The organism is Xanthomarina gelatinilytica (genome assembly GCF_000348685.1).
Lineage (GTDB): Bacteria > Bacteroidota > Bacteroidia > Flavobacteriales > Flavobacteriaceae > Xanthomarina > Xanthomarina gelatinilytica.
The window spans coordinates 230,685-346,027 of sequence record NZ_ANLA01000004.1 but is presented as its reverse complement, the minus strand read 5'-3'; the positions used below and the strand labels follow the sequence as shown (position 1 = coordinate 346,027).

Annotated in this window: 102 protein-coding genes and 3 tRNA genes (2 of these 105 cut by a window edge); 53 read left to right on the top strand and 52 right to left on the bottom strand. The window is 34.8% G+C overall.

The features are described from left to right. The 8 genes from rfbD to D778_RS02130 form a co-directional block, all read right to left on the bottom strand. Positions 1-67, bottom strand: partial view of a dTDP-4-dehydrorhamnose reductase gene (rfbD, locus tag D778_RS02165; protein WP_007647278.1) — the beginning only. The gene continues 782 nt to the left of window position 1, outside the view; 67 of the gene's 849 nt are visible here — the first part of the coding sequence; the start codon lies at positions 65-67; its stop codon lies off the left edge, out of view. Further along, complete coding sequence (gene rfbC / locus D778_RS02160) at positions 64-609, bottom strand: dTDP-4-dehydrorhamnose 3,5-epimerase (RefSeq protein WP_007647275.1); 546 nt, start codon at positions 607-609, stop codon at positions 64-66. The genes rfbD and rfbC overlap by 4 nt, the downstream gene beginning before the upstream one ends. Continuing rightward, positions 610-1,476, bottom strand: coding sequence for a glucose-1-phosphate thymidylyltransferase RfbA (gene rfbA, locus D778_RS02155; RefSeq protein ID WP_007647273.1), 867 nt, complete (start codon positions 1,474-1,476; stop codon positions 610-612). A 292-nt stretch (positions 1,477-1,768) separates the two neighbouring features. After that, on the bottom strand, positions 1,769-2,824 hold the full coding sequence (gene rfbB / locus D778_RS02150; protein ID WP_007647271.1) for a dTDP-glucose 4,6-dehydratase: 1,056 nt from the start codon (positions 2,822-2,824) through the stop codon (positions 1,769-1,771). After that, positions 2,814-3,872, bottom strand: a complete 1,059-nt coding sequence (locus D778_RS02145; RefSeq protein ID WP_007647265.1) for a hypothetical protein — start codon at positions 3,870-3,872, stop codon at positions 2,814-2,816. Before D778_RS02145 ends, rfbB begins: the two co-directional genes overlap by 11 nt. 14 nt (positions 3,873-3,886) lie before the next feature. Then, the gene (locus D778_RS02140) at positions 3,887-5,575 is read right to left on the bottom strand and encodes a DUF6909 family protein (protein WP_040491233.1); all 1,689 of its coding nucleotides are present in this window, start codon (positions 5,573-5,575) and stop codon (positions 3,887-3,889) included. A 28-nt stretch (positions 5,576-5,603) separates the two neighbouring features. After that, a complete protein-coding gene (locus D778_RS02135; RefSeq protein ID WP_007647263.1) occupies positions 5,604-7,106 on the bottom strand; it encodes a GH3 auxin-responsive promoter family protein in 1,503 nt (500 codons plus the stop codon). Continuing rightward, positions 7,106-7,975, bottom strand: coding sequence for a M23 family metallopeptidase (locus D778_RS02130; protein ID WP_007647262.1), 870 nt, complete (start codon positions 7,973-7,975; stop codon positions 7,106-7,108). The genes D778_RS02135 and D778_RS02130 overlap by 1 nt, the downstream gene beginning before the upstream one ends. 118 nt (positions 7,976-8,093) lie before the next feature. Here D778_RS02130 and D778_RS02125 point away from each other — a divergent pair, with 118 nt between their 5' ends. Then, a complete protein-coding gene (locus D778_RS02125) occupies positions 8,094-8,276 on the top strand; it encodes a Sec-independent protein translocase subunit TatA/TatB (protein WP_007647261.1) in 183 nt (60 codons plus the stop codon). A 78-nt stretch (positions 8,277-8,354) separates the two neighbouring features. Here the strand turns inward: D778_RS02125 and D778_RS02120 are convergent, their stop codons facing one another. The 3 genes from D778_RS02120 to D778_RS02110 all read right to left on the bottom strand — a co-directional run bounded on the left by D778_RS02120 (position 8,355) and on the right by D778_RS02110 (position 12,284). Then, positions 8,355-9,341, bottom strand: coding sequence for a DUF4837 family protein (locus D778_RS02120; protein WP_007647260.1), 987 nt, complete (start codon positions 9,339-9,341; stop codon positions 8,355-8,357). Between the two features lie 79 nt (positions 9,342-9,420). After that, entirely contained in the window at positions 9,421-11,013 is a 1,593-nt protein-coding gene (locus D778_RS02115; RefSeq protein WP_007647259.1) for a LysM peptidoglycan-binding domain-containing protein, read from the bottom strand. Between the two features lie 83 nt (positions 11,014-11,096). Beyond that, the gene (locus tag D778_RS02110) at positions 11,097-12,284 is read right to left on the bottom strand and encodes a phosphoglycerate kinase (RefSeq protein WP_007647258.1); all 1,188 of its coding nucleotides are present in this window, start codon (positions 12,282-12,284) and stop codon (positions 11,097-11,099) included. A gap of 74 nt (positions 12,285-12,358) precedes the next feature. Here D778_RS02110 and D778_RS02105 point away from each other — a divergent pair, with 74 nt between their 5' ends. Both D778_RS02105 and D778_RS02100 read left to right on the top strand, forming a co-directional pair. After that, a complete protein-coding gene (locus D778_RS02105; protein ID WP_007647257.1) occupies positions 12,359-13,513 on the top strand; it encodes a DNA polymerase III subunit in 1,155 nt (384 codons plus the stop codon). 1 nt (position 13,514) lies between these two features. Then, positions 13,515-14,513: a diacylglycerol/lipid kinase family protein gene (locus D778_RS02100; protein WP_007647256.1), complete on the top strand. Its 999-nt coding sequence runs from the start codon at positions 13,515-13,517 to the stop codon at positions 14,511-14,513. Here the strand turns inward: D778_RS02100 and D778_RS02095 are convergent. From D778_RS02095 to D778_RS02075, 5 genes are all read right to left on the bottom strand, one after another. Next, positions 14,487-15,002, bottom strand: a complete 516-nt coding sequence (locus tag D778_RS02095) for an OmpH/Skp family outer membrane protein (RefSeq protein ID WP_007647255.1) — start codon at positions 15,000-15,002, stop codon at positions 14,487-14,489. The genes D778_RS02100 and D778_RS02095 overlap by 27 nt on opposite strands. 231 nt (positions 15,003-15,233) lie before the next feature. Continuing rightward, positions 15,234-16,109 carry a class I SAM-dependent methyltransferase gene (locus D778_RS02090; RefSeq protein ID WP_007647253.1) on the bottom strand — a complete coding sequence of 292 codons (876 nt, stop codon included), beginning with the start codon at positions 16,107-16,109 and terminating at the stop codon, positions 15,234-15,236. A 74-nt stretch (positions 16,110-16,183) separates the two neighbouring features. Further along, the gene (gene mnmG, locus D778_RS02085) at positions 16,184-18,055 is read right to left on the bottom strand and encodes a tRNA uridine-5-carboxymethylaminomethyl(34) synthesis enzyme MnmG (RefSeq protein ID WP_007647251.1); all 1,872 of its coding nucleotides are present in this window, start codon (positions 18,053-18,055) and stop codon (positions 16,184-16,186) included. Positions 18,056-18,177: 122 nt separating this feature from the next. Continuing rightward, positions 18,178-18,597: an rRNA maturation RNase YbeY gene (gene ybeY, locus D778_RS02080; RefSeq protein ID WP_007647250.1), complete on the bottom strand. Its 420-nt coding sequence runs from the start codon at positions 18,595-18,597 to the stop codon at positions 18,178-18,180. Beyond that, positions 18,590-21,994, bottom strand: coding sequence for a DUF4175 family protein (locus D778_RS02075; protein WP_007647249.1), 3,405 nt, complete (start codon positions 21,992-21,994; stop codon positions 18,590-18,592). Before D778_RS02075 ends, ybeY begins: the two co-directional genes overlap by 8 nt. A gap of 129 nt (positions 21,995-22,123) precedes the next feature. Between D778_RS02075 and D778_RS02070 the strand changes: the two genes are divergently transcribed. Together D778_RS02070 and gltX are read left to right on the top strand one after the other, a co-directional pair. Further along, positions 22,124-23,164: an alkane 1-monooxygenase gene (locus tag D778_RS02070; protein WP_007647248.1), complete on the top strand. Its 1,041-nt coding sequence runs from the start codon at positions 22,124-22,126 to the stop codon at positions 23,162-23,164. A 99-nt stretch (positions 23,165-23,263) separates the two neighbouring features. After that, on the top strand, positions 23,264-24,781 hold the full coding sequence (gene gltX / locus D778_RS02065) for a glutamate--tRNA ligase (RefSeq protein WP_007647246.1): 1,518 nt from the start codon (positions 23,264-23,266) through the stop codon (positions 24,779-24,781). A gap of 51 nt (positions 24,782-24,832) precedes the next feature. On the opposite strand, the gene D778_RS02060 is transcribed toward gltX, so the two are convergent. Further along, complete coding sequence (locus D778_RS02060; RefSeq protein WP_238307547.1) at positions 24,833-25,564, bottom strand: hypothetical protein; 732 nt, start codon at positions 25,562-25,564, stop codon at positions 24,833-24,835. A gap of 28 nt (positions 25,565-25,592) precedes the next feature. Here D778_RS02060 and D778_RS02055 point away from each other — a divergent pair, with 28 nt between their 5' ends. Continuing rightward, entirely contained in the window at positions 25,593-26,516 is a 924-nt protein-coding gene (locus D778_RS02055) for an SPFH domain-containing protein (RefSeq protein ID WP_007647243.1), read from the top strand. Positions 26,517-26,568: 52 nt separating this feature from the next. Here D778_RS02055 and D778_RS02050 read toward each other — a convergent pair whose 3' ends face one another. Beyond that, positions 26,569-26,763, bottom strand: coding sequence for a hypothetical protein (locus D778_RS02050; protein WP_162138286.1), 195 nt, complete (start codon positions 26,761-26,763; stop codon positions 26,569-26,571). 234 nt (positions 26,764-26,997) lie between these two features. Then, positions 26,998-29,007, bottom strand: a complete 2,010-nt coding sequence (locus D778_RS02045; RefSeq protein WP_007647240.1) for a glutamine--tRNA ligase/YqeY domain fusion protein — start codon at positions 29,005-29,007, stop codon at positions 26,998-27,000. 64 nt (positions 29,008-29,071) lie between these two features. Between D778_RS02045 and folB the strand changes: the two genes are divergently transcribed. Beyond that, complete coding sequence (gene folB, locus D778_RS02040; RefSeq protein WP_007647239.1) at positions 29,072-29,434, top strand: dihydroneopterin aldolase; 363 nt, start codon at positions 29,072-29,074, stop codon at positions 29,432-29,434. Positions 29,435-29,519: 85 nt separating this feature from the next. Beyond that, a tRNA-Cys gene (locus D778_RS02035) sits at positions 29,520-29,590 on the top strand. Between the two features lie 466 nt (positions 29,591-30,056). On the opposite strand, the gene D778_RS02030 is transcribed toward D778_RS02035, so the two are convergent. The 3 genes from D778_RS02030 to rnr all read right to left on the bottom strand — a co-directional run bounded on the left by D778_RS02030 (position 30,057) and on the right by rnr (position 33,800). Beyond that, positions 30,057-30,737, bottom strand: coding sequence for a LysE family translocator (locus D778_RS02030; RefSeq protein WP_007647238.1), 681 nt, complete (start codon positions 30,735-30,737; stop codon positions 30,057-30,059). Between the two features lie 80 nt (positions 30,738-30,817). Then, a complete protein-coding gene (locus D778_RS02025; protein ID WP_007647237.1) occupies positions 30,818-31,489 on the bottom strand; it encodes a head GIN domain-containing protein in 672 nt (223 codons plus the stop codon). Positions 31,490-31,568: 79 nt separating this feature from the next. Beyond that, complete coding sequence (gene rnr, locus D778_RS02020; RefSeq protein ID WP_007647235.1) at positions 31,569-33,800, bottom strand: ribonuclease R; 2,232 nt, start codon at positions 33,798-33,800, stop codon at positions 31,569-31,571. 687 nt (positions 33,801-34,487) lie between these two features. Between rnr and rpiB the strand changes: the two genes are divergently transcribed. The 4 genes from rpiB to D778_RS02000 are packed head-to-tail and all read left to right on the top strand — an operon-like array spanning position 34,488 to position 36,681. Further along, positions 34,488-34,922: a ribose 5-phosphate isomerase B gene (gene rpiB, locus D778_RS02015; RefSeq protein WP_007647233.1), complete on the top strand. Its 435-nt coding sequence runs from the start codon at positions 34,488-34,490 to the stop codon at positions 34,920-34,922. Next, the gene (locus D778_RS02010) at positions 34,923-35,831 is read left to right on the top strand and encodes a cation diffusion facilitator family transporter (protein ID WP_007647231.1); all 909 of its coding nucleotides are present in this window, start codon (positions 34,923-34,925) and stop codon (positions 35,829-35,831) included. Between the two features lie 11 nt (positions 35,832-35,842). Then, a complete protein-coding gene (locus D778_RS02005) occupies positions 35,843-36,235 on the top strand; it encodes a hypothetical protein (protein ID WP_007647228.1) in 393 nt (130 codons plus the stop codon). Positions 36,236-36,237: 2 nt separating this feature from the next. Beyond that, entirely contained in the window at positions 36,238-36,681 is a 444-nt protein-coding gene (locus D778_RS02000) for a GNAT family N-acetyltransferase (protein ID WP_040491230.1), read from the top strand. Here D778_RS02000 and D778_RS01995 read toward each other — a convergent pair. From D778_RS01995 to rnpA, 3 genes are all read right to left on the bottom strand, one after another. Continuing rightward, a complete protein-coding gene (locus tag D778_RS01995) occupies positions 36,678-37,526 on the bottom strand; it encodes an OmpA family protein (protein WP_007647224.1) in 849 nt (282 codons plus the stop codon). The genes D778_RS02000 and D778_RS01995 overlap by 4 nt on opposite strands. A 63-nt stretch (positions 37,527-37,589) precedes the next feature. Next, positions 37,590-39,227 (bottom strand): S41 family peptidase, encoded by a 1,638-nt coding sequence (locus D778_RS01990; protein WP_007647223.1) that lies wholly within the window; start codon positions 39,225-39,227, stop codon positions 37,590-37,592. An 83-nt stretch (positions 39,228-39,310) separates the two neighbouring features. After that, complete coding sequence (gene rnpA / locus D778_RS01985; RefSeq protein WP_007647222.1) at positions 39,311-39,688, bottom strand: ribonuclease P protein component; 378 nt, start codon at positions 39,686-39,688, stop codon at positions 39,311-39,313. A gap of 128 nt (positions 39,689-39,816) precedes the next feature. Between rnpA and D778_RS01980 the strand changes: the two genes are divergently transcribed. Then, positions 39,817-41,673, top strand: a complete 1,857-nt coding sequence (locus D778_RS01980) for a CBS domain-containing protein (protein ID WP_007647221.1) — start codon at positions 39,817-39,819, stop codon at positions 41,671-41,673. After that, the gene (locus D778_RS01975; RefSeq protein ID WP_007647219.1) at positions 41,673-42,869 is read left to right on the top strand and encodes a succinylglutamate desuccinylase/aspartoacylase family protein; all 1,197 of its coding nucleotides are present in this window, start codon (positions 41,673-41,675) and stop codon (positions 42,867-42,869) included. The genes D778_RS01980 and D778_RS01975 overlap by 1 nt, the downstream gene beginning before the upstream one ends. Positions 42,870-42,930: 61 nt before the next feature. Here D778_RS01975 and D778_RS01970 read toward each other — a convergent pair whose 3' ends face one another. The 3 genes from D778_RS01970 to D778_RS01960 are packed head-to-tail and all read right to left on the bottom strand — an operon-like array spanning position 42,931 to position 47,305. After that, on the bottom strand, positions 42,931-44,760 hold the full coding sequence (locus D778_RS01970; protein WP_007647217.1) for a M1 family metallopeptidase: 1,830 nt from the start codon (positions 44,758-44,760) through the stop codon (positions 42,931-42,933). Between the two features lie 58 nt (positions 44,761-44,818). Beyond that, complete coding sequence (locus D778_RS01965) at positions 44,819-46,429, bottom strand: S8 family peptidase (protein ID WP_040491228.1); 1,611 nt, start codon at positions 46,427-46,429, stop codon at positions 44,819-44,821. A 15-nt stretch (positions 46,430-46,444) separates the two neighbouring features. Next, positions 46,445-47,305, bottom strand: coding sequence for an MBL fold metallo-hydrolase (locus D778_RS01960; protein WP_007647214.1), 861 nt, complete (start codon positions 47,303-47,305; stop codon positions 46,445-46,447). A 144-nt stretch (positions 47,306-47,449) separates the two neighbouring features. On the opposite strand from D778_RS01960, the gene D778_RS01955 reads away from it, so the two are divergent. After that, positions 47,450-47,806 carry a YidH family protein gene (locus D778_RS01955; RefSeq protein WP_238307544.1) on the top strand — a complete coding sequence of 119 codons (357 nt, stop codon included), beginning with the start codon at positions 47,450-47,452 and terminating at the stop codon, positions 47,804-47,806. 131 nt (positions 47,807-47,937) lie between these two features. Next, positions 47,938-49,812, top strand: coding sequence for a cation:proton antiporter (locus D778_RS01950; RefSeq protein WP_007647211.1), 1,875 nt, complete (start codon positions 47,938-47,940; stop codon positions 49,810-49,812). Positions 49,813-49,945: 133 nt separating this feature from the next. On the opposite strand, the gene lepA is transcribed toward D778_RS01950, so the two are convergent. After that, complete coding sequence (lepA, locus tag D778_RS01945; RefSeq protein WP_007647210.1) at positions 49,946-51,742, bottom strand: translation elongation factor 4; 1,797 nt, start codon at positions 51,740-51,742, stop codon at positions 49,946-49,948. A gap of 151 nt (positions 51,743-51,893) precedes the next feature. On the opposite strand from lepA, the gene D778_RS01940 reads away from it, so the two are divergent. Then, on the top strand, positions 51,894-54,317 hold the full coding sequence (locus D778_RS01940; RefSeq protein ID WP_040491226.1) for a TonB-dependent receptor domain-containing protein: 2,424 nt from the start codon (positions 51,894-51,896) through the stop codon (positions 54,315-54,317). Positions 54,318-54,366: 49 nt separating this feature from the next. Beyond that, the gene (locus D778_RS01935; protein ID WP_007647207.1) at positions 54,367-54,795 is read left to right on the top strand and encodes a hypothetical protein; all 429 of its coding nucleotides are present in this window, start codon (positions 54,367-54,369) and stop codon (positions 54,793-54,795) included. A 108-nt stretch (positions 54,796-54,903) separates the two neighbouring features. On the opposite strand, the gene D778_RS01930 is transcribed toward D778_RS01935, so the two are convergent. Further along, complete coding sequence (locus D778_RS01930; protein ID WP_007647205.1) at positions 54,904-56,013, bottom strand: PD40 domain-containing protein; 1,110 nt, start codon at positions 56,011-56,013, stop codon at positions 54,904-54,906. A 61-nt stretch (positions 56,014-56,074) separates the two neighbouring features. Between D778_RS01930 and D778_RS01925 the strand changes: the two genes are divergently transcribed. After that, positions 56,075-57,298, top strand: coding sequence for a M28 family peptidase (locus tag D778_RS01925; protein WP_007647203.1), 1,224 nt, complete (start codon positions 56,075-56,077; stop codon positions 57,296-57,298). 41 nt (positions 57,299-57,339) lie between these two features. Beyond that, positions 57,340-58,332: a tRNA dihydrouridine synthase DusB gene (dusB, locus tag D778_RS01920; protein ID WP_007647202.1), complete on the top strand. Its 993-nt coding sequence runs from the start codon at positions 57,340-57,342 to the stop codon at positions 58,330-58,332. Positions 58,333-58,362: 30 nt separating this feature from the next. On the opposite strand, the gene D778_RS01915 is transcribed toward dusB, so the two are convergent. Together D778_RS01915 and rbfA are read right to left on the bottom strand one after the other, a co-directional pair. Continuing rightward, complete coding sequence (locus tag D778_RS01915; RefSeq protein WP_007647201.1) at positions 58,363-59,568, bottom strand: ABC transporter permease; 1,206 nt, start codon at positions 59,566-59,568, stop codon at positions 58,363-58,365. Between the two features lie 68 nt (positions 59,569-59,636). Next, a complete protein-coding gene (gene rbfA, locus D778_RS01910; RefSeq protein ID WP_007647199.1) occupies positions 59,637-60,032 on the bottom strand; it encodes a 30S ribosome-binding factor RbfA in 396 nt (131 codons plus the stop codon). Positions 60,033-60,206: 174 nt separating this feature from the next. Between rbfA and mce the strand changes: the two genes are divergently transcribed. The 7 genes from mce (at position 60,207) to D778_RS01875 (ending at position 70,326) form a co-directional block, all read left to right on the top strand. Next, on the top strand, positions 60,207-60,611 hold the full coding sequence (mce, locus tag D778_RS01905; protein WP_007647197.1) for a methylmalonyl-CoA epimerase: 405 nt from the start codon (positions 60,207-60,209) through the stop codon (positions 60,609-60,611). 85 nt (positions 60,612-60,696) lie between these two features. Then, positions 60,697-60,770 (top strand) — tRNA-Ile (locus D778_RS01900). A 118-nt stretch (positions 60,771-60,888) separates the two neighbouring features. Further along, positions 60,889-61,224 (top strand): 7(1) septoil knot domain-containing protein, encoded by a 336-nt coding sequence (locus D778_RS01895; protein WP_007647194.1) that lies wholly within the window; start codon positions 60,889-60,891, stop codon positions 61,222-61,224. 78 nt (positions 61,225-61,302) lie between these two features. Beyond that, positions 61,303-62,064 carry a patatin-like phospholipase family protein gene (locus D778_RS01890; RefSeq protein ID WP_007647192.1) on the top strand — a complete coding sequence of 254 codons (762 nt, stop codon included), beginning with the start codon at positions 61,303-61,305 and terminating at the stop codon, positions 62,062-62,064. Positions 62,065-62,498: 434 nt separating this feature from the next. Next, entirely contained in the window at positions 62,499-67,523 is a 5,025-nt protein-coding gene (locus D778_RS01885) for a translocation/assembly module TamB domain-containing protein (protein WP_007647188.1), read from the top strand. A gap of 15 nt (positions 67,524-67,538) precedes the next feature. Beyond that, positions 67,539-69,815: a translocation and assembly module lipoprotein TamL gene (gene tamL, locus D778_RS01880; protein WP_007647185.1), complete on the top strand. Its 2,277-nt coding sequence runs from the start codon at positions 67,539-67,541 to the stop codon at positions 69,813-69,815. 322 nt (positions 69,816-70,137) lie between these two features. Beyond that, positions 70,138-70,326 carry a PID-CTERM protein-sorting domain-containing protein gene (locus D778_RS01875; protein WP_007647184.1) on the top strand — a complete coding sequence of 63 codons (189 nt, stop codon included), beginning with the start codon at positions 70,138-70,140 and terminating at the stop codon, positions 70,324-70,326. On the opposite strand, the gene D778_RS01870 is transcribed toward D778_RS01875, so the two are convergent. After that, complete coding sequence (locus tag D778_RS01870) at positions 70,323-70,910, bottom strand: riboflavin synthase (protein ID WP_007647183.1); 588 nt, start codon at positions 70,908-70,910, stop codon at positions 70,323-70,325. The two genes, D778_RS01875 and D778_RS01870, sit on opposite strands and share 4 nt — an antisense overlap. Positions 70,911-70,973: 63 nt before the next feature. On the opposite strand from D778_RS01870, the gene pdxA reads away from it, so the two are divergent. The 9 genes from pdxA (at position 70,974) to D778_RS01825 (ending at position 78,449) form a co-directional block, all read left to right on the top strand. Further along, the gene (gene pdxA / locus D778_RS01865) at positions 70,974-72,020 is read left to right on the top strand and encodes a 4-hydroxythreonine-4-phosphate dehydrogenase PdxA (RefSeq protein ID WP_007647179.1); all 1,047 of its coding nucleotides are present in this window, start codon (positions 70,974-70,976) and stop codon (positions 72,018-72,020) included. 74 nt (positions 72,021-72,094) lie between these two features. Continuing rightward, complete coding sequence (locus D778_RS01860) at positions 72,095-72,634, top strand: YceD family protein (RefSeq protein WP_007647177.1); 540 nt, start codon at positions 72,095-72,097, stop codon at positions 72,632-72,634. 9 nt (positions 72,635-72,643) lie between these two features. Further along, positions 72,644-72,847 carry a 50S ribosomal protein L32 gene (rpmF, locus tag D778_RS01855; RefSeq protein WP_007647175.1) on the top strand — a complete coding sequence of 68 codons (204 nt, stop codon included), beginning with the start codon at positions 72,644-72,646 and terminating at the stop codon, positions 72,845-72,847. Positions 72,848-73,028: 181 nt separating this feature from the next. Then, the gene (locus tag D778_RS01850; RefSeq protein WP_007647174.1) at positions 73,029-74,024 is read left to right on the top strand and encodes a beta-ketoacyl-ACP synthase III; all 996 of its coding nucleotides are present in this window, start codon (positions 73,029-73,031) and stop codon (positions 74,022-74,024) included. Positions 74,025-74,057: 33 nt separating this feature from the next. After that, a complete protein-coding gene (gene accB, locus D778_RS01845) occupies positions 74,058-74,552 on the top strand; it encodes an acetyl-CoA carboxylase biotin carboxyl carrier protein (RefSeq protein WP_007647173.1) in 495 nt (164 codons plus the stop codon). 94 nt (positions 74,553-74,646) lie between these two features. Further along, on the top strand, positions 74,647-75,999 hold the full coding sequence (gene accC / locus D778_RS01840; RefSeq protein ID WP_007647172.1) for an acetyl-CoA carboxylase biotin carboxylase subunit: 1,353 nt from the start codon (positions 74,647-74,649) through the stop codon (positions 75,997-75,999). Positions 76,000-76,169: 170 nt separating this feature from the next. Then, on the top strand, positions 76,170-77,285 hold the full coding sequence (locus D778_RS01835; protein ID WP_007647171.1) for an NAD(P)/FAD-dependent oxidoreductase: 1,116 nt from the start codon (positions 76,170-76,172) through the stop codon (positions 77,283-77,285). A 4-nt stretch (positions 77,286-77,289) separates the two neighbouring features. Then, positions 77,290-77,970 carry a monofunctional biosynthetic peptidoglycan transglycosylase gene (gene mtgA, locus D778_RS01830; protein ID WP_040491222.1) on the top strand — a complete coding sequence of 227 codons (681 nt, stop codon included), beginning with the start codon at positions 77,290-77,292 and terminating at the stop codon, positions 77,968-77,970. 29 nt (positions 77,971-77,999) lie between these two features. Next, positions 78,000-78,449, top strand: coding sequence for a GreA/GreB family elongation factor (locus D778_RS01825; protein WP_007647167.1), 450 nt, complete (start codon positions 78,000-78,002; stop codon positions 78,447-78,449). Here D778_RS01825 and D778_RS01820 read toward each other — a convergent pair. The 4 genes from D778_RS01820 to amaB form a co-directional block, all read right to left on the bottom strand. After that, positions 78,427-79,347 carry an ABC transporter ATP-binding protein gene (locus D778_RS01820; protein ID WP_007647165.1) on the bottom strand — a complete coding sequence of 307 codons (921 nt, stop codon included), beginning with the start codon at positions 79,345-79,347 and terminating at the stop codon, positions 78,427-78,429. The genes D778_RS01825 and D778_RS01820 overlap by 23 nt on opposite strands. Before the next feature lie 76 nt (positions 79,348-79,423). Further along, positions 79,424-79,906: a hypothetical protein gene (locus tag D778_RS01815; RefSeq protein ID WP_007647164.1), complete on the bottom strand. Its 483-nt coding sequence runs from the start codon at positions 79,904-79,906 to the stop codon at positions 79,424-79,426. A gap of 12 nt (positions 79,907-79,918) precedes the next feature. After that, a complete protein-coding gene (locus tag D778_RS01810; protein ID WP_007647163.1) occupies positions 79,919-80,842 on the bottom strand; it encodes an OmpA family protein in 924 nt (307 codons plus the stop codon). A 160-nt stretch (positions 80,843-81,002) separates the two neighbouring features. Beyond that, the gene (gene amaB, locus D778_RS01805; protein ID WP_007647162.1) at positions 81,003-82,556 is read right to left on the bottom strand and encodes an L-piperidine-6-carboxylate dehydrogenase; all 1,554 of its coding nucleotides are present in this window, start codon (positions 82,554-82,556) and stop codon (positions 81,003-81,005) included. A gap of 126 nt (positions 82,557-82,682) precedes the next feature. Here amaB and D778_RS01800 point away from each other — a divergent pair, with 126 nt between their 5' ends. Both D778_RS01800 and D778_RS01795 read left to right on the top strand, forming a co-directional pair. Continuing rightward, on the top strand, positions 82,683-83,810 hold the full coding sequence (locus tag D778_RS01800) for an isoaspartyl peptidase/L-asparaginase family protein (RefSeq protein ID WP_007647161.1): 1,128 nt from the start codon (positions 82,683-82,685) through the stop codon (positions 83,808-83,810). Further along, positions 83,803-84,114: an antibiotic biosynthesis monooxygenase family protein gene (locus D778_RS01795; RefSeq protein WP_040491220.1), complete on the top strand. Its 312-nt coding sequence runs from the start codon at positions 83,803-83,805 to the stop codon at positions 84,112-84,114. The genes D778_RS01800 and D778_RS01795 overlap by 8 nt, the downstream gene beginning before the upstream one ends. On the opposite strand, the gene D778_RS01790 is transcribed toward D778_RS01795, so the two are convergent. The 3 genes from D778_RS01790 to D778_RS01780 are packed head-to-tail and all read right to left on the bottom strand — an operon-like array spanning position 84,106 to position 85,802. After that, on the bottom strand, positions 84,106-84,645 hold the full coding sequence (locus D778_RS01790; RefSeq protein WP_007647157.1) for a YciI family protein: 540 nt from the start codon (positions 84,643-84,645) through the stop codon (positions 84,106-84,108). The genes D778_RS01795 and D778_RS01790 overlap by 9 nt on opposite strands. 1 nt (position 84,646) lies before the next feature. Then, complete coding sequence (locus D778_RS01785) at positions 84,647-85,114, bottom strand: CYTH domain-containing protein (protein WP_007647154.1); 468 nt, start codon at positions 85,112-85,114, stop codon at positions 84,647-84,649. A 25-nt stretch (positions 85,115-85,139) separates the two neighbouring features. After that, positions 85,140-85,802, bottom strand: coding sequence for an NAD(P)H-binding protein (locus tag D778_RS01780; protein WP_007647153.1), 663 nt, complete (start codon positions 85,800-85,802; stop codon positions 85,140-85,142). 43 nt (positions 85,803-85,845) lie between these two features. Here D778_RS01780 and dinB point away from each other — a divergent pair, with 43 nt between their 5' ends. Beyond that, positions 85,846-86,949, top strand: coding sequence for a DNA polymerase IV (gene dinB / locus D778_RS01775; RefSeq protein ID WP_007647152.1), 1,104 nt, complete (start codon positions 85,846-85,848; stop codon positions 86,947-86,949). Here dinB and pyk read toward each other — a convergent pair. From pyk to D778_RS01750, 5 genes are all read right to left on the bottom strand, one after another. Further along, positions 86,946-88,400, bottom strand: a complete 1,455-nt coding sequence (gene pyk / locus D778_RS01770; RefSeq protein ID WP_007647150.1) for a pyruvate kinase — start codon at positions 88,398-88,400, stop codon at positions 86,946-86,948. The two genes, dinB and pyk, sit on opposite strands and share 4 nt — an antisense overlap. Positions 88,401-88,429: 29 nt before the next feature. Beyond that, positions 88,430-88,915: an IPExxxVDY family protein gene (locus D778_RS01765; RefSeq protein WP_007647148.1), complete on the bottom strand. Its 486-nt coding sequence runs from the start codon at positions 88,913-88,915 to the stop codon at positions 88,430-88,432. A 91-nt stretch (positions 88,916-89,006) separates the two neighbouring features. Then, a complete protein-coding gene (gene rnc / locus D778_RS01760) occupies positions 89,007-89,747 on the bottom strand; it encodes a ribonuclease III (protein ID WP_007647143.1) in 741 nt (246 codons plus the stop codon). A gap of 8 nt (positions 89,748-89,755) precedes the next feature. Beyond that, positions 89,756-91,006, bottom strand: a complete 1,251-nt coding sequence (gene fabF / locus D778_RS01755) for a beta-ketoacyl-ACP synthase II (RefSeq protein WP_007647142.1) — start codon at positions 91,004-91,006, stop codon at positions 89,756-89,758. Between the two features lie 13 nt (positions 91,007-91,019). Beyond that, positions 91,020-91,253 (bottom strand): acyl carrier protein, encoded by a 234-nt coding sequence (locus tag D778_RS01750; protein ID WP_007647141.1) that lies wholly within the window; start codon positions 91,251-91,253, stop codon positions 91,020-91,022. 282 nt (positions 91,254-91,535) lie between these two features. Here D778_RS01750 and purN point away from each other — a divergent pair, with 282 nt between their 5' ends. Beyond that, positions 91,536-92,099 carry a phosphoribosylglycinamide formyltransferase gene (gene purN / locus D778_RS01745; protein WP_007647140.1) on the top strand — a complete coding sequence of 188 codons (564 nt, stop codon included), beginning with the start codon at positions 91,536-91,538 and terminating at the stop codon, positions 92,097-92,099. Positions 92,100-92,196: 97 nt separating this feature from the next. Further along, the gene (locus D778_RS01740; RefSeq protein ID WP_007647139.1) at positions 92,197-92,838 is read left to right on the top strand and encodes a ribonuclease H1 domain-containing protein; all 642 of its coding nucleotides are present in this window, start codon (positions 92,197-92,199) and stop codon (positions 92,836-92,838) included. Positions 92,839-92,904: 66 nt separating this feature from the next. On the opposite strand, the gene D778_RS14075 is transcribed toward D778_RS01740, so the two are convergent. Further along, positions 92,905-93,657, bottom strand: coding sequence for a T9SS type A sorting domain-containing protein (locus D778_RS14075; protein WP_007647138.1), 753 nt, complete (start codon positions 93,655-93,657; stop codon positions 92,905-92,907). A 688-nt stretch (positions 93,658-94,345) separates the two neighbouring features. On the opposite strand from D778_RS14075, the gene D778_RS01730 reads away from it, so the two are divergent. Next, positions 94,346-95,272: a PfkB family carbohydrate kinase gene (locus D778_RS01730; protein WP_007647137.1), complete on the top strand. Its 927-nt coding sequence runs from the start codon at positions 94,346-94,348 to the stop codon at positions 95,270-95,272. A 119-nt stretch (positions 95,273-95,391) separates the two neighbouring features. Further along, the gene (locus tag D778_RS01725; RefSeq protein WP_007647136.1) at positions 95,392-97,290 is read left to right on the top strand and encodes an amidophosphoribosyltransferase; all 1,899 of its coding nucleotides are present in this window, start codon (positions 95,392-95,394) and stop codon (positions 97,288-97,290) included. Between the two features lie 516 nt (positions 97,291-97,806). Here D778_RS01725 and D778_RS01720 read toward each other — a convergent pair. Continuing rightward, positions 97,807-98,415, bottom strand: a complete 609-nt coding sequence (locus tag D778_RS01720) for a superoxide dismutase (protein WP_007647135.1) — start codon at positions 98,413-98,415, stop codon at positions 97,807-97,809. Positions 98,416-98,541: 126 nt separating this feature from the next. Between D778_RS01720 and D778_RS01715 the strand changes: the two genes are divergently transcribed. From D778_RS01715 to D778_RS01695, 5 genes are all read left to right on the top strand, one after another. Beyond that, positions 98,542-101,691, top strand: coding sequence for a UvrD-helicase domain-containing protein (locus D778_RS01715; RefSeq protein WP_007647134.1), 3,150 nt, complete (start codon positions 98,542-98,544; stop codon positions 101,689-101,691). 23 nt (positions 101,692-101,714) lie between these two features. Further along, entirely contained in the window at positions 101,715-102,908 is a 1,194-nt protein-coding gene (gene kbl / locus D778_RS01710; RefSeq protein ID WP_007647133.1) for a glycine C-acetyltransferase, read from the top strand. A gap of 125 nt (positions 102,909-103,033) precedes the next feature. Beyond that, positions 103,034-104,392: an OmpA family protein gene (locus D778_RS01705; RefSeq protein WP_040491217.1), complete on the top strand. Its 1,359-nt coding sequence runs from the start codon at positions 103,034-103,036 to the stop codon at positions 104,390-104,392. Between the two features lie 67 nt (positions 104,393-104,459). Next, positions 104,460-107,219: a PD-(D/E)XK nuclease family protein gene (locus D778_RS01700; RefSeq protein WP_007647129.1), complete on the top strand. Its 2,760-nt coding sequence runs from the start codon at positions 104,460-104,462 to the stop codon at positions 107,217-107,219. Then, positions 107,216-108,055 (top strand): alpha/beta hydrolase family protein, encoded by an 840-nt coding sequence (locus D778_RS01695; RefSeq protein ID WP_007647127.1) that lies wholly within the window; start codon positions 107,216-107,218, stop codon positions 108,053-108,055. The genes D778_RS01700 and D778_RS01695 overlap by 4 nt, the downstream gene beginning before the upstream one ends. A gap of 38 nt (positions 108,056-108,093) precedes the next feature. Here the strand turns inward: D778_RS01695 and D778_RS01690 are convergent. Next, positions 108,094-108,167 (bottom strand) — tRNA-Ala (locus D778_RS01690). 69 nt (positions 108,168-108,236) lie between these two features. Beyond that, positions 108,237-109,034, bottom strand: coding sequence for a universal stress protein (locus D778_RS01685; RefSeq protein ID WP_007647123.1), 798 nt, complete (start codon positions 109,032-109,034; stop codon positions 108,237-108,239). 56 nt (positions 109,035-109,090) lie between these two features. Here D778_RS01685 and D778_RS01680 point away from each other — a divergent pair, with 56 nt between their 5' ends. Genes D778_RS01680 through D778_RS01670 form a run of 3 tightly spaced genes read left to right on the top strand, consistent with a single transcriptional unit; the run spans position 109,091 to position 111,122 of the window. Next, positions 109,091-109,591 (top strand): GNAT family N-acetyltransferase, encoded by a 501-nt coding sequence (locus tag D778_RS01680; protein WP_007647122.1) that lies wholly within the window; start codon positions 109,091-109,093, stop codon positions 109,589-109,591. Next, entirely contained in the window at positions 109,588-110,922 is a 1,335-nt protein-coding gene (locus D778_RS01675) for an MATE family efflux transporter (protein WP_007647121.1), read from the top strand. The genes D778_RS01680 and D778_RS01675 overlap by 4 nt, the downstream gene beginning before the upstream one ends. A gap of 20 nt (positions 110,923-110,942) precedes the next feature. Next, positions 110,943-111,122, top strand: a complete 180-nt coding sequence (locus tag D778_RS01670) for a hypothetical protein (RefSeq protein ID WP_007647116.1) — start codon at positions 110,943-110,945, stop codon at positions 111,120-111,122. Positions 111,123-111,230: 108 nt separating this feature from the next. Here the strand turns inward: D778_RS01670 and D778_RS01665 are convergent, their stop codons facing one another. Beyond that, positions 111,231-111,872 carry a 2OG-Fe(II) oxygenase gene (locus D778_RS01665; protein WP_007647114.1) on the bottom strand — a complete coding sequence of 214 codons (642 nt, stop codon included), beginning with the start codon at positions 111,870-111,872 and terminating at the stop codon, positions 111,231-111,233. A 93-nt stretch (positions 111,873-111,965) separates the two neighbouring features. Between D778_RS01665 and D778_RS01660 the strand changes: the two genes are divergently transcribed. Together D778_RS01660 and D778_RS01655 are read left to right on the top strand one after the other, a co-directional pair. After that, a complete protein-coding gene (locus tag D778_RS01660; protein ID WP_007647112.1) occupies positions 111,966-112,418 on the top strand; it encodes a 6-pyruvoyl trahydropterin synthase family protein in 453 nt (150 codons plus the stop codon). A gap of 79 nt (positions 112,419-112,497) precedes the next feature. Beyond that, on the top strand, positions 112,498-113,250 hold the full coding sequence (locus D778_RS01655) for a UDP-2,3-diacylglucosamine diphosphatase (RefSeq protein ID WP_007647110.1): 753 nt from the start codon (positions 112,498-112,500) through the stop codon (positions 113,248-113,250). A gap of 2 nt (positions 113,251-113,252) precedes the next feature. Here the strand turns inward: D778_RS01655 and D778_RS01650 are convergent, their stop codons facing one another. Then, the gene (locus tag D778_RS01650; RefSeq protein WP_007647108.1) at positions 113,253-114,521 is read right to left on the bottom strand and encodes an MFS transporter; all 1,269 of its coding nucleotides are present in this window, start codon (positions 114,519-114,521) and stop codon (positions 113,253-113,255) included. A 26-nt stretch (positions 114,522-114,547) separates the two neighbouring features. Then, on the bottom strand, positions 114,548-115,343 hold the end of the coding sequence (recJ, locus tag D778_RS01645) for a single-stranded-DNA-specific exonuclease RecJ (protein ID WP_007647106.1). It continues 896 nt past the right edge of the window; only the last 796 of its 1,692 coding nucleotides appear in the window; the start codon falls outside the window, past its right edge — the gene reads right to left on this strand; it ends in the stop codon at positions 114,548-114,550.

Here is a 115,343-nt window from a genome sequence, read left to right as displayed (position 1 = left end):
TGGATGCTATGTCTTTGATACATGTGGCCAATTGCCCATCTCCCCCTGTAACGAGTATGTTCATCATAGTTTGGCTGCTTCTAATGTTGGTAAAGCTAAATCTTTTTCTGATACTATTAAAGAGCTTTCTGCCAATTGCCAATCAATGCATAAAGTAGGGTCATTATAGATGATGCCTCCTTCAGATTCTTTATTATAAAAATTGTCACATTTATATGAAAATATGGCTGTATCACTTAAAACAACGAATCCATGGGCAAAACCTCTAGGGATAAACAGTTGTTTTTTATTGGTCTCTGTTAATTCAACAGCAACATATTGACTGAATGTGGGTGAGCCTGCTCTTAAATCAACGGCCACATCCAAAACTCGCCCCTGTATTACACGTACCAATTTGGCTTGGGCATGCTCGCCTGTTTGATAATGCAAACCTCTTAAAACCCCTTTGGTTGAAAAAGATTCATTGTCTTGAACAAACCTTGCATTGGTATTGGTCAAGCTATTGAATTGATTTTGATTGAAAGACTCAAAAAAATACCCTCTATGGTCTTCAAAAATCTTGGGTTCTAGAATAAAGCAGTCTTGTAATTTAGTTTCTAATGCTGTCATTTATTTGTTATTCAATAAACCTAATAAGTTTTTGCCGTAGCCACTTTTTAATAAGGGTTGAGCAAGTTCTTTGAATTGTTTTTCAGAAATATAATTCATTTCATATGCTGCAGCTTCAATGGATCCTATTTTCAAGCCTTGCCGTTCTTCAATAACCTCAACAAATTGAGACGCCTGCATAAGCGATTGAAACGTCCCTGTGTCCAACCATGCAGTGCCTCTATCTAAAATACTAACATTTAATTTACCTTGGGATAAGTATTCTTTGTTTACATCTGTAATTTCAAGTTCGCCTCTATGGCTAGGTGTGATGTTCTTGGCAATTTCAACTACGGAATTGTCGTAAAAGTAAATCCCAGGAACGGCATAATTGGATTTGGGCTTTTTTGGTTTTTCTTCTATGGAAATGGCTTGACCGTTACTGTCAAATTCCACTACGCCATAGCGTTCGGGATCGTGAACCCTATAAGCGTAAATAACACCTCCTTCCGGATTGTTGTTGCTCTGCAATAAATTTGACAATCCAGTGCCATAAAATATGTTGTCTCCTAAAATTAGGGCTACTTTATCTTTACCAATAAATGTTTCTCCAATAATGAAAGCTTCAGCCAAACCATTTGGATGCTCCTGTACGGCATACTCAAACCTGCAACCATACTTTTTTCCATCCCCAAGCAAATCTTTAAAAAGTGGTAAGTCTTTTGGTGTGGAAATGATTAAAATCTCATGGATTCCAGCATACATTAAAGTGGACAATGGATAATAAATCATGGGTTTATCGTAAATAGGCATTAATTGCTTACTTACCGATAAGGTTAAAGGATGTAACCTGGTTCCTGATCCTCCTGCTAGTATGATTCCTTTCATTGCTTAATGGTTATATGCTTATTTGTATTAAATAATTTCAAAAATATGAGTCACCAATGTCGTAAGTTTCTGATAACTGCATTTTTGATTGATGTATTAATTATATTTCTTTATTTAAATTGTATCCACAACTCATAACCCCATAACCTCATCACTCCACTAAGCTCCACTCTTCAGATGAAGAGGGGGATGAATTTACCGGAGTGCTAACGGTGGTAAAGAAAGGGGAGTTTGACCCATAACTCACAACTCACAATTAAAAACTACCAACTAAAAACCCACCAACCTTTCCCTAACAATACTGCTTGTCATAATACAATTGATAAGCGCCACTAGTAACGTTTTGTAACCAATCTTCGTTGTTTAGGTACCAGTCAATGGTTTGTTTTAGGCCTTGTTCAAAGGTTACAGAAGGTTTCCAACCCAATTCTTTGTTTATTTTAGAAGCATCAATAGCATATCTTAAGTCGTGACCTGGACGATCTTTTACAAAAGTAATCAATTCTTTTGATGACCCTATTGGTCTTTCTAAAGCTACATCCATTTGTTCGCATAGCAAGGTTACCAAATCGATGTTTTTCCATTCGTTAAAACCACCTATATTATAGGTTTCGCCAATAGTTCCTTTATGGAAAAGTAAGTCTATGGCTATAGCATGATCAACAACATACAACCAGTCTCTGGTATAATGTCCATCCCCATAAACAGGAAGTGGTTTCTTATTGATGATGTTGTTAATGAACAAGGGAATTAATTTCTCTGGAAATTGATTTGCACCGTAATTGTTTGAGCAGTTTGAGATTACATAAGGTAATCCATAGGTTTCCCCATAAGCTCTTACAAAATGATCGGAACTGGCTTTGGAAGCCGAATAAGGTGAATTGGGGTCGTAAGGGGTTGTTTCAGTAAAAAGCCCTGTTTCTCCCAAGGTGCCATAAACTTCATCTGTACTTATGTGATAAAACAGTTTGTTATTGAAATCATCTTTCCAAAGATCTTTAAAGGCATTTAATAATATCATAGTGCCTATAACATTGGTTTTTACAAATGCCAAGGGATCCGCAATAGACCGATCCACATGCGATTCGGCTGCCAAATGTATTACCCCTTCAAACCGATGTGTTTTAAAAAGTGAATGGATCTCTTGCTCATTTGTAATATCTGCTTTTAAAAAGGTGTAGTTAGGTTTGTTCTCAACATCTTTTAAGTTCTCTAAATTACCTGCATACGTCAAACTGTCTAAATTATAAACATGGTAATCTGGGTATTTGTTTACAAACAATCTAACAACATGCGATCCAATAAACCCGGCTCCACCAGTGATCAATATAGCTTTTTTATGCTTCATAATTTGTTACATAAGTAATTGTTTTTCTGGACAAATAAACCATACACAAAAGCACAAAGGCAATTGCTGGGAATATTAACGTGTATTTTTGATACCATTCTGAAGTTCTATTTCCTACATCTTGAAAACTGGAAATAACATCAAAAAACACGTCCTCTTCAATTTTTTTCTCCTCCAGTTGTTTTAATTGGTCCCGAAGTTTCATTTCAGTATTTAAAAGTTCGTATTCCTTGGTGTTGGTTTTGTCTTTACTCAAAGAAAACCCTTCTCCGCCTATGCTAAACTCTGTGGGTTTTGACTGAGATTCATCTTCAAGTACTTTAATATATATTTTTTGAAGTGAATCTACCTGTGCTATTTGTTCTAAAATATTTGCTTTTTGGATAGCAATTAAGGAATCTCTTTTCTTCATTTTCTTTAAAGAATAGAAATTAGTAAAAGAGTTATTTAAACCATCCTCAAGTTTTGGGAAAATATCTTTTTTTAATGCTGTGACACTTATTTCAAAAAAATCACTTGAGTAAATACTCCTGTTTTCCACAAAATCGTCATAACTAATATTTTGAGCCCTAACGCTATCAACATTCTTTAAGAAATTTTCATATTGTAAAATTCTTTCATTTTCTGTCTCTGGTCCCGGTTGAATATCAAATTCGCCTATATTTTGAACCTCTTCCTCTGATATTTCGAAAAGAGTGGAAAGCGTTTTATAATCTTCATTTTCAATCAAGGCATTAAAATAATTAATATTTGTAATTAACTGATACTTGGATTCAAAGTAAGGCTTCACAAGCATGGTTGATGTATAGGATGTAGGTTTTACCTTGTCTAAAACATAGCCCAAAACACCCGCCAAAACCATAGTAATCAAAATAATCTTAAAATTTACTATAAACGCCTTAAGGGTATAGATAAATACCGAAAAAATAGTTTTAAATATTGAGCCAATAAAAGCAAAAAGCCTGTTAAAAGCATTGCCTATCAAATTAAACAATTGTCCTAAATCTACTTCTTCAGAAGGATGGTGTTCGGGTAAATTCTTATTCATTATAATGATTGGTGTTAGTTAAATATCTGTTCTAAAATTTTTCTTGTAATTAAATAGGTTGGTTTAACTCCTGATGTCCCCAGTCCTCCAGAAGCTAAAGTGCTTCCTGTTTCCAATGGGTTGTCACTGGCATAATAGGCATATCTAACCTTTACCTTGGGATTGATACTATGCCTTACTTTGGATGCTGCCTGAATGGCCTTTTGGTAATGGGCTCCTTCCATTTCCAGTCCAATCACATTCCAAGTGGAGTTAAAAAAGAACTTTAAAATTTCTTTGTTCTGTAAAGAGGTCCCTAAAACCGTAATCATGGCTCCTTTATAAACAGCTACGCCATGTCCATCCAAATCTTTTTTGCTCAACTCGTTCTTAAAAGGATAGTTGTCTGCTGTCCCTTCAAAAATATGTGCTGAAGGGATCATAATATCCCCTTTGCCTCCTTCCAATATGCCTGCTTTTCCCATTATGGAAATAGACTCCACATTTAAATGCACTTTTTTTCCATTGAATCTAATGGGTTTTAAGAGTTCATCTATGGTCTCATAAGCTTGCTCGCCAAATGCATAATCCATTACGAATATAACTGGTTTTTCTGAGTTTTTAAAGTTCTCACTTACGTCTATATCTACTTTTGAAAAATCTATTTTGGCTGTATCAAAAATCTGCACATCGATATTGGTTCCAGAACTATCTGGAATATAAATCATTCCATTCTGCAACGCTTCTTTTGTTACTTTATTGCGAAGATCTTGGTTATTCTTTTCACTCAAGGCTTCGTAAACCTCAAAAACAGTCTTCTTTTTTGCTAAGGTTTTTAAGGCTTGACTGGCAAATAACGAGTTCATAACACTGTGCATGTTGGCACTAATTATATGAATGGGCCTTTCCAACAATTCGTTTTTATGAAGAATCTCTTTAATGTTATTGGACCAAATCTCACCATGGATATGGTGTCCCAAACGCTCTCTTAACACGGGACTGAAAGTGACTGTTCTTTTGTTGTTGTTTATCACTTCTTCAATGGCCAGTTTTCCCAACCAATAAACTATATGCAACAATCTTTCTGGTTGTGAATGGGATGCAAACTGATCATAAACCGTTACTATTTCGTTAAAAGTTCGGCCTAAAATGTTTGCAGTATGCGAAATGGCAACTTCCCGTTCCTCTAGAGTAAGCTTCTTTTTTGCCAATACAGCAGATTCCAATTTTTTCCAATCTCTAGTGGTATTGCCTGTCTCGTCTATAATAACACGCTTGCTTATTTTATGCGATTCAATAAACATAAAGGTAAGGTGTGTTAAAATATCGTAAATTTCAGAACGACCGCGAGTGATTTCAATATTCATCTGTTCGCTGTCTATTCGGTAGCAGTTTCTTCTTCTTTTGGGAGGAATAATGGGTTTAAAATGTGAATTCGCATAGCCTTCATCACTGGTTAAATTAATAAAAGTACACTCTTCAATCCCTTGAGGCAATCTGTCTATAACATAAAGCAGCCCTTCCAGTTCTGCTTTTTCTTCTCCAATAGAACCATAAATCTCCGGTCTTAAAAGCAAAAGCGCTTCACGAAGTGTTTCGCCAGAAACTCCCATAGGCTTGTAAAACCCTCTGTTAAACAAGTGCCTCATGGTAATATACATTCTCTCTATGGCATTTGAGCTTTCTTGAGCTCTCGTTCTTTCATGATGTTTTATTTTACTCATAAATCTAATTTAGCTAACAAATATAGTATTATTTAATCAGATTTTGAGCTTCAAATACATTCGCTATGTTTCTGTCGTTTGAAAGTCTCGCTATTTTGTTCTGACCACCCAGTTTTCCTATGGATTTCATATATTCCTGAAAACCATTTTTCTTGATTTGCGTGATTTTTAAAGGCTGAAGCACCTTCCCGTTTATCAAATCAAAATAATAGCTGTTTTGTTTTTGTAAAGACGCATCTATTTTTTTAGAAAATGCTTCAAAATCTGAAGGTTCACTTTCAAACTCTATAAACCATTCGTGATAAGGCAAGCCCTTTTCTGGGTTAATTTGTGGAGCAACCGTAAATTCGGTTACCTGAACCTTACTGTTTTTCACTGCTTCTTGAAGGGCTTGTTCCACTTCTTTCCCAATAACATGTTCGCCAAAAGCAGAAATAAAATGCTTAATCCTACCAGACACAATAACACGATAGGGTTTTAAAGACGTAAATTCTACCGTGTCTCCTACATTATATGCCCAAAGTCCTGCATTGGTTGAAACAATAAGCACATAGTTAACACCCAGTTCCACATCTTTTATGGTAAGACGTTTAGGGTTTTCGGTAAAAAACTCATCTGCTTTAATAAATTCATAAAAAATGCCTGAATTGAGTTGAAGCAACATGCCTTTTGCGTCTTGTTTATCTTGAAAAGCAAAAAAACCCTCACTTGCAGGAAACAATTCTATGCTATCTACCTTTCTGCCAATTAAGCTTTCAAATTTTGCTCGATAAGGTTCATAGTTGACGCCTCCAAAAATAAACAAGTTGAAATTTTTGAAAACATCTCCTACCTTTTTACCGGTTTTTTCCTGAATTTTTTCAAAATACATTTGAACCCAAGACGGAATCCCGGAAATAACCGTCATGTTTTCACTTAAGGTTTCTTCAACTATAGCATTTACTTTGGTTTCCCAATCTTCAATGCAATTGGTTTCCCAAGAAGGCATTCGGTTTTTTTGTAGATATTTTGGCACATAATGAGCAACAATTCCAGAAAGTCTTCCTAGTTGGATCCCGTTTTTCTTTTCCAAAATAGGGCTTCCTTGTAAAAAAATCATTTTACCAGCTACAAATTTGCTATTTCCCGTTTCGGCTATATACATTAAAATGGCATTTCTTGCAGCTTCTACATGGGTTGGCATGCTTTCTTTGGTAATGGGAATATATTTTGCTCCAGAAGTGGTTCCTGATGTTTTTGCAAAATATAAAGGTTTTCCCAGCCATAATATATCTGTTTCACCAGCTACAACACGTTCTATATAAGGTTTAAGGTCTTCATAATCCCTAACTGGAACACGCTTTACAAAATCTGCATGCGAATGGATGCCTATAAAATCATGATCTTTGCCAAATTGCGTGGAAGTTGCTTTTCCTATGATTTCGTGAAATACTTTTTCTTGGGTTTCCACAGGATTGTTAGCCCATTTTTTTATGGATTTGGAAACATGTTTTGCAAAAGGTTTGGCTAAGGCAGATTTTAGTGAAAACATTAATTAAAGTCTATAAAATTAGTTGGATTTATTGGATACCCATCTTTCCAAAGTTCAAAATGTAAATGAGGTCCGGAAGTTAGTTCCCCAGTATTTCCAGAAGTGGCAATTACTTCACCAGATTTTACCATTTCACCTTGTGTTTTGGTTAATGTAGCGTTATGCTTGTAAACAGAAATCAAGCCATTGCTGTGTTCAATAATAATAACATTTCCTGTTTCCACAGTCCATTCAGCAAAAATTATGGTGCCATCAGCTGTTGCCTTTACAGGTGTGTTGCTTTCCACAATGACATCAACACCATAATGTTTGGCTTCAAAATTATAGGTTTCGGAAATGGATCCTGTTACAGGTGGAAAAAGCACGAAATTTATTTTAGAAGTAGCTGTTTCAAACAGGTTGTATTTATCTTCTTTAGCTATTTTTTCCCTTAAAAGGGAGTCTTCCCTGGACGGACTTAAATTGACTTCGGAAACATTTATTTTGGCTTCTTCTAAAATAGAATCCCTGTTAAAATCTACCGAACTGATTTCGCCTTGCAGAACTTTTTTTATGGAAGCGTAATATTTTTCATTTACAGCCAACAACCTCTGTAAGGAATCTGTTTTATAGCTTAATTCTACAGCTTGTTTTTTTAGGGCTGTTGATGAATATCCAGGAATATATTCCCTTAAAGAAGTAAAGGCAATTAATAGAGTGGTTCCAGCAATTAAAATAATTGCAGATAAGGACATGACCACAAACACATTTAAGCGTGTTAACTTAAAGGAAAGTCGCTCTTCAAAAGTATCCTCATTAAGTATCACTAAACGATACTTGTGAAGTAGTTTCTTTTTAAATTTTTTGGTTTTCTTTTTATTCTCTGCCATTCTGCTAACAAAATTAAATAAAATTATCTCACTAGTGGATGTACATGATGCTAAAGTTCGTGTTAAAACGGTAATATTAAACTTTAATTATTAACTTTGCGCTTTAAAATAAATCTATATGAGTTTATATATGTTACCCTTAGCAATTGGACCTTGGCAAATAGCACTTATTGTTGTTATTGTGTTATTATTATTTGGTGGAAAAAAGATTCCTGAATTAATGAGAGGTTTAGGTAGCGGCATTAAAGAGTTTAAAGACGCTAGCAAAGAAGAAGACAAAACAAAAGACACTAAAGAATAGTGTGCTTATTATAACACGAAAAAACCCAACAAGTCATATTTGTTGGGTTTTTTTGTGTTGTGAAAAAAGCTGCAAAAACTAATCTCCTATTTTAAGCGATCTAATTATGGCTTCAAGCTCAAACATGTAATCTCTTTTTTCCACAGAAGGCGCAAAAGCAAATCCTTCTATAACCAAAAGTCTGTTGTTGATTTTATCTTCTATAATGTAGTTAATGAATGGGCCAGACATAAAAGCGTTTTTTACATCCCAAAGACCCTTGGTTTCAATAGCTGGTTTATTGTCTATAATGGTTTCAAAAACAGCTGGAGCATAAGCTTCTTCAGTAATCATATAGGTGCCTTCTGTTGGTCCAGGAATATGTGCTTGCCCAATGGAATCCCTTAATTTTATAATTTGGTCCACCAAACTATCCCCTTTTTTAATGGCGCTAAAAGGCAGTTCAAAAACCATTAAGTTAGTGGTTCCTGTGGCAATATCCTTCCGTATCCAGTAAAACTTGTCTTCTTCCTTGGCTATTCTATAAGCTGTAGGGAAATTTAGTGTAATCCCCAATTTTTCTTTTAAGGTGTTGTTTTTATGAAGCGACAATTTAATACGCCTTTGTTTTTCCTTTATTTCTTCGCTTTTAAATGCTGCCACTATTTTTTGAGCGTTTTCTTGAATTTGCTGAATGATTTCAGTGTCTGTTTTTCCTGAAACCAAGACCACTTTTTGAGGTTGTGCATATACATCTGATGCTATTTTTACCGAAGCTTCGCCTCCTTTTTCTATTTTTAAAACGGTTCTGTTATGAGTAGCAAATCCTGAAAAAACAGCTGGAGGAATTTGACTCATGTTAAATAAAGGCTCGTCTTGAGGCAAACCATCTACAGGAGCAGCCAAGACTTCCCTAATAGCCTCTCCAACATTGCCTTCCCAAAGATTATTTTCTATAACAACCGATAGGTTATTGATATTTCCCGATGAGTCTGAAAGCAATTTCTGGTTTGAAGATTTTTTGTTACCACAACTCATTACCAGTAATACTGAAAATAATAATAGTGTTTGTTTCATGGGTGTCATTTTTTAGTGTTTTGAACACAAAACGTTTAAAACCGTTCTATGTTCAGGGATTAACAAAATTATATGGAAAATTTAAAACTTAGCCTTTGGAAACCTTAAGCTTCATTCCAGGCTTTAAATTGTTACCACTAATATCGTTCCAATCTCGAATATTTTGAACAGAAACTCCCGGGAATTTTTGAGAAATACTCCAAAGGGAGTCTCCACTTTTAACCGTATATATTTTTTGACCTCCAGAAGTTGTAGTTTTATTGTCGGTTTTAGAAGTACTTGTTTCTTGTGAAACAACAGGGTTTCTAGGGTAAATGGTTAATCTTTGACCAATTCTTATGTTATTGCTCCTCAGGCCATTCCAACGTTTAATGTCGCTCACCCTTACTCGGTATTTTCTTGCTATAAATCCTAGATTATCACCACTTTTAACCCTATAGGTAACCTTGGATTCTGCTTTAAAAAACTGTGGCAAGGGTTTTTCCCTTGCTTCCAGCTCTGCCTTGGCAGCTGCATATATTGTGGATTCATTGGTAACAAAGGTTCCTATTGAAGTTCTTGGTAATCTTAAGTAATAATTTTTGTTTTCTATTACCGGAATGATATCTAATTTATAAGAAGGATTTAAAAACTGAAGTTCTTCTATGGAGATATTTGTAGCTTCAGAAACTTGGTCAAGTGTGATCATTTGTTTCACACGAATGGTGTCTGTTTCAAATCCATAAAACAAAGGTTTTTCAGACACAAAACCATGCTCCTTGGCATATTCAAAAATGTACATGGTTGCTAAAAATGCAGGTACGTAACCAGCTGTTTCCCTTGGCAAGTTATGACGTATGTTCCAATAGTTTTCATATCCTCCAGATCGCCTAATAGCTTTAGATACGTTTCCTGGTCCAGAATTATACGCTGCTAAAGCCAAATCCCAATCGCCAAATATTTCATACAATTTAGATAAGTAAACTGCTGCAGTTGTTGTGGATTTAATGGGGTCGCTACGTTCATCTACATAACTGCTAACCTCTAATCCATATTGCTTTCCAGTAGCATACATAAATTGCCATAATCCTGTAGCTCCTACTCTGGATTTAGCCCTTGGGTTTAAAGCAGATTCCACAATGGCTAAATACTTCATCTCCAAAGGTATGTTATATGCATCCAATTCACGTTCAAACATGGGGAAATAATAAGCACTCAATCCCATGATACGCTCAAAGTAACTTTTTCTGTTTTTTAAAAAGTTTTTTATAACACTCTCCAAGGAAGGGTTGTATTCCACATTAAAAGGTGTTCTGGCATTTAATCTGGCCAATCTGGCTTTTAAGGTATCTGTGGATAATTCTGGGTATTCAATGGTGTTATATTCCAATTCGGAAACCGTTTGGTAAATGGTATCGTAAAGTGTATTGTTGTAAAGTTCTTCCAGCCATTTTTTATCAAAGTCGGAGGCGATTTCCAAGTCTTGAAGTGAATCCAATTCCGAAATTTTAGTAATGGCATCTATTTGTTTTTTATACAATGGCTTCCCATCAATAATTGTATCAACCACATAGGTTTCGCCTTCTTCCAATTCTGCTTTAGAAAGTTTTTCGTTTAACTTTTTTATTTCTAAAGAATCTTGAGCGAAAGAAGTGCTTAAACTTAATATGAATAAAAGATTTAAAACTCTATTTAAAATCATGTTGATACTTTGTTTAACTAAGGTAAACGTAGCTATTGCCAATTTCTTGTTATAAAAACATTAAAGATACGTTATTTTCCAATTCAATCCATAATGGCAGCAATTCCTGGCAGTGTTTTTCCTTCCAGGCTTTCCAGCATGGCTCCACCTCCAGTACTCACATAACTTACTTTATCTTCAAAACCAAATTGTTTTACAGCAGCAACTGAATCGCCTCCACCTACTAAAGAAAATGCGCCATTTTTAGTGGCATCTGCAATAGCATGGCCTAAAGCTATGGTTCCTTTGGCGAAATTTGGCATTTCAAAAACACCTAAGGGTCCATTCCATAAAATGGTCTTGGATTCTGATATAACTTTAGAAAACAAAGCCTCTGTATGTGGTCCTACGTCCAGTCCCATCCAACCCTCTGGAATGTTGTTGATTTCGCAGGTATTGGTATGAGCATCATTACTAAAGGCATCTGCAATAATAACATCTACAGGTAAATGCACTTGTACGTTTTTTGCTCTGGCTTTTTCCAAAATGTCGTTTGCCAGTGTCATTTTATCGTCTTCCACAAGCGAATTTCCAACTTTACCTCCTTGTGCTTTTATAAAGGTAAAAGTCATGCCTCCACCTATGATCAAATGATCTATTTTATCTAAAATATTATCGATAATTGTAATTTTGGAAGAGACTTTAGCTCCTCCAAGAACAGCGCATACAGGCTTTTCACCGGTTTTCATGACTTTATCAATGCTTTTTATCTCCTGTTCCATCAGATATCCAAAGCATTTTTTTTCTGGAAAAAACTGTGCAATAATGGTTGTTGAGGCATGCGCTCTATGTGCTGTGCCAAAAGCATCGTTAACATAAATATCTCCTAAACTGGCAAGCTCTTTAGCAAAAGATTCATCTCCAGCTTCTTCTTCTTTATGAAAACGCAAATTTTCCAACAACAGTATTTGTCCAGATTCTAGGTTTTTGGAAGCATTTGTGGCTTCTTCTCCCACACAATTGGAAGCAAATTTAACTTCAACGCCTAATATATCTTCCACTGTGTCCACAATGTGTTTTAAGGAAAACTTTTCTTCAACACCTTTGGGTCTTCCCAGATGCGACATCAAGATACAACTTCCTCCATCTTCCAAAATTTTTATAATGGTTGGTTTTGCAGATTGAATCCTAGTGCTATCTGTAACTTTAAAGTCATCGTTTAAAGGCACGTTAAAATCCACACGGATGAGGGCTTTTTTGTTTTCGAAATGGAAGTCGTTGAGAGTTTTCATAAGATTTGATTTTGAGACACAAATATAATTTTTTCATTTCAATAAAAAGAGATGAAATCTGTTATCTTTGCCTTATGCTTTTTAGTGACATACTTGGTCAGGAACATATAAAAAATCACCTTACGCAAAGTGCCGAAAACGGTCGTGTACCTCATGCACAACTATTTGTTGGACCAGAGGGATCTGGTACTTTGCCTATGGCAATTGCTTATGCCCAATATTTGCTGTGCAAAAATACCAATGGTGAAAATACTGGTGGAAATGAGGCTTGTAATTTAAAATTTGAACATTTTTCTCATCCTGATTTACATTTCGCCTTTCCTGTAGCTACCAACGATAAGGTTAAAAAACATCCTGTTTCCAATATGTTTTTGGAAGAATGGCGTGAGCTTTTGTCCGAACAACCTTATGGTAACTTGTTTGATTGGTATAAGAAATTAGGTGTGGATAACAAACAAGGTCAAATTGGTGTGGATGAAGCAACCGAAATTGTAAAATCCTTATCCTTGAAAGCCTATGAAGGTGGCTATAAAGTGATGCTGATATGGATGGCAGAAAAAATGAATACATCTGCTGCCAACAAACTTTTGAAACTTATTGAAGAACCACCTAATAAAACCGTTTTTATACTTGTTGCCGAAGATGAGGAACAAATTATAAACACCATCCTTTCCAGGTGCCAAGTGCTGCATTTTCCCCCTCTAGCCGAAGAGGTTATTAAAGATGCCCTTGTTAGAAATTACAATCTGGATCTAACAGTTGCTACAAAAATAGCACATCAAGCCAATGGAAATTACAACAAAGCTTGTGACTTGGTTTATCATGATAGCGAAGACACTCCTTTTGAATCGTGGTTTATATTTTGGATTAGAAGTGCTTTTAAAGCTAAAGGAAACAAAAGTGCCATTCACGATTTGATTTCATGGAGCGAAGATATTTCAAAAACTGGTCGTGAAACTCAAAAGCAATTTTTACAATTTTGTATTGTCTTTTTTAGACAAGCACTTTTATTAAATTATCAAGCAGATAGTTTGGTTTATTTAGAAACCAAAACTGAAAATTTTGATCTACGGAAATTTGCACCTTTTGTTCATGGAAATAATATTTTGGACATTACCAATGAACTTCAAGATGCCATTTACCATATTGAAAGGAACGGAAATTCCAAAATTATACTCACAGATCTTTCCATAAAATTAACCAGGTTACTTCATAAAAAAGCCGATTGATATGCCAAGCTCCAAAACTTGGTTTGTTATTGTTAATCCAACCTCTGGAAATGGCTCATGCAAGAAAAAATGGCCAGACATTCTAGAGCTACTTAAAATGTATGAATTTCATTTTGAACACGTTTTTACAGAATATCCAAATCATGGCATAGAACTTACTCAAAATGCTATATATCAAGGTTTTAGGCGTTTTATTTGTGTTGGTGGTGATGGTACGTTGCATCATATTGTAAATGGAATCATGAGCCAAAAACACGTGGTTCCCAATCAAATCCATGTTGGAGTTGTGCCTATTGGCACAGGAAACGATTGGGTAAAGACCCATAACATTCCCAAGAATTTAGAAAGAGCCATACTACTTATTAAAAATGGACATCCCAAACAACAGGATGTTGGTAAAATAGAGTTTTTGAATTCCTCCAAGAAACCCATTTATTTTATCAATTTGGCTGGAATTGGCTTTGATGGTCTAGTAATAAGCAAGGTACATAAGTACAAACATTTTGGCGCTTTGGCTTATGTAGCTGGAGCTTTGCTTGGTTTGTTTTTATTTAAAAATTTTCAATCTAGGATCATGGTGAATTCCAAAGTTATTGAAACAAAAACCTTCATGGTTTTGGTTGGGCTTTGTAAATATTCCGGAGGTGGAATGCAGCTCACCAAATCACCAAATCCGTTTGATGGTTTGTTTGATATCAGTCTCGTGAAAAACATTGGGAAATGGGATATAATAAAAAATATGTCCAAGCTCTTCAATGGTAACATTACCAAGCACAATAAGGTAGAAACGTATAAAAGTAGTTCGGTATCCGTTACTGTTTTGGATAACGGAAATCCTTATATTGAAGCAGATGGCGAACTCATAGACAGTGGCAACATGCATCTAAGCTTGATTCCCAAATCCTTTTCATTTTATGGAGGAACAAAAAACGCCAAACAAACGTTTGGCGCTAATCAATCTGGTTATAAGACCTTAGTCCTTTTTGTAATCAGCATTTAAAGCATCTAAAATAACTTTGGTCAAATCGTTTGCTTCTGCTCCATACATCACACTTCCACCTTCGTTACTTCCAAAAATATAAGTGTAACCATTTTTCTTTCCGTAATCCTTAACAAAATTCCTTACTTTGGAGATAAGCGAATCTATTTCGGCTTGACTTTCTTGGGAAATTTGTTGCTCTTCTGCTTGAATACGTTGTTGAAGCATTTGTTGTTTCTGACTTAACACTTGGTATTCCTGTTGTGCTTGGGCATCAGGCATTTTTTGAGCTTTTTGTTGAAACGCTTGTGCTTCCAATTGAAAAGCCCTTCCTGTACTGTCTGTTCTTTTTTGAAATGCTTCCACTTTGGCTTTAAACTTGGCTTCTATATCAATTTTTTCTTGATAGTTATTAACCACTTCACTATTATCGATAAATCCGGTTTTTAGTGATGGTTCGCAAGAAGCTAATGTTACCATTGCCAAAGCAATTAAAAATATGTTTTTCATTTTTTAGTTTTTTTTTTAATTCGTCGCAAATGTAGAAAAGTAAAAGTTATCCTTTTAAAAAAAGACCAACAATTTAATGGATAGGGATAATTTATAGCATACCATAAACACCATAAACAATATTGATTAAAAATGAATTCATAGGAAACGATTTAAGCCGTTTTTATAATTTTCGGCACATATTGCTTATTTTAATTGGAAATCTTTCAAATAAAGCGCTTAAATTGAAAATTACTTGTTTTTTATGACATAAATGAGCGAGGAATACTCACCTGAGCGCTTAGCTTTAATATTTGACAGCCAACCTATACGAAACGCATTAAAAATGTTCAATGAACCTTTTTTATATTTTTCTGAAAGCATGCTTACATAATACGAATCGAAAATTAAAGGCAGCACTTTTACCACTGTCATGTTTTGAGATGAAAATAATTCTGAAATGGATGTTTTACAAAAATGCCACAGATGTCTAGGCACATCAAAAGCTGCCCAAAAATTTTTATAATAGCTAGCATCGTAACTTTTGTAATTAGGAACAGCAATTATTAAAGTCCCATGAGGTTTCAGTAAAGATTTTAAAATGCTTACCTGCTTTTCAAGATTGGGCAAATGTTCCAACACATGCCAAAGAGTAATGACATCAAAACTGTGCGTTTTAAAGCTCTCTAGTTTTTCTGTATTGAAAACACGTTGATTTGTTTTGGAGTTGGCAATTGTTCTTGCTTGTTCGTTAGGTTCTATACCAAAAACTTCCCAATGATGTTTTTGTGCCATTTGCAAAAAATCACCTGTACCACAACCTATGTCCAATAATTTTTTTTCGTTTGAAGATTCATGTGGTTTCTCTGCTTGAAAAAAAGATTCGATTAATTTTACTTTTCTTTTTAAAGAGAAAGCACGAACCGTATGATATACTTTTTCAAACAGATTTCTTTTTGAATCTGTATGGGAAATATAATCTTCGGTGTTATAATATTCTGGAAGTTGCTCTACTTTTGGTTGAGGATGGGTTTCTAGAAACCCATAGGTTGTATTTTCTATAAGTTGAAAATCTTGCCCTGAAACAGAATGGTCTTTAACTTGCAAATACACTTTTTTATCCTTCATTAAAAGTTTTGACTGACTTTATTTAATTAAAAATACAATATGTTCCACGTGGAACATATTGTATTGATCGTTTTTTATCTTCCCATGTAAACCAAAAGCACTGAAACATCACTAGGGGATACACCACTAATTCTAGAAGCTTGGGAAATGGTCACTGGTTGAATTTTGTTTAACTTTTCCCTAGCCTCCATACTCATGGATTTTAACTTGGAGTAATCGAAATTTTTAGGGATTTTTATATTTTCAAGCCTATTCAATTTATCAGCATTGTTTTTTTCCTTTTCAATATAACCCGAGTATTTGATTTGAATTTCTGCTTGCTCAATGATTTCATTGTCCAAATCATGTTCTTGAATATATGTTTCTACAGCTTCCACCTGTCGCATATCATCTATGGTAATATTAGGTCTTGAAAAAATCTTGAACATCTTGTCCGATTGTTTCATCAAGGAAGAATCCTTTTGTTCCAAAATAGGATTTATTTCTTCGTGCTTCACGCTGGTATCAGCAAAAAACTGCACAAAAGCATCTGATTTTTTTTGCTTTTCCTCCATGCGTTTCATGCGTTTTTCAGAAGCCAAGCCCAATTCAAAAGATTTAGGAGTCAATCTAAAATCGGCATTGTCTTGTCGTAATAAGGTTCTATACTCTGCACGGGATGTAAACATTCTGTATGGTTCTTCTGTACCTTTTGTAATCAAATCGTCAATTAAAACACCTATATATGCTTCACTTCTACTTAAAATAAATGGCTCTCTTTCTTGTATTTTCAATGCTGCATTGATGCCTGCTATCAATCCTTGCGAAGCAGCTTCTTCGTAACCTGTGGTTCCATTTATTTGTCCAGCAAAATACAAACCCTCAATTAACTTTGTTTCCAAAGTATGTTGTAATTGTGTTGGTGGGAAATAATCGTATTCTATGGCATATCCAGGACGGAAAAATTTCACGTTTTCAAAACCAGCAACTGAGCGTAGAGCTTTAAATTGAACATCTTCTGGCAAGGACGTTGAAAAACCGTTGATATACATTTCAACCGTGTGCCATCCTTCCGGCTCAATAAATAACTGATGTCTATCCTTATCTGCAAAACGGTTAATTTTATCTTCGATAGAAGGACAATATCTAGGTCCTAAACTTTTAATTCTTCCGTTGAACATAGGTGATCTATCAAACCCTTCTCGAAGCAAATCATGAACTTCAGGACTTGTATAACTCATATAACAAGAACGCTGTTTGGTAAGTGGTTTTGTGACATCCAAATAAGAGAATTTTTCAGGATGTTCGTCACCAGGTTGCTCAATCATTTTGGAATAATCCAGGGATCTTCCATCTACCCTTGGTGGTGTTCCTGTTTTCATTCTTCCAGAATCGAAACCAAAACTTACCAGTTGTTCCGTGATTCCAGTGGCTGCTTTTTCTCCTGCACGACCTCCTCCAAAATTTTTATCTCCAATATGAATTAATCCATTTAAAAAAGTACCATTGGTAAGCACAACAGATTTACAAGATATTTCAATACCAAGGGATGTTTTTACACCAACCACTTTGTTGTTTTTAACAACCAGTCCAGAAACCATTTCTTGATAGAAATCCAGATTAGCTGTTTTTTCCAACATCAACCGCCAGTCTTCAGCAAAACGCATTCTGTCGCTTTGCACACGAGGACTCCACATGGCAGGCCCTTTAGACTTGTTAAGCATTTTAAATTGAATAGCCGAAGTATCGCTAACAATACCACTATAACCGCCCAACGCATCTATTTCCCTTACAATTTGACCTTTAGCAATTCCTCCCATGGCAGGATTACAAGACATTTGGGCAATGTTTTGTAAATTCATGGTAATAAGCAAGGTTTTACTACCCATGTTGGCTGCTGCTGCTGCTGCTTCACTACCTGCATGTCCTCCTCCTACTACTATAACGTCATATACTGTATTAAACATAAATTGTTCTATTCTATTTAAAAAATTCTTTTTGAAAAATATTGTTCCACGTGGAACAATTAAATTACATATTTACCAATAACGGCTTTTAATGGTAAAATAATTTGCAAATATACGCTGATTTACTGCATATTAGCAAATTTTTGAAGATAATGATTTTCCTTTTCGCGCATAGTATGTGCTTCTGCATCTGTTTTATCTTTATAGCCACAATAATGCAAAACGCCATGAACCATGACACGAAGTAACTCTTCCTGAAAGGACACTTGAAAATCCTGTGCATTGTCTGCTACTCTTTCTGTAGACACGTAAATATCGCCTTGTATTAATTTTCCTACTGTGTAATCGAAACTAATAATGTCTGTTAAAGTATCATGCTGCAGAAATTCCACATTTAATTTATGTAAATAATCGTCGTTGCAAAAGATGTAATTAATCTCTCCCAACTTAAAATTTTCTTCGGTAATAACCTCTTCAATCCATGAAGAGATTTGGTGTTCGTTATCTAGTTTAAAAGTGTTCTCTGAATTGTAACTAATCATTATCTTGCTTAAAATAGTCTTTCACTTTATTGTTGTAAACTGGTTGCAAAGGTAAACTTTGTCTGTTTAAAATTTCATTCGTGTTAAAATATTCTTTGGCTTTAGGGATTTGATTGTTACTGTTGTTGTCAAAATCGTTGGTGTTTGTTTCAGATTTACGTTTGGTATCTTGTCCTTGTTGAAAGGTTGCATTATCCATTTTTAACAATTGATGTTGTAAATTCATCATTTTTTCCAAGGTTCGTTGGGTAAAACCTTTATTGAGTAAATCCATTTCAACTTGCTCCATTTGTTTTAATAAATGATTGCCTGATGGATTGAGGCCTTCTTTAGCTAACTTATCCTCCAAGGCTTGTCTGATTTGCTGCTGCTGCTGATAGATTCTATACAATTCGCCATTTAATTCTTCAGACATGGAGCCTTCTCCTTCCCCTTGTTGTTTGCCATCTTGCCCAGGTTTGCTGTCTTTTCCTTCTTCTCCTTCCTTATCACCTTGCTCTCCTTCATTCCCTTCTTTTCCTTCGCCTTCATCTTTAGGCTTGCCATTTTGGCTTTTCTTCATGCCTTCTTGCATTTGCTTATTGAGTTCGTCTTGGCTCATAATAATATCAGGTAAACCTTGTTCTGGTTTTCCTTGTCCGCCAGAACCTTGACCACTGGCCTGCATTTGCATGGAATCCATAACATTACTTAAAAAGTCTGCAAGATTGTTAGCGGCTGTTATGGTGTATTGCTGATTGGACACACCTTGATAAATATTGTTTTCTGAAAATTGATCCAAGGATTTGTCTATGTTATAAAAGACTTCGGAAATTTCCTTATTAACAAATTCCGATAATTTTGGTTGTCTTAAGGATAAAGCAAACAAGCTATCGTCTATATGGGAAAAATGTTCTTTTAAGGTGTATTGTTTTTTTAAATAGGTTGCGTATTTGTTGTGGTTTACTTCTATGACCTTAAATTGATTCATTAACGCCTCTTGATCCAAAGAAAACAAAATAAGGTTGTCCAAGATTTGACGTAGCATGTCTATATCCTCTTGCATTTGTTCTGCGCCTCCCATCATCTGCATACCAGCTTGCATTTTTTGGCTTAGACTTTTCATTTTCTGTCCAGCTTGTTTTTGTTTTTGAGAAGCATTTTTTTGGTTTTGCTGGGCATCCTGCTCTTTATTTTGTTCTTGGTTTTCTTCTTTTTTACCCAATTCATCTGTAGCTGCTTCCTGATCTTTCTTAATGTCTTCTTCTTGTTTTTTATCCTGAGGAAGTTTTAAAGGGTCTATTAAACTTTCGTTTTCCTTTTGAAGTTGTTCCATCTCTTTTTGAAAATCTTCAAATTCCTTATTTAACTCGTCTTGTTTTTCTTTGGTGTTGTTTTCTTTGTCTTCTTTAGAAAGATCCAGTTGTTTTTCGGATAAATCCTCAAGTTCTTTTTGAAGTTTTTCCAGTTTTTTGGACACATAATATTTCTTGGTCAATTCCAATAGCTGTTCCAAACTACGCTTTTTGTTTTTATTTTGTTTTGCAAGTTGTTCGAGCTTTTCTGATAGCTCTTCTTTATTGATTTTTTCTTGGAGCTTTTCCAGTTCTTCAAGAAGTTTTTCGTCTTTTTTAAGCTGCTCTTCGTTCTCTTTTAAACGTTCTTTTAAATCTTCTTTAAAAGGATCTTCTGTTTCTTTATCCTTTTGAAACTCTTCCAGGTTTTCTTTAAGCTGTTTGTTGAAATTCTGCATCATTTCTTCTTGTTGTTTTTGACGTTTCAAGAAGTTTTCCAACTGACGCTTGTCGTTAAAGTTCAACTCTGCTTTTTCTTTTTGGGTTTTTGAAAAGGATTCCAATTCTTTTTGTCGTTCTTCAAATTTCTCAAGGGATTTATCCAAACTTTGTATGGTTTCACTTTGTTGTTCCAATTGCTTGTTCTCCTCCTCTTCCTTGGTTAATTTTCTATAGGAGTACACTGCACTCTTGGTACTTTTATAATTATGAAGCACATCATTGTCAAATACTTGAAAATACAAATGATAACTAACACCTTCTTTTAATTCCAATTGGTTGGGAAAAGCACTTATAAAATCTGCCACATTGGACTTGGTAACCGGAATAGGTTCAAATTTTACATCTGTCTCATTATCAATAGGATAATAAACCATTTGCAGTTTGGTCAATCCATAATCGTCACTTGCTTGTCCGTGGAAATAAAGCGACTGTTGGTCTAAACTATCAACAGCCATTTTAATATGGAGTTCTGGGTGTTCATCAGAAACAACATCAATGCTATAAGATAAGGTTTCGTAGTTCTTTAGTTGCGAATTACTGGTTGTTAAGCTATAATCCAAAGGGTTGGATACTTGTTTTGTGGCTTCAAATTTATTGGAAGCTGTTTCAGTTAATTGAACCGTATCATTAGAAATCAATTGCACCAAATCCGTTGCTTTGGTTGCCAATTTCCAGGTAATCTTAGTTCCTTGTGGAACAATGGCATTTCCAGTGCTTTTTATAACCTCATCTGTTTTTTTGGTATATGAAGGGTAATCCAGGTGCATTTCAAAATGTAACAGGCTAGGCACTTCCACTACCTTTAAAACATAAGCTTTGGATATAACATTATTTGCTGTAAGTTGAAATGAAACCTCTTGTTTAGGTTTGGAAAAAACATACTCAAATTGTCCAGGATTTATCTGTTGCAAGACATAAGATTCGTTATTGAATTTAATGTTTACATTCTCAGGAACCACCTCTCCTGCTGTGGATACCCTTAACCTAAAATCTGTATTTTCGTTGGTGGTTAAGGACTCATTCAGTATAAAAAATTGAAAAGGTGCTGGTGGCTCATAAGCCGTTTTATAATTAACAACACGTTTATAGCTATCACTGAACCAATTTATGTGTCCTGTAGCATAAGTTAACAACAGGATGACAACGGGAATGGCAGCAAATTTTAAATATTTTAAATTGGATTTAAAGTTAATTGCCAATTTAAAAGGAATGGGTTGCAACTCGGCAGATTTTTGGTCGATGCTCGCCAATAACAGTTCAGATTCTACTGATGTTTCTTTTAATTGAAGTACATTTAAAAGCTTATCGTTAACCTCTGGAAAATGGTTTCCAATAATTTTTGAAGCATCTTTGTAATTTATGCCTTTTTGAAGTTTAAACAGTTTTGCCAATGGTATGGCAATAAATTTCACAAACAAAGCCAGTTCAACAACCACAAAAACCCAAAACAATGCTGTTCGCGCTGTTGGGTTTAACCAAAGAACGTATTCCACAAAAAGTGTGAACAAAAAATATAAAAAACCCAAAGCGAAAAAAAGAATGGTTCCTTTAAGCAATTCGTTGTAATAAAATCGCTTAATAAACGCCTCCAATTTTAATTGTATGTCTTTAAATTTTGTCATGAATTTAAGTCGCTGTTTTCTTAACCAATAAAACTACAATAATATTTTTACTCTGAAATGTTTAGATTTGGTAAAACTTAGTTAATTTTAGTAAGATTTGCTTGTTTTAATAATTGCAACTTGATATTTATGAAGGATTTAAAGTATTTGGCAGCTCTGTCCATGCCTGTTATGGCCTTTTTGGGTATTTATTTCAAGGGGTTTTTTGTGTTTTTAACACCTTTTTATGCGTTTGTTTTGTTACCAGCCTTAGACTTGTTATGCCCTATGGATCCATCGAATTTAAGTTCAGAAGAAGTGACAAACAAACTTAAAAACAGACTTTTTGATTGGTTGTTATATTTAAACGTTCTTGTGGTTTATGGCTTGGTTTTGTATGCTTTAACAAGGGTTTCCACCAATTCCTTGGAATTGTTTGAAGTCATTGGTCTGGTTTTTTCTATAGGTATTGTTTTAGCAGTAAATGGCATTAATGTGGCTCATGAACTTGGACACAGACAAAGCTCCAACGAACGTTTTTTAGGGAAGGCTTTGTTATTGCCATCCTTTTACATGCACTTTTACATTGAACATAACTTTGGACATCATTTACATGCCGCAACTCCTGAAGATCCTGCAACTGCAAGATACAATCAAACGGTTTATTCTTTTTGGTTTACATCTACCTTTAGACAATATATCAATTCATGGAAAATTCAAAACACACTTTTGAAAAACAATAAAAATACTTTCTTTTCGGTTAAAAATGATATGTTTTGGTTTTTGGTATTTCAACTCTGTTATCTTGTATTGGTCCTTGTGTTTTTTGGAACCATAGGTCTTTTGTTTGCTATCGCTTCAGGAATAGTTGGGTTTATCATGTTGGAAACCGTAAATTATATTGAACATTATGGTTTGCTGCGTTTAAAATTGCCTTCTGGACGCTATGAGCGTGTTCGTGAAATTCATTCCTGGAATTCCAATCATGCCATTGGGCGCATTGTTCTGTATGAACTTACCAGACATAGCGATCATCATTACAAATCGTCCAAGAAATACCAAATACTCAATAGTTATGAGGATAGCCCTCAAATGCCTTATGGTTACCCAACATCTATGGTTTTGTCGCTCTTTCCTCCTTTGTGGTTTAAGATTATGAACAAACGCGTGCCTCGCGAAATGATTTCTTGACTTGTTTTCAGTTCTGGTTTGCCTTTTGAGAAACTTTAAACTTTAAACTTTGAACTTAAAACTTCAAAAATCTATCTTTGCAACTTCAAACAAAACAAGATGTCTAAACAAGTTAGAGTGCGCTTTGCACCAAGTCCTACAGGACCTTTACATATTGGAGGTGTTAGAACAGCACTTTTCAACTATCTTTTTGCTAAAAAACACAACGGAACTTTTATCCTTAGAATTGAAGATACCGATCAAAACAGATATGTTGAAGGTGCCGAAAATTATATTGTGGAATCCTTAAATTGGTGTCATATTCCTTATGATGAAGGACCAGGGAAAAATGAAAAATTTGGTCCTTACAGACAAAGCGAACGCAAGCATTTATATAAAGAATATGCTGATAAATTGATTGCCACAGGCAATGCCTATTATGCGTTTGATACAGCTGAAACTCTGGATTTCCATAGAAAAGACCATGAAGAAAAAGGAAAAACCTTTATCTACAATTGGCATAACCGTTTGAAATTATGCAACTCGTTATCCCTTTCTGCAGAAGAAACCCAAGCAAAGTTGGATGCTGGAGAAGACTATGTTATTAGGTTTAAATCGCCTCAAGATGAAACCTTGCATTTAACAGATATCATACGTGGAAATATCACTATTGACACTAATATTTTAGACGATAAAGTGTTGTTTAAAAGTGATGGCATGCCAACCTATCATTTGGCAAATATTGTAGACGACCATTTAATGGAAATCACACATGTGATTCGTGGTGAAGAATGGTTGCCTTCCTTGGCATTGCATTTTCAACTTTATAAAGCCTTTGGTTGGGAAGCACCAGAATTTGCGCATTTACCACTAATTTTAAAGCCTACAGGAAAAGGAAAGTTAAGCAAACGTGATGGCGATAAATTAGGGTTTCCGGTATTTCCATTAGCTTATAAAGACCACCAAACAGACGAAATATCCCGTGGTTATAGAGAGGATGGTTATTTTCCTGAAGCTGTGGTTAACTTTTTGGCCTTTTTAGGTTGGAACCCAGGATCCGAACAGGAAATTTTTAGTTTGCAAGAATTGGTTCAAGCCTTCGATTTAAGTCGTGTAAACAAAGCTGGTGCACGTTTTGATCCAGATAAAATAAAATGGTTTAACCACCATTATATGCAAGAACAAGACAACAATGTGCTTGCAGAACAATTTCAAATGCTTTTTCCCGACGCATTGAAAGACATTGATATAAACTACATTTCCATGGTTATCCATTTAATTAAGGAGCGAGCCACTTTTGTAACCGATTTTTGGGATTTAGGACATTATTTCTTTGAAACACCTACAGATTTAGATGAGAAAGCCGTTAAAAAAGCATGGAAAGAAGAGTCGCCAGAGTTAATGAAAAAGCTTCTTTCAATAATATCTTCCATTGAAGATTTTACGGTTGAAAACCTTCAAACAGAGATTAAAGGTTGGATTACTTCAAAAGAAATTGGTTTTGGTAAAGTGATGATGCCTTTACGTTTGGCATTGGTTGGCGCTTTACAAGGTCCAGAGGTTTTTGATATTATGTATTTAATTGGGAAAGATGAAAGTATAAGACGAATAGACAATTTAATCAACACCTTATCATAAAAAAAAAAAGCGACCAAAAGGTCGCTTTTTTTTTTTTAATATTTTTATTTATTAAAACGTAATCATTGCAGTAAAAGCAAACATGGATTGGTTTCCTTTAATTTTTTTATCGTTTCCGGTTAAATCCAAATCGCTATCGTTTAACTTGTTCAACATATTGGTAAAACCGTAGATATATTGAGCTTTCAGTCTAAAAAAACCAAATCCAGCCGATGCTCCAATGGCTCCATCAATATTGAAATTACTAATGTCGTTCAAATCTTTGGCCAATAAATTATTGTAGTTGTTTATAATATAATTCTCATATTTTTTATCGTCCATTTCCATGTCGCCATTATATTGAATCATAGGACCTACATCGATGGTCAAAAAACTATCAATCAACTTTACATGCATCAATAAAGCAATTTGAGCCGTAAATATTTTATAATCAACAAACTCTTCACTTAAACTAATTGGAAGTGGTCTTGCAGCTATGCCAATATGGTTTTCAGATAGTTGAATGGTGTAGCTTACATTGTACCATTTATGAGGAATATCAACCGTTGCCGAAGCTCCTGCTTGCCAACCATTGCCTTTTTTGGTGTTAAAATTATCTGTTATAATATCGTACTGCGTAATTCCTCCATAAATGCCAAACCCGTTTTTGATTTTATATCTTGTGTGTTGTCCAAAGGACATTGTAACAAATCCCATACAGATGGCTACTAATACAATAAGTTGTCTTTTTTGCATGATGCTTCTAGTGTGATTGTGACAAATATAACTTAAATTAGTAGTCATTTATTTTACAATCTAAAAAAATCCTATTATGTCCATTTTATCCATTCCTATTATCATCTTATGTCTGTTTATTGTCATTTCACTTTTTTTTATAGTAAAACAACAAACAGCTGTTATTATTGAACGCTTTGGAAAGTTTCAAAGCATTCGCCATTCTGGTTTACAAATTAAAATTCCACTTGTAGATAGAATAGCCGGAAGGTTGAGTTTAAAAATCCAGCAATTGGATGTTATTATTGAAACCAAAACCCTGGATGACGTGTTTGTAAGGTTAAAAGTATCTGTCCAGTACATGGTAATTAAAGACAAGGTGTATGATGCTTTTTATAAGCTGGATTATCCTCACGAACAAATAACCAGTTATGTATTTGATGTGGTTCGAGCAGAAGTCCCTAAAATGAAATTGGACGATGTATTTGTTAAAAAAGATGATATTGCCCTTGCCGTTAAAGCAGAATTGAACGATGCCATGTTGGATTATGGTTTTGATATTATTAAAACCTTGGTAACAGATATTGATCCAGATCCACAAGTAAAACAAGCAATGAACCGCATTAATGCTTCTGAACGTGAAAAAATTGCTGCTCAATTTGAAGGTGATGCTGCTAGGATTTTAATTGTGGAAAAAGCCAAAGCAGAAGCTGAAAGCAAGCGATTACAAGGCCAAGGTATAGCAGACCAACGTAGGGAAATTGCCAGAGGTTTGGAGGAATCTGTAGAGGTTTTAAACAAAGTAGGCATTAACAGTCAGGAAGCTTCAGCATTGATTGTTGTAACACAACATTACGATACCTTACAGGCCATTGGTGGGGAAACAAATACCAATTTGATTTTACTGCCAAATTCACCTCAAGCAGGCAGTAACATGCTAAATGATATGGTTGCCAGTTTTACGGCTAGTAACCAAATTGGTGAAGCCATGAAAAATACCAACAAGAAAAAGGAAGAATAAAAGGCTTATAATTGTTTAGAAAAAACCTCCAATTTTAAAACATTGGAGGTTTTTATTTTTTTATTTGTTTCTTGGCTATCAAGTCTTTTAAAATTTCAAGGTATTTTTCCAAATCTTCGGTAGACACATGAGGGTGTTCCAGATTGGGAATGGTTATAGGGTCTTCGTCCAATAATTTGTAACTAACTGGATACTCCTTTTTAATAAAAAGCAATAACTCTGATATTTCCGAAATTAAATCTTTCACAGTTTTCATATTAAAACCTAGCTTAAAGGAAATTAAAAGATAGTGAAAATTATCATGCTTTCAAAATAAAAAACTCTGATATAAACGAGGTTAAGATTTAAAAGGATGTCTTTCTTTCCAATTTTGTTTTGAGTACATAAGTACTAGTTAAAATATAATATGAAATAGAATATAAAAACTAAAAAGCCTTGAATATTAGGGTTCAAGGCTTAAATTTGTTTTTTACTCTATTTATTAAATTGCTTTGGCTTCTGCAACTAGAAGCTCGTTGTTGTCTTCTAACGCTTTTTCAATAAATTCATTAATAGTTGCATTTCTCTCTAATCCGTTTTCAATTAAAACACTTAAAACCAACATAACGGCAATTCGTGTTCCAACCTTTTTTGCTGCTGTGTTGAAAAGTGGTTCCAATTCTTCATAGCTTACATTTTTAGCTAATTCTAAAATTTCAGCTTTTACCTTTTGTTGTTTGGCTTCTGGAAGGTTGGTATATTTTTTTCCCAATTGCTGGATCACATCAATAGCTTTACGTTGGGATTGGTTTTGTTTGGTTTGTTGCTGTTTTTGATTCTTTTGACCTGATGGTTGTTGTTTGGCCCAAGAATCTTTTAAACCAACCGTCTTATTGAAAACAAGCTTTCCTGAAGTGGTGTCTGGATCCACATTAAAATAACCTATACGTTGAAACTGGAACCTATCTCCTACTTTGGCATCCTTTAAACTTGGCTCTACATAAGCTTGGACTATGTTTAATGAATTTGGGTTTAAAAATTCCATGAAATCCTTGTCTGGATGGGCATCTGGAGCTTCGTCCAAAAACAATCTATCGTATTCCCTAACTTCAGCTTGTATGGCGTGAGGTATGGAAACCCAATGCAAGGTGCCTTTTACTTTCTTTGAAGTATCTTCGGAATACGTACAATGAATTTCGGTAATATGTCCTTTATCATCTTTTATTACGCTTTCACCTTTAATGATATAGGCATTTTTTAATCGCACTTCTTTTCCTAAAGTCAACCTAAAATATTTACTGCCTGCTTCTTCCTTAAAATCGTCTTTTTCAATGTAAATTTCACGGGAAAAAGGAACTTTTCTGTAGCCAGCACTATCATCTTCTTGATTGTTTTCGGCTTCCAACCATTCCACTTTATCTTCAGGATAATTGGTTATGACCACTTTTACGGGATCCAAGACAGCCATAACCCTTGGAGCTGTTTTATTTAAATCTTCACGTATACAAAACTCCAATAAGGCCACATCAATCACATTATCACGTTTGGCAACGCCAACGGTTTCCACAAATTTCCTAATGGCGTTTGGTGTATAACCACGACGACGAAGTCCAGAAATGGTAGGCATTCTAGGATCGTCCCAACCAGAAACAATACCTTCTTCCACCAATTTAAGCAACTTGCGTTTGCTCATAATGGTATAACTTAAGTTTAAACGTGCAAATTCCCGTTGTTTAGGAAGCATAGGAAGCGCTTCTGGTTGATATTTATAGACTTGTTCCTTGAACCAGTCGTAAAGCTCTCTATGAGGTTTAAATTCAAGCGAGCAAAGCGAATGTGATATTTGTTCAATATAATCGCTTTCACCATGAGTCCAGTCGTACATAGGATAAATGCACCAATCTGTTCCAGTTCTATGATGGGCTTTCTTTAAAATGCGATACATAATGGGATCACGCATCAACATGTTGGGATGCTGCATGTCTATTTTTGCACGAAGTACATGTGAACCTTCTGCAAATTCGCCATGTTTCATGCGTTCAAACAAATCGAGGTTTTCTTCAACCGAACGGTTTCTGTAAGGGCCATCCACTCCAGGTTGTGTAGGTGTGCCTTTTTGCTCAGCCATGGCTTCGCTGGATTGGGAATCTACATATGCTTTGCCTTCTTTAATCAATAAAACTGCCCAATCGTAAAGCTGTTGAAAATAATCTGATGAATATAGCTCGTTGGCCCATTTGTAGCCCAACCATGAGATGTCTTCTTTAATGGCATCTACATATTCCTGTTCTTCTTTTGCTGGATTGGTATCATCAAAACGTAAATTAACGGGAGCATTGTATTTTTCGCCCAAACCGAAACTGATTCCTATGGCTTTGGTATGACCAATATGTAAATATCCATTGGGTTCTGGTGGAAAACGGAAACGTAAGGCTTCTTGTTTTAAGCCGTTTGCTAAATCTTCTTCTATGATATGCTCAATAAAATTGAGTGATTTTGTTTCTTCAGACATATTTAAAAATAAAAAGCAAAGTTATTAAATAATAGTGTATTATTTTTGTTGAAAAGAATTTGTTTTGGGAATTATAAAAGTTGAGAACATTAGGGTTTTTGCACATCATGGCTGTTTAAAAGAAGAAACTAAAATTGGATGCGATTATCGTGTGGATTTAAAAGTGAAAGCCGACTTACAAGCCTCTGCAAAAACAGATGATTTAAGTGATACTGTTGATTATGTATTTTTAAACAAAATTGTTAAGGAAGAGATGTTAAAACCATCTAAACTATTGGAAACAGTAGCAAAACGTATATTAAACAGGATATTCAAAGAAGACAAACTGGTGGATAAAGCGACCATTTGTGTAAGTAAACTAAATCCTCCTATTGGAGGTGATGTTGAAATGGTTACCATAAAAATGACAGAAAAACGTAAAAATTAGATTCTAAATAGCTAAAAAGGGGAAATATTTTTATATTTGCCATCTCGTAATTTAATATGGGAAGCCTGTTTCTACAGGAATTTAAGGTGTCGTGGCCGAGTGGCTAGGCAGTGGTCTGCAACACCATCTACAGCGGTTCGAATCCGCTCGACACCTCAATAAAGAGTTACTTTATAAGTAGCTCTTTTTTTTGTTTAAATTTTATGAAAATTTATAGTAAGATTATGCGGTTCTAATGCACTCGACACCTCTAAAGCCTCCAAGTTTAGCTTGAAGGTTTTTTATATACAATTTTTAAGAAACATTCATTAAATCCAAACCCCTCTATAGCAATTCTTTATTCTGAACAATTGTTGTGAATAGGTATGTATAGCAGCTGCTCTTTTAAGACATCCTTTTTTTACTGTTTAAGTTTGGTTATTGGCGGGTTTCTATTTCTAATCTGGTTTAAATTTGTAAGAAAAAACGCTGGCTTCCATGCACTATCCATGGAGTATCTATGGAGTATCTATGGAGTATCCATAAGGTTAATTATTTGTTTAAAAAATTACATCCAAAAGCAATTTTCAAATATTTTGTTAATGATTCCTAGAAAGCTTTTTTACTTAAGCTGGACTTTATTTTAATTAATAGGATTAATTTGTTCCAACTTATCTTTAATGAGTGCTTTTTCTTTTGGAAAAAATCCTTGAACCAACAATAAAAGTCCAAAACCCAATATCACCAAAGCCACTATTTTCTTGGTTTTAAAAATACGTCTTGGTGTTAATTTACTTTTAAGTGTTTTGGCAGCTATCATCTTCAATAAATCCACTAAAAAATAAACAGCTAAAATGGTTCCTAAAAACACATATAGTTCTTGAGTGTTTTCGGTTAAGGAACTGCCTATAACAATAAAACCCAACCAACCTAAAAGCACACCTACATTAATAAAATTGAGAAGAAACCCTTTAATAAAAAGCATTCCAAATTTCTTTTTTATTTCTACTGTATGGTATTCCCTAACAATTTCACGAAAAGATTTAGAGGTTTTTATAAACGAAATAAAACCATAAATAGCCAATAGAACACCACCAAAAATCAAAAAATTTGGATCGTCTTTTATTTTATCCAAAAGCTTACTGGTACTGTAAAATGCTACGATAATGAAGAAAATATCTGCAAGTATCACTCCTAAATCGAAAATTAAAGCACTTTTAAACCCTTTTGTGGCACTGGTTTCCAAAAGCACAAAAAATACAGGTCCAATTGTGAACGATAAAATAATACCAAAAGGAATTGCTGTAAGAATAGCATCTTGCATACAAACGAGGTGTTTTCTACAAAATTACATAATTTTTTTAGCGATTACAGATAAATTGACATGAAGCTTTGCTTTTAAGCTTATTCTTTTCTTATAATTTTTCCACCAAAAACAGTATTTTCTGTTAAGGTTTCTGGATTTCCATAAATGTATGCTGTACCTCCTGCCCTAACTTTTACATCCACTTCATTGGTAGCTCTAACATGAGCTTCTCCAGCAGCTTTAATGTTAATTTTGGCTTTTTCGGTTTCTAAATCCTTACCAAGATAAGATCCTCCTGTAGTTAGGTCTATATTTTGATTTTTTGCTTGTCCTGAGATTTTTATAACACCACCTGTTATGGCTTTGGCTTCCACAAAGGTGACATCTTCAACTTGTAATTTTACACTGCCTCCTTCTTGAGCCCTCACATCTATTTCAAATTGTTTCATGACATCGTTAGAACCTATAAAAGTACCTTCATTGGCATCTATAATATCTATATTTGTATAGTATAATTGTACCCTAGTATCATCGCCATTAAACACTTTTGGAACTGTCATACGTATTTTTAAAGTGCCGTTTTTGTTAACCAAAACCACGTCTTCGGTGTTTTTTCCTGTTATAATCACTTTATTGCTATCGGATTTTATTAGCTCTACTTCTATTCTATCATAAACTTTCAGTTCCTTAAAATCGCCCAAATTCTTTTCAATTTGTGCGTAAATATTTGTTGTTGCAATTAAAAAAAATGCAAAAATTAACTGTTTCATCTGTACTATATATTTTTATAAATGTTTTGCTAAATTCTATTAAAAAAAGTATTATCCTTATTCAAGGAGCTATCAAAAACTATTCCTCATGTTTACCTATTAAAGTAAAATCCAAATGCTTCTTAACCAAATCTGTATCTTTTACTTTTACAACCACTTCATCTCCTAATTGGTACATGGTTTTTGAATTTTTTCCTATAAGTGCAAAATGGTCTTCATCAAACATATAATGATCGTCTTTCATATCGCGAACACTAACCATACCTTCGCATTTGTTGGCAATTATTTCCACATATATGCCCCAATCTGTAACTCCTGAAATCACTCCAACAAAATCTTCATCTTTATGATCTTGCATGAATTTAATTTGCATGTATTTTATGGAATCCCTTTCGGCTTTTGTTGCTAAATTTTCCATGTTACTGGAATGGTTACACTTATCTTCGTAAACGGCTTCGTTGGCCGATTTTCCACCATCCAAATAATGCTGCAACAGCCTATGTGCCATAACATCTGGATAACGACGAATAGGTGATGTAAAATGGCTGTAATAATCGAAAGCCAATCCGTAATGTCCTATATTATGGGTTGAATATTCGGCTTTACTCATACTTCTAATGGTTAAAGTATCTACCAAATTTTGTTCTTTTTTACCTTCAACATCTTTCAATAAATTGTTTAATGATGCAGAAATGCTTTTTCTATCTTTAAAATTAAGTTTGTAACCGAAACGGCCAACCACATTTTGCAGGGCAGCCAATTTACTATCGTCTGGTTCGTCGTGAACTCTGTACACAAAGGTTTTTTTAGGAGATTGTTTGCCTATAAATTCAGCCACTTTCCTATTGGCCAATAACATAAATTCTTCAATTAATTTATTGGCATCTTTACTGGTTTTAAAAAACACTCCTACAGGATTTGCTTGTTCATCTAAATTGAATTTTACTTCTACTTTATCAAAAGAAATAGCTCCAGATTTCATGCGCTTTCTACGCATAATTTTTGCTAGTTCATTTAATTTTAAAGTAGCGAATGCAATTTCTGGTGTTGTTTGGTATTCTTTACTGGTTAATGAAACTTCGGCTGGTATTGTGTTATTCAAATGAGATGCTTCAACAGGGTTAAGTATGACATTTGAATTATTTTCTATAATGGCTTGAGCTTCTTCATAAGCAAATCGTGCATCACTATAGGTAACGGTTCTTCCAAACCATTGGTTTTTAACTTCGGCTTTATCATTCATTTGAAAGACTGCAGAAAAGGTATATTTTTCTTCATGAGGTCTTAAAGAACAGGCATTGTTGGATAGTACTTCTGGTAACATTGGTACCACTCTGTCCACTAAATAAACAGAGGTTGCTCTTTCGTAAGCTTCATCGTCCAAAACAGTATCTGGTTGTACATAATGCGAGACATCTGCAATGTGGATTCCTATTTCAAACAAACCATTGTCCAAAATCCTAAAAGATAAGGCATCGTCAAAATCCTTGGCATCTTTTGGGTCTATTGTAAAAGTCAAGACATCTCGCATGTCGCGACGTTTGGCAATTTCTTCTTTGGTAATGGACGTATCTAATTTGTTTGCATAGTCTTCAACTTCATGTGGAAAATCGTAAGGCAAACCATATTCGGCTAAAATAGCATGTATCTCTGTATTGTGTTCTCCAGGTTTTCCTAAAACCTTAAGTACTTTTCCGTTGGGAGAATCGGCTTTTTCCGGCCAATCTTCCAAGGAAACAAGCACTTTGTCTCCATCTTCTGCTTTATTGATTTTATTAATGGGGACAAAAATATCCGTGTACATTTTATTGCCATCTGTAACCACAAACGCATAATTTTTATGTATTTGAATCACACCAACATATTCGCTTTTGGCGCGTTTTATAATGTTGGTAATTTCTCCTTCAATCTTACCGCGTTTTCTACGTTTGTAGGCATAAAATTCCACCTCATCTCCATGAAGCGCTTTGTTCATATTGTTTGAAGCTATGTATATATCTTCGTCAAAATCGTCGCTAACAATGTAACCGGAACCTCTGGAAGCCATATCTACAATTCCAGTATGATATTCGGTATTTACAATGGCTTTAAATTTTCCTCTTTCTACTTCTTCAATTTCTTGTTTCGCTTTTAATTGTTGAAGTTTTTTTATAATTTGATTTCTGCTACTGGCATCGTTAACACCAATTTTAGCAGCAATTTGTTTATAGTTAAAGGATTGGTTTCTATCTTTTTTTAAAATACTTAGAATGGTATTTGTAAGGTTGGAAATCTTGTTATGAGACGATTTCCTTTTTTTCTTTTTTGTCATGTATTAATTGTAATCATTTTCTATTCCTATTAAAGATAGGAATCTGTTGTTTTATAACCTAATAAAAGTGAAGTACTGGTTATAAATTTATTACAAAACTACGGTTTTAATATTAAATGAATATTTACAAGATGTTAAATTAAATAATTATTGTTATCCACATATATATATACAATCATCTTTTTCTTTTAAAATTTTAAAAAAATATTAATGATTATGATGGGTTGTTAATAACAGGTATAACTTTTTTAAGTTTTGTTTTGAAATTACCTTATTGACGTTCTATTAAAATATAATTAACAATTAGTTAATATTTAAGAGCTTCATTTTTAGTTGTATTTTATTTTCTATTAACAAAATACAAGGGTTGTTAATAAGTGTTTTTTAGGTGGAATGGCTCATAAATTTCTTAAAAATTTGTGTTTATAACCTACAAATGATTGCTGAAAACTTGTCCAAAAATTATAGACTTATATTTTGGTGATGTCAACCCTTTTTTTGTTTGAAAAAATTCTTGAATAAACCATGTTTTAGTTTTAAATAATTATAAACAGTTATTAACAGGTTATGAGATTTGTTTAGCCTAACTATTAACATTAATAAAAGCTGCTTTACTAAAGCTAATAAAATTAATAAGTCATAAAACTACATTTTGTACCTTTACAGAAATAAAAACACAACTTAAAAATGAAAATTTCAATAGGCAACGATCACGCTGGAACAGAGTATAAATTTGCTATTTTAAAGCATTTGGAAGCCAAAGGGTTTACAGTAACAAATTATGGTACAGACTCTAACGATAGTGTGGATTATCCAGATTTTGTACATCCTGTGGCACAAGATGTAGAAAGCAACAAAGCCCATTTTGGCATTATTATTTGTGGTAGTGGCAATGGCGCCAATATGACAGCCAATAAACACCAAGGTGTACGTTCTGCTTTATGTTGGAACAAAGAAATTGTGGCACTTGCCAGACAACACAATAATGCCAATATTTTGAGTATACCTGCTCGTTATACTGCTTTACCACAAGCCATTGAAATGGTTGATACGTTTTTGGACACTGCTTTTGAAGGTGGTAGGCATAAAAACCGTGTTGATAAAATTCCCGTTTCCTGCTAAATGAGCCATACGCATCATACACACAGTTATAAAGATGTAAAAGATAGAAACCTGTTAATTTCCATCTTTCTTAATGTGCTTATTACTGCAGCTCAAATTATTGGAGGACTTGCATCTGGTAGTTTGGCTTTGTTAAGTGATGCCCTTCATAATTTTAGCGATGTCATATCATTAATAGTAAGTTTTGCTGCTTCTAAACTCTCAAAACAAAAAGCATCCATAAATAGGACCTTTGGTTATAAACGAGCCGAAATTTTAGCAGCATTCGTAAATGCTGCAACTTTGGTTGTAGTGGCTGTTTTATTAATTATAGAAGCTGTAAAACGATTTCATGAACCTCAGGAAATTGCATCCAATTTGGTTATTTGGCTCGCTTTGATAGCTATTTTTGCAAATGGTTTTAGTGTGTTGCTGCTTAAAAAGGAATCCAAAAGCAATATCAACATACGTTCGGCATATTTACACTTATTAACAGATATGTTGGCAAGTGTGGCTGTGTTAATTGGCGGACTGCTCATGAAATTTTACCAGATATTTTGGGTGGATAGTTTATTGACCTTTTTAATTGCTTTATATTTAATTTACGTAGGATACGATTTGCTTAAAACATCCACCAAGATGTTGATGCTTTTTACACCAGATCACATAAATATCAAAGAAGTGGTACGTGTGGTCAACCAATTGCCAAAAGTAAAAAAATTGCATCATGTTCACATATGGAATTTAAGTGATGATGAATTGCACTTGGAAGCTCATTTAGATTTGGAGGAAAACATTAGCACTCGAGATTTCAACGAGCTGTTATTGGAAATAGAAAGAGTGTTGCATGACCAGTTTAACATCAATCATGTTACCATTCAACCAGAATATAAAAAGGAAGACCCCAAAGAGGTTATAGTACAGGATTAAAGGAAAATATCATGAAGTTTAATGGATTTTTATTGGTAATTGCATTGTTGCTTTTTTCTTGTAATGAAGTAACAGATAATTTATTGGACGAGGTAATTCCAGAACCTGATACTCTTGAAGTAGGTATAAAAAACAATACCAATTATAGATTTAACAGAACTGAAATTATTTCAAACAATAACACCTTTGTATACCAAGTTATAGAACCTGATGCTATTTCCAATTTTATTGAAATGGCCTTTATTTATTCAGAAGTGGAACTTAAAATCCAAACAGACAATGGCTATTTTTCGTTTTCGCCATCACACTACCTTGAAGACACAAAGGTAACCAAAGGGCTGTATTATTTTGAAGTAAACATATCCAACAATAAAACGGTTTCCATAACCAGAAAAACCTTTTAAACATGCTTGATATACGTATAAAAGCTTTTAATGAATTAACAATCCTGGAATTGTATGATCTCTTACAGTTAAGAGCCGAAGTATTTGTGGTAGAACAGGATTGCGTGTATCAAGATGTGGATGGCAAAGATAAAAACGCATGGCATGTTTTAGCTTACAAAGATAAAACACTAGTGGCTTATACACGTATTTTTAAAGCAGGCGATTATTTTAAGGAAGCCAGTATTGGAAGGGTTGTGGTTGCCAAAAACCAAAGGCAGCACAAATATGGTTACCAAATTATGGAAGCTTCCATAAAAGCCATAAACGAGCAGTTTAATGAAACCACCATTAAAATATCTGCACAATGTTATTTAAAAAATTTTTACAACCAACTTGGTTTTAAGGAAACTGGAGAAGAATACCTGGAAGATGGCATTCCACATATGGCCATGATAAAACATTAATGTCTTTGTCTTGTTTCACCAACATAGGTAATTAAAATCTCCACACGTCTATCAAATTTTGGTTCACCACCAAGAGGGAATTTTCTTCGCATGCCTACATATTTCATACGTTTTTTTTCAACTCCTTTTTTAGCTAAATAATCGTAGATATATTTTGCCCTGGCAACAGATAAATTGCGTTGTTTGGTTTTTCTATCAATGGCATCCCTACTGTTTTGTGTACAGCACACATGTCCTTGTATGGTAAAGTAAATATCTTTTCTTTCCACCAGAACATTGGCTATGTCTTCCAATGTTTTTTTAGACTCTGGCAACAACACACTATAACCTGTTTTAAACAAGATGTTTTCCAGTAAAATCTTGTCTCCAGCCTTTAAGTTTTCATCTTTAAAAGAGTCTGCAACATCCTTTTTTTCAGGTTGTTTCAATTCCCTGGGAGGATCGAAAGGTTGCACGATAATTTCCACTTTTCTGTTTAAACCCCTAATTTTGTTAAGGTCTTCTTCTTTAATGAGTTTCACCAAAATTTTTCCTTTTCCATCTACATTGGTAATAATGCTTTCATCAAATTCGTTATTGGAAAAAATGGTTTTTATGGCATTGGCACGTTCTTGCGAAAGGACCAAGTTATAGGAGTCACTTCCTCTATCGTCTGTAAAGCCGTAAATGGAGATTTTTTCAATGTCCAACCCTTCAATTTCAGAAAGAAAAATAAGCAATCTGTTGTGTTCGGTTTCAGGAACTTCATATTCATCGGTTTCAAAATAAACCTCGTGTGTTAACTGTTTTTGAGCAGTTATATTAAAACCGACAAAAATGAATAATATGAATACAAGTTTTTTCATAAGGGCACATGAAATTTCAAGTAAATATAAGTATTTACATTTAATATTTCAATGAAGCCATATTTACCTTAAATAATCTCTGTATTTAATAGGGTTTGCAAGGATTTCTGTGGCTTTTTTTATTTCGGTATTGTGAATTTTGTAATAATCGTACAAGCCTTCTCTGTACACATATCGTTTTACGATTTCGTCTGTTAACAAGGATAGAATTTGCTCTTTATTTTCGTTTAAAGCCAATTCTTTTGAGTTTTTTAAATTGGATAACAAAGTGTTGTAATCGTTTTTGATATTATCGTCCAAAGCTTCTTTTTTAGCTTGTTCATATACGCTGTTTAAAGCTTTTTCGGTTTCTGTGATAAACGAAAAATTATTGGTACTTAAATAGGTTTTAAAATCTTTAAAATCGGAATCTTTCAATTCAAATTCATTGATATCTTTTATATTAGGATGTTTGTAATAATAATCTGTTGCATAATCGAAGATTAAAAAATCGTTCAGGATAGCATTTGTAATGGCTGAATTTTTAGTGATTTCGAACGTTTCATCTGGAAGCACACCACCTCCATCGAACACAGGACGACCATTTTTGGTTTTAAATTCGTGATATTCCTTGCTATCAATTTTAACAGCATTGCCATCATCATCCCTGTTCCAATAATCCAAAGCTTGGATACAACGTCCAGAAGGCGTATAATATCTGGAAATGGTTATTTTTAATTGAGTTCCATAGGTTAATGGTTTTGGTCGTTGCACCAAACCTTTTCCAAAACTTCTGGAGCCCAAAATAACAGCTCGATCCAAATCCTGTAAAGATCCCGATACAATTTCGCTGGCAGAGGCACTGCTTCCATTTATTAAGACCACTAAAGGAATTTCGGTATCTATGGGATCCTTTTGGGTGTAATACGTCCGATTGTATTTTTTCACTTTGGATTTTGTGGTCACCACCAATTGTCCTTTAGGTACAAATAAATTAACCACATTTACAGCTTCGTGCAACAAACCACCAGGATTGTTACGTAAGTCTAAAATAATGCGTTGCGCTCCTTGAGCCTTTAAGTCTTTTAGTGCATAGGCAGTTTGCAAAGACGCTTTATTGTTAAAAGCACTTAGTACTATATAACCGGTTTTATCGTTTATCATGGAAAAGTGTGGTACAGCATCAATTTCTATTTCAGAACGTTTAATGGTTGTTTTATACTCTTTTCCTTGTCTTAAATAAGTAACTTCCACTGATGAGTTTGGTGTGCCTTTAAGCAAATCTCCAGCATCATCTTTATAAGTAGAAATAACCACATCTTCTACCTTTATAATTTCGTCTCCTGCTTTTAAACCAGCTTTATCTGCTGGATATTCTTTATAAGGTTCCACAATAACCAACCTGTCCTTTAAGGTTCTTACCTTGGCTCCAATACCAGTATAATCGCCAGTTCTCCTTATACGCTCTGCTTCTACGTCCTGTTCGTTATAAAAATTGGTATATGGATCCAAATCTTTCAACATGCTTTTTATGGCAGTATCCATTAAGTCTGCAGGATTGGTCTCATCCACATAATTCATGTTAATTTCTTTGAACAAGGTGGTAAAAATTTCTATTTGCTTGGCAATTTCAAAAAAATCGTTTTGAAACGCTGTTCCTGTAAAAAAGATGGTGACTGACAAAACAGGAATGACAATCAGTTTTTTGAATTTGTTTTTCACGTGTTTGTATTTTTTGAGGTTATGGAACTTTCTTTCTCTATTTGGTTTTCTGTGAAATTGAAAAAAGAATGTTTCATATTAAATTATTCCTTGGTGGTTTTTTCTATAAATTTTTGCAACAATTGCACCATTTTAGCCTCGATTTCCTTAAAAGTTGGCTTTTCTTTCCCAATGTACAAAATCATTAACGCATATTGTGTTGTCAAGTTGTTAAAATAAGTTGCTTTTTGCATTCTATAAGCTTCTCGAAGCAAACGTTTTATTTGGTTTCTTTTTACAGCTTTTTTAAAATTCCGTTTGGAAACCGAAACACCAGCTTTTACCTGTGTTTTATCCTGAAAAGAAGTTTTTAAATACACCATCCTTAAAGGATATGTAGAAACCGATTTGCCTTCCAGGAACAGTTGCGAAATAAGTTTTTCGCTTTTTAGTTTTTCTTTATGTGAGTAGCTTGTGTTCATAACTTTATTAGTAACAAATGTAACAAATACCAACAAGCTAAAGGCTACCTTTTTCCATATGATATATGTCATATTTTATTTTATTGATTTCCTGTAACTTAATGTTTTTATAACCAACACGTTTAAGAATGGGAGAATTACATGTTACAAAACTTCAAAATAAAAAGCAGTACGCAAATTATATACATCATTTAATGAATGATATTGAAGCCTTGGATTTAATGCTTAAAGAAGATTTAATTGAAAAAGAACCTATAAGGATAGGAGCAGAGCAGGAATTTTTTATTGTGGATGAAGCGTTTTTTCCTGATAACAATGCACTGGCTGTTTTGGAAACCATTAACGACGACCATTTTACCACAGAAATTGGAAACTTTAATTTGGAAATTAACTTAGATCCTTTTGAACTTAAAACCGATTGTTTTTCAAAATTGGAACATCAATTGACCACATTATTGGATAAAGCAAAGCAAGCTGCCAAAAAACATGATTCCAAAATAATATTGACAGGTATTTTACCAACCTTATCCTTAAAGCACATTACCTTAGAAAACATGACACCAATACAGCGTTATTATGTATTGAACGAAGCTGTAAAGGAATCCAGAAACCAAGATTTTCATATTCATATAAAAGGCGTGGACGAGCTAAGTTTAATTCACGATTCTGTGATGTTGGAAGGCTGTAACACCAGTTTTCAAATGCATTTACAGATCCATCCAGATACCTTTATAGATAGTTATAATTGGGCTCAAGCCATTGCAGGACCTGTTTTGGCAATCTGTACCAATTCGCCGTTGCTTTTTGGAAAAGAATTGTGGGCAGAAACCCGAATTGCCTTATTTACACAAAGTGTGGACACACGAGCCAATTCGTTTTTATTAAATGAAAACCAATCCCGAGTAAGTTTTGGAAACAATTGGGAAACTGGAACGGTTACAGATATCTTTAGGGACAACATTTCCAGATTTAGAAGTTTACTTACTACAGAATATATTACAGATAGTGTAGAAATGATTGAACGAGGCGAAATACCAAAACTTAAAGCTTTAAGCCTTCATAACGGAACGGTTTATAGATGGAATAGGGTTTGTTATGGTGTTGGTAATGGGAAACCACATTTAAGAATTGAAAATAGATACATTCCCTCAGGTCCTACTGTGGCAGACGAAATTGCAAATATGATGTTTTGGGTAGGACTCATGCTTGGAAAGCCCGAAGCCTATAATAACATTCACAAAAAATGGGATTTTAAGGACGTAAAATCCAATTTTTTCAGTGCGGCTCGATATGGCATGGGTACCCAGTTTTTTTGGAACGGATCTTACATGTCCAGTCAGCAATTGATATTAGATGAATTATTGCCTATGGCTTACAGAGGTTTGTATCGCGTTGGGATAGATCCTGCCGATGTTGAAAAATATTTAACCATTATAGAAAACCGGGTAACATCCAATAATGGGTCTCAATGGTTGATAAAAAACTACAGAGCTTTGTCAAAATCCAAAACCAAGTTTGAAGCAGCTCAAATAATAACCTCAGAATTATACGAAAAGCAAGAATATAATTACCCAATAGGGTCTTGGAATGCACTGAATGAAAACGACATTGAAGTGGATACAAACAGCTATGTTGTAAAACACGTAATGAGTACAGATATTTTTTCAGTACACAAAAATGACAGTTTAAAGTTGGTTGTAAATATCATGAGATGGAAGAACATTAGGCATATGCCTGTTATAGATGCATCTAAGAAAATTATTGGACTGGTTACCCATACCGATGTTAAAGGTTTGTCCAAACAAGCAATTGATAATGGCATTTCAGTAGAAGAGGTCATGACCAAGGATTTAATTACCATTACTCAGTACGAAAGTGTTGAGACGGCAAAAGTACTGATGATTACCAACCTGATAAACTGTTTGCCAGTGGTTGAAAAAGGAAAACTCATTGGTTTAATCACCTCAAAAGATTTTTTCAATTAATGGTACATATTAAAAGCAACGCATTAAACAAAGACATACAGATAGATAGATTAATTGCTAACATTAAAGGTTCTAAAAAAGGGCCAATCCTTGTTTTTTTTGCTGGTATCCATGGTAATGAAACTGCAGGAGTATTCGCTTTAACAAACACCTTAAAAACCATGTCTCCTGCAGATTTAAGTGGAAGCATTTATGCAATTGCAGGCAATTTAAAGGCATTATCCAAGAACCAGCGATATTTGGAGAAAGACTTAAACAGGTTATGGACACAAGCTGATTTAGACGCTTTGGTTTCAAAAGAAGAATTAATTTCAGAAGAAAAAGAACAATTTGAAATTTATAACTTATTGAAAGCTATACAAAAAGCACATTCTGAACCTATATATTTTATAGATTTCCATACCACTTCCAGTAAAACATTACCTTTTATTACCATAAACGATGCTTTGATAAACAGAAAATTTTCACAACAATTTCCTGTGCCAGTGGTTTTGGGCATTGAAGAGTATTTAAAAGGCCCTTTGTTGAGCTATATCAATCAATTGGGCTATGTGTCCTTGGGTTTTGAATCTGGACAGCACGACGAGCTCGATGCTGTTTTAAATTGTGAAGCGTTTATTTACCTTTCGTTGGTTTTTACAAAAGCTTTGGATAAAGATTCTGTCAAGGATTTCCAGATGCATTATTACAGGTTAAAACATCAGTCCAAAAACATTTCAGAGATATTTGAAATCACTTATTTATACAAAATAAAACCTCAGGAACATTTTAAGATGCTTGAAGGTTTTAAAAGTTTTCAGGCTATTTCCAAAGGAACACATTTGGCACAAAGCAATGCACAAGCTATTTTCTCTGGATACAATGCCAGGATATTTATGCCGTTGTACCAAACTCAAGGAGCTGAAGGTTTTTTCATAATAAAAAGCATTCATCCAATTTTCATGAAAATTTCCGAATTTATACGGAACTTCAAATTGGATAGTTTATTGGTGTTTTTACCAGGCATTTCTTGGGAAAATAAAAAGCAAGGTGTTTTATCGGTTAATTTAAAAGTGACCAGGTTTTTAGCCAAGCAGATTTTTCACATTTTTGGATTTAGAAGTCAGCAATTAAGCAAGACACATATGTTGTTGTACAATAGGGAACGGGTTGCTAAGAAAGCTTTATATAAAAATGAAATGTGGTTTAATAAATAAAAAAAACCTGCAAGGTTATTAACAGCTTGCAGGTTCATGGATATCAATTTAAAGTTTGTATTTAATTAAGTTCAAACTTATTGTTTACTTTATTAATGTCTGCCATCCATTCTTTAGGATCTATTTGAACCGATTTTATGGCTTTGGAAGCTTCAAAGGTATAAGTTGGATAAGCCCAAGCCCAATCCGATAGTGTAGTAGCCGTAGTTGGTTTTTTACCACGCATCATACGCAACGGAATGTAATAATCTTCGGTTGTTCCATCGGTATAAGTAATGGTTAGGTCTATAGGCATTGGCATAAGTCCTATACGTTCTAAGGTAACCTTATTGCCACTTACAGCTTTTACGCCATAATCTATAGTGTTTGTGGTTTGAGCAAAATCTATTAAATACCAATCCAATTCGAAGTCTGTTATTTTTTCTGCTGTGCGAATAAAATCGATTGGTGTTGGATGTTTAAAGGCAAAATCGTTATAGTACTTTTTAATGGTAGCTTTTAAATTGTCTTCCCCTATAACATAGCCCAATTGCGCCATAAATACTTCTCCTTTACTATAAGCAGAAATTCCATAAGCTTGATTGTACTCAAAACGGTCAGCATGTGTGGTTAAAGGCTGCTCTTTCCCAGAAGTTGCCAGGTAAATATAGCCTCTATAAGCATTGGTTGTTGGGTTTTCTTCATTGCCATCCATAACGGCGTTCATGGCATAATCACTAATATAACTGGTAAATCCTTCGTCCATCCAATAATGTCTGGCTTCGTTAGTTGCCAATAAAAATTGAAACCAAGCATGAGCCAATTCGTGTGCCGTAACACCAACCAAACTTCCAAATTTGCGTTTTCCGGTGATAAGTGTGCACATGCCATATTCCATACCACCATCGCCACCTTGGATTACAGAATATTGTTTGTATGGGTATTTTCCAATATGCTCACTGAAATACTCCATTAATTCAACCGTTTTTGGTTGTAGTTTTTTCCAGTTTTCCAGGTATTCGGCTTCTAAAGTCTTTTTGTATAAGAAATGTAACATTGGACCATCTGGAACCTGCATGGTATCGTGAATAAATTCTGGATCTGCAGCCCAAGTAAAATCGTGAACTTTTGGTGCTATAAAGTGCCAAGACAGCATATCTCCTTTAGGTTGCTTTACTTCTCCAGTTTCGTAACCATGGCCAATTTCGTTTGGATTTTGTAAATAACCAGTACCACCAACCACATAGTTTTTATCGATGTTTATGGTTACGTCAAAATCTCCCCAAACACCATGGAATTCTCTTCCAATGTATGGATCTGCATGCCAACCTTCAAAATCGTATTCGGCTAATTTTGGGTACCATTGTGTCATGGATAAAGCCACACCTTCAGCACTGTTTCTACCAGAACGACGAATTTGAACAGGTACTTGGCCATTAAAAACCATATCGAAAGTTACTTTTTCTCCTGGTTGTATTGGCTCGTGCAATTGCACCTGTAAAACAGTTCCTACTACATCGTAATTTAAGATAATACCATTTTGCTTTAATGAGGTGACATTTAAAAAACCAATTTCGTCTGGTTTCAATTTTCCAATTCTATCTCCCACACGACTATCTGGATCTGCTATGGTTTGCGATCTTACATCCATTTCGCTGCCAGGTTGAAATGCGTTAAAATAGAGGTGGTAATACACTCTGGTTAATACATCTGGAGAGTTGTTGGTATAAACCAATTGTTGCGTTCCAGTGAATTGATAATTGGTAACATCCATGGTTACATTCATTTTGTAATCTACATGTTGTTGCCAGTAACCCGTATTGTTAGCCGTTTTGTATGGTTCTGTTTGATTGGTATTGGCTGAAGTAAAAAGAACGCCTAAACCAAAAAGGAATACAAAGATTTTTTTCATTTTAAATGAATTAAAAAAACCTCATCTTTTGATAGGATGAGGTTTAGGTTTTTTATAATTATTTAGATAACTGATCTGCCATAATAAGCGCGTTGTAAGCGTTTACAATTTTACCGGATTTTGTTAAATCTCCAATAGGTTTTACGTTATTGGTATCTCCACCAACCACTACTTTTGTAGAAAGCGCCAATCCAGAATCCATAATTATTTGCTTTACTTGAGCAGCAGATAATTTAGGGTAATAAGAACGGATTAAAGCAGCAACACCAGCTACTGCAGGAGCAGCCATAGATGTTCCCCCTTTGGTATCGTATTCGTTTTCTGGAGTTGTGGAATAAATTTTAGCTCCTGGAGCAAAAACATCTACATTGATTTTTCCGTAGTTAGAAAACCCAGCTAACATATTGGCACCATATTTAGGCTCTAAAGCGCCAACTGTAATAAAAGAGGTAGATACTTCTGGACCATTGTTTACTTGATCGTTTGGATAGCATTCTTTTTGGTCTAAATCTATACCTTCGTTTCCTGCAGCATTTACAAAAACAACATCTTTACTACTTGCGTAAGCTATTGCGTCTCTAACCCAATCGCTATGTGGAGAGTAGTACTTACCAAAACTTCCGTTGATAATTAACGCGCCATTATCTACGGCATATCTAATAGCCAAAGCAATATCTTTATCGTACTCATCGCCATTTGGAACAGCTCTTAAGCTCATGATTTTTACATTGTTGGCAACACCATCTACACCTTTACCATTACCACGTTCTGCAGCAATAATTCCTGCTACGTGAGTTCCGTGGCTTTCCCCTTTTTCAGAAGGAAGTACATTGGCGTTTCCGTATCCAACATCAGACAAGTCGTTAGGATTGTCTCCAGTGGTTCTTCCGTTGAAATCTTTGTTTAGGTTGTAGTTTAATTTATCAGTAAAATAATCCACACCTTCTTTTATGGAGTTTAAAGCTACTTTTGTGTCTTCAAATCCATTTCCATACATAAAGTTCATTACGCTAATGGCTTTGGTAATGGCTTCATCTTCTGAATCGATGGCTTCAACATCTTCTTTGGTGTAGTTTTCTTTACCTAAATGCTTGGAGATGGTTTCATCGGCATTTTTTACTTGCTCATAAATTTGATCGTATTGTGCTTTTCTACCAACCGTTTCTTGATATTCTTTGTCGTATTCTTCTTTAGCTCTAGCATAATCTGGGTTGCTTGTGTCTCCAGATGCAAGGATACGTACGTATTCCAATTGCTCATCGTAAGCATCTCCTAAAAAGTTCCACCCATGAATATCATCTACATAACCATTATTATCATCGTCAATACCATTTCCTGGGATTTCGTCTTCGTTGGTCCAAAGAACTCCGTCTAAGTCTTCGTGTTCAATATCGATACCAGAATCAATTACAGCAACAATCACAGATTGGCCTTTTCTATTTTTTATAATTTCAGCATAAGCTTTTTCAACACTCATTCCAGGAATTGTATCTTTTACAAGATCTAAATGTCCCCAAGTGTGTTTTTCGTTTTCAGTTAATTCCGACACTTTTAAAGGCACAGAATCTATGTTTTCAACAGGTGTTGATACAATATCAGCACCTCCACCACAACTAGAAAGAGTAGCGGCTACAAGTACTGAAAGCATAAAAGGTTTCATTAATTTCATTTTAATTTATTGGTATTAGTTAAATATTTCATTACAGGTAAAAACATGGTTTAATCGCACACCTTTATCAGTTTGCTTTACTGTAATAATCTCGTTATGTGCATCGTGCTCCAAAAATAAGTAATAATTATTATCTGCTGCTAGTTTGAGGAATTTTTCTTTTTCGTCTAAAGTCAGCAGAGGTCTTGTATCGTAGCCCATTACAAAAGGTAAGGGTAAATGCCCTGCAGTTGGCAGTAGGTCTGCCATAAAACAAATGGTTTTGCCTTTGTAATGTATCATAGGAATCATTTGTTTATCTGTATGGCCATTTGCGAAAAAAATATCAAAGCCCAAAGGGCTGTTTTTCAACATATCTGTTTGTGGTAAGTCTGTGAATTTTAACTGGCCACTTTCTTCCATTGGCAAAATGTTTTCTTTAAGGAAAGAGGCTTTTTCCCTGTTGTTGGGTTGTGTTGCCCATTTCCAATGGTCTTGATTGCTCCAAAAATGGGCATTTTTAAAAGCAGGCTCATAACCCGTTCGGTTCTTGTTCCACTGGATTGAGCCTCCACAATGATCAAAATGTAAATGGGTCATAAACACATCTGTAATGTCATCTCTATGAAAACCATATTGTTCTAAGGACTTGTCAATAGAATCATTTCCCCAAAGATAATAGTATCCAAAAAACTTATCACTTTGTTTGTTGCCCATTCCAGTGTCTATTAAAATGAGCTTGTTGCCATCTTCAATTAATAAACAACGTGCAGCAATATCAATCATGTTGTTGGTATCTGCAGGATTGGTTTTTTGCCAAAGGGATTTAGGGACTACACCAAACATGGCGCCGCCATCCAACTTAAAATTTCCAGATTTAATAGGATATAATTTCATAATGCCTGCAAATTACTAAAACGCCCCGTATAAGTGAAAATAAAGCAAGGATATTAGTTGTTTTTTAACATTTTGGATTGGATTGGATGAGATAATTTATTTGTAGCTAATAAATATTAATTATAATTTTATAAAAAACCATTTATGAAAACACTTAAACCGAGTCCCTTGAAAATAAAAAAAATGAAATTGCTTCGGTTTGGTAGAGATTTTAAGCCAGATGAAGAAGTTATTTTAAGAGATTATTTAGCTATTGAGCGAACCAGGTTGGCAAATGAGCGTACTTTGTTATCTTATGTAAGATCTTCTTTGTATTTGTTGTTGGGTGGTATTGCTTTTTTTCAATTAAAAGATTTCCCTTTTCCAAATTTCAGGTTTCTAGGATTGTTGTCATTAGTATTTTCGGCACTTTTTTTTATAATTGGCGTATATCGATTCGTACTTCTTAAAAAGAGTTTAAAACGTTTGTACTATATGTCCGAATCCAAAAATGAGGATTGATGGTTTCATCTTTTTAATTTTTTTCTTTAGTTTTTTAACTTGTTAATAAAGCGCTATTTATAATTGTAAAATAAAAAAGCATTATTTTGCCAAGGTTTTTTATAATTGTTCACAAAATTTAAAATCTTTATATGGTAGAATTAGCAGGCATTATCATACTTGGTATATTGGCACAATGGGTAGCATGGAAATTAAAAATACCAGCTATTTTACCTTTAATTCTTATTGGTTTATTTGTAGGACCTATTGCAGCAGAATTTTTAAGTGCAGATGGCACCAAATGGATTGAACCTAGATGGAATGGCGAAGAAGGGCTTTTTCCTGGAGGCAGTTTGTTTTTCTTTGTGTCTTTGGCAATTAGTATAATTTTATTTGAAGGTGGATTAACCTTAAAAAAAGGTGAAATAAAAAATGTTGGTCCAGTTATTACCAAGTTAATTACTGTAGGTTCTATAGTCACCTTTTTTGGGGCTGCCATAGCAGCACACTATATTTTTTATTTAAGTTGGGAAATTTCTTTTTTATTTTCAGCTCTGATTATTGTAACAGGACCAACGGTAATTACACCAATTTTAAGAAATATACCCCTTAAAAAAGATGTTTCTGCCGTTTTAAAATGGGAAGGAATCCTTATAGACCCAATAGGAGCCTTGGTAGCTGTACTTGTTTTCGAATTTATTAGTGTGGATGCTGGTGGGGAATTTACCAAAACGGCTTTTATTGAATTTGGGAAAATCGTATTGTTCGGTACTACTTTTGGGTTTACTTTTGCTCATGGACTTAATTTGATTTTAAACCGAAATTGGGTGCCCCATTATTTAATGAATGTGTTTGCATTGGCAGCTGTATTGGGAGTTTTTATTTTAGCCGATGAATTTGCACATGAGTCTGGTTTATTGGCAGTGGTGGTTATGGGAATGGTTTTGGGAAACTCCAAATCCCCTTACTTAAAAGAACTGCTTTATTTTAAAGAATCCTTAAGTGTTTTATTGATATCCATACTTTTTATCCTTCTAGCTGCAGATATCAATTTTGAAGATTTGCTTTTAATTTACAATTGGAACACAGTAATCTTATTTTCTGTTGTTGTGTTTGTTATTAGACCTATTGGCGTGTTTTTAAGTACCCAAGGCTCTAATTTAAAACTTAAAGAAAAACTGTTTATAAGCTGGGTTGGTCCACGAGGAATCGTGGCAGCAGGTATTGCCTCGCTATTTGGACTTAAACTTGCCGAAGATGGCGTTCCAGGAGCCGAATATATTACTCCATTGGTATTTATGATTGTGCTAGGAACTGTTATCCTTAATGCCACTACGGCCAGGATGTTTGCCAAAATAGTTGGAGTGTTCTTGACCGAGTCTAGAGGGATTTTAATTGTAGGTGCATCCAAACTCCCTAGGTTATTGGCCCATTATTTAGAGAAAAATGGCAGACATGTTGTTTTAATAGATAGCAACCAAAATAATATTGCAAAAGCCAACGAGCTTGGTCTGGAAGCAATGAATACCAATATTTACTCCGATAAGTTATTGGATAATATTGAGCTTAACGATATGGGTTTTTTATTGGCTTTAACTGGAAATACAGATATAAATAAGTACGCCATTAAGCAGTTTGGGGATAAATTTGGGGAAAATGGGTCTTACAGGTTGTTAACCTCTACAGAAATGCACGAAACCTCAGAAATGCCAATAGAAGGCGTGTTTTCTTATACAGACGATTTTAACTCATTGACAAACGTTATCAATAAATATCCTTCCATACAAGAGATTAAATTAAAAGATAAAGACCATTATTACGATTTAATTGAAATTTCAAGTAAGGATCCAGATATTATTCCTTTGTTCATTAAAGATAATGACAACGATTTGTTTGTTGTTAAGGCAGACAAAGAAGAAACCCTTGAAAACCTTGAACCAGGTTGGAAATTAGTTTATATAGGAAAACCTTTTGATGTAGAAACAGTAAAGAATGAAACAAACGGAGGAAAAACCAATTTAAATTAATTTATTAAAAGATGGGTTTCTCTATTTAAGAACAGAGTTTAACCGTTTTTTTGCGAGATCATTTACCAATGACACAAAATCAAAAAGGTTTTGTTAGGGTTTAAAAAAAATTCCTGCATTTGCAGGAATTTTTTTAGTCGTTCAGTTTTAAAACAGCCATAAAAGCTTGTTGGGGGATTTCAACATTTCCTACTTGTCTCATACGTTTTTTACCTTTTTTCTGTTTCTCAAGGAGTTTACGTTTTCTGGAAATATCTCCACCATAACACTTGGCAGTTACATCTTTACGTAAGGCTTTTATGGTTTCCCTAGCAATAATTTTTGCACCAATGGCGGCTTGAATAGGGATATCGAATTGTTGTCTAGGAATGAGTTCCTTTAATTTTTCGCACATTTTTTTACCAATACTATGTGCATTATCAGCATGTATTAAAGCTGAAAGTGCATCTACTGGTTGGGAGTTCAATAAAATATCCACACGAACCAGTTTAGAAGGTTTCATCCCAATAGGATGATAATCGAAAGAGGCATATCCTTTGGAAACAGTTTTTAAGCGATCATAGAAATCAAAAACAATCTCAGCTAAAGGCATATCAAAAGTCATTTCAACCCTTTCGGTTGTTAAATAGGTTTGATTGGTAATCATGCCTCGTTTTTCAATACATAGAGACATGACGTTTCCAACAAAATCTGCTTTGGTAATGATGGTAGCTTTAATATATGGTTCTTCCACACGATCCAAACCGGATGGGTCTGGTAAATCGGAAGGATTATTAACAATAATTGGTGTCTCTGGGTATTTTTTGGTAAAAGCGTGGTAACTTACGTTAGGAACTGTTGTAATAACAGTCATATCAAACTCTCGTTCCAAGCGTTCCTGGATGATTTCCATGTGTAGCATGCCCAAGAAACCACAACGGAACCCAAAACCTAAAGCAGCAGAACTTTCAGGAGTAAAAACCAAAGAGGCATCGTTAAGCTGCAATTTTTCCATAGATGCTCGAAGTTCTTCATAATCTTCCGTATCTACAGGATAGATTCCGGCAAATACCATGGGTTTCACATCTTCAAAACCTTCAATAACATTGGTAGTTGGATTTTTAGCATCAGTTAAGGTGTCACCAACTTTTACTTCTTTAGCTTCTTTAATTCCAGTGATTACATACCCAACATCTCCAGCTTTTATTTCTTGTCTAGGAAACTGTTTTAGTTTTAAAGTACCAATTTCATCTGCAAAATATGTTTTGCCTGTGGCAATAAATTTAATGTTCTGTCCTTTTTTTATGGTTCCATTTAATACCCTGAAATAGGTTTCCACACCACGAAATGGGTTGTAAACCGAATCGAAAATCAAAGCCTGTAAGGGTTCATCAGGATTTCCGGTAGGAGCAGGAATACGCTCAATAATGGCAGCTAAAATATTATCTACGCCAAAGCCTGTTTTTCCACTGGCATGTATAACATCTTCTGGTTTGCAGCCCAATAAATCCACAATATCATCGGTTACTTCTTCAGGATTGGCACTTGGCAAATCCACTTTATTTAAAACAGGTATTATTTCCAAATCGTTTTCCAAGGCCAAATATAAATTGGAAATGGTTTGTGCTTGAATGCTTTGCGCAGCATCAACAATCAACAAAGCACCTTCGCAAGCAGCAATGGAACGTGATACCTCGTAGCTAAAATCTACGTGTCCAGGCGTGTCAATTAAATTTAAAATATATTGCTCTCCTTTATAGGTATATTCCATTTGTATGGCATGAGATTTAATGGTTATACCACGTTCTCGCTCCAAATCCATACTGTCCAACAGCTGTTCTTTTTTCTCGCGTTCGGTTACAGAGCCTGTATAATCCAATAATCTATCTGCCAAGGTACTTTTACCATGGTCTATATGTGCTATAATACAAAAGTTTCTAATGTGCTTCATAAAATTTATTCTAGCATAAATCTAATTTGCAAATATAATTGTTTTAAACTTGCTATAATTGTTAATAACTAACTAAATATCATATTTATTTACGGGTTTTCCGTAAAAATATGTTCAAAACTATTTTTATATTGTAGCCCCAAATAAGCTTATGAGTTTTAAGTTAAATTTTTTTTACGTTTTTGTTGTCTTTTTGTTACCATTTACAGTGATGGCTCAAGATGTTTCCATTACAGGAACCGTAAAAGACACGGACCAAAATCCTGTATATTTTGCCAATGCATTGTTGCTGTCTGCAAAAGATTCTACTGCCATTAAAGGCACATCCACAAATGAACAAGGTTTTTTTGAACTAAAAAATGTTCAAGAAGAGGATTATCTTATTAAAATAAGTTTTATAGGTTTTAAAGATTATACCGAATTTGTTAGTGTGTCTTCTAAAGATATAAGTCTTGGTGATATCACCTTAGAAGAAAATAATGAAGCTTTAGACGAAGTCAATATTGTAGTGAACAAACCTACCATAAAGAAAGAAGCAGACAAACTGGTTTTTGGGGTTGAAAACACAGCGCTTTCTGAAGGTAGCTTGCTTCAAGTAGTAAAAAGTACTCCAGGGGTTTTGGTTTTGGATGGGCAAATATCTGTTAAAGGTTCTGCGCCAACAGTTTACATAAATAATAGAAAAGTGCAACTGTCCAAGGATGAATTATTGCAGCTCTTGGAAGGATCATCAGCCAACTCCATAAAAACTGTTGAGGTTATTACCAATCCGTCTGCTAGTTATGATGCTGAAAGTGGAGTGGTTTTGAACATTCTTATGAGTAAAAACCTGGTTACAGGCTATAGAGGAAGTGTTTTTGCAAATTACACCCAAGGTGTATTTCCTAGATACAATGCAGGAATGACCAATTATTTTAAAACAGACAAAGTTAATTTATTTGCCAATTATAGCTATACGGACGACAAAATAAACAGGGACAACGACGATGGTGTTTATTACCTCGATACCAATGGTCAAGTTGATGAATTTTGGAAATCATCCGTTAACAGAAATACCTGGAGCAAATCGCATAACCTGAATTTCAACATTGATTTTCTACTAAATGAGGCAAACACCTTAAGTGTATCTTCCAACATGTTATGGACACCATATTACAAATACAACATAGATAACAATACGAATGTCTATAATGCAAACAAAGTATTTCAATCCCGTTTTGAGGCAGCTAACATGGCGAATGACGATAAATACAATTTAGGTTTTGATTTGGATTATGTACATCAATTTACAAAAGGAAGTTTCGCGCTTAATGGGCATTATACCATTTATGACTATAACAGATTTCAAGAATCCTTAAGCAATTATTACGATCAGAATAATAACTTTATAGAGCCTACAGCTTTTAATACAGATGCCAATCAAGAAACACAAATCATAACCTCTCAGTTGGATTATAAATTGCCTATAAACGACACATCTTATTTTGATGCTGGAATGAAATTCTCCAATGTGCAAACAAACAGTGATGTGACACGCTACGATTATGATTTTAACACCAATCAAGAGATTTTGGATGTAACAAACTCCAGTACTTTTGATTATAACGAAAATGTGTTTGCTGCCTATTCCAATATTAAAAAAGAATGGGAAAAATGGCGTTTGCATGCAGGAATAAGAATGGAACAAACCTCTCTAGAAGGGATATCTTTAACCAACAATCAAACAGACAAACAAGATTATTTTGACTGGTTTCCCAATGTAAGTCTAACGTACCAAGCAGGTGAAGTCCTAAGTTTTTATGCTAATTATAAACGAAGTATAGAACGGCCAAACTATAAAGATTTAAATCCTTTTACTTTTTATTTGAACGACTATACCTTAGTGGTAGGTAATCCCAACCTCATGCCTACCTATAAAGACCATTATGTTGTTGGGTCTACTGTAAGCCCCTTTTTAACCTTGGAAGCATATTACATTCATAAAAATGATAACATTTTTGAAATACCTATTCAAAACAACCAAAGTAATGAAATTACTTATTCACCAATAAACATTGAAAAATCTATAGAATTTGGCTTTGATGTCATTTCTTATTTTAACGTAACAGATGCTTGGTTTGTTTACGCAGTAACCTCTTTTTACAATACTTACGATAAAACTGCTACTGTAAATGGTATTATTGAAGCTAAAAAATGGTCCAATTACAGTGTGTTAAGTAACGATTTCACCTTTTTAGAAGACCAAAGTTTAACAGCAAATTTAACTTTTATCTACATCTCTTCGAATGTCCAAGGATTTATGGATGTTGCTGGAAGGTTAGAATCTGAAATATCAGTATCAAAAACCATTTTAAATAAAAAAGCAGTGATTTCCTTAAGTGCTGCAGACCTATTCAATTTAGGGGATTTTGATACAACAACCAATTATTTAAACCAGCGTAGTTATTACAATACCAATTTAGACAACAGATATATAAAATTAGGTTTTAGGTATAAATTTGGAAATACCAAATTACAAACCAACGAACGCCAAATTGATATTAAGGAAAGAGAGCGTATTAAGGAAAGAGATTAGTTCTGCTTGTTAACACTTTACGTAACGGTAAGTAAAAACAATTATAAATATGAAAGATAAATTAACTCTGATACTATTTGTAATTGGGATGTTGCAAACATTGTATTCACAGGATCAATTTAAAATAGATAAATCTAATAATTCCCGTCTTATAAAAATCCTGAATAACTCCGAATTGATTGGAGATATCGTTACGGACTATGTATCTGTAAGAATTTATAAAATGGATAACGGAAGTGGAAGTGCAGGACGCGAAAGCTGCGAAGTTTCATTTAACTTATTGGTTGCCGTATCTGAATTTGGTGAATACCCAAATCAAAATCTTTTCGAAATAGGCCAACTTTATAATCCCAAATTCATTAATTGGAATAATACGGAAGACAGCAAAATTGAATTTCAAATTGAACATGGAAATTTTAATAATAGAAAAACAATCACATTAGCAGTAAATGTTGAAGAATTAAAACTAATAAATTAAAATTCACACTCTATTTCTGTTTTACTAATTTTCAGCCTGTCAATCCTTTCAGTCTTGCCATTTTGCAATAGTGATATCAGTAGTTGGATATTTCAGCCTGTCAATAATTTAGTCTTGCCATTCTGCAATAAACAAATTCGTGTCGTGACCACCACCATTATTTCTATTGGAAGAGAAAATAAGTTTTTTACCATCGTTGGAAAACACAGGAAAAGCATCAAAAGTATCGCTGTGGGTAATGCGTTTTAAGTTTTTACCATCAATATCTATCATATACAAATTAAAAGGGAAACCACGTTCAGACTCAAAATTTGAGGAGAATAGTATTTTTTCTCCAGATGGATGAAAAAATGGACTCCAATTGGCGTTTCCTAAATCGGTTAATTGACGTAATTCACTCCCATCAGCATTACAGATATAGAGTTCCATTTCGGTTGGTTGTACCAAGCCTTCGGCTAACAGATCTTTATATTCCTTAATGGCTTCTTCGGTTTTTGGTCTGGAAGAACGAAAAATGATTTTGGTGCCATCTGGCGAAAAGAAAGCGCCACCATCATAGCCTAGTTCAAAAGTAATCTGTGTCACATCGCTCCCGTCAATGTTCATGGTGTAAAGTTCCAAGTCGCCACTTCTATCGGAAGTGAACACAATTTTATCACCTTTGGGAGACACAGTTGGCTCTGCATCATAACCAGGTTCATTGGTTAGTTGGTTTACAATATTACCTTCTAGATCGGCCACAAAAATGTCGTATGTATCATAAATTGGCCAAATGTATTTACCGTTTTTTCGTAAAGGTGTTTCAGGACAATCTTCGCCACCTAAATGTGTGGATGCATAAATGATATGTTTGTTATCTGGCAAGAAATACGCACATGTGGTCCTTCCTTTTCCAGTGCTTATCATTGGAGGCATCTTGTCCTTAAAGGTTTCATCGGCATTCATTAAAAACATTTGGTCACAGTTTACATTCCAGTCTTTATTGTTGGATTGAAACACTAACTGTTTGTCATCAAAGCTCCAATAAGCCTCTGCATTGTCGCCACCAAAAGTGATTTGCTTTAAAGATTTAAAATGAACTTCATCTGCATAAATTAAGGTGTCTACCCATTTAGTGGCGCCAGTTTTGGCATCTTCAGTTTGTGTTTTTTTATTTTTACAGGATACAATGCTTGTTACCAATAACAAGCCAAAAAAAAGTCTTAAAAATAGAGACATAGATTAAAGTTTAAATAAGTGGCAATTATTCCATAATTTTGCCAAAAATAACATTAATAATATGAAGAAAATATCGTTACTGGTTCTTTTTATATCGCTTTTGGGTTGTAAACAGGAATATAGCTATAAAAACAAAATAAAAGAAGATGTTGCTTTTCTGGCAGATGATAAATTAGAAGGTCGAGAAACTGGCACTAAAGGAGAACAAGCTGCTGCAGCATATATTGTAGAGCGATTTAAAGAATTGGGACTACAGCCAAAAGGAACCGAAGGATTTTATCAAACTTTTACATTTAAACCTAAAAAAGGTCCTCATGGAGAAGTAGACTATACCAATGCAGGTGAAGACTCCACCATTACAGGAACCAATGTTTTGGCATATATAGACAATCAAGCAGAAAACACCATTATTATAGGAGCTCATTACGATCACTTAGGGTATGGCAGCGAAGGCTCTTTGCATAGAGGCGATAAAGAAATCCATAATGGAGCAGACGATAATGCCAGTGGTGTTGCCGTTATGTTGGATTTGGCTGGTAAGTTAAAAACAGCAAACAGCTCCAACAATTATTTGTTTATGGCTTTCTCTGGAGAAGAAATGGGCCTATTGGGCTCTAATTATTTTACTAAAAATGCAACCTTGGATTTAAGCAAAGCCAATTACATGATAAACATGGACATGGTAGGACGTTTAAAACAAGACAGCACCTTAGCTGTTTATGGTGTTGGAACCTCTCCTCGTTGGAAACAAACCCTTTCAGCAACCAATCCTGGGTTTAAAATTGTTGAAAACGAATCTGGTGTTGGACCAAGTGACCACACTTCTTTTTACTTACAGGATATTCCAGTGCTGCACTTTTTTACAGGACAACATGACGATTATCACAAGCCTGGAGATGATACCGAAAAGTTGAATTACGAAGGTATGGATGCCATTTCCAACTATATTTTTGATGTTATAACCGAATTGGATAAAAGTGGCAAATTGGCCTTTAGAAAAACCAAAAATGAAAGTGAAGAAACACCTCGTTTTAAAGTTGGTTTAGGTGTGGTTCCTGATTATTTGTTTGATGGGGAAGGCATGCGAGTAGATGGAATAAGCGAAGACAAACCTGCACAAAAAGCAGGTTTGCAAAAAGGAGATATTGTAATAAAACTTGGTGATAGCGCTATTGTGGATATGATGAGCTATATGAGGGCTTTATCGGTTTTTCAAGCTGGCGATTCCACACAAGTGGTAGTAAAAAGAGATGGTAAAACAGTTGAAGCAAGCATTCAATTTTAGTATATTTTTCCAAAAATCAAACTAATTAATACATAAAAAAGGTGGTAAAAATAGGTCATATAGAACTTCCAGATTTTCCTTTGCTTTTAGCTCCCATGGAGGATGTAAGCGATCCACCTTTTCGTGCTTTGTGCAAGGAACAAGGTGCAGATGTGGTTTACACCGAATTTATTTCCAGTGAAGGTTTGATTCGGGATGCTGCTAAAAGTGTCATGAAACTGGATATTTATGAAAAAGAACGTCCAGTAGGCATTCAAATTTTTGGAGCCAATTTAGAAAGCATGCTTCAAACCATAGATATTGTTGAAAAATCAAACCCAGATATCATAGACATTAATTTTGGGTGTCCTGTAAAAAAAGTTGTAAGTAAAGGTGCTGGAGCAGGTATTTTAAAAGATGTCTGTTTAATGGAGCAACTTACTGCCGAAATGGTGAAACGTACCAACATTCCCATAACCGTTAAAACCCGTTTGGGTTGGGACCACGATTCCATTAAAATTGTTGAGGTTGCCGAAAGATTACAAGATGTTGGTTGTAAAGCCATAGCCATTCATGGAAGAACCCGAGCCCAAATGTATAAAGGGCATGCAGATTGGAAGCCCATAGCAGAAGTGAAAAACAATCCAAGAATGCATATTCCCGTGTTTGGAAATGGCGATGTGGATTCTCCAGAACGTGCCATGGAAATGCGAGATGTGTATGGCCTGGATGGCTGTATGATTGGTCGTGCCACCATTGGAAACCCTTGGTTTTTTAAGCAGGTAAAGCATTTTTTTAAAACAGGGGAACATTTAGAACCTGTAAGCCTGGAAGAACGTGTAGAAGCTGCCAGAAGACATTTACAAATGGCCATAGACTGGAAAGGGGAGAAACTTGGTGTGTTTGAAACCAGAAGACATTATACCAATTATTTTAAAGGTATTCCAAATTTTAAGGAATATAGAATGAAAATGGTTACCAGTGACGAATCGAAAGATGTGTTTGCTGCTTTTGATGAAGTTTTGGATGCTTTTTCCGATTATCAGTTTGTGTAGCAAACAAACTCCAAATTCCACAAAAGAAAATTAGATAGACACCAGTTTTTTTGAAATCCTTACCGAAGCTATTTTTGAAGCAATGATGCCCAAAACGGAAATGGTTATAAAAACTATTAAGAGGTTTTCGGCTTTTAAAGTTACAGGATAGGGTAACCTTTGCGTGATCATTATCAACGAAAAGGTTTTTTGCAACCAAACAATAATGCAACCTATTAACAAACCTATCAAACCACCAAAAATGGTCATTAAACTTCCTTGAAGAAAAAAAATATTTCTAATGTTTGGAATGGTTGCTCCTAAATTAAAAAGCGTTTTTAAGCTGCTTTTTTTATCCAGAATCATCATAATCATGGAACCAATCACATTAAACAACGCAATTATCAAGACCAAGGTAAAAATTAAATACACAGCTAAATTTTCGGTATTCAACATTTTGTAAAGCGCATCATTTAATTGGGCACTGTTTTTTAGAATGATCTTATCTCCCAAAACTGAAGTAATTTCTGTCCTGGCTTGGTCTTCTGTAGCCTCTTCTTTCAATTTAAACTCTAAAGAGGTCACTTCATTTTCATCAAAACCTAAAAGCGCTCTAGCCATGTCTATGGGAGCATAAATATACTTGTCGTTTAAGTTTTCATTAACATCAAAAACACCAACATTTACAGCATTAAAGGTATTAAAGGCCTGTTTTGCAGAAGTTATTTGCCCTTTTCCTGGTTTTGGGACATATAAATTGATGCGTTTGCCATAATCCAAAACCCCAAAGGACAAGGTATTGGCAATTCCCCAACCAGACACGATCTGGTTTGTTTTTTGGGTGAGCCAACTACCAAGTACTACCACGGAATCTATGGCGTTTACCTTTTCAAAATGTTGGTCAACACCTTTTATATAAGCACTTGTGTAACTTTTTTCCTCGAAGGTTACAAACACACGTTCCTCAATAATTTTTGAAAAGGATGCAATACTTTCCAAGTTATTCAACTTAGAAAACTCATCTTCAGAAATTACAAAAGATTTCCCAGTAGAAGCTTCAGCTTTCAAATCTGGATCGATGATTGAAGTAAACTGCAGGGTAAAATCCTTTAAACCTGCAAAACCGGAAAGCACAATAAAAAGAGAGGCTGAGCCAAGAACAACGCCAATGGCAGCAATAATGGTAATAAAATTAATAGCATTGTTAGAGCTTTTGGAGAGCAAATAACGTTTGGCTATGTAGAGTGAGAAGTTCATAAATTACAACAGCTAAAACAGATTTAACTGACAAAAGACTTTTATTGTGAAGGTTTTATTAAAACCGATTAAGATTTTTTACGTTTATCCAATAAATCTGGTTTTTTTAAAGGGTTCTCTTCACCTTTTAGAGACTTGTCTATCTTGTCTATATACTCCAACGAGTCATCAAGATAAAACTGAAGTTCAGGCATGCGTCTCAATTGGTTCTTGGTACGTTGTGCCAATTCATGCTTAATTAAAGGCGCATTGGATTTAATGCCTTGAATCAATTCTTTGCCTTTATCGTTAGGAAAGATGCTTAAATAGACCTTAGCAACCGATAGATCGACAGTTACCTTTACTTTAGTTACCGAAATAAGTATGCCTTGCAAGCCACCTTGTGTTGCTGCTTTTTGAAGCACATCAACCAAGTCACGCTGTAACACAGATCCTATTTTTTTTTGTCTTTGACTTTCTTCCACAATACTAGTTTTTTTAATGCCTTAAGCAATTTACACCCTTGGACATTGGTTTTCAAAAAAATCCATTAGGGATTTCTACCTTGCAAAAATAGGGATAATTAAAGATTATTGTATTTTTGAAGATACTAAATTAGTTTTAATAAATATAGATTTCCGTTTTCGGGAAACATTCATATGAATAAAATTGAACACATAGGTATTGCTGTTAAAGACTTAGACGCATCCAATCGTTTGTTTTCCAAATTATTAGGCAAACCACATTATAAAATAGAAGAAGTGGCCAGTGAAGGTGTCAATACTTCTTTTTTTCAAGTAGGGGAGAATAAAATAGAATTGCTTGAAGCCACTAAACCAGATAGTCCCATTGCCAAATTCATAGAGAAGAAAGGGGAGGGCATACATCATATAGCTTTTGATGTTACAGACATTCATGCTGAAATAGCCAGGTTGAAAGACGAAGGTTTTATTGTTTTAAATGAGATACCTAAAAAAGGAGCAGATAACAAACTGGTAGCATTTTTACATCCTAAATCAACAAATGGTGTATTAATAGAGTTGTGCCAAGAAATAAAGGAATAAAAAATCTTGCAGTCTTTGAAAATATGTAGTAATATTGCACACTCTTTCTGAAAAGAGACAAGTCGCGTTAGCTAAATGCTAAAAAGGTCCTATAACTCAGCTGGTTAGAGTATCTGACTCATAATCAGAAAGTCCCTGGTTCGAGCCCAGGTGGGACCACAGAAATGAAAAGAAACCTTTCGGGAAATCGAAAGGTTTTTTTATGGGCTCCAATTTTAACTAATGCACTTAAAACCAAAGCTTTTTGTATATTTAAGCAACACTTAAACCCTTTTTTATGAAACTACTTATCTCTTTGTTTTTTGTGCTTAGCTTTGGATTTACTTGTTTTTCACAAAAGGTTTATTCCGTTCAATATGCCAATCAAGCCGATGTTAAGGTGTTTGTTGTGGATTATGAGAATCAGGCCGATTTAAAGGTGTTCAAAGTAAAATATGCCAATCAAGCTGGAAAAAATAATGGAAAATGGTTTTTCACAGAGTATGAAAATCAAGCAAAAAAAAGCATCTATTATGTAGATTATGAAAACCAAGCCGATTTAAAAATATATTTTGTTGATTATGAAAATCAAGCAGGTTGGCTTAACAAATCAAAACAGCATTTGATGTATTGATTCAATGTTTTCATAGGCTTCATGTTAAACAAAAATTTTACGTATTTTAGTTTGATGGTTATTTAAAATTAGCAATCAATGCAAAAGTCAATTAAACTGGGACTTGTTTTATCTGGTGGAGGTTATCGAGGGGTTGCTCATATAGGTGTTTTAAAAGCCATGGAAGAACTGGGGATAAAACCAGATTTTATATCTGGTACAAGTGCAGGAGCTATCGTGGGTTCCTTGTATGCTGCAGGATGTACATACAATGAGATTTTTGATGTGTTTATAAAAACCGAATTGTTTTCCTATCAAAATTACACATTTAAAAAACCTGGTTTAATTGATGGCTCTAAAATTGAAAAGCTTTTAAAAACACATTTAAAGGAAGATAGTTTTGAAAGCTTAAAAATCCCCATGTTTATAGCCACTACCGATTTAATAGACGGCAAAACCCATTTTTTTAATAAAGGACCTCTTATAAAACCCATTATTGCCTCCTCTTCTGTTCCTGGTGTTTTTTCACCTATAGTTTTTAACGATTTATTATTATGCGATGGAGGAGTTACAAATAACTTTCCTATAGAGCCCTTACAGATTTGTTGCGATAAAATTATTGGTGTGTTTTTAAATTCGCTTTTGGAAACTTCCAAAAAACAATTAAAAACCACAAGATCTGTACTGGAACGCGCCTATAAGATTACACGTGTAAACGCTTCCGAAGATAAATTTAAGTTTTGTGATGTATTTATTGCTCCCAAAGAATTGGGGAAATATGAAATTTTTTCAAAATCGCATGCCAAAGAAGCTTTTGAAATGGGTTATCAGGAAGCAAAATTTCAATTAAGTGAACTATAATTGACACTCATTCCCTAGCCTTTTTCATAATAGCTTTTAACCGTTCTTTACGCAAAACTTTTTCAGCTTTTTCCTTCTTTATTTTTCTGATCAAAAGCTTGCTATGCTTCGCTTTGTTTTTCGTGTTTTTTGTCCCTTGGGTTTTGGCATGATATCCTTATATTTTATTTCTAAGCTATTGTACCTTATAAAAATGGCCCGTTTTTATCAATACGGGTTAAAATAGTGTAAAAATTTAGAAATTTGGTTACATTTCAATATCGTATTTCTGCTTTAAAGCTATTAATAAATAGAATAAAGCACCAATGCGCATTATTAAAATAATAAATTTGTAATTCAGATAAATTTGTTTGGAAAAAGAAGCACATAAAGACATACCAAAGCCAACCAAAAAGAAAAGGTTTAGATTCTTAAAAATAATCGGACGGATTGTTTTGGGCATTCTTGCGCTCTTATTTTTGCTTATTTTATTTATTAGAAGCCCTTGGGGACAAGACATAATTGTAACTAAAGCTGTATCCTTTCTGTCCAATAAAACACATACCAAAGTTGAAGTTGAAAAACTCTTTATCACTTTTGATGGCGACATACAACTGGATGGGCTTTATTTGGAAGACACCAAGGGAGACACTTTAATCTATTCAAAATCCTTGGAAGCCAATATGCCTTTGTGGTCCCTAATACAAGGTAATGGCATAGGCGTAGATGCCTTGGACTGGAAAGGGGTTCGAGCCAATATTGTTAGAACAGATACCGTTCAAGGGTTTAATTTTCAATTTTTAATCGATGCTTTTGCCTCGCAGGACACAACAACTGTTGCAACAGACACCACCTCTTCTTCAATAAACCTGATTTTGGGACATTTATATTTTGAAGATTTCGATGTGGTTTATAACGATGCGGTTACAGGTATTGAAAGTCGTTTTAAAGTTGGGGAACTGATTGTAGATATGGATGAAACCGATTTGGAATCCATGATTTTTAAGGCTTCGGAACTGGAATTGACTCACAGCGATATCACCTTTATTCAAACAGCTGTTCCAAAGACTGAAGATTCTGAGTCTAGTACCTTACCAACTTTAACAGTAGATGAATTAACACTTACCAAGGTGTTTGCCAATTACCAAAACCAAACAGATAACATAGCGGCAATCTTGGACATTGAAGAACTATACACTGAAATTCCCAAAGTCGATCTGCTAAATCAGCAGTTTGAAATTACTGAATTCAGCCTTAAAGACTCTTCCATTACCCTAAAAACTGAAACCGAAAAAAATGCTGTAACTGAAAAAGTAGAGGAGGTGTCAGAAGATATTGAGCAAGATATCTTGAAGTTTGAATGGCCAGATTTGCAATTGGACCTTGCCGAAATAGAACTGGAAAACAACAACTTCAGCTATTTGGTAAATAACGAAACAGGTAAAAAAGGAGTGTTTAATTCAAATGCCATTGTGTTAACAAACATAAACTTACAAGCCGAAGACATAAAGCTTAAAGACAAGATTGCCCATTTGCAGTTGGATGATGCGTCTTTTAAGGAGGTTTCTGGAATTCATTTAAAGAATTTGCAATTGTCTCTGGACGCTACAGATAAGCAGCTTAATATTTCAAATTTAAAAACCCAATTAAACAATAATGCCTTAAAAGGTCAGCTGCAATTGGACTATCCTTCCTTGGCACAGTTTATTAGCATGCCTGAACAATCTAGAGTGGCATTAAACCTGTCTTCATTTGTGGTTTCCCTTAAAGATTTGTTTTTAATCCAACCAAATTTAAAAGAGAACGACTATTTAAACACTTTAAGCGAAAAACGCATTCGTGGAACCCTAAAAGCCCATGGTTATTTGGCAGATATCAACCTATCAAACATGTTGGTCAATTGGAATGATACAAGAGTTACAGCAAAGGGGCAGATTCAAAACATGACACAACCAGACTCATTATCCTTTCAAATCCCTGAATTTTCAGTTAGTACCAAACGTTCAGACATCCTTCAGTTTGTAAAAGAAGACGATCTTGGCGTAAGCCTTCCAGAAAACGTGGAGTTGGCAGGCACAGCTACAGGAAACTTAAACCTTATGGAAGCCAATACTACTTTAACCACTTCACAAGGGATTGCAAAAATAGAAGGGCAATTTAAAAACGATGGATCCCTAGCCTTTGACGCCAATTTAACCATAGAGGAATATAAGTTAAACGAGTTGCTTAATAACGAAACTTTAGGCGCCTTGAGCCTTCGGTTAAAGGCTCAAGGAAAAGGAGATAACATCAATAGCCTGGATGCGACCCTTGAAGCAACAGTGTCCAGTTTTAAGTACAATACGTACCAAGTAAACAATTTAAAACTGGTTGGTGATATTACAAATGGTACTGGAAACATCACTTCCAATTATAAAGATAAAAACTTGAATGCGAATTTATTTGCCACTGTGGTTTTGGATTCCATTGCTCCAGAAATTACTGCAGAAATAAATATTATAGGAGCAGATTTGCAAGCCCTTGGCCTTATGGATCGCAACATTAAAACAGGCATGAACATCTATGCCGATTTTAAAGGCAACGGAAATAGTTTTGACCTGGCAACCATTGTGGACAAAGGTGTTGTGGTGTACGACAATAAAAGTTATTTGATTGGAGATTTCAATGCTCTGGCACATGTTAGAAAAGATACCACATCAGTCTCCTTAAACAATAAAATGGTACAACTGCAGCTGGAATCCAATGCAGATCCACAAACCTGGCTGTCGTCTATAAAACAACATGTGTTGAGTTATTTTTATCGTGACGAAAAAGTTTCAGATAGCATTTCCAATCCTATTAATTTAAAATTAAGGGGAAAAATCAGTCAAGCACCAATTTTAAACGATGTGTTTTTGGTAAATGTTAAAGACCTTGACACCATTGATATTTCAGTGGATTTTGAAGAAGCAGAACGTAAACTGAAAGCAAATATTACAGCGCCAAAAATCAATTACAATGGTTACGAGTTGGATAGCTTGGCTTTTTCCATGGATACAGATGTAGATAAATTTAATTTTAATTTAGGCTTTAACAACATCCAGGCTGGACCCTTAAACATTCAAAAAACGGTGATTTCCGGAAACCAAACCAATAATGAATTGACTTTGGACTTTTTAGCATATCACGATACCGAAATTTTGGCCCAGATTTCCAGTAAGATTACTGGAAGTCGCGAGGAATTGCGATACCATGTTGTTCCAGGCAACCTTATTTTAAGCAAATCGGCGTGGACTATTCCAGATTCCAATGAGATTCTTATTTACGATAAAAAACTGGTGTTCAACAATTTTAAAATGACCAAAGGCAATCAAGTCATTGAAATAACCGATGCGTTTCCTGAAACTCCCAAAGACCATGTGGCTATAGATTTTAAGAATTTTAATTTAAGCGGTTTTTTAAGTTATTTAAATCCAGACGATACGTTGGCTTCTGGAAACCTTAATGGCCATTTTATTTTGGAAGAACCTTTTGAGGATACAGGCATTGTGGCAGATTTAGATGTTCAGTCCCTTCGTGTAATGGATGTGGATTTAGGTGTTTTTAAGGTGGATGCCACATCTTTAGGCAACGATAGCTACGATTTTGATGCCAGCTTAAAAGAAGGAGAAGTGGATTTTGATTTTCACGGCGATTATGTGGCAAGTCAATCAGGTGCACGTTTGGATTTGGATTTAGATATCAATCAATTCAATATGAAAGCCCTTACAGGGTTTTCACAAGGGGAAATAACAGAAACAGCAGGTAGTTTCTCAGGGAATTTTAAATTATATGGCACGACCAAAGAACCAAAATACGAAGGCACTTTGAAATTTGAGGATGCCAATTTTAAAATAGCCATGTTCAATTCGGCTTTTACGCTTCAGGACGAAACCTTGAACATTGATAATTCCGGTTTGTCCATGGATCAATTTGTAATACGTGATGCCAATAGCAATACTTTTGAAATGTCTGGAAAAATAGGGACAAAATCGTTTATTAATCCCACTTTCAATTTGGAAGTAAGCGCCAACGACTTCCAAGTTATCAATGCCACAAAAGACGACAACGATTTTCTCTATGGACAAGCTAGTTTTGATGGAACGGCTACCATAACTGGCGATCTGCAAATACCTAAAGTAAACATGGACATGACAGTAAGTTCCGATACAGATATTACCTATGTCTTGCCATCGGCTACGGTCAATGTAGAAGAGCGTGATGGTGTGGTGATTTTTGTGAATAGGGAACATCCAGATGCTATTTTAACCAGGACCCAAGAAAAAACGGCAACCATTAAAGGGTTTGATATTTCAGCCCTCTTAAAAATTGGAAAAAAAGCCACTGTAACCATTATCATTGATGAAGAAACTGGCGATAATTTTAAGGTCTCGGGCGAAGGCGATTTTAACATGACCATGAATCCCAATGGGAATTTAAAACTCTCTGGGGTTTATGAGGTTTTGGATGGTCATTATGAATTAAATTTATACAAATTGGTTAACCGAAAGTTTAAATTGGTGCCAGGCAGCCTTGTTACTTGGTCTGGAGATCCTTTTGATGCGAAACTGGATGTCAAGGCACTTTATGAAGTAGAAGCCTCAGCCTCTTCCTTAATGGCTCCTGTATATTCTGGAGACGATCCTGCCGTTAAGGGGAAATTCCGTCAAGTACTGCCCTTTTATGTCTATCTAAACATTGATGGCCAACTTATGGAACCTGAAATTGCGTTTAATTTAGATATGCCAGAAGAGGAACAAGGTGCTGTTGGAGGTCAAGTGTACGGAAGGATTCAGCAGTTAAACAATCAAGAAGACGAATTGAACAAACAGGTCTTTTCCCTTTTGGTTTTAAATAGGTTCTACCCAGATCCTGGCAGTGATGGCAGTGCAGGAGGAGTAGCATCCATAGCAAGGGACAATTTAAACGATGCCGTGGCAGATCAATTAAATGTGTTTACAGATAAATTATTGGGAAATTCAGGATTTGAACTCGATTTTGGTATCAATAGTTATACAGATTATCAAGGGACTTCACCACAACAACGAACCCAATTGGATATTGCTGCCCAACAAAAATTGTTTGATGATAGGTTGATTGTAAGGGTTGGAAGTGAAGTGGATATTGAAGGAAGTAGTTCCACGGGAGAAGAAACACCCATAATTGGTAATGTCAGTATAGAATATTTATTGACTGAAAGTGGCAGATATAGATTAAAAGGCTTTAGCAGAAATGAATTTGAAAATGTTATTGATGGCCAAACCGTTGTAAGTGGCATTGCGCTTATTTTTACCCAAGAGTTTAACAAATACAGCGAACTTTGGGATGCCTTGTTTAAAGCACAAACAGAACAAGAGAAAAAATTAAAGGCCGAAAAAGAGGCAGCCAATAAGGCAGCAGAGAAAAAAAGAAAAGAAAAAGAAGCAGCCACAAACAAAAGTATGGAGCAAAAAAAGAACTAATATAAAGTAGAACAATTGAAATTTAATTTAACATACAAACTTATTTACCTGTTCTTGATTGGAAGTTTTTATTCTTGCAGTATTACCAAACACATTCCAGAAGAAGAACGTTTATATACTGGAGCTACCCTAACCATAGAATCAGATTCTGTAATTGACAATAAACCTGCTTTAAAAGCAGAATTGGAAAGTGTTTTGCGTCCAGAACCCAACTCCAAATTTTTAGGTATGTACTTGGGCTTGTATTATCACTATAAAAACCAAAAAGAACATCCAGGATTCATCAACCGTTGGCTCTATAAGCAATTTGGTGAAGCGCCAGTCTATCAGTCCGATGTGGAAACCTATGACGTGGAAGATTTGCTGTTAAACCGACTGGAAAACAGAGGGTTTTTCTATAGTCGGGCTAGCTCTGCCTTTCAAGAAGAAGAAAAAAAAGCGTCTGTGGATTATACAGTTAAGGTTACAAAACCTTACCGAATGGAAAGTTATCAATTGGATACCTTGCCAAATCCCATTAAAAAAGACATTCAAGACCTGGTAAAGGAATCGCCTTTTAAAGAGGGTATGCGATTCGATTTAAGCAGTATGAAATTAGAGAGAAAAAGAATAGACCAAGCGCTTAAAAAGAAAGGCTATTACAATTTTAACAATAATTTTTTAATTTTTGAAGCAGACACCAACAGATACGACAACAAAAAATTCGATTTATATTTAAAACTTAAAAACGAGGTTCCAGAAAAAAGCCTCATTCCTTATAGGTTATCTAAAATAAATATCTACCCAAATTACGAGGTGTCCGACTCTGTTCAAACGGCTACAACACGTTATAACGAAAAAAATTATATTCAAAAGGAAACTTTTTTCAAACCCAAATATTTAGACCCTTTTATTGTTTTAAATGAAGGGCAACTTTACAATCCGGAAGACTCCAGAAATACGGCAAGACGTCTGTCAACCATTGGTGCCTACAAATATGTCAATATTCAGTACAAGGAACTGGATACCATAGCAACAGACAGTATGGGCAGTTTGGAAGCCAATATTTATTTGTCGCCATTAAATAAACGAGCCCTAAGGGCAGAGCTACAAGTGGTCACAAAATCCAATAACTTTGCAGGTCCAGCTTTTGCTTTAACCTTAAGTAACAGAAATTTATTTGGAGGAGGCGAAACCTTTAATGTTAGCCCTAAAATAGGCTATGAAACACAAATAGGAGGTGAGAAGAATTCTGGAAACACCAGTTTGGAATTGGGACTGGAAAACGAACTTATTTTTCCTCGGGTTCTGTTTCCCATTAAAATAGACAATAACTTTTTTAAATACTCCATACCAAAAACCAAGATCTCTTTAAGTATTGATTATTTGGACCGAACCGATTTGTACACTTTGCTTTCCGGAACAGCGTTGTTTGGTTATTTATGGGATGCCAACCGTTTTGTAACCCATGAAATAAACCCTATTTCCGTTAATTACACCCAGCTTTACGATACCACTCCAGAATTTGAAGAGATTTTGGATAACGATCCGTTTTTAAGACGAAGTTTTGAGCAGGAGTTTATTGCAGGACTTACTTATTCCTTTTCCTACAATGAAATGGTTGATACCCAAAAAACGCATCAATTTTATGTCAACTTCACTTTTGACATAGCAGGAAATTCCATAAGCTTATTTGGCAAGGATCAAGGAGAAGGCAATCCAAAAACATTTTTAGGTTTGGCTTATGCGCAATATGCCAAAGCAGATCTCGATTTGCATTATCACTTTAATTTTAAAAAAGAGCAAGTTATTGCTGCCAGGCTTTTTGGTGGTTATGGTTTGGCTTATGGGAACTCTGATGTGGTTCCTTTTGTAAAACAATACTATTCTGGAGGGCCTTACAGTGTTAGGGCTTTTAACATTAGGTCTTTGGGACCTGGAACCTATAACCCAGATACAGACGGAACCAATAGTGATTATTTTGACAAAACAGGAAATATAAGACTAGAGGCCAATTTGGAATATAGGTTCCCAATAGTTTCCTTCTTAAAAGGTGCTGTTTTTGCCGATGCAGGTAACATCTGGAATTCCAAAGAAAACCCAACTTATAACGGAAAAGATAAATTTAGCAGTGATTTTTTAAGCGAATTGGGAATGGGAGCAGGAGTAGGACTTCGGGTAGATATCCAAAGTTTTGTTATCCGTTTTGATTTGGCCGCCCCTTTTCACAATCCAGCACTACCCAAAGGAGAGCGTTTTCATTTTGATGTTTCCAAGCCTATCCTGAATTTTGCCATTGGATATCCGTTTTAATTCTTTATTTTTATGACTTAGGTTCAGCAAGATTAATTTATTGATAATAAAATATACATCTGGCTTAAACGTTTGTATTAAAGGAACAAGGTTCATAACAGATTTCCCCTTTGTGTTTATTAAGTTACCTTACATCCTGTAATTAATGGATATAAACGAAAATAAATGATTATTTAAGTCAAAAAAACATATATTTGGGAAATAAAACAGTCAATAGCGAATTTACAAAACCATGCGCTTTGTCGAAGATATTTGCACTTCATAGACATTTTTTGCGTTTTTTATTTTGTTAGGTCGCTTTTTTTTATACATTTACAAGCAAATGAAGATACAAAACAAAAAAATGGTTGCCTCAATCTTATTTGTATTAATAAGCTTTGTTTGTATTGCTCAAAATACACCACCACCACCACTGCCACCACCACCACCTGGTCTTCCTATAGATGGAGGGGTTTTAGCTGGTTTATGCATTGGGATTGTTATAGGTGTTAAAAAATTATTGAAACGTTAATTTAAGCTCATCAATCGGGTTACATACTTCCCAATCACATCAAATTCCAAATTCACTTCGGTACCTTTAATAAAATTTTTAAAGTTGGTATGCTCAAAAGTGTAGGGTATAATGGCCACGCTAAAAGAATCTTTTTCAGAGTCTACAACCGTTAGGCTTACTCCATTAACCGTTATGGAACCTTTTTCAATGGTTATGTTATTCAGGGACGCATCATATTGAAATGTAAATTTCCAGCTGCCTTCTTCATACGTAATATCTGTACAAATGGCTGTTTGATCCACATGTCCTTGAACAATGTGTCCATCCAATCTATCGCCAAGTTTCATGGCTCGTTCAAGATTTACGTAATCGTTTACTTGTAGTTGTTTAAGGTTGGTTTTACTTAAGGTTTCCTCAATAGCGGTTACTGTGTATTCATTTCCAGAAATATGGACAACCGTTAAACATACACCATTATGGGCAACACTTTGGTCTATTTTCAGTTCATTTGTAAAATTACAGGCAATGGTTATGTGTAAGTTTTGTAGCTCTTTTTTTAAATCTTTTACTACTCCAACACTTTCAATGATTCCAGTAAACATATATGTCGAATATTTGGTTAAATTTGCAAGTGTAAAATTACAAACAAAAGTTATCTTATTTTAATGAAGAACGAAGAAAATATAATTGTAGGCATATCTATAGGAGACTTAAATGGCATAGGAGGCGAAATAGTTTTAAAAACTTTTGAAGACCCTAGAATGCTGGAATTTTGCACACCTGTAATTTTTGCATCTGTCAAGACCATTTCATTTTTAAACAAACATTTTAATTTGGGATTAAATTTTAACGGAGTTAATAATTACAACCAAATAATACATGGAAAACTAAATGTTTACAATGTATGGAACGATAAATTCAATATTGAATTTGGGAAGGAAGACCCAAAAATGGGCGCCTATGCCATTAAATCGCTCCAAGCTGCAACCCAAGCCCTTAAGGGCAACCATGTTGATGTTTTGGTAACGGCACCAATTAATAAACACAACATTCAATCGGATGCATTTAATTTCCCGGGTCACACAGATTATTTGGCGAAAGAACTTGAAGGCAACAGTTTAATGTTTATGGTCTCAGACACCCTAAGGGTAGGCTTGCTTACAGACCACGTACCTGTAAAGGACATTTCCAGCCACATTACCAAACAGTTAATAAAAGACAAACTGGATATTATATACCAATCTCTTGAAAAAGATTTTAAAATAAGAAAACCAAAAGTGGCCGTTTTGGGCATTAATCCCCATACTGGCGATAATGGTGTTATTGGTAAAGAAGACGATGAGGTTTTAAGGCCTACTTTAAGCGAGATCAGGGACAAAGGCATGTTGGTCTTTGGTCCATATGCTGCAGACAGCTTTTTTGGTTCTAAAAATTATAAAAATTTCGATGCCATAATTGCAGCTTATCACGATCAAGGCTTAATCCCTTTTAAAACACTTGCTTTTGGTAAAGGAGTGAATTTTACAGCAGGATTGAGCAAAGTCCGGACATCTCCAGACCATGGAACAGCTTTTGAAATAGCCGGAAAAGGCGAAGCAGACGAAAGTTCTTTTAAAGAAGCCGTTTTTGCAGCTATTCAAATCTTCAAAAACAGGAAGGAATACGAGCATTTAACCAAAAACATTCTCAAAACACGACAAAAAAAGATATAAACAAAAAAATGTTTATAAGTTGTTTTATCTAAAAATTTATTTGTTATATTTGCAGGCTCAAATTAGATGTGAAAATGAAGCGATTGAAAGAGTTTACAATTCCGTTTGTAGGATTAAAACTAGGAAAGCATCATTTTGAGTATCAAATTAATAATACGTTCTTTGAACATTTTGAGTATGAAGAATTTAACAGCTCGTCTGTAAGTGTAGATGTTCTGTTCGACAAAAAAACAACCTTGTTTGAATTGCATTTCGAAATCTCTGGAACCGTAAACATTAATTGTGACTTAACAAATGAAGCTTACAACCAGGAAATTTCAAACCAATTTGACATAGTGGTTAAATTTGGAGAGGAATTGAACGATGAAGAAATAGATATATTGATTTTGCCACATGGTGAATACGAGATCAACATTCAACAATATATTTACGAGTTCATTGTGCTATCTGTTCCTACCAAAAGGGTTCACCCAGGAGTTAAAGACGGAACACTAGATTCAGAAATACTTAAAAAATTAGAAGAATTAAGCCCAAAGCTTAAAGAAAACAAAGAAACTGAAGAGGAAACGGATCCTCGTTGGAATACATTAAAGAAACTATTAACGGATAAATAAACATAGAAAATGGCACATCCTAAAAGAAAAATCTCTAAAACAAGAAGAGACAAAAGAAGAACACATTATAAAGCAACAGCACCTCAAATTGCTACGTGTCCTACTACAGGAGAAGCACACTTATACCACAGAGCTCACTGGCACGAAGGTAAGTTATATTATAGAGGACAAGTTCTTATAGATAACTCTGAAGTAGAAGAAAACTTAGCATAAGTATTATGCATGCATATAATAAAACGCTCACTTGTGAGCGTTTTTTTTGTTTTAAATTTTTATAGAAGTCAAAAACGACTTAATTTGCATTAAATTAGACCAAAATGAATTGTTTTTCATACATTTCATGATTATTTAATTGAATTTGCAATAATTTTGGGCCAAATTAACTTTAAAAATTATGAGTAAAATCTCAGCAGCAATTACAGCTGTAGGTGGTTATGTGCCAGATTATGTATTGACCAATAAAATGCTGGAAGGCATGGTTGATACCAATGATGAATGGATTACCACACGAACAGGAATTAAAGAACGAAGAATTCTTAAAGAAGACGGTAAAGGAACTTCTTATTTGGCCATAAAGGCTGCCCAGAACCTCATTGATAAAAGTGGTGTAAACCCCAAAGATATTGAATTGGTAATTGTTGCAACAGCCACTCCAGACATGAAAGCTGCTTCAACATCTGCTTATACAGCAACGCATATTGGAGCCACGAATGCTTTTTCATTCGATTTGGAAGCTGCTTGTTCCAGTTTTTTATATGGCATGTCTGTTGCTGCCAGATATATCGAATCTGGAAAATACAAAAAAGTACTTTTAATAGGTGCAGACAAAAACTCGTCCATGATAAATTATGAAGATAGGGCAACCTGTATCATATTTGGAGATGGAGCAGGAGCTGTACTTTTTGAGCCTAACCAAGAAGGTTTTGGATTGCAGGACGAGTATTTAAGAAGTGACGGTTCTGGAAGGGAATTTTTACAGGCTACCTATGGAGGATCTTCGTATCCATCCACACCAGAAGCCATTAAGGAACACAAACATCAAGTGTTTCAAGATGGAAAAACCGTATTTAAAAACGCCGTTTTTAACATGGCAGATGTGGCAGTAAAAATATTGGATAGAAACAATTTAACAACCAAAGACATTTCTTGGTTGGTGGCACACCAAGCAAACAAGCGCATTATTGATGCCACAGCCAACAGAATAGAATTGCAGGAAGACAAAGTCATGATGAATATTGAAAAATACGGCAATACCACATCAGCCACTTTACCTTTATTATTAAACGATTACGAATCTCAACTGAAAAAAGGCGACAATTTAATTTTTGCAGCTTTTGGAGGTGGATTTACTTGGGGCTCCATTTATTTAAAATGGGCCTATAACTCCTAACTAACTACTTAATAAAATTTAATATCTAAAATTATGGATTTAAAGGACATTCAAAACTTAATTAAATTTGTTGCCAAATCAGGAGCAAGTGAAGTTAAATTAGAAACAGAAGATGTAAAAATCACTATTAAAACAGGTAGTGATGACAAACAGGAAACAACAACCTATGTACAGCAAATTCCTGTAGGTGCGCCAGTGGCTCAACCAGCAGCACCAGCACCAGCACCAGCAGCTCAACCAGCAGCTGCCGAAACCACTACTGCAACAACAACTGCAGAAGATTCTAAATACATCACTATAAAATCGCCTATAATAGGAACCTTATATCGTAAACCTTCTCCAGACAAACCGGTTTTTGTTGAAGTTGGCCAAACCATCAAGGAAGGGGATGTATTGTGTATTATTGAAGCCATGAAACTATTTAACGAAATAGAATCTGAAGTTTCTGGAAAAATTGTAAAAGTTTTAGTTGACGATTCATCACCAGTAGAATTCGATCAACCTTTATTTTTAGTTGATCCATCATAATTTAAAGTTTAATGTTTAAAATTTAAAGTTCCAGGTTTTTATAAACCAGAACCACAAATGCACAAAACAATAAACTTATATACTCAATAAAATTATGTTTAAAAAAATATTAGTTGCCAATAGAGGAGAAATAGCACTGCGTGTTATTAGAACCTGTAAAGAAATGGGCATAAAAACGGTAGCCATTTACTCTACAGCCGATGCCGAAAGCTTACCAGTTAAGTTTGCGGACGAAGCTGTATGCATTGGGCCTCCACCAAGTAATTTATCTTACCTAAAAATGTCGAATGTGATTGCAGCTGCCGAAATTACCAATGCAGATGCCATACATCCAGGTTACGGATTTTTATCGGAAAACGCTAAATTTTCAAAAATCTGTGAAGAACATAAAATAAAATTTATAGGTGCCTCTGCCGAAATGATTAACAAAATGGGAGACAAAGCATCTGCAAAAGCGACCATGAAAGCTGCAGGAGTACCTTGTGTACCAGGAAGCGATGGCATTATTGAGGATTTTAAAGAAGCCGAAAAAATTGCCAAGGAAATTGGTTATCCAGTCATGCTTAAAGCTACTGCTGGAGGTGGAGGAAAAGGTATGAGAGCCGTTTGGAAACCAGAAAAACTAAAAGAAGCGTGGGAATCTGCCAGACAAGAATCCAAAGCTGCTTTTGGAAACGACGATATGTACATGGAAAAACTTATTGAAGAACCAAGACATATTGAAATACAAATTGTAGGAGACTCTAACGGAAAAGCATGTCACCTATCAGAAAGGGATTGTTCGGTACAAAGACGCCATCAAAAATTAACCGAAGAGGTGCCATCTCCATTCATGACAGCTGCTTTACGTAAAAAAATGGGAGATGCTGCCGTAAAAGCAGCCGAATTCATTAAATATGAAGGTGCTGGAACCGTAGAATTTTTGGTAGATAAACACAGAAACTTCTACTTTATGGAAATGAATACGCGTATTCAAGTAGAGCACCCAATTACAGAACAGGTAATCGATTTCGATTTAATCCGTGAGCAAATTCTTGTAGCTGCAGGAGTGCCAATCTCTGGAAAAAACTACACACCAAACTTACATTCCATTGAATGTAGAATCAATGCCGAAGATCCGTTCAACGATTTTCGTCCCTCGCCAGGAAAAATAACAACCTTGCACGCTCCAGGAGGTCATGGTGTACGTTTGGACACGCATGTGTACGCAGGATATACCATACCACCAAATTACGACTCCATGATTGCCAAGTTAATCACAACTGCGCAAACACGTGAAGAAGCCATTAACAAAATGAAACGTGCCCTAGACGAGTTCGTGATAGAAGGTGTAAAAACAACCATCCCTTTTCACAGACAGCTTATGGAACATCCAGATTATTTGGCAGGAAACTACACCACCAAGTTTATGGAAGATTTTGTAATGCAAAAACCAACAGAAGACTAGATTAAAAACTCCGAAATTATTTTCGGAGTTTTTTATTTAGGTGTTCTTTTACTTTAACAAAGTAAAAGCCAGGCTATCGCAAGTCGCTTTTTTTCCAAAAAAAAGAGCTCCAACAATTGCTCTATCCTTAACACAAAACACTATTTTTACTTTTTAGCAACCCACCAAACATGCAATTATCATACTGGGAAATAAAATCGTGGTTTACCCATATCGACTATACCATAGTTGGAAGTGGAATTGTAGGACTTAATTGTGCTTTACAGTTAAAGCAAAAATTCCCAAAAGCCAACATACTTGTTCTGGAAAAAGGCATATTGCCACAAGGTGCAAGCACCAAAAATGCCGGTTTTGCCTGTTTTGGCAGTTTAAGTGAAATTCTGGACGATTTAAAAACACATTCAGAACAAGAAGTGCTGGAACTTGTAAAAAAACGCTTGGATGGTTTACTGCTTTTAAGACAACATTTAAGCGACCAAACCATATATTACCAACAATTGGGAGGTTATGAACTTTTTACCAAAAAAGACACCCAACTGTTCGAAACCTGTTTGGCAGAAAGAGAGACGGTAAATACCTTGTTGCAGCCTTTTTTTAAAGACCAGGTGTTTCAGCTTAAAAACAATGTATTTGGTTTTAAAAACATTCAAGAAACCTATGTTTTCAATCCGTTTGAAGGACAAATAGACACAGGTAAAATGATGGAAGCCTTACTTCAAAAAGTACAATCCCTAGGTATAAAAATCTTAAATAAAATAACGGTTGAAAGTTATGAGGATATTTCAAAAGGGGTTCAAATAAAAACCAATCAAGTGGAGTTTCAATCCAAAAATGTTATTTTCACTACTAACGGTTTTGCATCTCAGCTCCTTCAAGAAGAGGTAACACCGGCAAGAGCACAAGTGCTCATTACTAAACCTATTAAAAACCTTCATGTTCAAGGCACTTTTCACTTGGATAAAGGGTATTATTATTTCAGGAACATCAACAATAGAATTTTATTTGGAGGAGGTAGAAACCTAGATTTTAAAACTGAGGAAACTACAGAATTTGCTCAAACAGAACTCATTCAGAATAAGTTGAAAGAACTTTTAAAAACCGTTATCTTGCCCAAAACCAACTTCGAGATAGATTATAGCTGGTCCGGTATTATGGGAGTTGGAACAACTAAAAAGCCCATTGTTAAACAGCTTTCCAACCATGTATATTGTGGCGTAAGGTTAGGAGGCATGGGAGTTGCCATTGGTAGTTTAATTGGTAGGGACATAGTGGATTTAATAGAATAAGGCCGTGAAAAGAATTTTCAAATTCATTTTTAAACTTTTGTTGTGGCTATTGGTTTTTTCAATAGGCATGGTGTTTTTATATAAATGGGTTCCAGTGCCTGTAACACCTTTAATGGTGATTAGAAGTGTAGAAAATTATCAGGACCAAAAACCCATGGGCTGGAAACACGATTGGGTTTCCTTAGATCAAATTTCTAAAAATCTACAATTGGCCGTGATTTGTAGTGAAGACCAAAACTTTTTAAAACACAATGGTTTTGATGTAGAGGCCATTGAAAAAGCCTATCTGGATAACAAAAAGGGAAAGCGCATTAAAGGAGCCAGTACCATTAGTCAGCAAACAGCAAAAAATGTGTTTTTATGGCCACAACGCAGTTGGTTTAGAAAAGGCTTGGAAGTGTATTTTACGTTTTTAATAGAAAGCATTTGGAGTAAGGAACGCATAATGGAAGTATATTTAAACAGTATAGAAATGGGTCCTGGTATTTATGGTGCCGAAGCTGCTGCCATATATTGGTATAAAAAACCAGCTTCCAAATTATCACAGTATGAGTCAGCTTCCATTGCAGCTATTTTGCCCAATCCGTTAAAATATAAAGCCAATCCAGCTACCAATTATATAGAACGCAGAAAAATCTGGATTGTAAGACAGATGGGTTATTTTGGGAAGTTGGAGTATAAATAAATTAAATTATAGCCTGTAAAGGGTTTATTATGACCATTAAACAACAATTATACCTGCAATGTGTTGAATACTGTAATAACCGATTAGAGGTCATTAAAAATACCATTGTAGAAATTCAAGAATCCCTAACCTCTGAAACCAAAAGTTCGGCAGGAGACAAACATGAAACAGGACGTGCCATGTTGCAATTGGAGCGCGAAAAAGCAGGTAATCAACTGGCTGAGACAGAAAAATTACAAGAATTGCTTACTAAAATAGATGTTAATAAAAGCTCTAAAACGGTTTGTTTAGGAAGCTTGGTTTTTACTACACAGGCAAATTATTTTATTGCTATTAGTGCTGGAGAATTAGTTATTGAAAGTAAAAAATATTATGCTATTTCGCCTAACACACCTATTGGGAAATTGTTAATAGGAAAACAGGTTGGTGATTTAGTGAGTTTTAGGGAACAGGAATTTAAGGTTGTGTCTGTTTGGTAATCAAGTAAATTTCTTTGTTATTTTCAATGGGTTCTTCATTTTCAATAAATATGGAATTTCCATTTAAATCTGCTTCAATCAAATAAGAAGCTCCTTTAAAGTAAGATTTTTTAACCGTAGCTTTTAAATTTGATTGATCAACAATTTTTAATTGATGTGTGTAAACAATTTTCCCATCAATCACATTGAATTCTCCAAAAAAAGAAGCAATTAAAGGTGTTTTAGGATGGCTAAATAAATATTCTGGTGTGTTGTTGGCAACTATTTTCGAGTTGTACAAAACAATCATTTTATCGGAATAAGGTAACACATCTTCCTTATCATGTGAAGCAACAACACAAACAATGTTATTTGCTTTTAAAAAATTGAATAGGTTACGTCTTAAGCTTTGTTTTTTAAAATTATCAATATGACTAAAAGGCTCGTCTAATAATAATATTTCTGGCTCTTTGGCTAAAGCTCTAGCTAAAGCTACACGTTGTTTTTGTCCTCCACTTAAAAGTTTCACTTTGGTGTTAGCAAACTCTGTGAGTTCTACAACTTTAAGCAGTTCTTTGATACGTGCTTGTTTTTCTTCAGGATAGAAGTTGGAGAGATGTTTTCCAATGTTTTCAGATACAGTAATAAAAGGCATTAAATCGAATTCTTGAGCCACGTATTTCATAAAATCGTAACCTACAATCAGATTGTGTTTTGGACCAAGAATTTGAGTGTCTTTCCAAAAAATGGAACCTTCATGAACATCCATTTCGCCGTAGAGCAATTTTAGCAAAGTGCTTTTTCCAGAGCCACTTTCACCAATTACAGAAAGGTGTTCACCTTTATCGACTTGAAAATCAATATTTTTTAGAATGGGTTTTTTATGATACCCAAAAGACATGTTTTTTACCTGAAGCATGGTACAAAAATAACATAAATATAGCCCTTACCAAGACAGTAAGGGCTTGTTTTATTTTAGAAATATGGCATGGCTTTTACATACCGCCATGTAACTCCTGTTGCCAATCCAATAAGGCGTTCCATTTGCCATGGTATGCCATTTTAGCCTGTTCTGGCCATGTGTCTGGTCGATGCATCTTATATCTGGACCCTCCACTATCCAAAATTGTTTGGCATTTGGCTACAGAACATTCGGAAAGGGCTTTCCAGGTTTTAATGTCATGATTGTGAAAAAGTTCCTGAATTTTAGGTCCTATACCTTCTATGATGGTTAGGTCGTTTTCCTTTATTTTTTTACCAAAAACAGCCTTGGCAGCATCAGCATCAAAAAGAATGCTTTGTACATTCAAATGTGTTTTACTTTTTGCCAAATCCGACTCCAATTGCGCTATTCGGCTTTTGTAAACAGATACATCAATTTGGTTGTTTTCGTCTCTTGCAATCGATTGCCCCAAAAGATAGCCTAACAAGGCACAAATGACACCTATGGCTATGGGAATTAAAATACACCAGTTCATAATTATTTTAGTTTAGTTAATGGTTACAATTACACGTCTGTTCTTGGCTCTACCTTCTTCTGTATCGTTTGTTGCTATAGGATTGTCCGACCCTTGGGAACTGGCTTGAATCCTACTTTCAGGGATGGCATTACCCACTAAATAGCGTTTAATAAAATCGGCTCTGTGCTGACCAAGCTTTATATTGCTATGTCTATCTCCCGTATTATCTGTATAGCCAATAATTTGAATCATGGCATCCTCTACCTTGTCAATGTAACGCGATAGATTGGCAATTTTATGTCTTTGGTTTTCTGTTAGGTTTAATGAGGTTTCAGCCACATCAAAATACAAAACCAATGGTTGTTCCTTTAAGTTATTGCCTATGGTAATTACAGCATTGTCTTCATTCAAATCGGTATCATTTAAAGTGGAAACCGAAAAAGATACAGGACCATAATAAATATTGTTATTATCTGGTTTCATGTTATTGTCCAACTCACCATAGGTGTTTATTTTTTTGGAAGGAATACCTGTAGAAACAAAATAATTTTTAACCGCATTGGCTCTAGCTAAGCCCAGATCTGGAAAAGCCGAAATGTTGTTTTCTGCTACTGAGTAAAAGCCAGTAATATTTATAATCTTTAAAGAATCTGTTAAAAGATAATCTTTGACATTTAATACACCACTGTTAACAGCTGTGGCAACAGGTTCCAATATATTAAAGCTGGAAATCTTAAAATTTAAATTATCGTCTATAAATAAATCCAAGCCACCTTGATTGTCTTTAACCATAAAAGCATTTTTGGTAGCATCTGAAACAGGTTCTGTAACCAATTCTGAAGCATTATTGGAAGTATTTATGGAGCAATTGTTGCCACAAAGAAAGTTGTATAAAATACTGCCAATAATAATGGTTAACAAAATACCTATTAGGTAAAGTGTTTTTTTATTCATTAGTTGGTTTTTAAGTTAGTGACTATTAAGATATTAAAAAAAATTCAACTATGGCGATTTAATGTCAAATTTGTTTTAAGGCATGAGTAAAATCCCCAAAAACAAAAAGACCGTTTTCAATTTGAAAACGGTCTTAAAAAATTAACACTAATATAAGGTTCTATAAATCGAATTTAATGCCTTGGGCTAAAGGTAATTCATCCGAATAGTTAATGGTATTTGTTTGTCGTCTCATATATACTTTCCAAGCATCAGATCCAGACTCACGTCCTCCACCAGTTTCTTTTTCGCCACCAAAAGCACCACCAATTTCAGCACCAGAGGTTCCAATATTTACATTGGCAATTCCACAGTCTGAACCAGCAAATGACAAGAATTTTTCAGCTTCTTTCAATTCATTGGTCATAATAGCAGAAGACAGCCCTTGATTAACACCATTTTGAAGTTCAATGGCATTCTCAACATCGCCAGAATATTTCATGATATATAAAATAGGGGCAAATGTTTCGTGCTGTACTATTTCGTAATGGTTTTCAGCTTCAATGATGGCTGGTTTTACATAACAACCACTTTCATAACCTTCTCCTTCTAACACACCACCTTCAACTATAACACGTCCACCTTCAGATTTTGCTTTTTCAATAGCGGCTAAATAGGTATTCACAGCATCTTTGTCTATTAATGGACCAACATGATTGGCTTCATCTAAAGGATTACCAATCTTAATCTGTTTGTATGCCCCAACAATGGCATCCCTAACTTTATCGTAAACCGATTCATGAATAATTAATCGTCTTGTAGAGGTACAACGTTGTCCACAGGTTCCTACAGCTCCAAACACAGCACCAGGTACCACCACCTTTAAATCGGCAGTTGGCGTAATTATAATGGCATTGTTGCCACCTAACTCCAATAAAGATTTCCCAAAACGTTCAGCAACGGTTTTTCCAACTATACGCCCCATTCTGGTGGAACCTGTAGCAGATACTAAAGCCACTCGTGGGTCTGTAGTAATCATTTCACCTACTTTGTAGTCTCCATTAACAATACAAGAAATACCTTCTGGCAAGTTGTTTTCCTTTAAAATGCCAGCTATAATGTTTTGACAGGCTACGGAACAAAGAGGTGCTTTTTCTGAAGCTTTCCACACACACACATCGCCACAAATCCATGCCAATGCAGTGTTCCAACTCCAAACGGCTACCGGGAAGTTAAAGGCCGAAATAATACCAACAACCCCAATTGGGTGCCATTGTTCCCTCATAACGTGTCCAGGACGTTCAGAAGGAATGGTCTGCCCGTTTAACTGTCTGGACAACCCAACTGCAAAATCGCAGATATCAATCATTTCCTGAACTTCTCCATAACCTTCTTGTAAAGATTTTCCCATTTCGTAAGAAACCAACTTCCCAAGAGGCTCTTTCAGCTCTCTTAATTTATTCCCAAACTGGCGAACAATTTCACCACGTTGAGGGGCTGGCATACTTCTCCACGTTTTAAAAGCTGTGGTAGCAGCAGTCATTACTTTTTCATAATCTTCTTTAGTGGATGATTTTACTTTTCCAATCAATTTACCATCAACAGGAGAATAACTCTCTATAATGTCTCCATTAGAAAAGTTGTTTGAACCTGTTGAGGTTCCATCATTTATATCTTTAACTCCAAGTTGTTTTAGAGCTGTTTCAATTCCGAAATCGGTAGCAATGGCTTCCATATTTACTTGTTTTTTTACTGATTAATATATTTAGATGCGAAGATAAGAATAAAAAGTCGGTTTCGCTTGAGAAGGCTTTTCTAAAAAAATGTAACTTTAAGCCACTCAATTTAAATAATTACAGTTATGAAAAAGTATCTCTATTTTTTATCCATATTCGTTGTTTTGTTTGGTTGTAAAAACGAAGAGGAATTAAAGGCTTTGTCGAATAGCAGACAGATGTCCAAGGACAGCTTAGAGGTTTCAAAAGATACAACAACTGTTCAAATCAATGAGTTTGCCATTGTAATCCATGGAGGTGCTGGAAATATTTTAAAAGAGAACATGCCTGATGCCTATGAAGCAAGTGTAAAATCAAAGCTGGAAGAAGCCATTAGAGTAGGCTATGAAATTTTAAAAAACGGAGGAAGTAGTTTGGATGCCGTTGAAAAAACCATTAATGTCCTAGAAGATTCGCCGTTGTTCAATGCAGGTAAAGGCGCCGTTTTTACCAATGCAGAAACTAATGAACTGGATGCTTCCATTATGGATGGCAGCACATTGAATGCTGGTGCATCTGCAGGGACCAAGACTGTTAAAAATCCAATAAATTTAGCAAGGGCAGTCATGGAAGCGTCGCCACATGTAATGTTGGCTGGACATGGTGCTGATGTTTTTGCCAAAGAACAAGGACTGGAAATTGTAGATCCAAGTTATTTCTATACAGAACGCAGTTTTAAGAGCTTACAACGTGTTAAAGAATATGAGAACAAAAAACCGGCTACAGATCAAGCTAATACAGGCGCAGATAAAGCAAACCGTAAAACAGCTTTTTATGATGCAGCTATTAAAAATTCAAAATTTGGAACTGTTGGTTGTGTTGCCTTGGATAAGAAAGGTAATTTAGCAGCAGGAACATCTACAGGGGGTATGACAAATAAGCGTTGGGGACGTGTTGGTGATGCGCCTATAATTGGCGCAGGAACCTATGCAAACAATAACACCTGTGCCGTTTCCAGTACAGGTTGGGGAGAGTTTTTTATTCGTGCTATGGTAGCTCATGATATTTCTGCACTTATGGATTACAAAGGGTTGAGTTTGGAACAAGCTGCCAAAGAAGTCATTCAGAACAAGGTTCCAGAACTTGGTGGTGATGGTGGCATTATTGCCGTAGATAAAAATGGAAATATGGTTATGGAATTCAATACGTCTGGCATGTATCGAGCAAGCATGAACGACAAAGGGGAACTTTATATTGGTATTTACAATGAATAAGCAGAAACCATATTATGCAGTTATTTTCACCTCAAAACAAAATGAAGATATTAAGGGTTACCAAGAGATGGTACAAAAAATGGAAACCCTAGCCAAGCAGCAAAAAGGGTTTTTAAGTATGGAATCTGCCAGAAACGATATTGGTATTACCATAAGTTATTGGGAAAGTCTAGAGGCCATACAAAGTTGGAAACAGCATTCCGAACATCTGTTAGCGCAACAAAAAGGTAAAAACCAATGGTACAACTGGTATCATGTAAGAATTTGTAAAGTGGAACGTGAGTACCATTTTCAATTAACGTAAGGATTGCCCTTTGGCAACCCACCATGGATGTATCTCTATTTCAAGTCTTCCTGCTTTTACCATAGGGTCCAAATGGGCCAAACTATCAGCCATTTTAAGGGTTGGTACGTTGTAAACCGTAATGCCACGAATGTTTCCATTATCTCCAAAAGGCCCAATTAAATCGGCATACCCTTCTTTATACATACGTGCTAAATGAGCTAAATGTGCTTCCTGCAACATGGCAGCTTCTTCTTCGTTTTGAGAACGAATGGGACCACTTTTTAAAAAAGCCATAAAATATTGTTGCATTAAAATAGTGTCTTGAGTTTTGCTATCAATAAAGTCAAAGGTTTGAAAACCTTTTGTGGTTAGGTCCTCTTTTAGTTCCTGTCTGGTTTTTTCAACTTCTATGGGAGCGACTTTTTCAATAACTATGGTGTCTGTTACTTTTTCTGAAACTTCAGCTTCGGTTCCCTTGGTGTCTTTTTTACAGGCTGTAAAAACCAAGAAACATAAGGTTATGGATAAGGCATTTTTAAGTGTTTTCATATCACCAAGTTTTATAAGGTTGCTTGCTTAATTGCGAGTTGTAATACTTTATATTTCCTGTCACTTCTTCTCCAAGCCATGCAGGTTTTTTAAATAATTCGGTAGCGTGGTTCAGTTCTATTTCTGCTATAATTAATCCTTCATTGTCGCCAAAAAATTCATCGATTTCAAAGATATGGTTCCCAATTTCAACTAGGTGTCTGGTTTTTTCAATCAGGCCTTTTTCACATAATTCAAAAAGGGCTTCAGCATCAGTTTTGCTGATTTCTTTTTCCCATTCAAATCTGGATAAACCGTTATTGCCAGATAATCCCTTTACGGTTAAAAACCCTTGACTATCTGTTAGTCTTACACGAACGGTTCGTTCTTTATCCGAATTTAGAAACCCTTGTTTTATATGGATTTTTTTGAAGGCCTCATTTTTAAAGCTGTTGTTTTTTACTAAAAATTTACGTTCTATTTCAATCATATTACTTTCCCATACATATGGGAATCTATTTATTGTTTGCTATTTTTTTAATTTCATCTGAAACAATCTGTCCTGATGGGTGAGTACCATTAGCCAAAACAATCATTCCTTTTGCTATGGTTATTGGATGAATGGATTTGTATTTTGAAAGCGAACCAAACAAAAACGGGTTTACAAGTTTCATTAATAATTTCGCTAAATATTCCCCCAATCTTTTTTCATTTCTTTTTCCAGCAATCAAAGAAGGTTGCATCACATAAGTATTTGGGATTTTTTCCATGAATACAGCTTCTTCCATCCGTCCTTTGGTTCTATTGTAAAAAACTTTACTGTGTTTGTCTGCACCCAAGGCCGATATAACCAAAAATGTGTTTATATTGTTCTCCTTGCACAGTTTTGCTGCCATAACAGGGATTCCATAATCTATTTGAAGATACTGTTCTTGATTAGGTGTTTTGGCTTTTGTGGTGCCAATACAGCAAAAAACCTCGTCTGCAAAAAACTTACTTTTTTGGGAAGACAGATCCAACAAATCAACCAAATGTTCTTCAATCTTTTCGTGTTTTATATTGCAGGAAGATCTTGAGAACAGCTTGATTTTGGCATATCTGTTATCCATTAAAAGCTGTTCCAACAACAAACCTCCAGTTAAACCTGTTGCACCAAGTATGATTGCTGTTTTACCCATTTAGAGATATCATTTTTTGATAAAGATATTATAAATTTACATGATGCAAGACAATTTACCAATTCGAAAAATTATTCATGTGGATATGGATGCTTTTTACGCTTCTGTAGAACAAATGGACAACCCTGAGTTAAAAGGGAAACCCATTGCTGTTGGTGGAGGAGGCGCAAGAGGAGTGGTAAGTGCTGCCAGCTACGAAGCCAGGAAGTTTGGTGTTAGAAGTGCCTTAAGTGGTGCTCAAGCCAGAAGAAACTGTCCGGAACTAATTTTTGTGAAGCCTCGTTTTGATAGGTATCATGAAATATCGAAACAAATTAGAGCTATTTTTTACGATTATACCGATTTGGTTGAACCCCTATCTCTAGACGAAGCGTATTTAGACGTTACCCAAAATAAAAAAGGCAATCCAAGTGCCAGTTTAATTGCCAAGGAAATAAGGGAACGAATTTTTAAGGAAGTTGGTTTAACTGCATCTGCTGGAATTTCCATTAATAAATTTGTGGCTAAAGTAGCTAGCGATTATAATAAGCCTAACGGACAAAAAACGGTCAATCCAGAAGAAGTGCTTGCATTTCTTGAAGCTTTGGATATCAGAAAATTTTATGGAGTTGGTAAAGTAACTACTGAAAAAATGTATCAATTGGGCATATTTACAGGCAAGGATTTAAAACAAAAATCCCTGGAGTATTTAGACACAAACTTTGGTAAGTCTGGTAGGTTTTATTATTACATAGTAAGGGGTATCCATACTTCTGAAGTAAGACCCAAAAGAACCAGAAAATCCTTAGCTGCAGAGCGTACTTTTAATGAAAACCTATCCAGTGAAATTTTTATGCTTGAAAAACTGGAGCATATTGCCCAAGAGGTTTCCAGACGTTTGACTAAAAGTAAGGTGTCTGGAAAAACCATAACTTTAAAAATTAAATACAGTGATTTTACATTACAAACCAGAAGCAAGACTTTACCTTATTTTATAAGTGATAAAAGCATTATTTTAGAAACTGCCAAAGATTTACTGTTTCAAGAGAAATTGCAAAACTCTGTTAGGCTTTTGGGAATCTCATTATCCAATCTCAATACTGAAAAAACAAAAAAGAAATTAGAAGAAAAAAAGGCAGTAAGTGTACAGTTACAGTTTGAGTTTTAATTTTTTTTATCAAAATCACAACTTGTAATTTCTGTAACACGTAAGGTGTTTACCATCCCTTTTGCTTGAATTGGCATGGCAGCCAAACTCACTAACATATCACCTGCTTCCAGATACCCTTTTTTACAGGCAATGGCATTGACATCCTCAATGGTTTCGTCTGTGCTCACAAATTTATCATAATAAAAAGCCTCTACGCCCCAAAGCAAGCTAAGTTGTGTTAATATACGTTTGTTGGAACTAAAGACCAAAATATGCGCACTTGGTCTCCAAGCCGATATTTGAAAAGCTGTATAACCACTATTTGTAAGTGTTGAGATGGCTTTGGCATCAATTTCGTTGGCCATGTTTGCTGCGTGATAACAAATAGACTTTGTTATGTACCTTTTTGTACGTATATGAGGTGGTACTTGAGGGACTTTAATTAATGAAGAATCTTCAACGCTTTTGATAATATTGGACATTTGCTTGATAACCTGAACTGGGTAACTGCCAACAGAGGTTTCACCAGAAAGCATCACAGCATCTGCACCATCCATAACAGAGTTGGCAACATCGTTAACTTCTGCTCGTGTAGGCGTTAAACTGGAAATCATGGTTTCCATCATTTGGGTAGCAATAATTACCGGAATCCTGGCTTGTTTGGCCCTTAAAACCAGTTTCTTTTGAATTAAAGGCACTTCTTCAGCAGGAATTTCCACACCCAAATCGCCACGAGCCACCATTAAACCATCGCAATAAGCTACAATTTTATCAATGTTTTCTACAGCCTCAGGCTTTTCAATTTTAGCAATTATGGGGATTTTATGATCACTATGTTTACTGATCAACTCTTCCAATTGCATGAGGTCTTCAGCATGGCGCACAAATGAAAGCGCGATCCAATCTACTTTTTGTTCTATAGCAAAAAGGGCATCTTCAATATCCTTTTCTGTAAGTGCTGGTTGCGAAATATTTGTGTTTGGCAGGTTTACGCCTTTTTTTGAGCGCAAAGGACCTCCTTGAACAACACGCGCTTTGACTTCACTTTTCCTGTCGGAAGAAACCACTTCAAATATTAGTTTTCCATCATCCAACAGGATTCTTTCTCCTGGTTGAGCATCTTGAGGAAACTTATCATAGGTCATGTACACACGTTCTTTGGTGCCTTCAAAACGTTTTCCGGTAGCAAAAACAATTTCGTCCCCTTCGTTCATAAAAACCTCACCTTTCATATTTCCCACACGTAATTTAGGGCCTTGCAAATCGGCAAGAATGGCAGCATTGTAACCAAACGCATCGTTTAAATCACGTATCATTTCAATACGTTCTTTAACGTCGTTGTAATTGGCATGCGAAAAGTTTATTCTAAACACGTTAACACCTTCATCTAACATACCTTTTAATATTTCTTTGGTGCTAGTTGCTGGGCCCAAAGTGGCTACAATTTTTGTTTTCTTTCTTTTTAACATATGTATTTTCCGTGAAACGGTATTCTTTTTTAATTGAATATTAAATTGTTTTTTGATTTAAGAGGCTCCAGGTTAATTTGATACGCAGTAACTACTTGGGCAATCTCTTGTATGTTGTTAATGATTTTTAAGCTTTTATTTGTTGGAAATTGATCGTCGTTGATTTTCAATAAATAATTAACTTTTTTTAATTCTGGCAGTAAATAATAAGTTTCAATTATTTTTTCGGAATCTACAAATAAACCCTTATCAATAGGTGTATTGGCAGATTCTATTTTGCACATATTTGAAACTAAATTCCATGTAACAAGCTGTTTATTGTCCTCCCATTCATAAATGGAGTAAAAGGCTCGATTGCTAAAATCCAAATCTTTTTTTTTCCTTTTAAGTTGGATGTTTAATTTAGAGTTCAGTAAATAGGCCAATCTGTAATCTTCCAAGGATGTATGGATTCCTATAAGCGTAAAACCCTCATCGTCATAAAAATCGCCCAAACTTAGTTTTTTTATTGCCATAACAAATTTCTTATGTAAATATAAGACATATCCTTTTCAATAAAGTTAAGTTAATTTAATCTTAACACTATTAAAGTAAAGAAAAAAGCACTTAAAATTCTCGGGATATTTGTTTTTGGAACACAAAAAAGGCGCGCTTGGATGCTTTTTCCTCAGCTTTCTTTTTGGACGTTGCCCTGGCTTTGGCGACCACTTTATCGTCTATAGAGAGCTTAACCGAAAAGTGTCTAATATCGTCGTTACCTGTATCTTCATACACGTGGTAATCGAACGTTTTCTTTTCTTTTTGGCACCATTCAATAAGCAAACTTTTGTAACTAATGACTTTACCTTCCAGTTTTTCAATATCCACATAAGGTATAATGACTTTTTTGTAGATAAATTTTTCGCAATATTTATAGCCTTTATCAAGGAATATAGCTCCTACCAAAGCTTCAAACAAATTGCCGTGAATGTTATCGCCAAATTGTCCTTTGGGAATTTTACTTTCAACTAAACTGATTAAGTTCAGGTCTCTTCCCAGTTCGTTCAAATGTTCGCGACTTACTATTTTGGAGCGCATTTTTGTTAAATAGCCTTCGTCTCCACTAGGTACTTCAACATAAAGGTGCGAAGCAATAACTGCTCCCAACATGGCGTCTCCTAAAAATTCCAAACGCTCATAATTTATGGTGTTGCCCTGGCTGTCCTTAATATTCATAGAACGGTGTGTAAATGCCGTTTTATAAAATTTTAAGGATTTTGGTTTAAAACCTAGGGTTTTGTGGATAAACACAAAAAAATTCCCGTCATTTTTAGAACGGGAATTTAATATGTTTCGAATGTTTTTCATTCGTTGGTTTAATCTAATTTTTTGAATAATACGCAGGCATTGTGTCCTCCAAAACCAAAGGTATTACTCATGGCTACTTTAACGTCGCGTTTTTGTGCTTTGTTTAATGTTAAATTTAATTCAGGATCAATATTTTCATCAATTACTTCATGATTGATTGTAGGAGGAACAACGCCATGTTCTATGGCCAAGATGGCAGCAATCGACTCGATGGCTCCAGCAGCTCCCAACAAATGTCCCGTCATGGATTTTGTTGAATTGATATTGATATGTTTTGCATGTTCACCAAACACTTCAGAGATGGCTTTTAATTCTGCAACGTCTCCAAGAGGTGTTGAGGTGCCATGAGTGTTGATATGATCAACGTCTTCAGGTTTAATGCCAGCATTATCCAAACAATTTTTCATTACAGCAATAACACCTATACCTTCTGGGTGTGGCGCAGTCATATGGTAAGCATCGGAAGATAATCCACCTCCTATCACTTCAGCATATATTTTTGCACCTCTGGCCTTGGCATGCTCATAGTCTTCAAGAATGATCGCTCCAGCACCTTCTCCCAATACAAAACCATCTCTGGTAGCATCAAAAGGTCTAGAGGCTGTTTCTGGGCTTTCGTTTCTTGTTGATAAGGCGTGCATGGCGTTAAAACCACCCATTCCAGCTATGGTTACAGCTGCTTCACTTCCACCAGTAACCACCACGTCACAATGTCCTAAACGTATATAGTTTAAAGCATCAATCATAGCATTTGCCGATGAAGCACAAGCTGATACAGTTGTATAGTTTGGACCCATAAATCCATGTTTAATGGAAATGTTTCCAGGGGCTATATCTGCAATCATTTTAGGGATAAAGAACGGGTTGAATCTAGGTGTTCCGTCTCCAGCTGCAAAGTTCAATACTTCGTCTTGAAAGGTTTCCAAACCACCAATTCCTGCTCCCCAAATAACACCAACCCTTAATTTATTGATGGCGTCCAGATCTAATTTGGAGTCTGCAATGGCTTCATCTGAAGCCACCATGGCATACTGCGTAAATCGATCCATTTTGCGCGCTTCTTTTCTATCAAGAAAATCGGTTGCGTTAAAGTTTTTTAATTCACAAGCGAATTTGGTCTTGAACTTTTCAGTGTCAAAATACGTTATAGGTGCAGCACCACTTTTTCCACTTTTAAGCGCTTCCCAATATTCGTCTTTGGTATTGCCAATAGGTGTTAGTGCTCCTAAACCAGTAATTACAACTCGCCTTAATTCCATAAGTTTTTGTGAATTATTTTGCTGCTTCTATATAAGAGATAGCTTGACCAACTGTTGCAATGTTTTCAGCTTGATCGTCTGGAATTTGGATATCAAATTCTTTTTCGAATTCCATGATTAATTCTACAGTGTCTAATGAATCTGCTCCTAAATCGTTTGTGAAGCTAGCTTCAGTTACAACTTCGTTTTCATCAACACCTAATTTGTCTACGATAATCGCTTTTACTCTTGATGCAATGTCTGACATAATCTTTTAATTTTAAGTTTTAATTAGTTGGCAAAAATAAAAAACTTTATTTTTAAAACACACCTTTAGCATAAAAATGTGCATGTAATTTACTAAATAACCTTGAAGTATTTTAATTTTACTCGCTAATTGTTAATATTTATTCTTTTTTGTTGAAATAATCAAATCATTTAATCTGTAAATAAAACAAGTATCATCGATATTAACAAACATTCCCTTAAATTTGAACCCTATGTCACCCATCTACGTAGCTTTATATAGTAGATTAATTTATTTTAATAGATGAAACGTATTGTAATTTTTGCTTCCGGAAGTGGAACAAATGCTGAAAACCTAATAACTTATTTTAAAAACAGAACACATGCGTCTGTTATTCAAGTATTAACCAACAATCCTCATGCCAAAGTTTTAGATCGGGCAAGAAACCTACAGGTTAGCGCTTTGTCTTTTAACAGAATAGCCTTTTCGCAAACAGATGATGTTTTAAACATTTTAAAAGCCAATGATCCAGATTTAATAGTGTTGGCTGGGTTTTTATGGAAATTTCCAGAATTTATTTTAAATGAGTTTCCCAACAAAGTAATTAACATTCATCCAGCACTTTTGCCCAAATATGGTGGAAAGGGTATGTATGGAAACCATGTCCATGAAGCTATAGTCAACAATAAAGAAACAGAAACAGGAATTACCATACATTATGTAAATGAACATTATGATGAGGGAGCCATTATTTTTCAAGCTAAATGCAAAGTTTTGCCTACTGATACTGCACAACATGTAGCTGCCAATATTCATAAATTGGAAATGGAACATTTTCCGAAGGTTGTTGAAAAGTTATTAAAGTAGCTAAAATGTTGCGCTGAGCGAAGTCAAAAGCGCCTTATCAATAAATTAATACCGAAACTTGCATTTAAAGGATGTCCACTTAGCCTGCAATGATACAATGAGTAAGAAGAAAAAAAAATATTACACAGTTTGGAAAGGCCACAAAACAGGTGTTTTTGAGTCTTGGCACGATTGCAAAGCACAAATAAAAGACTTTGAAGGAGCCCAATACAAATCTTTTGAAACTTTTGATGCTGCCAAAAAAGCTTTAAATGGCAACTATAAAGACTATATAGGTAAAAACAAGAAGTTCAGTTCCAGTCTTACTGAAGATCAACTTAAAAAAATAGGTCAACCCAACTACCATTCCATTTCTGTGGATGCTGCCTCTAGCGGAAACCCTGGAAAAATGGAGTATCGAGGTGTGGATACCAAAACCAAAAAACAGCTTTTTATTCAAGGACCATTTGAAGAAGGCACCAATAACATTGGCGAATTTCTCGCCATTGTTCACGGATTGGCTTTTTTAAAACAACATAACAGTGACCGTATTATTTATACAGACTCCAAAACAGCCATGAGTTGGGTAAAAAAGAAATCATGCAACACCAAATTGGAGCGAAACCAAAAAAACAAAACACTTTTTGAGCTGGTAGATAGAGCTGTAAACTGGCTTAAAGAAAACAATTACACCACAACTATTGTTAAATGGGAAACGAAAGCTTGGGGCGAAATCCCAGCTGATTTTGGCAGGAAATAAAAAACGCCATAACTTTTAAAAGTTTTAGCGTTTTTAATGCCTGTGTTAGCAAAAGCTTTTAGTTGTTTAATCTTTTATAAATTTTACGGTGTTCCCGTTTTCTGATTTTAAAAAGTATAGACCATTGGCTAAGTTTTTAATATCAATAGCCTCATTATCAAAAATTTCACCATGAGTTATTTCTAAACCTAATGCATTATAAATACTATATGTTGCTTTATTTTTTAAGCCTGAAACTTTAATATATTCGGAAGCAGGGTTTGGTAATACTTTTATACTATTGGAAACAGTAAACGCATCAAGACCTAATGTGTCATCTGAAATTGAAACTGAAAATTTGGCATCTGTTAAAGATAAACTAGCTCCATCCCTGAAAGTATTACCTCCAGAATATCCATTAGTAAAATCGGCAACAATACTCATACCTGTATCTATGGTAAATTCAAAAGTATATTGGCTGCCTTGAGTTATATTTACGTTGCCAGTAACATTTATTCTAATAGGGTCGTTTGCTTGACTAATGGTTATTTGAGGATACGCTTGCGTATATATAGGTGTTCCACTAACCGTATTACCATTATATACTTTAAGCGTACCAGCTGATATTGTACCAGTTGTACCGGCAAGGAATTGAACGTACTCTAAAGCTCCACTACACTCTGCAGTAAAGCCTTGACCTATAGACCAATTTGCAGTACTTTCCCAAGGGAATGCAAATTGAGGGTTATTACTTATAACACACTGTGCTGTTAAATTTTGTAATAAAAACGTGAAAGCTAGAATTAAGGTTGTTTTTATAGATAAGTAATTTTTATTCATTTTTTTTTTGAATTAAGTTTAGTAATTGTTTTTTGTTGCTAACAAGGGCATAGCGTTTTTATAAGTCTTACTAAAACGTATACACAATTGATATGTTATATGACATTGAAAAATCCTAAAAACCAAAAGTTGGGTCTGGATAAACTTTCCACTTTAAAGAAACATCTATTTCAGTCGTGGTTAACGTTTCAGAAATAGCATATTGATTAATATAATACTAGAATAAGGCTTTGCTTTTAATCATTTTAAGTGTTATAACTGCTTGCCAAGACTGAGAGGGATCCTGCTAGTAGATCTCGAAATGGTGTCGTTTGAGACGGTTGCATTGTTTTGTCCAAGTACTGTTGTGACTAGGCTAAAACATCGAAGATTAGAAAAGTACTTTAAAGTCATAAAATTTGGGGTTAAAATTAAATTCGGTCGCAAAAAATAAAAACTTTTCATAAAAATTTTATGCCAAAAAATCCAAAAAAATAGAACTTTATTCTGAAAAAACAGCATAAAACTAAAAATCAAATACATAATGTCTTTTCCTGAAATAGCTATACCCTAAAACAAGTGTATGGAAACATCAAAATAAGAAGAAAACGATTAGACATCAAATACCAACCAGATACACACAGATAAAATTAATTCGGAATTTAGCAACTAAATACCTTATATTTGCGTCAAATTTTCAAACCTCAATATGAGCAAATTAGTAATAGTAGGAACCGTAGCTTTTGATGCGATTGAAACCCCTTTTGGAAAAACTGACAAAATTCTTGGAGGAGCAGCAACCTTTATAGGGTTGGCAGCTTCGCAATTTAACGTGGATGCATCTGTGGTTTCCATAGTTGGAGGCGATTTCCCTCAAGAATATTTAGACCTTTTGGCAAATAAAAACATCGATATTTCTGGTGTGGAAATTGTAAAAGAGGGAAAAACTTTCTTTTGGAGTGGGAAATATCACAACGATATGAATTCTCGCGATACCTTGGCTACAGAACTGAATGTGCTTGCAGATTTCAATCCTGTGGTTCCAACAAATTACAGGGATTCTGATATTGTAATGTTAGGAAACTTACATCCCAACGTCCAATTGAGTGTTTTGGAACAAATGAACACCAAACCAAAACTGGTTATTTTGGACACGATGAATTTCTGGATGGATTGTGCTTTGACAGAGTTGCTGAACGTAATAAGTAAAGTAGATGTAATAACCATAAACGATGAAGAAGCGCGTCAATTAACAGGAGAATATTCATTGGTTGTCGCAGCTAGAAAAATACATGGAATGGGTCCAAAGTACGTGGTGATTAAAAAGGGGGAACATGGTGCTTTGTTGTTCCATAAAGACAATGTGTTTTTTGCTCCGGCCCTACCTTTAGAAGAAGTGTTTGATCCTACAGGAGCAGGAGATACTTTTGCTGGAGGTTTTGCAGGTTATTTGGCAAAAACAGAAGACGTTTCTTTTGAAAACATGAAAAACGCTGTTATTTACGGCTCAACCTTGGCATCCTTTTGTGTTGAAAAATTTGGTACTGAGCGCATGACAGATTTAAAAAGCAAGGAGGTGCATCAACGTTTGCAAGAATTTAAAAATTTAACACAATTCGATATCGAATTAACATAAACAAGCGCGCTCACAATTGAGCGCGTTTTTTGATTATATTTTTCATTACGGTAAACCTGTCTTGCGGTAAACAGGAACATGAATATTAAAAACAAACAACAACTACAACATAAATTACAATGAGCGATGCTTTAAAACATGAATGTGGAATTGCCCATATTAGGCTTTTAAAACCTTTAGAATTTTATCATAAAAAGTATGGAACAGCTTTTTACGGTGTGAACAAAATGTATCTCATGATGGAGAAACAGCACAATCGTGGTCAAGATGGTGCAGGTTTTGCCAGCATTAAATTAGATACCAAACCTGGAGAAAGATACATAAGTCGTGTACGCTCCATAGCGCAACAACCCATTCAAGATATTTTTGCTCAAATTAACGAACGCATCAATAAAGAAATGCTTGAGCATCCAGAATATAAAGATGATGTTGCTAAGCAAAAAAAGCACTTGCCATATATAGGCGAAGTGCTTTTGGGTCATGTAAGATATGGCACCTTTGGAAAGAACAGTGTGGAAAACGTACATCCGTTTTTAAGACAAAACAACTGGATGCACAGAAATCTTATTGTAGCTGGAAATTTCAACATGACCAATGTAAATGAGTTATTTGATGGATTGGTTAGAATAGGACAGCATCCCAAAGAAATGGCAGATACCATAACCATTATGGAAAAAATAGGACATTTTTTAGACGATGCCGTTGCAAAAAAATACAAACAACTTAAAAAGGAAGGTTATAGTAAAATAGAATGTTCACCTTTAATTGCCGAGCGATTGAATGTGGCAAAAATTTTAAAGCGTGCTTCTAAAAACTGGGATGGTGGTTATGCCATGGCTGGACTTTTAGGTCATGGAGATTCCTTTGTGTTAAGGGATCCAGCAGGAATAAGGCCAACTTATTACTATAAAGACGACGAAGTTGTGGTTGTAGCTTCAGAACGTCCCGTAATCCAAACGGTTTTCAATGTGGCTTTTGAAGATGTAAAGGAGCTGGAGCCAGGTCATGCTATCATTACCAAAAAATCTGGTGATGTGTCCATTAAAAAAATCATTGAACCTTTAGAGAGAAAAGCATGTTCTTTTGAACGTATATATTTTTCAAGGGGAAGTGACGCTGAAATATATCAAGAACGTAAAAAATTGGGAAAACTATTAATGCCAAAAGTTCTTGAAGCCATTGATAACGACACTAAAAACACGGTGTTCTCTTATATTCCAAATACAGCAGAAACCTCTTTCTTTGGAATGATAGAAACGGTTGAAGAGCATTTAAACAAAAAGAAAACACAAGCAATATTGAATGGCAATGGAGGTTTGTCTGCAGAAAAAGTAACAGATATTTTAAGCGAAAGACCTCGAATTGAAAAAATAGCCATTAAAGACGTTAAATTAAGAACCTTCATCACGGAAGACAGTAGTCGTGACGATTTGGTGGCTCACGTTTACGATGTTACCTATGGTGTTATTAAACCAACAGATAACCTGGTTATTATAGACGACAGTATTGTAAGGGGAACCACGCTTAAAAAGAGTATCATAAAAATGATGGATAGATTGTATCCTAAAAAAATCATAGTGGTTTCTTCTGCACCTCAAATTCGTTATCCTGATTGTTATGGTATAGACATGGCAAGACTTGAAGATTTAATTGCTTTTAGGGCCATGTTGGAGTTGCTGGAAGAAAACAACAAATACCATTTGGTACAAGAGGTTTATGAAAAATGTAAAGCACAGGTACATTTAGAAGACAAGGACGTTAGAAATTTTGTAAAAGATTTATATTCTGAGTTTTCAGATGAGGCCATATCCAATAAAATTGCAGAATTGATCTCAGACGATACTGTAAAAGCAGAAGTTGTTACCATTTTTCAACCTGTGGAAAATTTGCACAAAGCTTGTCCTAAAAATTTAGGGGATTGGTATTTTACAGGAAACTATCCAACCGTAGGAGGTAATCGTGTGGTTAATAGGGCTTTTATTAATTTCTATGAAGGGAATAAAGAACGTGCGTATTAATTTCAAGACTAGGGTTAAATCATTAATTTTAAACGGTTTGTCTATCAAAAACATACTTTTAACTGATAAATATGCATTTCGTCTAAAAATTTAAAAACATTAAATAAAATAAAACTACATTAGATGTACCATAACATAAGTAGGTTAAGTTCATGGTAGATTTGGGGCAAAAAAAGGTGAACTTTCGTTCGCCTTTTTTTATTTTCTTCTTTTCAGTTTTAAGGCAAAAAAAATATCTTCAACTTCATATTTAAGGGGATTTTACCCTTAAATAATTAATATATCCTCTTTTAGCCTAATTTATAAGCCGTTTATCTATTTATTTTTTTTAAGAGTAACGACCATTCTATATTTGGCCTACCATAACATAAGTAGGTTAAGTTTATGGTAGATTTGGGGCAAAAAAGGTGAACTCTCGTTCACCTTTTTTCATTTGATACCTACAAAGGCAGGTATCTTACAAACTGAAAGATAGAATTTTATTCTACCAAATGTCTCTTTTTAAGTCATCTAAACTTATTTTGCTTCTGCATAACGTCTTTCAACCTCGTTCCAGTTAATAACGTTAAAGAAAGCATTGATATAATCTGGTCTTCTATTTTGATAGTTTAAATAATAAGCATGTTCCCAAACATCCAATCCTAAAATTGGTGTGCCACCACAACCTACTCCAGGCATTAGGGGATTGTCTTGGTTTGGTGTAGAGCAAATCTCCACTTTTCCACCTTTATGAACGCATAACCAAGCCCAACCAGAACCAAACTGGGTTGCAGCAGCTTTGCTAAAAGCGTCTTTAAAGGCATCTACATTGCCATATTGGGCAATAATGGCATCTTTTAAATCTCCAGACAAATATCCTTTACCTTCAGGATTCATAACTTCCCAGAAAAGGGAATGGTTATAGAAACCTCCACCATTGTTTCTAACAGCTTTGTTGTTCATGTCCAGGTTAATAAGGATGTTTTCAATGGTTTTTCCTTCTAAGTCTGTGCCTTCTATGGCGTTGTTTAAATTGTTTGTATAACCTTGATGGTGTTTGGTATGGTGTATTTCCATTGTTCGTGCATCTATATGAGGCTCTAAAGCATCATAAGCATATTTCAATTTCGGTAATTCGAAAGCCATAATATTTAAATTTTTAATTGTTAATATTTAATTCTTTCAAATTTACGTATAAATAGCAGCAATTAAAAATAATAAATACCTATCAAATCATTGATAGTTTTTATCTTGTGTAAAATTTTCTACTTTATGGATAAAAAAAGCTCTTTTTTGGTTTATAATGCTTCGGCAGGAAGTGGAAAGACTTTTACTTTGGTAAAAGCATATTTAAAAATTATATTAAAATCCCCTTTTTACGATACGTTTAAAAACATTCTTGCCATCACCTTCACCAATAAGGCAGCCAGCGAAATGAAAGAGCGTATTATTGATACGTTAAGGGTTTTTTCTTCTGAAAACATTTTGGAGCATCCCAACGACATGTTTTTAATGATCTGTGAAGAGTTGAATATGTCTCCACAAGCCATTCACAACAAATCCAAACGTTTGTTAAATACCATTGTTTACAATTATGCTGCTTTTGATATTTCTACCATTGACGGCTTTACACACAGAATTATCAGAACCTTTGCGTATGATTTAAAATTACCTTTAAACTTTGAAGTCGAGCTGGATCAGGAAGCCCTGTTAAATGAAGCTGTGGACAGATTGATTTCCAAAGCCGGAACCGAAAAGGAACTTACCAACATATTAATAGATTTTGCAATAGAAAAAGCAGACGATGACAAAAGCTGGGATGTGTCCTACGATTTTAATAAAATTTCAAAACTCTTGGTTAGTGAGGAGGATTTGTTTTTTATAAATACACTAAAAAACAAATCTTTAGAAGATTTTAAAGCGCTAAAAAACCAATTGCGAAACGATATATTGGCTACCGAAACCTTACTTGTTGGCCAAGCACAAGGAATCTTAACTTATATAGAAGAGTGTGGCTTACAGTTTGATGATTTTTCAGGCAGTTATTTACCAAAGCACTTTCAAAAACTGGCAAGCAAAAATTTTACTATTGGTTTTGATTCCAAATGGCAAGAAGAGATTGAGACCAGAACCTTGTACCCAAAAAGGGTTTCTGCAGATGTGGCAGCAACAATAGAAAACATACAACCTCAAATTGCAACCGTTTTCAACGATACCAAAAAAGCTTTTTTTCATTATAAATTTTTAAAGGCTTTTTATAAAAATATCACACCTTTATCTGTTTTAAATGCCATAAACAAGGAATTAAATGCTTTAAAAAATGAACAAAACAAGGTGTTGATTTCAGAGTTTAATGAGCTGATAAGCAACGAGATAAAAAACCAACCTACACCATTTATCTATGAGCGTTTGGGAGAGCGATTTAAACACTATTTTATTGATGAGTTTCAAGATACTTCTGTGCTGCAATGGGAGAACCTAAAACCTTTAATGGACAACAGTTTATCTCAAGAAAACTTAAATAACGAAATAGGCTCTGTACTTTTGGTTGGAGACGCCAAACAAGCCATATACAGATGGCGAGGAGGGAAAGCTGAGCAATTTATAGACCTATTCAATAAAACAGAAAAGCCTTTTCAGATTATTCAAGATGTTGAAAATCTGCCACAAAACTTCAGAAGTTTTCAGGAAATTTTAAAATTTAACAATGGATTTTTTGAGTATTTGTCCAACACTAAGTTTGGCAATGAAAATTATAAAAAATTGTACCAAGCATCCTATCAGGAAGTAACCAAAACCCAAGAGGGATTTGTTGGTTTGGAGTTTTTAAACATTCAAAAAGAAGATGATGCCCAACAATTGTATGCCGAAAAAACCCTGGAATGTATAAATAGATGTTTGGATAATGGCTTTTCTTACAGTGAGATCTGTATTTTGGTTAGAAAGAAAAAAGAAGGTGTTGCAATTGCCGATTATTTAAACGAACATCAGGTTCCTCTTATTTCTTCGGAAACCTTGTTGTTGAAATATTCTGAAGAAGTTAGCTTCATTGTAGATTTTTTAAAACTGATGGAACAGCCAAAAAACAACGATATTAAAATCCGGGTCTTGTATTATTTGGCAGAACGGTTTAAGGTTGAAGATAAACATGCATTTTTTGAGTCTTTTATTGAACTGGATTTAGCAGATTTAATCAACAAACTGGAAGAGTTTCAGATAAAATTAAACCATAATGGGTTGATGCAGCTGTCTTTGTTTGAACTTGCTGAAACCTTGGTAAGATCATTTAACCTGGTGCAAACGTCAAATGCGTATGTGCAATATTTCTTGGATTTTGTATTTGAATATTCTCAAAAGAAATTATCGGACCTATCCGGTTTTATAGAACATTTCGAAAAGAAAAAAGATACGTTAAGCATCGTGTCGCCTTCAGGACAAGAAGCTGTGCAAATAATGACCATACATAAATCCAAAGGCTTGGAGTTTCCAGTGGTTATCTTCCCTTTTGCAGATTTGGATATTTATAAAGAAATTGAAGCTAAAGAATGGTTTCCTATTGATCAAGCAAGCTTTTGTGGATTTCCATACACGTTGCTGAATTTTAATAAAGATTTTGAAAATTTTGGCGATACGGGAAAGGAAATTTATCAAACCCATCGTTCAGAGTTGGAACTTGACAATATTAACCTGCTTTACGTGGCTTTAACTAGAGCTAAGGAACAGTTGCACGTTATTTCAAAAAAAGACATCGGTAGCAAAGGCGAAGCTAACCAGAACACATATTCCGGATTTTTTATTGATTATTTGCTCCATATCAAGCTTTGGGATGAAAATCAATGGATATATCAGTTTGGAAACCCAATAAAAACTTCAGAAAAAAAGAAAGAAATCAACCAGACTTTAAAACAAACGGCGTTTATATCAACTCCCAAACATGAGCATCAAATAAGAATCGTTACCAATTCAGGGTATCTGTGGGACACATCCCAAAAAGAAGCCATAGAGAAAGGGAATTTGTTGCACCATATCATGTCTAAAATTAAAACGAAAGCAGATGTTGATTTTGTAATGCATGACTTTATAAATGCCAACGTTATAACAGCCGATCAAGCCTTAGTTTTAAAAGAACTTGTTTTAAATATTGTTGCACATGAAATTTTGGAGCCTTATTTTTTAACAGAAGACACAGTTTACAATGAACGCGATATCATTGGCAAGTCTGGAATCAAGTATCGTCCAGACAGATTGATAATCAACAAACAAAACCAAGTAACCATATTGGATTATAAAACTGGCGCACCAGACAAGAAACACATTTTACAGCTGGAAGCATACAAAAATGTATTGATGGAAATGAATTTTACAGTGTCTAAAAAAATACTTGTTTACATTAATGATGGGATAGAAGTAAAAGAATTTTAAATTTGTAAAAAAACAACCAAGACATGTACGGAAAAATCAAAGAACATTTAGAAAACGAAATACAGGAAATTAAGGACAGTGGATTATTTAAAACCGAACGCATTATAACCTCTGCCCAAGGAGCGGAAATAACCTTGAACACAGGCGAAACAGTTTTAAACTTTTGTGCCAATAATTATTTGGGTCTATCGTCTCATCCAGAGGTGGTTCAAGCAGCAAAAGATGTTATGGATACACATGGTTTTGGGATGTCGTCGGTTCGTTTTATTTGTGGAACACAAGATATTCACAAAGAATTGGAACATAAAATTGCCGATTTTTATGACACAGAAGACACCATTTTATATGCAGCAGCTTTTGATGCCAATGGAGGTGTTTTTGAACCCTTGTTTGGCGCTGAAGACGCCATTATTTCAGACTCTTTAAATCATGCCTCCATTATAGATGGTGTAAGATTATGCAAAGCAGCCAGATATCGTTATAAAAACAACGATATGGCCGATTTGGAAACTCAGTTAATGGAAGCCATTAAAAATGGTGCGCGATTTAAAATTATTGTTACAGATGGCGTTTTCTCCATGGACGGACTATTGGCTCCATTGGACAAAATATGCGATTTAGCAGAAAAATATGATGCTTTGGTAATGGTAGACGAATGCCATGCTGCAGGTTTTATAGGAAAAACAGGAATAGGTACCATTGAAGAAAAAAATGTGTTGGGAAGAGTAGACATTATTACCGGAACCCTTGGAAAAGCACTGGGAGGAGCCATGGGAGGTTACACTACAGGCAAAAAGGAGATTATTGAAATACTACGTCAAAGATCAAGACCTTACCTGTTCTCAAACTCCTTGGCACCTGCAATAGTAGGAGCTTCCATCAAGGTGTTCGATATGTTAAAAAACAACACTTCCTTAAGAGATAAACTAGAAGAAAACACCAAGTACTTTAAAGCAGGTATGAAAAAAGCCGGTTTCGATATCATAGATGGGGATTCGGCCATTGTACCAGTGATGTTGTACGATGCCAAACTAGCACAAACCATGGCAAATTTATTGTTAAAAGAAGGTGTTTACGTTATTGGATTCTTTTTCCCAGTTGTTCCAAAGGAAAAAGCAAGAATAAGGGTTCAATTATCTGCAGCCCATGAAAGGGAGCATCTGGATAAGGCTATCAATGCCTTTATAAAAATTGGAAAAGTTTTAGAAATAATTTAAAAAATTTATACAAACAAGCAGATTTTAGGTAAATTATTCAATATTTTTCTATATTTGTCTTTGTTAATAACATTTAACAACTTACTTTTGCTTACAATTAACACTTAAAAATTAAATTTTTGAATATGAAAAATCTTAGCAGATTATTGTTCGCAATGTTGCTTATGTTAAGTTTTAGCAACATTAATGCACAAGATGAAAACAATCCATGGGCTATCAGTCTAGGAGTAAACGCCGTTGATTTCTATCCAACAGGAGAAGATGCTCCACTTGGTGATTATTTCGATGAGTATTTTAATGCTCGTGATCACTGGAATATCTTACCTTCATTATCAAGTCTTACAGTTTCAAAGTATTTTAGCAATGGTTTCTCTTTTGGAGTTACTGGGTCTATCAACAAAATTGAAAGTTGGGGCGATGCTGATGTAAGTGATATGTCTTATTACGGAGTAGATGGAACTGTTAAATATAGTTTCGCAAAATTAATTAATTCTAAAGTAGTTGAGCCTTACCTAGGAGTAGGTGGTGGTTACACTTGGGTAGACGAAATTGGAGCAGGAACCCTTAATGGTGCACTTGGTCTTAACTTATGGTTTACTGAAAATATTGGATTTACTTTACAAAGTACATACAAACATGCGTTCGAAGATTATTTAGCTACACACTTTCAACACTATGCAGGTTTAACATTTAAATTTGGAGGAAAAGACACAGATGGAGATGGTATCTACGACAAAGATGATGCTTGTCCAGAAGTAGCTGGTTTAGCTGAATTTAACGGTTGTCCTGATACTGATGGAGATGGTATTGAAGATAGCAAAGACGAATGTCCAAATGAAGCTGGTTTAGCTGAATTCAATGGATGTCCTGATACTGATGGCGACGGAATTCCTGATAACAAAGATAACTGCCCTACAGTTGCTGGTCCTAAAGAATTAAACGGTTGTCCTGATGCTGATGGTGATGGAATTGCTGATAAAGATGATAAATGTCCAAACGAAGCTGGTCCTGCTGCAAACAATGGATGTCCTTGGCCAGATAGAGATGGAGATGGTGTTGCTGATAAAGATGATTTATGTCCAGACAAAGTTGGAACAGTTGCTAACCAAGGTTGTCCAGAGGTAACTGAGGCAGTACAGAAATCATTAAATGCCTATGCTAAAACTATCTTATTCGACACTGGTAAATCTTCAATTAAAGAGCAATCAGCTGAAGTGTTACAAAACATTATTGGAATCTTAAAAGAGTATCCAAATGCTAAGTTCAATATTGAAGGTCATACAGACAGCGTAGGTAGCGAAGCATTAAACATGAAGTTATCTAAAGAAAGAGCTAGTTCTGTAATGAATTACTTAATTTCTAATGGTGTTGCTTCTAATAGACTTACTCACGAAGGTTATGGAGAATCTAGACCAATTGATTCTAACAAAACTAGAGCTGGTAGAGCAAACAACAGAAGAGTTGAAATTAACTTAGTAAAATAAGCTGATTATAACATAAAATAGTTTTAAAAACGCTCCGATTTTTCGGAGCGTTTTTTATTTTTATACTATGACAACATTTATTCATGAAGTACTCCAAACACTTAAAGCAAATAAAGAAATCATTGCTAATCTTACCTTTGTTTTACCAAGTAAAAGAGCGGGCGTTTTCCTGAAAAACAATATACCACATGTGTACCAACAAACGGTTTTTTCTCCAGAAATACTAAGCATAGAAGAGTTTACAAGCAATTTATCTCAGTTAAAACCCATCTCTAATGTGGAATTGCTTTTTGAGTTTTATACCGTTTATAAAGAACTCACTAAACCATCGGAACAGGATTCGTTTGAGTCTTTTTCAAAATGGGCCCAAGTAATTATTCAGGACTTTAACGAAATAGATCGTTATTTGATACCTCAAGAAGACATACTTAATTACTTGAGTGCCATACAGGATATCAATCACTGGTCCCAACAAGAAAATAAATCAGATTTCATAAAAAAGTATCTTGCCTTTTGGAACAAGTTATTGGAGTACTACAATCATTTTACAGAGACCCTTATCCATAAAGGGATTGGATATCAAGGATTGATTTATAGGGAAGCTGTTAACAATATTGAAAGCTATATTCAAACCAATACAGATAAAAAACTTGTTTTTTTAGGCTTTAATGCTTTAAATAAAGCTGAAGAAACCATTATTCAAGAACTGCTTCAAAACGAATTGGCTGAAATATATTGGGATATTGAAACAAGCTATTTAAACAATCCCTTACACGATGCTGGTTTGTTTGTGAAACAATATAAGCAAAACTGGTCCTATTTTAAAGCAAATCCCTTTAATTGGGTTTCCAATAATTATACTCAGGAAAAAGAGATTTCCGTTTATGGCGTACCAAAAAATGTGGGTCAAGCCAAACAAATTGGTTCTATTTTAAACACCCTGATTTCTAATCGGGGAAATTTAGACAAAACGGCCATTGTATTGGGAGATGAAGGGTTACTGCTTCCTGTTTTGAATTCCTTGCCTTCAACGGTCAATGCCCTAAACATAACCATGGGTCTGCCCTTAAGTTCTGTTCCATTGGCTACTTTGTTCGAAAGATTGTTCTATTTGCACAAGGACTCCAATTCTAATTACTATTACAAAGATATCATTGCCATTTTATCCCATCAAAATATCAGTCCCTTATTTGAAATAAACCCTAAAACCAAGATTACAGAAATAGTCAATACCATTCAACAAAACAACTTGGTTTACTTAAACACAGCGCAATTAAAAGAACTCTCAGAACCTTTTACCGAAATTATAGAGGTTTTATTTGGAACCTGGGATAACGAAGCCAATAAAGCCTTAAAACAAACCAAAAAACTCATATTCCTAATTAAAAACAATCTCGATAATAAAAAATATGACAATCTACTACATCTGGAATATTTATATAGGTTCAATGAGTTGTTTAATGAACTAAGCAGACTGCATGCCACTTATCCACATTTAAAAAACGTGCAAACCCTTTTTGAGGTATATAAAAATTTATTAAGTAGTGAAACACTAGATTTTAAAGGAGAACCCTTACAGGGCTTACAGGTTATGGGTATGTTGGAATCTCGGGTTTTAGATTTTGAAACGGTTATCATTTCTTCTGTTAACGAAGGTGTTTTACCTTCTGGGAAAAGCAACAACTCCTTTATTCCTTTTGATGTGAAATTGCAATACAATTTACCAACTTATAAAGAAAAGGATGCTGTTTATTCCTATCATTTTTACAGATTGATACAACGCGCAAAACAAGTACACATACTATATAATACCGAAGCAGATGTTTTAAATGGTGGAGAAAAGAGCAGGCTTATAACACAATTGGAATTGGAGGGCATCCATACCATTACACATAAATTGGTGCTTCCAGATGTTAGTTTGTCAAAACCTACATTACATCATATTTACAAAACGCCAAACGTACTGGAACGCTTAAAGGATATTGCCAACAAAGGGTTTTCACCTTCATCTTTAACCAATTATATAAGAAATCCAATAGATTTTTACAATCAAAAAGTTTTGAAAATTGGAGAATATGATGAGGTTGAAGAAACCATTGCAGCAAATACTCTAGGCAATGTGATACATAATACCTTAGAAGATTTTTATAAGCCTCTGGAAGGAAAACAACTTACTGTTGACCATGTAAAACACATGAAAACCTTGGTGGACACAACAGTTACCAATCATTTTAAAGCGTTTTATAAACAAGGAGACATCACCAAAGGTAAAAACCTGATTGTATATGAAATTGCCAAACGTTATATAAATAATTTTTTAAACCTAGAGATTGAAGAATTGCAAAATGGCAATAAAATAAATATTGTTGCCATAGAAAGTGAAAACAAGGTTTTAATAGACCTTAAGGAATTGGATTTTCCTGTATACTTAACAGGTAAAGTAGATAGGGTAGACCAATATAATGGCATTACCAGAATTATTGACTATAAAACAGGAAAAGTCCTTCAAAATCAGGTTGAGGTAATTGATTGGGAAGATTTAACAACCGACTATGCAAAATACAGTAAATCCTTTCAAGTGTTATGTTATGCATATGCCATGTTTAAAGACCGTAAAGTCAATCTGCCTCTGGAAGCAGGTGTTATTTCGTTTAAAAACTTAAGTTCAGGATTTTTAAAATTTGCAAAAAAAGAAAGTACTTACGACAGGAATAAAAACACGCTTATTTATAACGACACTCTCCAATTTTTTGAAACGGAATTAAAAAAGCTCATTCTTGAAATTTGTAATCTTGAAATGGATTTTGTTGAAAAGGAAATAGAATGATTACCAAAAATCTCATATTAAATCGGAAAAAGCAAAAACCAATCCTTTGGGATGCTTTTTTTAACCCATCTAAAACACTAAAACCCTTGGTTGTATTTTGTCATGGCTATAAAGGGTTTAAAGATTGGGGAAGTTGGGATGTAGTGGCAGAAGCTTTCAAAAACAAAAATTACTTTTTTGTAAAATTTAATTTTTCACATAATGGAGGAACTATAGAAAACCCAATGGATTTCCCGGATTTAGAAGCATTCTCAGAAAACAATTACTCCAAGGAACTCCAAGATTTGAAAGATGTATTAAATTACTTGCTATCTAATGAAAACCCATTTAAAACGGAAATCAATACCAACTATGTGACATTAATTGGACATTCCCGAGGTGGCGGAATTGCAACCATTTTTGCTTCAGAAGATACAAGGATCACAAAATTAATAACTTGGGCAAGTGTTTGCGATTTTGCCAAGAGAACTGCTACTATTGGCGATTTAGAGACATGGAAAAAAGAAGGTGTAAAATATGTGTTAAACGGAAGAACCAAGCAGCAAATGCCTCATAAATATCAGTTTTATAAAGATTTCAAGGCCAATGAAACCCGTTTAAACATTGAATTGGCCACTAAAAGGTTAAAAATCCCACATCTTATTGTACATGGAGATTCAGACACATCCATTCCTTTCAATGAAGCTAACATGTTGCATGCCTGGAATCCCAAAAGTAAATTGATTTCCATAGAAAACGGTAATCATGTCTTTGGCTCTAAACATCCTTGGGAGAACGAAAATCTACCTAAAGAATTAAACTTAGTTGTTGAAAAAAGTATCGATTTTATAAAATAAAAAAAGTCTTTATGTTTTAAATAAAGACTTTTTATCTGTGGAGAATATCGGATTCGAACCGATGACCTCTACGCTGCCAGCGTAGCGCTCTAGCCAACTGAGCTAATCCCCCAAATTATTTTTTCGCCACCTTCTTCCAACAGCAGACAAAGATACATTACTTTGGTTAAATTAAACAAATTTATTTCAATCCACTTAAAACCAAAACTGGTAATGTTGTACTTTGAAAATCTTTTTTCAAAATGGTGTTCTTTTCCCAGAGTTTGGTGAAAAACCCACGTTTGCGTCTAACAACACACAACAAGTCTGGATCGTTATCTTTGTAATGCTCTAAAACACCCTGAAAAGTGGTGGCATTTTCTGTATAAGTGGTGTTAGTAATAATGGCCGATAATTTCTCATCAATATCAAAATCACCTTCATTGTGATAAGGTGTCTTGACCAATAATAAATTAACAATAGACTTAAATTGATTTTTAATATCCATTAAAGGATTTAAAGCGTTTTCTTTTTTTATAATGGCAGATTTCAAGGCCATTAAAATATAGATAATAGGTTTGTATGTATAACCTTCAGGAACTATTAAGGCAGGAATATTGGTTTGCTTAATGATTTTTCCAGAGGTTTTACCCAAATAGACTTCTTCTCTTACAGAATTTGTTCTAGGTTCTATCAATATTAAATCAATATCCAAGGATTTACATACCAATTCTATAGTGTCTACCAGTTTTCCTTTAAATGTCTTAATATGCACATCCACTCCTTTGGTATCTACCTTGGCAACATGAGATTTTAAAAACTCCAAACTCTCACGTTCTAGAATATGATCCACTTTAATCATGGTTCCTGCCTTAGTATATATATTGTAAATTTGAACAACGTGTAATTTTGCACCAAAAGCCTTGGCAAAATCTACAGCATATTGTAAATGGCTTACAGCATTTTTAGACGAACCAACAGGAACTAATATATTCTTCATAATCAAGAATTAAAAACTAAATTTACACAAAACTTATGCAAAAGTAAACATTAAAAATGATTCGGAAAGCTACTTATAAAGATATTGATGACATTTTAAAAATAACGAAGGCATGTGCTGCTTTTATGGTAGGTCAAGGCATTTTTCAATGGAATGCGCACTATCCAGATTTTTCTACTTTTAAAAACGACGTTTCAAGAAACGAATTGTATGTTATTGAAAACCCGTCTAAAATTATAGGTTGTGTGGTTGTTTCAACTTATATGGATAAAGAATACCTTCCTGTAACTTGGCTAACACCCAATAAGAATAACATATACATTCACAGGTTGGCAGTTCACCCAGAGCATCAAGGTAAAGGGTATGCAAAGAAACTTATGGATTTTGCCGAAACTTTAGCCAGACAAAACCAGGCAAATTCCATAAGATTGGATACCTTTTCTCAAAACAAACGAAATCAAAAATTTTACGAACTTCGCAATTACAAACAGTTGGAAGATATTTATTTCCCAAATCAAAGTGAACATCCTTTTCACTGTTACGAACTTATACTGTGAGCACTAACATTAGCTTTAAGCACATAAACAAACTAGCCATTCCAGCTTTGATAGCTGGAGTGTCTGAACCTATTTTATCGTTAACCGATACAGCTATTGTTGGAAATGTGGATATCAATGCCACAGAATCTTTAGCAGCAGTTGGAATTGTTGGAGCGTTCATATCCATGCTTATTTGGGTTTTTGGACAAACCAGAAGTGCTATTTCATCCATAGTGTCACAATACGTTGGTGCAAATAATCTGGATAAGGTTAAAAACTTACCAGCTCAGGCTATTTTTATTATCACGTCCATTAGTATATTAATCATATTGGTAAGCTATCCATTTGCGGAGCAAATTTTCAAACTTTATAATGCTTCAAATCTTATTTTGGATTATAGTGTTGCGTATTATCAAATTAGAGTGTTTGGTTTTCCATTTACCTTGTTTACCATTGCAGTATTTGGGACTTTTAGAGGGTTGCAAAACACCTATTATCCTATGATAATTGCTATAGTTGGGGCAGCATCAAACATAGTGCTGGATGTGGTTTTGGTATATGGAATCAAAGGGTATGTTCCTGCCATGCACATACAAGGAGCAGCTTATGCAAGCTTTGTTGCACAAGTGCTAATGGCAGCTTTGTCTGCCTATTACTTACTTAAAAAAACGCCCATTTCTTTAAAACTGATGTTGCCATTTAATAAGGAAATAAAACGTTTTACGGTTATGATACTTAATTTGTTTGTAAGAACGTTAGCCTTAAACGTCACGCTTTATTTTGCCAGTGCATTTTCAACCAGTTATGGCAAACAATATATTGCTGCTTATACCATTGCCATAAATTTATGGTTTCTTGGTGCTTTTATTATTGATGGCTATGCCAGTGCTGGAAATATTTTGTCCGGAAAACTTTTAGGAGGAAAAGAGTATGGTAAATTAATAACATTAAGCAACAAGTTGATTAGGTATGGGGTTTATTTAGGTGTGTTTTTGGCTCTCTTGGGAAGCTTGTTTTATTATTTTATAGGAACCGTTTTTACTAAAGAACCAGAAGTTTTAAAAGAATTTTACAACATATTTTGGATGGTACTTGCCATGCAGCCCTTTTGTGCCATTGCTTTTATTTTTGATGGGATGTTTAAAGGGCTTGGTAAAATGAAAGACTTACGAAATCTCTTGTTGTTTTCAACCTTTTTTGTATTTGTTCCTATTTTGTTTTGGTTGGATTCTTTAGATTTAAAACTCTATGCCATTTTTATAGCATTTACTTGCTGGATCATGGCTAGAGGTTTTCCATTGATAATTAAATTTAGAAAAGAGTTTTTACCACTTTCACAAAAGCATTAACTTTAGCAAAAAAATTAAAGATGTTTTCTATCATTAGCTTACTTCAGGAAATTGATATCAACGAAAAAATAAAAGAAGCACCAGACAGCTCTTATGAAATAGGTGTTTTTATAGGAAGTTTGCTACCTTTTATAACACTGGTTATCATTGCTTATGCTATTTATAGATACAACAAAAACAGAGCAAATAACGACGAATAATTAATATTATGGAATTTTTAAATTTTTTAAGCGGAAACGGATTGTTTCTGGTATTGGCAATCATACTCATAATTATTTATGTGTATAACCGAAGAAAGAACCGGTAACCTATCGGGTTTTTAACCAACCTGTAATGCTCATGCGCTCTTTATTTACAGGTTTTACTTCGTGTTCTATAATTTGGCTTTCAAAAATAACCACGCGTCCAGGAAACGGATAGATAACTTTTTCGGTTTCTTTCCCGTTTTCGTCTAAATATAAAACGAGTTCGCCACCATTTTCTGGCAACCAACCTTCTTCGTTTAAATAACAGACAAACGATAATTTTCTTCTGTCGTCGTTTTGAAACGTATCTAAATGTCTCTTATAATAAGTACCTTCTGGATACAATGCATAATGAAATTCTTTGTGCAAAATGCCTAGGAAACAGGTCTTATTTAGGTAATTCACTAAATTATTGATCTTATTGAAAAATAACATCTCTGCTTCATTGGCTTGTAGCTCATCCATCCATAAAATTACATCTCCACGAATGGATTTAACAATAATTTCGTTCACACGATTACCAATAGCTGCTTTTTTAAAGGCATCTTCTTCATGTTTTTCAACTAAAGACTGCCTTAAAATGGAGACATCTTCAGCAGTAAAAAAATCTTCAACAATACTATATTGCTGAGCCAAAAGATCTTCTATAATACGTTCGTATTGAGGGTTTTCGGCAAAAGCAATTTCTTCAAAAAGCTGATTCATAGGGTTACTTCGTTTTTATAAAGCGCGCAAATGTAGTCTAAAAACAGATTGGTTTCACAAAACGATTATCTTTGCATTGAAAATTTAAGCCCAATGAGCAGCAAAATTAGAATTACAAAACAGTTTACTTTTGAAACTGGCCATGCCTTGTATGGTTACGATGGGAAATGTAAAAATGTGCATGGACATAGTTACAAACTCTCTGTAACGGTTATTGGTCATCCAATTTCAGATACCAATCATGTAAAGTATGGGATGGTGATTGATTTTGGAGACCTAAAAAAAATAGTAAAAAACGAAATTGTAGATGTCTTTGACCACGCAACGGTTTTTAACAAAAACACACCTCATGTGGAGTTGGCAAAAGAGCTGGAACATAGAGGTCACAATGTGCTTTTGGTAGATTACCAACCAACCAGTGAAATGATGGTAATTGATTTTGCTGAAAAAATTAAAAGTCAATTACCAAGTCATATTGTATTGCATTCCTTGAAACTTCAAGAAACAGAAACCAGCTTTGCTGAATGGTATGCGAGTGACAACTAAATTTAGTTTCAATAATCAGTGAAACGAGCTTACAAATTGTCATTCGTGAATTCGCGGCTAATTTTTATATATTTACTTTATGCAAATTCCCAAAGGAAAAAAAATCTATTTCGCTTCAGATAACCATCTAGGAGCTCCAACACAAGAGCTATCTCGTCCTCGGGAAAGGAAATTTGTAGCTTGGTTGGACGATATAAAACAAGATGCTGCTGCTATTTTTTTAATGGGCGATTTGTTCGATTTTTGGTTTGAATACAAAACCGTTGTCCCAAAAGGATTTACCAGAACCCTTGGAAAACTTGCAGAGATAAGCGATTCGGGAATTCCTATTTATTATTTTGTTGGCAACCATGATCTTTGGATGAATGGCTATTTTGAAGCAGAACTCAATATTCCTGTGTATCACCAGCCCAAAGAATTTACATTTAACAATAAGATTTTTTTTATTGGCCATGGAGATGGTTTAGGTCCTGGAGACAAAGGCTACAAGCGCATGAAAAAAGTGTTTACCAATCCGTTTAGCAAGTGGTTATTCCGTTGGTTGCACCCAGATTTAGGCGTGAAGTTGGCTCAATACATGTCTGTAAAAAACAAACTGATTTCAGGTGATGAAGACGCCAAGTTTTTAGGCGAAGAAAACGAGTGGTTGGTACAATACTGCAAGAAAAAACAAGAAGAAAAACACAGGGATTATTATGTGTTTGGACACAGGCATTTGCCTTTAAACATAGCTTTAAACGAAACCTCTAAATACATCAATCTTGGCGATTGGATAAGTTATTATACTTATGGTGTTTTTGATGGGGAAACTTTGGAGTTGAAGGAGTATTAAGATCAATCATCCTTTTCGTGTTCCTCAATATCCTTTCTCAAATCTAATTTTCTAAACGAAGGAGACACTATTCCCGTAGTAATAACTGTAAGTAGTGTCATGGTTCCACCAAAAACCACAGCAGTAACAGTTCCCATAAGTTTGGCCGTTACACCACTTTCAAAAGCACCAAGCTCGTTGGAAGACCCAACAAACATAGAGTTTACCGAAGACACACGACCTCTCATATGATCTGGTGTTTTAATCTGTAAAATGGTTTGTCTAATAACCATGGAAACACCATCTGTAACACCACTAAAAAATAATGCCACCACCGAAATCCAAAAAACAGACGATAATCCAAACACAATAATACAAACGCCAAATCCAAAAATGGCTCCAAGTAACTTCATGCCTGCATTTTTGCTAATTGGCAAATATGCCGTTGCCAACATGGTTAAAAAAGCACCTACAGCAGGAGCAGCACGTAACACACCAAAACCTTCACTGCCAACTTTTAAAATATCTTGGGCAAAAATAGGGAGTAAAGCCACTGCACCTCCAAAGAGAACAGCCACCATATCCAAGGTAATGGCTCCTAAAATAGCCTTGGTTTTAAACACAAACTTAACCCCTTCTTTTAAACTCTGCATAACAGGTTCGCCAATTTTTGGGTTTAAAATAGGTTTCTTTTTAATTTGAGTTAAAACTAGTAAGGAAAACATGACCAAACCAAATACAAAGCACAAAGACCAATGCACACCAATGGCACTTATTAAAACACCAGCAGTTGCTGGTCCTAAAACTGAAGCCATTTGCCAAGTAGAACTGCTCCAAGTAGCTGCATTTGGGTAAATTTTCTTAGGTACAATTAACGCAATTAAAGAAAATATAGTTGGCCCAAAAAAGGAGCGTAAAAAACCTCCAAAAAACACCAAAGCATAAATGCAATACAAAATGGTATTTGTAGACCAATCCTGTACAATTTTAGGCCAAGTCAATAAAAACAAGCCTAAGCTTATTAAGGAAAACAAAGCAATACAGAGCGCTAATAAATTCCGTTTTTCTTTTTGGTCCACAATATGTCCAGCAAACAAAGCCATGGACAAGGCTGGAATAATTTCCATAAGTCCAATAATCCCAAGGGACAATGGGTCTTTGGTTAAACTATACACTTGCCATTCTATAACAATAAACTGCATAGACCAAGCGAATACCAAAGCAAATCGCAACAATAAAAAAATGTTGAATTCTTTAATTCGTAAAGCTGCGTAAGGATCTTTTTTCGACATATAAATTTCCTGCGAATATAGAAATATTATTCTCTAATATCCCTTAATTTTAATTGTAGTGATCTGTTGCCTTGCCAATGGTTTTCCTCAATGGAATAAACTGCTTTAAAGGTTTTTTGATGCTTAATCAGGTTAAGTTTGTCACCAAGATTAAAACCAATACAGACAAACTTTTCATTTCCTGTTTGTGTTACAGTCATACGTAAGTGTTTTTCATCTTCGCCAACACATTTGCCATAACCTGTATCCTTTAGGTTTTCAGTCATAAAAATTGGCGTCATGTTTCCTGGGCCAAAAGGAGCAAATTGGTGCATAATGCGCATTAATTTATTTGTTACTTGGTGTAATTCTATTTTTAAATCCACTTTAACTTCTGGAACTAGCAAGTGTTTATCAATAGTTCGCGAGACTTCATCTTCAAAAGCTTGTTTAAAAGCTTCGTAATTTTCTTCCTTAAGTGTTAATCCAGCTGCATATTTATGACCTCCAAACTGCTCAATATGTTCACTACAAGCCTCTAATGCATTATAGACATCGAACCCAGAAACCGAACGTGCAGAAGCCGCTAATTTATCACCACTTTTTGTAAACACCAAGGTTGGTCTGTAGTAGGTTTCTATTAGTCTGGAAGCTACAATGCCAATAACGCCTTTGTGCCAAGTTTCATGATATACAACGGTTGTAAACCCTTCGTGTTCTTGGTTTTTTTCAATTTGTAGAAGTGCTTCATCTGTAATGCGTTGGTCTGCTTCCCGTCTGTCTGTATTGAAAGCTTCTATTTCTTCTGCATAAGTTTCAGCTAAATCAAAATTGGTTTCGCTT

Bases quoted from the DNA above. Each gene is read 5' to 3' on its own strand.
- rfbC (WP_007647275.1), bottom strand. From the start codon at position 609: ATGACAGCATTAGAAACTAAATTACAAGACTGCTTTATTCTAGAACCC.
- rfbA (WP_007647273.1), bottom strand. From the start codon at position 1,476: ATGAAAGGAATCATACTAGCAGGAGGATCAGGAACCAGGTTACATCCT.
- rfbB (WP_007647271.1), bottom strand. From the start codon at position 2,824: ATGAAGCATAAAAAAGCTATATTGATCACTGGTGGAGCCGGGTTTATT.
- D778_RS02145 (WP_007647265.1), bottom strand. From the start codon at position 3,872: ATGAATAAGAATTTACCCGAACACCATCCTTCTGAAGAAGTAGATTTA.
- D778_RS02140 (WP_040491233.1), bottom strand. From the start codon at position 5,575: ATGAGTAAAATAAAACATCATGAAAGAACGAGAGCTCAAGAAAGCTCA.
- D778_RS02135 (WP_007647263.1), bottom strand. From the start codon at position 7,106: ATGTTTTCACTAAAATCTGCCTTAGCCAAACCTTTTGCAAAACATGTT.
- D778_RS02130 (WP_007647262.1), bottom strand. From the start codon at position 7,975: ATGGCAGAGAATAAAAAGAAAACCAAAAAATTTAAAAAGAAACTACTT.
- D778_RS02125 (WP_007647261.1), top strand. From the start codon at position 8,094: ATGAGTTTATATATGTTACCCTTAGCAATTGGACCTTGGCAAATAGCA.
- D778_RS02120 (WP_007647260.1), bottom strand. From the start codon at position 9,341: ATGACACCCATGAAACAAACACTATTATTATTTTCAGTATTACTGGTA.
- D778_RS02115 (WP_007647259.1), bottom strand. From the start codon at position 11,013: ATGATTTTAAATAGAGTTTTAAATCTTTTATTCATATTAAGTTTAAGC.
- D778_RS02110 (WP_007647258.1), bottom strand. From the start codon at position 12,284: ATGAAAACTCTCAACGACTTCCATTTCGAAAACAAAAAAGCCCTCATC.
- D778_RS02105 (WP_007647257.1), top strand. From the start codon at position 12,359: ATGCTTTTTAGTGACATACTTGGTCAGGAACATATAAAAAATCACCTT.
- D778_RS02100 (WP_007647256.1), top strand. From the start codon at position 13,515: ATGCCAAGCTCCAAAACTTGGTTTGTTATTGTTAATCCAACCTCTGGA.
- D778_RS02095 (WP_007647255.1), bottom strand. From the start codon at position 15,002: ATGAAAAACATATTTTTAATTGCTTTGGCAATGGTAACATTAGCTTCT.
- D778_RS02090 (WP_007647253.1), bottom strand. From the start codon at position 16,109: ATGAAGGATAAAAAAGTGTATTTGCAAGTTAAAGACCATTCTGTTTCA.
- mnmG (WP_007647251.1), bottom strand. From the start codon at position 18,055: ATGTTTAATACAGTATATGACGTTATAGTAGTAGGAGGAGGACATGCA.
- ybeY (WP_007647250.1), bottom strand. From the start codon at position 18,597: ATGATTAGTTACAATTCAGAGAACACTTTTAAACTAGATAACGAACAC.
- D778_RS02075 (WP_007647249.1), bottom strand. From the start codon at position 21,994: ATGACAAAATTTAAAGACATACAATTAAAATTGGAGGCGTTTATTAAG.
- D778_RS02070 (WP_007647248.1), top strand. From the start codon at position 22,124: ATGAAGGATTTAAAGTATTTGGCAGCTCTGTCCATGCCTGTTATGGCC.
- gltX (WP_007647246.1), top strand. From the start codon at position 23,264: ATGTCTAAACAAGTTAGAGTGCGCTTTGCACCAAGTCCTACAGGACCT.
- D778_RS02060 (WP_238307547.1), bottom strand. From the start codon at position 25,564: ATGACTACTAATTTAAGTTATATTTGTCACAATCACACTAGAAGCATC.
- D778_RS02055 (WP_007647243.1), top strand. From the start codon at position 25,593: ATGTCCATTTTATCCATTCCTATTATCATCTTATGTCTGTTTATTGTC.
- D778_RS02045 (WP_007647240.1), bottom strand. From the start codon at position 29,007: ATGTCTGAAGAAACAAAATCACTCAATTTTATTGAGCATATCATAGAA.
- D778_RS02030 (WP_007647238.1), bottom strand. From the start codon at position 30,737: ATGCAAGATGCTATTCTTACAGCAATTCCTTTTGGTATTATTTTATCG.
- D778_RS02025 (WP_007647237.1), bottom strand. From the start codon at position 31,489: ATGAAACAGTTAATTTTTGCATTTTTTTTAATTGCAACAACAAATATT.
- rnr (WP_007647235.1), bottom strand. From the start codon at position 33,800: ATGACAAAAAAGAAAAAAAGGAAATCGTCTCATAACAAGATTTCCAAC.
- rpiB (WP_007647233.1), top strand. From the start codon at position 34,488: ATGAAAATTTCAATAGGCAACGATCACGCTGGAACAGAGTATAAATTT.
- D778_RS02010 (WP_007647231.1), top strand. From the start codon at position 34,923: ATGAGCCATACGCATCATACACACAGTTATAAAGATGTAAAAGATAGA.
- D778_RS02005 (WP_007647228.1), top strand. From the start codon at position 35,843: ATGAAGTTTAATGGATTTTTATTGGTAATTGCATTGTTGCTTTTTTCT.
- D778_RS02000 (WP_040491230.1), top strand. From the start codon at position 36,238: ATGCTTGATATACGTATAAAAGCTTTTAATGAATTAACAATCCTGGAA.
- D778_RS01995 (WP_007647224.1), bottom strand. From the start codon at position 37,526: ATGAAAAAACTTGTATTCATATTATTCATTTTTGTCGGTTTTAATATA.
- rnpA (WP_007647222.1), bottom strand. From the start codon at position 39,688: ATGAACACAAGCTACTCACATAAAGAAAAACTAAAAAGCGAAAAACTT.
- D778_RS01980 (WP_007647221.1), top strand. From the start codon at position 39,817: ATGGGAGAATTACATGTTACAAAACTTCAAAATAAAAAGCAGTACGCA.
- D778_RS01975 (WP_007647219.1), top strand. From the start codon at position 41,673: ATGGTACATATTAAAAGCAACGCATTAAACAAAGACATACAGATAGAT.
- D778_RS01970 (WP_007647217.1), bottom strand. From the start codon at position 44,760: ATGAAAAAAATCTTTGTATTCCTTTTTGGTTTAGGCGTTCTTTTTACT.
- D778_RS01965 (WP_040491228.1), bottom strand. From the start codon at position 46,429: ATGAAATTAATGAAACCTTTTATGCTTTCAGTACTTGTAGCCGCTACT.
- D778_RS01960 (WP_007647214.1), bottom strand. From the start codon at position 47,305: ATGAAATTATATCCTATTAAATCTGGAAATTTTAAGTTGGATGGCGGC.
- D778_RS01955 (WP_238307544.1), top strand. From the start codon at position 47,450: ATGAAAACACTTAAACCGAGTCCCTTGAAAATAAAAAAAATGAAATTG.
- D778_RS01950 (WP_007647211.1), top strand. From the start codon at position 47,938: ATGGTAGAATTAGCAGGCATTATCATACTTGGTATATTGGCACAATGG.
- lepA (WP_007647210.1), bottom strand. From the start codon at position 51,742: ATGAAGCACATTAGAAACTTTTGTATTATAGCACATATAGACCATGGT.
- D778_RS01940 (WP_040491226.1), top strand. From the start codon at position 51,894: ATGAGTTTTAAGTTAAATTTTTTTTACGTTTTTGTTGTCTTTTTGTTA.
- D778_RS01935 (WP_007647207.1), top strand. From the start codon at position 54,367: ATGAAAGATAAATTAACTCTGATACTATTTGTAATTGGGATGTTGCAA.
- D778_RS01930 (WP_007647205.1), bottom strand. From the start codon at position 56,013: ATGTCTCTATTTTTAAGACTTTTTTTTGGCTTGTTATTGGTAACAAGC.
- D778_RS01925 (WP_007647203.1), top strand. From the start codon at position 56,075: ATGAAGAAAATATCGTTACTGGTTCTTTTTATATCGCTTTTGGGTTGT.
- D778_RS01915 (WP_007647201.1), bottom strand. From the start codon at position 59,568: ATGAACTTCTCACTCTACATAGCCAAACGTTATTTGCTCTCCAAAAGC.
- mce (WP_007647197.1), top strand. From the start codon at position 60,207: ATGAATAAAATTGAACACATAGGTATTGCTGTTAAAGACTTAGACGCA.
- D778_RS01895 (WP_007647194.1), top strand. From the start codon at position 60,889: ATGAAACTACTTATCTCTTTGTTTTTTGTGCTTAGCTTTGGATTTACT.
- D778_RS01890 (WP_007647192.1), top strand. From the start codon at position 61,303: ATGCAAAAGTCAATTAAACTGGGACTTGTTTTATCTGGTGGAGGTTAT.
- D778_RS01875 (WP_007647184.1), top strand. From the start codon at position 70,138: ATGAAGATACAAAACAAAAAAATGGTTGCCTCAATCTTATTTGTATTA.
- D778_RS01870 (WP_007647183.1), bottom strand. From the start codon at position 70,910: ATGTTTACTGGAATCATTGAAAGTGTTGGAGTAGTAAAAGATTTAAAA.
- pdxA (WP_007647179.1), top strand. From the start codon at position 70,974: ATGAAGAACGAAGAAAATATAATTGTAGGCATATCTATAGGAGACTTA.
- D778_RS01860 (WP_007647177.1), top strand. From the start codon at position 72,095: ATGAAGCGATTGAAAGAGTTTACAATTCCGTTTGTAGGATTAAAACTA.
- rpmF (WP_007647175.1), top strand. From the start codon at position 72,644: ATGGCACATCCTAAAAGAAAAATCTCTAAAACAAGAAGAGACAAAAGA.
- D778_RS01850 (WP_007647174.1), top strand. From the start codon at position 73,029: ATGAGTAAAATCTCAGCAGCAATTACAGCTGTAGGTGGTTATGTGCCA.
- accB (WP_007647173.1), top strand. From the start codon at position 74,058: ATGGATTTAAAGGACATTCAAAACTTAATTAAATTTGTTGCCAAATCA.
- accC (WP_007647172.1), top strand. From the start codon at position 74,647: ATGTTTAAAAAAATATTAGTTGCCAATAGAGGAGAAATAGCACTGCGT.
- D778_RS01835 (WP_007647171.1), top strand. From the start codon at position 76,170: ATGCAATTATCATACTGGGAAATAAAATCGTGGTTTACCCATATCGAC.
- D778_RS01825 (WP_007647167.1), top strand. From the start codon at position 78,000: ATGACCATTAAACAACAATTATACCTGCAATGTGTTGAATACTGTAAT.
- D778_RS01820 (WP_007647165.1), bottom strand. From the start codon at position 79,347: ATGCTTCAGGTAAAAAACATGTCTTTTGGGTATCATAAAAAACCCATT.
- D778_RS01815 (WP_007647164.1), bottom strand. From the start codon at position 79,906: ATGAACTGGTGTATTTTAATTCCCATAGCCATAGGTGTCATTTGTGCC.
- D778_RS01810 (WP_007647163.1), bottom strand. From the start codon at position 80,842: ATGAATAAAAAAACACTTTACCTAATAGGTATTTTGTTAACCATTATT.
- amaB (WP_007647162.1), bottom strand. From the start codon at position 82,556: ATGGAAGCCATTGCTACCGATTTCGGAATTGAAACAGCTCTAAAACAA.
- D778_RS01800 (WP_007647161.1), top strand. From the start codon at position 82,683: ATGAAAAAGTATCTCTATTTTTTATCCATATTCGTTGTTTTGTTTGGT.
- D778_RS01795 (WP_040491220.1), top strand. From the start codon at position 83,803: ATGAATAAGCAGAAACCATATTATGCAGTTATTTTCACCTCAAAACAA.
- D778_RS01790 (WP_007647157.1), bottom strand. From the start codon at position 84,645: ATGAAAACACTTAAAAATGCCTTATCCATAACCTTATGTTTCTTGGTT.
- D778_RS01785 (WP_007647154.1), bottom strand. From the start codon at position 85,114: ATGATTGAAATAGAACGTAAATTTTTAGTAAAAAACAACAGCTTTAAA.
- D778_RS01780 (WP_007647153.1), bottom strand. From the start codon at position 85,802: ATGGGTAAAACAGCAATCATACTTGGTGCAACAGGTTTAACTGGAGGT.
- dinB (WP_007647152.1), top strand. From the start codon at position 85,846: ATGCAAGACAATTTACCAATTCGAAAAATTATTCATGTGGATATGGAT.
- pyk (WP_007647150.1), bottom strand. From the start codon at position 88,400: ATGTTAAAAAGAAAGAAAACAAAAATTGTAGCCACTTTGGGCCCAGCA.
- D778_RS01765 (WP_007647148.1), bottom strand. From the start codon at position 88,915: ATGGCAATAAAAAAACTAAGTTTGGGCGATTTTTATGACGATGAGGGT.
- rnc (WP_007647143.1), bottom strand. From the start codon at position 89,747: ATGAAAAACATTCGAAACATATTAAATTCCCGTTCTAAAAATGACGGG.
- fabF (WP_007647142.1), bottom strand. From the start codon at position 91,006: ATGGAATTAAGGCGAGTTGTAATTACTGGTTTAGGAGCACTAACACCT.
- D778_RS01750 (WP_007647141.1), bottom strand. From the start codon at position 91,253: ATGTCAGACATTGCATCAAGAGTAAAAGCGATTATCGTAGACAAATTA.
- purN (WP_007647140.1), top strand. From the start codon at position 91,536: ATGAAACGTATTGTAATTTTTGCTTCCGGAAGTGGAACAAATGCTGAA.
- D778_RS01740 (WP_007647139.1), top strand. From the start codon at position 92,197: ATGAGTAAGAAGAAAAAAAAATATTACACAGTTTGGAAAGGCCACAAA.
- D778_RS14075 (WP_007647138.1), bottom strand. From the start codon at position 93,657: ATGAATAAAAATTACTTATCTATAAAAACAACCTTAATTCTAGCTTTC.
- D778_RS01730 (WP_007647137.1), top strand. From the start codon at position 94,346: ATGAGCAAATTAGTAATAGTAGGAACCGTAGCTTTTGATGCGATTGAA.
- D778_RS01725 (WP_007647136.1), top strand. From the start codon at position 95,392: ATGAGCGATGCTTTAAAACATGAATGTGGAATTGCCCATATTAGGCTT.
- D778_RS01720 (WP_007647135.1), bottom strand. From the start codon at position 98,415: ATGGCTTTCGAATTACCGAAATTGAAATATGCTTATGATGCTTTAGAG.
- D778_RS01715 (WP_007647134.1), top strand. From the start codon at position 98,542: ATGGATAAAAAAAGCTCTTTTTTGGTTTATAATGCTTCGGCAGGAAGT.
- kbl (WP_007647133.1), top strand. From the start codon at position 101,715: ATGTACGGAAAAATCAAAGAACATTTAGAAAACGAAATACAGGAAATT.
- D778_RS01705 (WP_040491217.1), top strand. From the start codon at position 103,034: ATGAAAAATCTTAGCAGATTATTGTTCGCAATGTTGCTTATGTTAAGT.
- D778_RS01700 (WP_007647129.1), top strand. From the start codon at position 104,460: ATGACAACATTTATTCATGAAGTACTCCAAACACTTAAAGCAAATAAA.
- D778_RS01695 (WP_007647127.1), top strand. From the start codon at position 107,216: ATGATTACCAAAAATCTCATATTAAATCGGAAAAAGCAAAAACCAATC.
- D778_RS01685 (WP_007647123.1), bottom strand. From the start codon at position 109,034: ATGAAGAATATATTAGTTCCTGTTGGTTCGTCTAAAAATGCTGTAAGC.
- D778_RS01680 (WP_007647122.1), top strand. From the start codon at position 109,091: ATGATTCGGAAAGCTACTTATAAAGATATTGATGACATTTTAAAAATA.
- D778_RS01670 (WP_007647116.1), top strand. From the start codon at position 110,943: ATGTTTTCTATCATTAGCTTACTTCAGGAAATTGATATCAACGAAAAA.
- D778_RS01665 (WP_007647114.1), bottom strand. From the start codon at position 111,872: ATGAATCAGCTTTTTGAAGAAATTGCTTTTGCCGAAAACCCTCAATAC.
- D778_RS01660 (WP_007647112.1), top strand. From the start codon at position 111,966: ATGAGCAGCAAAATTAGAATTACAAAACAGTTTACTTTTGAAACTGGC.
- D778_RS01655 (WP_007647110.1), top strand. From the start codon at position 112,498: ATGCAAATTCCCAAAGGAAAAAAAATCTATTTCGCTTCAGATAACCAT.
- D778_RS01650 (WP_007647108.1), bottom strand. From the start codon at position 114,521: ATGTCGAAAAAAGATCCTTACGCAGCTTTACGAATTAAAGAATTCAAC.